Here is a 115,343-nt window from a genome sequence, read left to right as displayed (position 1 = left end):
AGATTTATTGGCTCTCCAATTTTAATTCTGGCGTGGCGATATCCTTTAGCTGGGGGTTTATCGATATCAAATACTTCTCGTTCTAGACGGGTGAGGGTATCTAAAAATCTTTCTGGTGTTGGGTTTTCAGCCACGTAACCATCGTAAATCGCATCAAAGTTTAGCAACCGCTTAATTGACTTTTCAATTAAGCTGTATTTATTAGCGCGATCGCCTGTTACAGTTTCGGTTTCTGCTGTTGTTTCTGACTCTAGTGTATCTACTTGAGTTTTGAGTACATATTCAACTCTATAGGTTCGTTCTCGCACTGGTTCTTTAGGATTAGAAGAAATTCCTAGCTGTTGTTCGCAGGATTCTAAAATATGCATCCGTAGCAGAGAAATACGATCGTTCCAGGTTAGTTCGTCTTTAGTAGGTGAATAAGTATCATATTCTCGTTCCATGCGGACTAAGACATGTTGTGCGATCGCTTGCAGGCGATCGTAATCTTTTAGACACGATTTTATATTTAATGCTTGTTCTAAACGGTTGAGAGTTTGATGAATAACTCTCTGCATATCTTGTGTATAGCGGTATTTAATACTAACTGGCAAAGCATATAGATCGGGTATTTCTCCTTGCTTAGCTAGCTTACTCATAGCCTGAAAAGCAATTTGAACAGCGCCAGCGCGGAAAGGCATGACCGTATCGTTTTGAAAAGAGCATCCTCCTTCTGGAAATATGACTAAACGGCAACTCGGTTGAGTTAATATTTCTATTGTTTGGGCAATACTGGGTCGATCGACTAAACCACGTCGAATAGAATAGACTCCTAATTGTTGAAAAATTCCAGTCATAAATCCTTGAAATAATTCATATGCTGACAAGTAGTAAAACTTTTGGTTTAACTGACCAGAAAGGGCAAAGATGGCAATTGGATCTTGAAATGTGGGATGATTTGGTAATAAAAGTATTCTGCGCTCGTTTAAAGCCTGAATTGTTTCGATGGATTCGCGATCGATACGTAGTTCAAATTTAAAAAAATAGGGGATAACAACTGGAGCAATAACTTGAGCAAAGTTAATCAAACAAGTATTAGGTAAAGGAGGATAAAAGTAATTTTTCATTTTTTACTGCAATGAATTTAGCGATTCATTTCCGCCATATATTTACTTGTACATATATTTAAAATCAAAAAGGTGGGCATTGCCCACCCTACAAAAGCTCGATTATCGGTTATCAATTACCCGAGCGCGAAGTTAACTAATTTTCCAGGTACGACGATGACCTTTTTAATTTCCTTGCCTTCGATATATCGCTGCGCGGGTTCCGATTCTCTTGCTAGCTTTTCTTGCATTTGCCGATCGGCTTGAGCGGGAACTTGAATCGTACCTCTAGTTTTACCATTAATCTGAATTACTAATGTCATTTCATCTGCCACCAAAGCATCTGGATCGGCTTTCAACCACGACTGTTTGTGAACCGATTCCTGGCGTGCGATCGCGTGCCATAATTCATCAGCAATGTGAGGCGCAAATGGAGCCAATAACAGAATTAATGTCTTAATTCCTTCTGCATACACTGGAGAATCTTTGCACGTTGCATCAGCTAGGGCATTGCTGAGTTTCATTAATTCAGAGACGGCTGTATTAAATTGATATTCGCCTTCTAAATCTTCGGTAACTGCTTGAATTGCCGTATGAATCGCCCGTCGCAAATCCTTTTCAATTTTGGATTTCGGATTTTTGACTTTAGATGGTTCTTTTGCATTTGGTTGCTGCGCAAATTCGGTGACTAATTGCCATACCCGATTCAAGAAGCGAAATTGTCCTTGAACATCTGCTTCATCCCACTCCAAATCTTTTTCTGGGGGTGCTTTGAACAGAATAAACATTCTGGCGGTGTCTACTCCATATTTAGCGATTACATCTTCTGGAGCAACACCATTACCCTTAGATTTAGACATAGTAGCGTAGACGAGTTTTAGCGGTTCACCTGTTTGGGGATCGCGAGGATCGTCTGCATTGACAATTGAGGTGGGAACCCATTTATCTTTGTCTGCCTTGTTGGGATTCATGTAAGTTAATCCCTGTACCATGCCTTGAGTTAACAGGCGTTGGAAAGGTTCGTCAAAGTTGAGCAAATTGCTATCCCGTAAGACTTTGGTAAAGAACCGCGAGTACAATAAGTGTAAAATTGCGTGTTCTATCCCACCGACATACTGATCCACGGGCATCCAGTCGTTGACTCGTGCTGAATCAAATACCTGCTTGTCATTCGTGGCATCGGGATAGCGCAAGAAATACCACGACGAATCAATAAACGTATCCATCGTGTCTGTCTCTCGCTTCGCAGGCGTGCCACAGGTAGGACAAGGTACGTTAACCCAGCTTTCCAACTGTGCTAGAGGCGAACCACCGCGACCCGTAAATTCTATATCTTCTGGTAGCCTTACGGGTAAGTCTGCCTCTGGTACGGGTACGATACCGCAGTTAGGACAATGAACGACAGGAATGGGTGCGCCCCAATATCTCTGACGAGAAATCAGCCAATCTCTGAGGCGATATTGAATTCTGGCTTTACCCCAGCCTTGTTTCTCGGCATATTCTACTACCGCTTGTTTGCCTTGTACCGAATCCATACCATTGAAAGAACCAGAGTTAATCATAATTCCTGGTTCCGTGTATGTCTCTTGTAGAGACGTTACATGTAACGCCTCTGCGTCGGTGTTTGGTGGCACAATGACCACTTGAATCGGAAGATTATTGCCTTGAGCAAATTGAAAATCTCTGGTATCGTGGGCGGGAACTCCCATGACTGCCCCAGTACCGTATTCATACAACACGTAGTCAGCAATCCAAATCGGAATTTCTACACCTGTAAACGGGTTAATCGCCATTCCGCCTGTAGGAATCCCGCGTTTGGGTTTATCCTCAGCCGTGCGTTCTAATTCGCTTTCGGCTGCAACTTCTTGAATAAATGCTTCTACTGCGGCTTTTCTGTCTGGCGTTGTCACCTGACGAGTCAAAGGGTGTTCCGGCGCTAGAACAACGTAAGTGACACCGTAAACCGTGTCGGGACGAGTGGTAAAAACACCGATTTTTTCCGAACTATCAACAATGGGAAATTCTAAATATGCCCCTGTAGATTTCCCAATCCAGTTAGCCTGCATTAGCTTGACTCGTTCGGGCCAGCCTGTCAACTGGTCGAGGTCTTGCAGCAATTCTTCGGCGTAGTCGGTAATCTTTAAAAACCACTGTTTGAGTAATTTTTTCTCAACTTTTGCCCCGCTGCGCCAAGAACGCCCTTCACTATCAACTTGTTCGTTTGCCAATACGGTTTGGTCAACGGGGTCCCAGTTGACAGCTGCTTCTTTTTGGTAAGCAAGTCCGGCTTGCAAGAATTGTAAGAAAATCCATTGCGTCCACTTATAATAATCTGGCGAACAAGTGGCAAGTTCTTTATCCCAATCAATTGACAAACCCAGCCGCTTTAATTGGTCGCACATTTGGGCGATATTGCGTTGGGTCCATTTAGCAGGCGGAATATTATTTTTAATGGCAGCATTTTCTGCGGGTAAACCAAAAGCATCCCAACCCATAGGGTGTAGCACCCGATACCCTTGCATTCGTTTGAGGCGAGCAATCACATCCGTAATCACATAATTGCGGACGTGACCCATGTGCAGGCTACCCGATGGATAGGGAAACATGGATAGGGCGTAGAATTTCGGCTTATCTTTGTTTTCTTCAGTTTTGTCTATACCTTGTTCTATCCAGGTTTTTTGCCACTTTTCCTCGATCGCTGCGGGATTATAACGGGACTCCACGAATGAGACTCCTAATGATGCGTTCGTGTCTGTCTCAATATTTTAAATTACTGTTAATGAGTAATTGGCGATCGAGAAGTCAAAAGTTAAAAGTTAAAAGTCAAAAACGATCGCTCACTATAAATAATGAATGGCAAATGACAAATGACGAGATCGTAAAAGTCTTCGTATATGGCACGCTTAAGCCGGGAGAGGCGAATTATCAGCGTTATTGTGCGGATTATGTGGTGGCAGCACGAGAAGCGAGCGCTTTGGGTCAATTATTTGACTTACCTTTCGGATATCCAGCCATGACTCCTGGTAGTTTCAAAGTCTATGGAGTTCTGTTTTCTTTTACCAATCCAGATATTTTACAGCAGCTTGACTGGCTAGAGGATTACGACCCGCAAAGGGCGATCGCTGAAAATGAGTATTATCGGCAGCAAATAGAAGTCTACGACACCTCTCTAGCGCCTATAGATCGAGCTTGGACGTACTTGATGACCCCAGAACAAGTACGCGCTTTTGGTGGCGTTTTTCTGCCTAATGGCTGGTGGAGCAGTCAGAAATCAGCGACCAGTGACCAGTGACCAGTTATCAGTCGGTAGTGGAACCAGTGGCTAGATTCCTTTCCGAGCGCTAGCCGCCAGTCAGTAGCCACTCACAACTCACTTCAATTAAAATTCTTATTTTGTGGATGTTGTTGTGGCTCTATTGGTCGATTATTTTGATTTTGTCTTTCACCATTTGGTGAAGGAATCACGATCTTGGGGATTTCTACCACTGGGTCGTTGATAGCGACCATAAGTGGCTCAATTTTGGAGAGTCGGGCAAGTTGTGCGATTGGTGAGTTTGGTAGGGTAGCGATCGCGCCTACAAACACAGCTGCAATGGCAGTACCACCCCATACGATTGCCCGCCGTTGCGATCGACGGTGTATCCTTTGATAGACCTGTTGAATAGTTTGTTCTACAGGTTCTTGTGTCGGTACTGGCAGCGTTCCAATTCCTTGACGGAGGTTGAGCAAGCGCTCGTACAGCCGTTTGGTTTCTGGGTCATGTTCTAGCCATGTTTCTACCTCTCGCCTTTCGGCGGCGGTAACTTCCCCGTCCAGATATGCGCTCAGTAACTCGAAGCGATCGCGCTTCAACATATCCATAGCACCGATTAATTGATTTGCCTCAATAGTATGGTGTTTATCTGTTTCCCCTGGTTCGGGGCGATTGTCGATCCAACGTTTTTCATCAGAGGTCATTTTAACATCATCACCCACTTATTCATAGATATGTCTAGATAAGTCTCTCTACTACGCTACTGAGTTTGCCCATATGCCTGAAGATCTTAAAGGCTGGAATTAGAGTTTCGATCTACTTGCAAACGTATATTCTTGTGTCATTGCTTTCTATCTTCAGACTGATTGATTATTGACCGTTAAGATAATTTTGCAGTTGCGATTGGAGTCTAGCTCTAGCTCTAGCAATTCTTGATTTGACAGTTCCTAGAGAAACGTTGGTAATTTCCGCAATTTCCTCGTAGGGCATTCCTTCAATTTCTCGCAGTACGATAGTTGTGCGAAAGACTTCGGGTAAATCTGCGATCGCCTCTTGCAACTGCTCGTAAAACTCTCGCGTTGTCAACTCTTCTTCAGGGCTGGGATTATCTCCGGCGATTTCCCAGTCCATTTCTCCATCTTCGGCAATGCGGGGAGTATCTAGAGATAAGGGACTTTTAACTCGCTTGCGTTTGCGTAATTCGTCGTAGAAGATATTGGTGGCAATACGACTCAACCAGCCTCGGAATTTAGCTGGCTCGTTTAGCCGCTTGATGTTGCGGTAAACGCGAATCCAAACTTCTTGAGCTAAATCTGCTCTATCTTGCCAATCAGGTGCTAAATGATACAAAATACGCTCTACATGCGGCTGATAGCGGCGTAACAGCTCGGCAAATGCAGCCTTGTCTGGACGCAGCCCAGCCTGACAGCGCAAAATGAGATCGCGATCGGATAGCTTTTCTACTGTCACTGGCGCTGGAGTAACCGTTGCGTGAACTGTTGACCAGCATACAGGAATTGATTGACTCATAAATGCCAATGGCTCGAAAACATTCCCGATTCATAGACTGCCCCACCTTACAGAAGTTCCCTACAGCAAGGCGGAATCTTTCTCAAGTTAGAGACGTGAATCTGATACCAGTATGTTCCCGAATAGGGAGCAGGGGGGAGAGAGCTGAGGGAGCTGAGGGAGAAAAAACAACACTCAACCATCAACCATCAACTGTCAACCATCAACTGTCAACCGTCAACCGTCAACTGTCAACCACTCACCACTCTTGAAAAGCTAGTTGCTGTCGGAGATCGCGGGGAAATATGACTTTCATTAAGGAGGATTTGGGGTTTTCTACGACCCGATAGCTGGGCTTCGCAGGTTCGTGGCTGATTGGTACGCCGACTCCAAGCAACAACTTGATGCACATGGTAATTGCGATCGCTAACATCAGCTTTTCTAACATCGCTTTTGTCCCCCACAACCACTAGCTGTACTTCACTTACAGTCACAAAACCGAGCGCCGACTTGAAACAACTGAAATCTAATTGCCAGAATTCTTTAGATATTTCTAGTTTGCCTATTTCTATCCTAAGATAGAAGCAAATCATAATACTATCTTAATATTTTCTTGCCTTTAGATGAAGATAGATTAAACTTAGTTTCAGCAAGTAATTGACAAAACTAATTTGTCTCCCACGCTCATGGTGGAAGACAATCTACAATCTGTCATTGGCAGTCTGTGTATTTGTTTTTGGCAATCGGCAATTAGCTATTAGCGATTAGCTAAGAAATCTGTTGCTCGAAGTTGGGTGCGTAGGCTTGGAGGAGCATACTGACTTGTTTCACCACCTCTTGACCACCGCTACTCTTACCGAGGGCTTGGCGTTCTGGGAAGAATTCGGGTCGGTCTAAACTACGGGCGATCGCTTCATCGATTTGTTGTACAATCAGCGCTGCCAGTTCTTCTTTTGCCCGCTGGCGTTGGTAATTAGCACCTTCTTCAGTCGTAGCATATAGGGGAGGAAGACGATTGAGTGCATAGGCAGCGATATCACCTACGTCTAGACTGTGACCGCTGGTAACTTTAATTTCTGCTACCCGTGCGATCACTTCAGTCAGCACTAACTCTTCCATTACGTTGATAAATTGTTTGCGCTGCACCGCTACAACTTCGCCAGTCAAGAGCGAACCCATCAACTTATCTAACGCCATATACTCTTCTATGGAAAGCTCGGAAGCAGTGTCACAGATTCTACCCACCTCTGCTTCCATGGCTGGTGTTAAATAGCCATCTTGAAGGGCTTGCTCGACAATTTGTTGAATGCTCATAACGCTGCTTTACCTATTTTGCTTTCCTATAGTTAAACTAATCCTGGATTGATTTTGCCCTGCTACAGCACAAAAATTAGCACCCTAAGTCTAATTCATTCCTTGTTCCCGCCAAGTTGTCGGATCGACTGCTTCCCCTTGAACGTAAAATCCCCAATGCAAATGGGGTCCAGTTGAAGCCCCCGTCGAACCCACCGCGCCAATCGGTTGTCCGGCTCTCACAATATCCCCTTCTCTAACGTAGATCCGACTTAAGTGGAGGAAAACACTCGTTACTCCTTGACCGTGATCGAGTCCAATTATATTACCGTGAACTCGAAACCCTTGAGATTCTAAACCGATTAACGAAACTCGCCCTGCGGCAGGAGCAACTACGGGAGAACCTACTGGACCTGCATAGTCAACGCCACGGTGGTAGTAATTTTTAGCAAATTTACCATTGTAATAGCGACGCACTCCGTAAATCGTGCTAACTCTGCCGCGATTGGGCTTAAGAAAAGGACCATTCCAAAATTTTTGCGGAGTAACGAGCGATTTAAAAGCTGCTACCCGACTCAGTTCGAGTTCGGTTGCTTCTAGCCCAGCCTTCCCTGGTCGAAAGTTAATTCTCTGCACGGGAAATTTACGATTTGCAACCCATACGGCTATATTTCTCACTTTGCCTTCACTGCTAATGTGAATTTCTCTTTTTCCTACTTTTTGTAAAGGTGTGGTAGGAATAAAAGCGCGAAATACACCAGGAGCAATAGCAAAAGCTGGATAAGTTTTGCGATTGACGGTCACGGTGGGGCTATCGCTGACATCGGGGTTGTTTGGTCTGACAACTACCGACAGCGTATCGCCTAAATGAGGCTTTGTAGGAATGACCCGCACCTGTAAAGCTTGGGCTGGTAAGGCTGAGACTAAGGTAATACCCAGTGAGAGTAGGAGAGCGTAGAAAGAATTCGGCATTCGGCATTCGGCATTCGGAATAGTTGGTTGTTGGTGGTTAGTTGACAGTTGTTGCTCCTCTGCTTTCTTCCCCGACTTGGGTAAGGGCGGGTTTAATCGCAGAACTTGTTGTTGTTGGCAGGGAGCTTCAAAAAAACCCACCCCTACAACTTCCGACCCCCGACTCCCGACTCCCGTTAATTGATTCATATACTCGCAAAAGTCCAGACTGATTGACCAACTAGATTAGCTTTATGGTCTCGATCCCCTATGAAAGCTATATCGAGTTTTTACAAAAGTAGATATGTTGTAATTGCTCCCAAATAAACTTAAAACTTCTGTATGCTGAAGTTTATATACCTTAATACTTCTTTTATAAATTTGTGCAAGAAGATTTTAGATTAATAGTTGACTTGGTTTTGGTTTTGGCAGTTGCGGCAGGTGGCGGCTTACTGGCGGCGTTATGCCGTCAACCAGTACTGCTTGGCTACTTGCTGGGTGGCATGGTTGTAGGACCAGCTGGACTAGGGCTGATTAAGGAGTTAGTCCAAGTTGAAACTCTCGCTCAATTTGGCGTTGCCTTTCTGCTGTTTGCCTTGGGTGTAGAGTTTTCATTTGCTGAATTAAAAAAAGTGCAGGCGATCGCCCTCGGAGGCGGCGGATTGCAGATTGCCCTGACAATTCTGGTCACGGTGTTGGTCTGTGGAGTTGCGGGAGCTTGGGAAATCTTACCTGCTAAAGGCGTATTCCTGGGGTCAATTTTATCTTTATCTTCTACCGCTGTCGTCCTCAAGTGCTTGATGGAACGAAACGAAACGGCGAGTTCTCACGGACAGGTGATGTTGGGAATTCTGGTCGTCCAAGATTTAGCACTGGGATTGATGCTGGCAGTTTTACCCGCACTAGACCAACCGCCGCAGTTAATTGGTATAGCGGTAGTAACGGCACTGCTGCGAATTGGTTTATTTGCTGCCGGAGCTGTTGCCGCAGGAATTTGGCTGATTCCTCCTCTATTACGCTTGTTGGCACGAACTGAAAGCAAAGAATTATTTTTACTAGGAGTCGTAGCGCTGTGTCTGGGAATTGCTCTATTAACAGAGCATTTGGGGCTATCGATTGAAATGGGGGCGTTTGTCGCCGGATTAATGATTTCTGAAGTGGAGTATGCCGACCAGACTCTAACTTATGTTGAGCCACTGCGAGATATATTCGCGACGCTGTTTTTTGCCGCGATTGGAATGCTAATCGATCCCGTGTTTTTGTGGCAAAACTTGGAGTTAATCTTAGGGCTGGTAGCTTTGGTTTTTGTGGGCAAGTTCGCGATCGTCATGCCCTTAGTGATGCTTTTCCGTTACCCGTTGAAAACAGCTTTGATTGCGGGATTGGGATTAGCCCAGATCGGAGAATTCTCGTTTGTGTTGGCAAGTGAAGGGCGATCGCTCGGTTTGGTGTCCCGTCCCGTCTACCTGCTGATTTTGGGTACGACTGCCGTTACGCTCGTTCTTACGCCTTTCGTATTACGACTCGTGCCAAAGTTATTGGAGTTACCTTGGTTGAGAAAATTCATTGAGGGGCAAGATTTACCGCTCGAAATTTCAGCCAACACGCCTCAACAAAACCATGTTGTCGTCTGCGGTTACGGGCAGGTTGGGAAAAACTTAGTGCGCTTGTTACAAGAACGCGATCGCCCCGTAGTCGTAATCGACCAATCAGAAAGCCGAATTCAGCAAGTCCGCGAGGCGGGCGTACCCTATGTATATGGCAATGCAGCTAGTTTACACGTATTAGAAAAGGCAGGGGTCGAACGAGCTAAGTCGCTGGCGATCGCCTTACCCGATCCGATGAGCAGCCGCCTGTGTCTGAAGCGAGCGTTAGAATTGTCGCCCGATCTCGATGTGGTAGTACGAGCAACTAAAGATAAAGATATTGAATTACTCTATCAGTTAGGGGCGAGAGAGGTCGTACAGCCGGAGTTTGAAGCGAGTTTGGAACTAGCCAGTCATTTGCTAGCACAGATTGGTTTAGCACCGATTTCGATTCAGCAAGAAATGCAGCAAATCCGCAATCACCATTATCTAGAGTTACGTCCAGAACGGACGGCGGCTCAAGTTTCGCGCGAATTGCAGCAGGCTACTCAAGATTTAAATAGCCGTTGGTACGCCTTACCAGCGGGTTCGCCACTCACGGGGATGACGCTAGAAGAAGCCGACTTGCGCTACTTGACGGGGGTGAGTTTGATGGCAATTAAACGGGCAAACGGGCAAGAGGTAGATTATCCCAATGCTAAGACGATGTTGGAAAAGGGCGATCGCCTATTGTTAGTGGGAGAAGCAGAAGAATTAGCCGCTTTAGAGGAATTGGCTCAAAGCGAGGCAACTGTACCAGAAGCCAATGCTGCTTGTCATTGGTTGATGGTAGCTGCTGATAGCCCCGCGATCGGTCAAACTCTAGGAGATCTCGACATTCGCCGTCGTTTTGGCATACAAGTCCAAGCGATTCGCCGCGACGGTAAATTTCTGCGGTTTCCCGATGGCAATATGGCTTTACGGGCAGGCGATCGCTTACTATTGTGCGGCGGGTACTTAGCAATGACGCAGTTGCAAAAGTTGCTAGCCGTCACTTCAAGTCCGCTCTCCAGTGTACCAGTGGTGAAAGCTATAGAAGCGGAAGCTTTGCGGGAGTATTTGCCGTTGGATAGTTGGAGAGAATAATAATGTAGGGCAAAGCCCTACATTATTATTCTTCTTCTCTCACTTCCCTAACTCTCGGTCTGAGGTAGGCGATCGCTTGTCGCCAAATTGTAGTGGAGCGATCGCTGTCATCAATTAGGCAAACGCAATTAGAATCTTGCCAGCCTAATCTACCCGTCAGCGAGTCGCCTGTCATGAGTTTCATTTCTACGACAATCTGACTTTTAATCAGAGATTGTACCTGCCGAATACTAGGTAATGCTGTATCGTAGTCGCTAGCCATGTTTATACTGAACTTTAATTCCTATATATTGATAGTTCCCTCGATTAGGCTTCCAGCTGTCATTGGAGAAGTCAAAAGTTAAAAGTCAAAAGTCAAAAGTTAAAAGTCAAAAAAGAGGAGTCGGAAGTCAGGAGTTGTTAAACCACTCCCTACTCCCTACTCCCTACTCCCTACTCACCGTTCTAAACATGACTATCGAATTTGTTAAATATCACGGGTTAGGTAACGATTTTATTTTGATTGACAATCGCGCCTCTAGCGAACCAATCGTTACGCCAGAGCAGGCTGTCAAACTATGCGATCGCCATTTTGGGATTGGTGCTGATGGTGTCATCTTTGCTCTACCTGGAACCAACGGCGCTGATTACACCATGCGAATTTTCAACTCCGATGGTTCGGAACCGGAAATGTGCGGTAACGGAATTCGCTGTTTTGCCAAATTTCTAGGAGATTTAGAGGCAAACACGAATCTTACCTCTTGCCTTCGCATTCATACTTTAGCTGGTATCATCGTCCCTCAACTCACTGCTGACGGTCAGGTGAAGGTAGACATGGGAGAACCAAGATTGTTAGCGGCGGAAATTCCAACTACCCTCACTGCTGCTGGAGAGAAAGTTATTAACCAATCTCTAGACGTTGCAGATCGAACTTGGTCAGTTACCTGTGTCAGTATGGGTAATCCTCACTGTATTACCTTTGTCGATGATGTGGCTGCTATTCCCCTAGAGGAGATCGGACCCCAGTTTGAACATCATCCAGTTTTTCCCCAGCGCACGAATACGGAATTTATTCAAGTCACAAGCAGAGATTACTTGAAAATGCGGGTTTGGGAACGCGGTGCTGGGGCAACTTTAGCCTGCGGTACGGGTGCTTGTGCTTCCTTAGTGGCTGGAGTACTAGTAGGAAAATGCGATCGCGTTGCTACTGTAGAGCTTCCTGGTGGCTGTCTGCAAATTGAATGGTCGCAAGACCAAAAACTTTACATGACGGGTCCGGCAGAGCGCGTGTTTGCGGGGAAGATCGAGTAATCCAACCGCAAACATCTAATGACATATCTTTAAAGCTTGACAAGTCAAATAAGTGTATATACACTTAATATATGTCAGAGCAAAAGACCCAATTTAATTTAGTTCAGCTAGGCAACGTTGCTAATACTTGTACCTGCTTTAATCTCCGCAAAGCCACTCGCGTTGTAACGCAAATTTTTGACGAGCAACTCAAGCCAAGTGGATTATTAATTACCCAGTTCACGATATTAGTAGCGATCGCTCAAACAGGTTCGGGAACGATCAACGATCTAGCCGCTCGCTTAGTTATGGATAGAACGACACTGACGCGCAATCTAAAACCATTGGAAAGAGAAGGTTTAGTTATCATTCAGCCAGGTGAGGATCGACGGATACGGGTTGTTTCCCTAACAGCAAAAGGTCGCGATGCATTGGCTACAGCATTACCTTTATGGGAACAGGCGCAAGCTTCAGTAATAAATAGATTGGGTAAACAACAATGGAGTTCGCTGCTAATGGCTTTGTCTAACACCGTATCCTTAGCGCAAGAGATCTAATGATTTCAAAGAGTCTATGCGCTCATTCCCGTCAAATAAGTGTATATACACTATTTTGATAAAAACTGCTCAAATTTAGAATTTTATTCAACGCAAGGAGTCTATATGAGTACAAACGGTCACGCTAAAAACGTAACTACAGAACGCTGTTTTGTCTTAATATTAACGATTTGGGGTACTGCCGTATTTGCTACGGGGTATTTCGGAATTCTCTCCAACATTAATACAAACTGGGTTCCACTGTTAGTTATGGCAGGTATTACCATTCCAGTTTTGGTGTACTATTTCAATGAAGATTTTAGGTCGTATATTTGGTCTATTGACCTCAAGCACCTCACTATTTATCATGTATGGCGAATTGTCGCAGCACTGATATTTTTCCATTATGGTAGCCAAAATCTGCTACCGATACAGTTTACGATTGACGCTGGTATTGGAGATTTAGCAGTGGGTCTATTAGTACCGATTGTTTTATTATTAAGAGAAAGCCGCAGTAAGTATCTTGTATTTCACACTTTTGGAATGTTAGATTTTGCGATCGCAGTTGGTACGGGTTTCACATTTAATGTTCTGCTGAACGATCCTTTAATGAGAAATATCATTACTTATCCAATCGTGCTTATTCCTCTTTACGGTGTTTGTATCACGGGAGCGCTGAGCATTATGACTTTGGATAGGCTTTTGAAAAACAAACACCATTCTGAAAAATTGAGAGATGAATCCTAGATATAAGTGTATAAACACTTAAATTTATTTAGTGAAAGCTTAAGCGTAAGGTTGGCATTGCCCACCTTACAATCAAAATATTAATTCAAGTAGATAACAGACATTACTTACCTTACAATTCAGCGATAGTTAATCAGCAAAACATGATATTATAAAGTTATATATAAAAGTTCAAAGCTACGTTTTTTGAGAACTATGCAAGTAACTTATTGTTGAAATCTATAGTCGCTCCAATAGTATCTTAAGTATTGATTTTTTAAAGATGGGCGATCGCCAAAAACCTCGCCATCTTCTCAACTTATTTCTTGATAGATTTGTTGAGTAAACTTTTCAGTCATATAATCTATAATTAACGAGCTTTGAATAAATTTTCCGTCATTTTTATCAATTAAACAACGACGGCAAAGAGAATTTAAAGTATTAACGAGCTGTTGTTTAGAGAGAATAGAAAGTAAATCGTCTTGCAATTCGATTACCGTAACTGGTTCTCGCTCGATCGCCAACCAATACATCACTTCTGTTTCTAAATCGGATAAGCGATTAAACTGAGAGTCTAGTAAATCTCGAATTCCGTCAAGAATAAAAACTTCCGATCGCCAACATTGTAAAAATTGAGAAATATTACCGTCAAACAAATCTTGAATGACAGCCGCAACTATTTTGAGACTAAGCGGATTACCACTGTAATAATCAACTAACTGTTGCCATTCTTCAGGACTTCCCCAAAAAGTATTAATCGTCTGATAAATAGTATTAATTTCAGTGACTTTTAGTCCAGTAAGTTGTAGCGATCGCACTGCAAGTTTTTCTCCTGAATAAGCGATAACTTCTTTAGGTTTTTCTCGGCTAGTGAGAATTAAGCAACTTTGATGAATTTCTGTACCCAAACGCTCGATCATCTCCCCATAACCTTCAAAACCTTCTCGATAACAGCCCAAGCGATCGTTGCTAGCCAGAATTGTTTCCCAACTATCTAAGATTAAAAGACAGCGCTGCTGACGTAAATAAGAGAGTAAAAGTGAAATGCGATCGCCCAATTTTTCTGGAAGATAAGGATCGAGTCGTTGAGTCAGGATGGGAATTATGTCTGACAATAATTCAGATAGAGAAGGTGCAGATTTTAGCGATCGCCAAATCGTACAGTCAAATTTATCCTGAATCTGAATTACTAACTTAGCAGATAAAGCAGTTTTACCAATCCCACCCATTCCTACAATTGCTACCACACGACAGCGTGAAATAGAGTTATTGTCACCTAAAATCCATTTTTCTAATAAAGCTAATTCAGTACTACGTCCGCAAAAAAGAGAAATATCAATTTCTGGTTCCAAGTTTTGGAAGTCGGGAGTCATCGGGGCGGGTTTATCAAAAGATTCACGGCTTACGTCAATAGATCTTTGCTCAAAACCCGTCCGTACAGGGGGGTTGGGAGTCGAATAGGAAGTAGGATTTAATTGTGAATTGTATTTGGGTGGTGTAGCATTAGTATCACTTGTAAATTGTGAATTGAATTGTCTGTCTGGTTCTGTACGCGCAAAGCGGAATGAATTACGTTTTAGTACGGCAACCAAATTATTTTTACTTACCTTTTCTCCCAAAACATGACTGAGACTTTGCCACAGTTGGGAGCCTGCATCTTTGAGATAACCAGCATCATAGCCGGAAGCTTTAGCAATTTCTGTGTAAGAATGTCCTGCCAAAGACTGTTGCAGCAAGATTTCCTGCACTTTGGATAAGTGTTTTTTTTCCAGAATTTGCTCGACAATCTTTAAGCCTAGTTCGACATCCATTATCAATTATCAGTTATCAGTTATCAGTTATCAGTTATCAATGACTAGTAACTAGTAGCTAGCGGCTCAATGCTTTTATCTAGTCACTACTCGCTTCCTAATGACTAATCAGAATAACTACTAATATTTCTTTCAGCAATAATTTTAATATTTTGTTAATTGACAAATAGTCAGCACAAATCCATTGTTGTACCCAATCATAAAACGCTTGTGCCATTCCGACTTCTGTGCGGACGGGTTTGAGGGCAGAATTATCTACTTTAGTAGAGATATTTTCAAAAAACCCGCCCCTACGACTTCTGACTTCGATATGACTTTTTCTGACTGACACACTTGATGACTTTTACCGACTGTCAAAGCCAGAGCTGAAAGTTTAAGGTTTATTTCATCGGTGCATAAAGGTTGCTGCTGCGAATTAAGCCAGTCGCAAGTTTAGGCGCTGGGTACTCCTTAACTGCCTAGTTAATTCTGGTGTGTGGACGAGCTTTCAATTGTGGTGTGTGAAAGCGTTTCTGAGTGAGCAAACGGTAGCAGGAGAACCTCACAAGAAATATCAAATAACACAGCTAATTACTTTTTTAGTAGCAAGAGGACGATCGCAGTTTGTCGCGATCGCAATTTGTAGGCGAACACCTACTGAAGACGTGCATCTTCTCCTCCAACTGCTGTAAGTCAGGCTGGCACGCAAACAATCAGGAAGTATAAGTCTAGGATAGGTATGAACTTTCCCACAATCATCAGGTTTTGTCAAGCTGGCGCGATCGCTGGATCTTTGTGTATTGGCATGGCGAATTTTCCCACCCAAGCACAACCAAATCCCGTACAGCACCAAGCTTCTATTTCTAGAGTCAAAGCCCTACCAAGTCAGCAGATAATTTACGTTAATTCTGCAACAGGTATAGATGCTGCCACAGCGGGTAAAGACCCCTCAATTCCGTTGCGTACTATTACTTTTGCTTTACGACAAGCACCATCGGGAACCCTAATTCAGTTAGCTGCTGGTACGTACTCGGCTCACAGTGGTGAAGTATTTCCCCTAAAACTCAAATCAGGTGTAACGCTCAAAGGTGATGTTGCTACTAACGGTCAGAACGTTGTGATTAATGGTGGTGGACGCTATCTCAGCCGCACGTTTGCGCGTCAGAATGTTGCTGTTGTTGCTGAAAAAGATAGCACAATTATTGGTGTGACAATTGGTAACTCCAACTTACGGGGGACGGGATTGTGGATTGAATCAACTAATCCCACCGTAAAGTACAGCACCTTCACCAACAACCATCGAGAAGGAATTTTTGTCACTGGGACTGCTACACCTAAAATTGCCGCAAATGTCTTTGTGAAAAATGGTGGTAACGGCATGTCTTTAGCTAACGAAGCTCAAGGAGAGATTCGCAACAACCTGTTTCAAGACACTGGTTTCGGACTAGCGATTGGTGGTACGGCTGCACCTATAGTCGTGGAAAACAAAATTATTCACAACAGGGATGGGATTTTTGTTTCTCAAGAAGCGCGTCCGGTACTACGCAACAACGCGATCGAAAATAATCAAAGGGATGGAATTGCGATCGCGGCTTGTTCTCTAGCACAGATCGATTTAGCTAGCAGCAACACCTTTAATAATAACGGTCAATACGACATTCACAACGGTGGTGCTAATCCAATAGTGTTGGTTGGTGGTACGGCAAAAACTGCTCAGGAAACGCAGAAAAATCAATGCTATTAGGTCATTGGTTGACGGTTGACGGTTGACGGTTGACGGTTGACGGTTGATGGTTGATGGTTGATGGTTGATGGTAAACGCTGCGCTACACTACCCCTTCGGGGAAGCAAGCTACGTGAAGACGGTTGATGGTTGACGATTAACTGATAACTGATAACTGATAACTGATAACTGGTCACTAGCTTAAATACTGCATCAAGATTTTTTCAATTTGAGCAATGCCTATGGGTTTGCTGAAGTAGTCGTCGGCTCCAGCTGCTAAAAAGCGATCGCGTTCTCCCGCCTTTACCGAAGCGGTAAGAATAATCGCAGGTAATTTTTGCCACTCTGATTGCTGGCGCAAACTGCAAAGCAAATCCATTCCTGACACACCACCTGGTAGCTGTACGTCTAATAGCAGTAAATCTGGCTGGTAGAGATATAATATCCCCTGAAAGTTCTGAGGATGTTTGAGATGCTTGACTTGGTAGCCGACGATCTCAAAGTAGTCTTGCAATAGTAGGGCGCTGCGATCGTCGTCTTCTACAATCAGAATCCGTTTAGCGATTGGCGATCGACAGCCATTAGCAGGACGTTTACAGGATAGCTTTGGCTCGGTTGGCGATAGGAGCGATCGCTCCTTAGCTGGCTCTTGACATAGATCGTTTGGGTAAGCGTTTGGCAACCATAAGGTAAATTCACTGCCTTTACCTACAGTCGAGCGGACAGTGACATCGCCGCCGTGCAACCGCGCTAACTTACGGGTTAACGATAAACCCAACCCCGTGCCTTCATACTGTCGGTTTAATCGACTATCCAGCTGTTTGAACGGCTGAAATAATAGGTTTAGCTGCGATCGCTCAATGCCTATTCCCGTGTCTGCAACCTTAAAAGCAATTCCTTTGTTGACTCGTTCTACCCGTAGCGATACTTGCCCCTTGGGAGTAAATTTAATCGCATTCGCAAGTAAATTTAATAGCATTTGCCTGACACGGCGCTCGTCAGCAATACAGGTGTCAATTTGCGGATCGATTTCACTGACTAATTGCAACTGCTTGGCAACAGCGCGATCGCGTACGACACTCAAACAGTAAGTGCATAAATCCCGAACATTTAGCCGCACCAGCGTCAGTTCTTCCCTACCTGCTTCGACTTTGCAGAGGTCGAGGACATCGTTAATGAGAGCTAGTAAGTGTTCGCCACTGCTGTGAATGCAGCTTACGTATTCTTTTTGCTTAGCATTGAGACTGCCAAATAACTCTTGTCCTAGCAGCTGCGATAGCCCTAAGACTCCATTCAAAGGCGTGCGTAGTTCGTGGCTCATAATCGCCAAAAATTCGCTTTTCGCCCGACTACCTGCTTCTGCTGCTTCCTTACTGTCGCGGAGATGATTTTCTATCTGTTTGTGAATGGTAATATCTTCTACTAAAGCAATGACAAACTGAGGGCGATTCGCGCTATCTCGCACGAGTGAATGATTCAGGCGACACCAGACTTGACAACCATCTTTACGAATGTATCGTTTCTCGATCTCGTAGCGATCGCGTTGACCCATCACTAGTTCGTAAAAAAGTTTGACATCTGCGGCAATGTCATTTGGATGAGTGTAGTCAGTAAAACTCATTTTTAACAGTTCTTCCCGACTGTAACCCAGAATGTGACATAGGGCTGGATTGCTATCAATCTGCCCTCCTTCCAAGTCTGAAAGACCGATCCCGATACTGGAATGTTCAAAAATGGCACGAAATTGTAATTCGCTTTCTTGAAGCGCCACTTTTGTTTGCTGGCGCGCGATCGCACCACCAATGCTACCCGCTGCGGCGCTGAGGATCGCTCGTTCGGTTTCCGTCCACTGACGTTCTCGATGGCAGTCGTCAAAGCCGACGAAGCCCCAAAATTGACCTTCGAGAAAGATCGGTACGACTAAAATGGAGATAATCTGTTGCCGATCTAAAACTTCGCGTTCGTGCGCCGGTAAATTTTGGACTAGTCCACCAATTGATTTACCTGCAACTAAGTTGTCATACCATGAAGGAGAGCAGGTCTGATATGACAGGCTTTGCAATTCTGGATTATCGATTTGAGCGATGACGGTAGAACTAGTCCACTCAAATCGCTGACTCATTAAGAGTTCACCCGTGCTTGGATGAAGATGATTTTCAAATACGTAAACTCGATCGACATTACAGGCTTGACCCAAAGTTTCTAGGGCTAGGGTGATGGCAGCAGAGAAATCTGTGGTGGTGAGCAGGTGATTGTTAGCAGTGGCGACAGCCGCCAGCAGGCGATCGCGTTCTTTGAGGGTAGATTCTGCCTGCAACCTTTCCGTGACATCTCGTCCAATTCCTACGTAGTAAACTAGTTCTCCCGAGCGATCGCGCAGGGGAAAAGCAAATAACTCTACTGTCACCAACCATCCTTGCCGACGGTGCAGAGTCACTTCTCCTCGATAATTATCACCATTTTGCAATTGAGTGGAAATCTCCGCCACCTGTGCTTTCGACGAGAAAATTGCGTCTCTTTTCTGTTTGCACAGTTCCTCATCTTCGTACCCTAATAGAGCGCGGTGAGCGGCGTTTTGTTCGACAAAATTGCCTTGAGAGTCATAAATTGCGATCGCGTTATTAGAATTAGCAATAATTTCTTGGTAAAGGCTTAACTTTTCCTCGGCTTGCTTGAGCTGGGATTGAGTGTGTTGCCACTGCTGGCGCTCGATTGCATAGCGCAATGCCCTCAGTAATCCCTGCGCCTCTACTTCTGCCTTGACTAAATATTCCTGCGCTCCTTGGGCTAATGCTTTTTGGACATTTTCTGCTTCGTCTTCTCCTAAAACAACAATTGGCATGTGCGGGTAAGCTAACCGCAATTGTTTGAGTTTTTGCCCAGCTCGATCGAGTTCGAGTAGGACAACACTAGCTGATTCTATTTTGAGATCCGCTAAAGCTGCCTGCACCCGCTCTTGCCAAACGAGTTGTAACGGGGTGGAGACTGCCCGTAACATTTCCCGAATCCTTAGCTCCAAACTAGGTTGCCCCACTAATAATATTTTCAGTGGGGCTGGGTTTACGTGCGTCACAGATTGTCGTTCAGGATTGCTCATTCAGCATAAGAGTTCTAGTAGTTTTGCAGCTTGGCAATCTTAGCTGCGATCGCCAACTCTACTTTTTATCGTGACTCCGATCTAAATTTTTCTCAATCGTGAAATTCTTAGTTATTTCTTAAGTTAGGTTTTTTAGTATCATTTCTTTGTATATTTTCTTTGATTCTTTCATTAGAAAGCAAGTAGCTTTTTAGCGTCAAGAGGCGATATATAAGAGTTTTCCATTAAAAATTCGGATGTAATACTAGAGATTGATTGATAGCAGTGCAATCTCAAGTAGAATTTGATTATACTTAACAAGTATTTGTGCTAATTGTATAATTTTTTGCTAAAAAACTAGTTTAACGCTGAAGTGACAGGATTCAAGTTGAGATGTAGGAGCGACTGATGAAAGAGCAAGATCTCAGAATAGTCTCGCTGATTCCTAGTGCCACCGAGATTTTAGCAGCATTGGGTCTAACAGACGCGGTGGTCGGGCGATCGCACGAATGCGATTTTCCTCCAGAAATACTCGATCGTCCGGCTTGTACGCGGGCGCGAATTAACTCTAATGGTAGTAGCGCTGAGATTCATCAGGATGTCGATCGATTAATCCAATCAGCACTTAGCATCTACCAAATTGAAACTGACCTCTTAGAACAGTTACAGCCAACCCACATAGTCACTCAAGACCAGTGCGATGTTTGTGCCGTAAGTCTGGGTGAAGTAGAAAAAGCAGTTGCTAACCTAACGCATTCTCAACCTCACGTCATCTCTCTTCAACCCAACGTTTTAGCAGACGTGTGGGCGGATATAGAGCGTGTAGCTCAGACGCTCGGAGTCGATGCAAATAGATTAATTGAAAATATTCAGTCGCGGATTGAAATTTGTCGGCAAAAGGTTCGCGGGCTATCGGTGTCAGAATTACCAACAGTCGTATGCATTGAGTGGATCGATCCTCTCATGGTAGCAAGTAACTGGATTCCCGAACTAGTGGCGATCGCCGGGGGACAATCCTTATTCAGTGTTTCCGGTCAGGCTTCCGCTCAAGTAAGGTGGGAAAACCTGATAGCTGCCGATCCAAGTATTATTGTTGTCATGCCTTGCGGTCTTGACCTCAACCGCACCCAGGCTGAAATTTTGCCTCTAACGCAGCGCCCAGAATGGCAGCATCTACGAGCAGTTAAAAGTGGTAGAGTCTATGCTACTGACGGTAACGCTTATTTCAACCGTCCGGGTCCACGCTTAGTCGATTCCCTAGAAATTCTCGCCGAGATTCTCCATCCAGAAATATTTTCTTACGGCTACAAAGGGACTGCTTGGGAGCAAATTCAGTTACCAGTGACTAGTGACCAGTGACCAGTTATCAGTTATCAGTTATCAGTTATCAGCAAGCCAGAAGTCGTAGGGGCGGGTTTTGCACGTAAATCTCGCCTTGGTAGTCCTGAATCTTGTGCTAAACCCGCCCGTACAGGAGTTTCAGAATTTTGAATTCTAATCCTTCTCATCCCTAGTTACAGACGCTGGAGAATGCTACGACCGTGGGTGTCCGTACCGCAGGTATTTAACAAGTGGTACTGTTGAGCCAGAGCGTATACTTGTTGAGTTTCTTTCGGGCTAGGTTGCCAGGGATGGGGATTGTTGTAGGCATAATATGTTTCCACCCCATCAACTCCCAGTTGGTTAGCAGCAGCAATTAGATCGAAAGGCGATCGCTTGTAGCGAGCTGGGTGAGCTAACACTGCTAATCCCCCTGCTTCATGGATTGCACTAATAATGCTAGCAGCACAATATGCTTCTTCGGTTGCAGTACGTCTTTGGAGATAGGGCTGCATACGTGCGTGTTGGGGATCGAATGCATATGCCAGAATATGCACTTCTGTGTCTAACAATCCGGCATTAATCTCAACTCCACTCCATAATTGAGGCACGCAGTCTTCTAAATCTGGATGATGCAGTTGCCATTGGGCTAAATAACGCTGAGCAGCTCGATACCCACCTATAGTATGGTGGTCGGTAATTGCCAATCCTCGCAGCCCGAGTGAAATTGCTTGCTCGATCGCTTCTTCCGGTTCTAACCTACCGTCAGAATATACCGTGTGCATGTGAAAGTTGAAAGTTAGCGGGCAACTTTCAGCATCAATTGTCTGAAAAACTCTCTGCAACTGCTGGCTCAATGAATTAGAAGTCTGGGCACAATAGACAGCCATAACCGCCTCAGAACGAATAGACGTTCGCTTAATTTCTCTAACATACTGCCCACTTACGTCTGTGTATCGCTCGTTACCTATTCCACAATTGAAACTTAATTTGGAGCGATCGCAGCGATCTGGGGAAGACTTTCTTTTCAATATGTTAAGACTAACTTAGCAAAACAATACACTTAATGGCACGATTCGGCTGATGAGAATTTTCGATGAGTCAATTCAGTAATCAGTGACCAGTTATCAGTTATCAGTGAAGAAAGGGTGTGGGGGAGCCAGTGCGGTCTTGGGGGTTCCCCCCATGAGCAACTGGCGTTGTAGGGTGTAGGGTGTGGGGTACGAACTAATGCGTGAATTCGGAATTCCGAATTCCGAATTCCGAATTCCGAATTCCGAATTCTGAATTTATTACACCCATGCTACGGCTGCTTCCCAGCCCTTACCTTGACGGATAATTTCTGGTTCGTCTGTCGTCAGGTCAATAATTGTCGAGACTTCATCTTCGGGCTCCGAGCCATCATCGACGATCGCGTCTACTATTTTGTCTAGACGATCGAATAACTCGACTCGCGATAAGTTAGCTTCAGCCGGAGCAGAGCGCCCATTGCCATTTTGTGGTAAGTGAGCTGAGGTAGAAATAATCGGATTACCCAAAGCATTTAATAAAGCAGCACAAATTTTATGGTTTGGGACTCGAATTCCCGTTGTTTTGCGCTTGGGATTTTGGACTAATTTCGGTACAAGCTTGGTGGCAGGGAGCAGAAAAGTATACGATCCCGGGATTAAATGCCTCATAATCCGGTAAGCAGGATCGCTGACGATCGCATAAGTTGCCACATTGGAAAGCGAAGGACACAAAAAAGTTAGCGGCTTATCATTTGATAGCTGTTTGATCTGGCGTACTCGCTCCACTGCCGATTTAGAATTAAGGTCGCAGCCGATCGCGTAGACGGTATCAGTGGGATACAGCATGACTGCACCATCGCGCAGCGCTGCGATAATCTCTTCCACAGTGCGAGTCTGAGGATTATCTGGATGAACAGTGTAAACTGTAGCCATAATGAGGGAGTCGGGAACGGGAGTCGGGGAGCAGAGGAGCAGAGGGGTACGGAAGCAACTACCAACTACCAACTACCAACTACCAACTACCACTCACCACTAACTTATGACAAAACTAGCTTACCTCGAATGTCCTACTGGCATTGCTGGTGATATGTGTCTGGGAGCGCTGGTAGATGCTGGCGTGCCGCTAGAATACTTACAGGAACAGCTTCAGGGCTTAGGAATTGAACGGGAATATCAATTAAGGGTTGAATCCGTTCACCGTAACGGGCAGTTGGCAACAAAATTTCATGTCGATTTGTTAGGCGACGAGCATCACCACCACGACCATCATACCCATCATCACGGTCGTCATTTGCCCGAGATTGAAGATTTAATCCTCAAAGCTAATTTACCGACTCGTGCTGAAGCTTGGAGTTTAGCTGTTTTTCGTCAGCTAGCTGTTGCTGAGGGAGCAGTGCATGGTATTGCGCCAGAGAAAGTCCACTTTCACGAAGTTGGTGCGGTGGATGCAATTGTAGATATTGTCGGTACTTGCTTGGGTTTAGATTGGTTGGGAATAGATAAAATTTACTGTTCTGCCTTACCCACGGGAGGCGGGACAGTAAAAGCCGCCCACGGACTGATGGCGGTTCCCGTACCAGCGGTATTGAAGTTGTGGGAAATGCGCGCTTGTCCGGTTTACAGCAACGGTATCCAAAAGGAATTAGTTACGCCTACGGGAGCCGCGATCGCCACCACTTTAGCTACAGATTTTGGCTCTCCACCTGCTATGACGATACAGCGGATCGGACAGGGCGCGGGTTCCATTAATCTACCGCTCCCTAATATTCTGCGCTTGTGGCTGGGTGTGGAGGCGTTGCATGATGCACCCCTACAAGAATCAAATACTAGCCCATTTTTAGAGGCGATCGCAGTATTGGAAACCCAGATCGACGATCTTAACCCCCAGGCGATCGGCTACGTCTTGGAAGCGCTGCTAGCAGCTGGAGCGTTGGATGTTTTTACGCAGTCGATTGGAATGAAAAAATCTCGCCCTGGCATTTTGCTCACTGTAATTTGCCACCCTGACAAGGTGACCGATCTTGAGGCGATCGCCTTTCGAGAAACTACAACTTTAGGTATTCGCCGCTATACTCAACAACGGCTGGCTTTACAGCGCGAAATCCAAGCTGTAACAATCAAATACGGTACGGTGCGAGTTAAAATTGCTTGGACTGGTACAGCCACAGAGCGTCAAATTACTAACGTCCAGCCAGAATACGAAGATTGTTTGCAAATTGCTCGACAGCACGATCTTGCTTGGCGAGAAGTTCATCGATTAGCGCTGCAAGCTTGGCACGAACAGAATTTGCAATAGTGAGATGGGACAAATTGACGAAAAAATTGCGCTTGAACTTGCGATCGTGGAATCTTCTACTTTTGTGGGACTTCGTTTGTTTCTAGCAAAAAATTAGGGCGAGCATAGGCTCACCCTTGGCAACAGAAATTACGTGAGACAATTAGTCAATTGCATTTCTGGCAGCTTGTCCAGCTTCGTCAGCTTTGCGTTGAGCGCTCTTGCCTAAATCTCTAGCTGTATCTTTGGCATCTTCCGCAGCACGGCTGACATTTCTGTCTGCTCCTCGGAGAGCATCAGAGGTGTTGTCTTTAATATTCTCCGTACCGCGCTTCGCACCTTTGGCTAAGTCTTCGGCAGTACCTTTAATCTTGTCTTGGAGACTCTCAGTATTTCGGTTAACATTCTTGCCGAAATCTTCAGCGTTCTCTCCTTTTTTACCTAGAATTCGCTTGGTGTTTTCGCCAACATCACTTGTTTGGTCGATGACGTTGCGCTCGGCATTTTCGATTAAGGCATTAGCCTTTTTGTTAGCTGCCTTCTCTAAATCTCTGGCTCTGGGATCGACATCGCTAAATTCATTCATTGTCGGTCCTCCCTCGAACTTGTTCACCACGCCGCGATCGGGAGAAGTTGCCGTACCACCTGGAACTTCTGGTCTAGGATTCTTCTGTCCTGGGACAGCTAATTTCCCAGCCGGAACATTCTGTCTTCTTCCAGTCACAACTCCTGCATCAGGACTCTTTGCTTGTACAGCACCAGAGCAAGCGGTGCTGACGAAGAGTAAAACTCCTGCTATACAGGTGACTAAAATTCGTCCTAGATGGACTTTTTTCACAGCAGTTACGATCCTGTTCATTTTAATACTCCCTTTAATTGGATAGAGTGATTTGTGAGAGCAAGATGTTTTTTGTTCTTGTTTCACCACAAAATTTTGCTACTCGATTAGAACCTATTGACCTAAAGCAGGATTGCTTTGAGCTTCTGGTCTTCTGCTACCTTCTGCTGCTTTTTCTTGAGCAAATTCCGATGCCTCTTTAAAAGCTTCTTGCACCTTTTCTAAACGGTTACCGATCCGCTCTCCTAAATCTTCATTTCTTTGGTTCAAACCACCTGGTTCGGGTTGCTTGAAGTCTTTGGCGGTTTTAATTGGCAATTCTGTTTCGATTCTTGCTCTACCCTCTGGTGTTTCCGCGCCAGGGTAAAGAATTCCTTCACTATTCGCTGCTACTAACAGAGAATATCCATCTAAACTAGCGCGATTAGTTGGCGATTTATCAGGTGTTTCTTTAACTGTGGGATCGGTAGTGTATTTATCTACGTTATTGGAGTTGACCCCAGGATTTTTGTGAGGATTGTTATTTCCACCCGCTTGTACAGCAGGGTTGTTAGGGTTTGTACCTTGGGCTGTCGTTGCATTGCTACAAGCTGTGCTGAAGATCAGTAATACGCTAACTAGGCATACTGTCAGCACTTGGCGCAATCTTAGTTTTTTGAACGAAGTAGTTAACTTTTGCATAAAACCCTCCTATTTACTGAACCAGTCCGCCAAATGCCCTTGGTCTAAGTGCTGCAACAAACACTAGTACTGTTAATCTCAGCCGCGTGCTAAATTTCATGCTTTCAATTAGACTTACTTATATGTGTGTCAAGAGCATTTTGGCGTTATTGTATAAAGTGGCTCGAATTTGACCAACGATTGCTAATCTTAGGCATTTACGAACGATCGCTACCTCTAGCAAAGGGTGCATTTTGCAATCGCTATAGTTCAATTTGTTTCTAACTCAAGAGAGATTCACATTGGAAACTGAATGCAGCACATTTTGTCACGCCTGAAACCTTACTTGCGCTGGATAATACTAGGCGGGACTTTGTTTTTCTTAATAACAGCTTTCAAAAACAATTGGCAAGAAGTAGCAGCAATTCGGATTGCTACTTTAGGATGGCTAACTTTAGCGATCGCTTTAGGTGTGACTCTAATTGCTCATATTTGGTCTGGATGGGTCTGGACTTGGATATTAGAGGAATTCAACCAGACCGTCAATATTCCTCAATTCGTGCGAGTTTATTTGCAAACAAATATTGCTAAATATTTACCAGGGAATGTCTGGCATTACTACGGTCGAATTTCTGCGGCAAAAACTGCTGGTATTCCTACCAGCATAGCAGCTTTAAGCGTATTGTTAGAACCTCTATTAATGGCGGCTGCCGCAATCGTGTTGGCTTTGCTAGGAATCCAATCGGCGATCGCTCTAACTCAAAGTTACATCCAATTGTTACTATTTTTTGTCTTGGCTGGGGTATTGTTAGCAATTCACCCTCATTTGCTAAACTTGGCGATGCGGTTGCTCAGTCGAATGAAATTTAAATCGACTGTAAATACAAGCGATCGCGTTCTCTGCCAAATTAAACGCTATCCTTGGCGACCGTTATTAGGCGAATTGGGTTTCGTGGGATTGAGAGGAACGGGTTTTTTACTAACTTTACTAGCTATAATTCCGCTATCAATAGAGCGTATTCCTTTATTATTTGCTGCTTTTAGTTTAGCTTGGGTATTGGGATTAGTAATTCCTGGTGCGCCTGGAGGTTTAGGAGTCTTTGAAGTCACGGCGATCGCTTTATTGCAACACAGCTTTTCTACTGGTGCAGTCATTAGCGCGATCGCTTTATATCGCTTTATTAGTATTACTGCTGAAGCTGCTGGAGCGGGATTAGCGTTAATCAGTTGGAAGTTGGAAGTCGGAAGTCAGAAATAAGAAGTTGCTCCTTGGCTATCTGACATAAAATTATTTGACCGAAATCGTCATATTATCTGCGTAAATTGCAAAGATAATCGTGAAAATTTCAATAAAATTAGTCATCCAACCGCAACTTTCTGGAGACTTTTCATAGTACATAATTAGGTCGGCAACACAGGCTTCTAAACGTATTCTTGCGGGTTGACAAATTAAAACAATCTTTAATAACAGGATGACAACCGTAAGCGGATTACCTTGTGATATTAATGATTCTAGTAGCGGTGAAGGCTGTTTTCGCTTATCTGTTGTTAAATAGTCGATCAACTTGTTACATGTTTTTAGCAACATTGTATCGGTTAGTGTTTGATCGTGCCAGGTTTCATATAACGAATCTAATTTATGCCATAAGTTGAGTTTTAATGTATCAGAAAACTCTTGACTTTCTCCATAGCAAAGTAGATAGTCTTTTAAGCTTTGCTTGAACTTTTTGTAGTTCTGCGCTTGAGTTGTTTTGCTAAATACGTTAGCCATGTTTGTATAGCTATAAGTATCGCGTTTAGCTACGATAAGCTTGATGATTCGGAGAATATCATCCTCCACATCTGTCGGATTTTGAATTTGGCTGTCGATTCCAGCAGATTCAAACCGTGCCATATACATCGCCAAGTCAAACTTGAATCTACACCGCAGTTGTAACGCTCTATTTCTAGCTGCTTCTCGCTGTTCGATTGGGTTTCTTAGGTCGTTGTATTGAGTTGAGAGTAAGATTGGCGCGTAGCGAGAATTCCAACGAGCGTGTTCTTGAAATTTAGCCTGAGCATACAATTCTAATTTTTGATAATCGTCGCTTTTAGCAAAAGCTTGTATCCAACCTCTTAAGCGGTCGACCATTGGTGAAAGAGACTTTCGCTTAGTAATCGGATCGTTTAAAATTTCCAGTAGCTGTTGGATGTATTTAAATTTTCTTTTAGAAACCCAGTTATTGACGAGAATATAACACGAGCGTTTGAGCGTATAATGAAATTCTTGGCGATCGTTGGCAAACACAATCTCGTAGATACAGCGGATGACATTGGAGTCGAGCGGATCGTCATCTTGAATAAATAAATGCCGAAATTCTTTCAAAACATTTTCAGGCGACCACTGCTTAATAATATCTAACAAGTAAGCATATATAGTTTCCTGTGCTTCTTCAAAGTTGCTTGTTTGCCGCGAGGTAAGATTGCTTGCAGTTTGTGCTTCGCTGGACGAACCAGCAGCACCGAAGATAGTAGGCTTAACCATACAATGCCTTTCCATGTATAAAGCGATTTTGGTCGCCCTTAAATCAAGTTTTATCTACTATGAACTATAGTTTAAAAAGTTTTAGCACAGTAGAGTATTTTTGTGTAATTTTATCGTAAATATGTGGTAAACCAGCATCCGTAAAATCACAGATGGATTTATTCGAGAAAGGAAGATTTCTGAGTAATATCCCGCGATAGCGATGGATATTCCAATGGAAAAATTTGCAGGCAATTGCGATCGGAGAAAATACGTAATTACAGCACAAAACCTACGCTACTAGCATAGGTTTTTGAGAGTGCCTTATGGGGGCGGAGGGACTTGAACCCTCACGACCGTTTAAGGTCAACGGATTTTAAGTCCGTAGCGTCTGCCATTCCGCCACGCCCCCTTGGCTATTAGTGTGAGTTGTGACAGGGTTGTCTACCCCGCTTTACTATTCCAGCACTAAAGGGAAATTTATGCAACTAAAAAAAGAAAGTAGGTGTGGAGAGGGGGAGACAAGGGAGAGGGGGGAGACAAGGGAAAATTCGTCAGTCGGAATAACTTATCACTCGCCACTCGCCACTCGCCACTCACCTCACCAATCGCTGATAATAGCGGTTTTCAATTGGATAAAACACACGACCGTAGGGGCGCACGGCTGTGCGCCCCTACAGATGTCATGCACGCAATCGAGAATTGCTATAACTGATAACTGAAGAGCGGTACAATATCTAAAAACAGGGAATACACCTTAGTTAACAAAGAACTCGCCTCAGGCGATCGCTCGTTCATTTATACCTAGTTGGGAAAAAATTTATGATGGTAGCCCTACTGTATTTAGCTTTGGCAGGAGCATACTTGCTTGTCGTCCCGATCGCATTATTGCTCTACTTAAATCTCAGGTGGTATACGGCTACTTCATTCGAGCGCGGTTTTATGTACTTTATGGTATTCTTCTTCTTCCCAGGTTTATTGGTTTTATCGCCCTTCCTCAACTTTCGACCCAAGCGCCGCCAAATTCAGACGTAGGTAAAGAATGACATAGGAGTGATTGACACAGTTGCAATGCGACGAATTGACGCGATCGGAGTGACTCTAGGAGTTTTTGCTGCTGGAGGCTTGGCATACATTGCCTTAAAAGTTGCTGGCTTAGATAATCTAGAAGCTGGTGTCTGGAGCCAGCTATTATTAGTAGGTGGTTTGATTGGATGGCTGCTAAGTTATGTCTTTCGCGTGATGGGGAAGAAGATGACCTATCACCAGCAGCGAAGCGCCTATGAAGAAGCTTTCTGGCAAAAAAAGTTAGACGAACTCTCACCAGAAGAACTGGAAAAGCTGCAAGCTGAATTGGAAAAAGAAGAAAAGATTAATTCGTAACCCCTAATTTATGACTGCTATTTCCGAGTGTTTTAAGTCTTTGCGCGATCGCCAAGAGTGTGCCTTGATCCCATTTATTACAGCTGGCGATCCTGACTTAGCAACGACCGCTGAGGCACTACGGGTTTTGGATGCGGCAGGTGCAGATCTCATAGAGTTGGGCGTTCCCTACTCCGATCCACTGGCTGATGGACCTACGATTCAAGCAGCAGCTACCCGCGCTTTGCAACGGGGAACAAAGTTAGAGCAAGTATTGGAGATAGTCGCGGCTGTCAAGTCAGATTTGCGATCGCCAATTATTTTATTTACTTACTACAACCCGATTTTATACCGAGGAATCGAGTCGTTTTTTCAACAGATCTCTCAAGCAGGTGTAGCAGGATTAGTCATACCAGATTTGCCTCTAGAAGAGGCGGAATACGTGTTGCAGGTGGCTACTCAATACGGTGTAGAAGTCATACTATTAGTAGCTCCTACCAGCTCGGCAGAACGAATTGAGGCGATCGCACAGCATTCCCAAGGATTTATTTATTTGGTGAGCGTGACTGGCGTTACTGGGATCAGAACTGGATTAGAAGCACGAGTGCAGGACTTATTACACCAAATTCGGCAGATGAGCAATAAGCCAATAGGAATTGGCTTCGGCATTTCTCAGCCAGAACACGCAGCACAAGTAAAACAGTGGGGTGCAGATGCAGTCATTGTGGGTAGTGCCATAGTGAAGCGTCTAGCTGAAGGGACACCAGAGCAAGGACTCGCCGCGATCGCCGAATTCTGCCGCAGTCTCAAAGCTGTTATTGCTAACAAATAATTTTGCCACCTGCTCCCTACTCCCTGCTCCCTTACCCCTGATAAAGAACGAATTTGAACTTACCAGGCAAACTGATTGTATTTGAAGGTGTTGAAGGTAGTGGCAAGACAACACAAATTCAAGCCACACAATCCTGGCTGCGGGAAATTTTAAGCTCTACGACTCCTAAGCGAGATGTCATCGTAACGAGGGAACCAGGGGGGACTCAATTAGGGGCAAAACTGCGCTCTTTGCTGCTGGAATCTAGAGATGAAGCACCCATATTCAGCACGACTGAATTGTTATTGTACGCCGCCGATCGCGCCCAGCATGTAGAAGAAACGCTCAAGGTCGCGATCGCCTCTGGCACGATTATCCTGTGCGATCGCTACACTGATTCCACAATTGCTTATCAAGGTTACGGTCGCGGTTTAGATTTAAATTTAATCCATCAACTCAATGCGATCGCCACTGCGGGACTGGAAAGCGACTTAACAATTTGGTTAGATCTCGATGTAAAAGTCGGTTTAGCGAGAACTAAAGGACGGGGAAGCAACGACCGCATCGAACAAGAGGCGATCGCTTTTCATCGTCGCGTTCAACAGGGATATTCAGAATTAGCTCGACAAGATCCACACCGCATTGTACGAGTTGATGCTAGCTTGAGTGAAAGCGAAGTTCGTCAACAGATTCAGACGATTTTGCGCCAACACTTAGCCGAAATACTGCGATGATGAACTCAAAACGGAGACACGGGCAAGATCGTGCTGTTGTCATAGGAGGGAGCATTGCTGGTATGCTGGCTGCACGGGTACTAGCAGATGATTTCGCGACTGTCGCGATCGTCGATACAGATATGCTACCCAGCCAGCCTCAACCTAGAAAAGGCGTACCCCAATCAGTACAACCTCACGTTTTGTTTGCCAAAGGGTACAGAATATTAGAAGAACTTTTTCCGGGAATCGGTGCTGAACTCTCTACTGCTGATGCACTATCAATTGATTGGTTGCGGGAGTTTCATCACTTTACCTACGGTGACTGGAGTGCCAACACGACATCTGCCTCAGAAATTATTTCCTGCACTTGCAGCCGTCCCCTGCTAGAGTGGGCAATTAGACGGCGAATTTTAGAAATACCCAATATTGAAATTATTGCCAAACATCGCGCAACGGGTTTGGTGCTTGATTCTCATGGCGATCGCGTTACAGGTATTCGCTTACGTCCGGTCGGTGAAGGCACGGAAAGCGAACTAGTCGCCACATTAATTGTCGATGCTAGCGGTCGTCGTTCCCAAGCACCACAGTGGCTAGAAAGCGCGGGATTTACCCCACCACCTGAAACCGTTGTCAATCCGTTTCTCGGTTATGCAACGCGCCGCTACCGCGCTCCCGCAGGATTTGATGCAGATTGGAAGATAATGTTAATTTCTCAATCGCCACCGGATAATACAAGGCTGGGATATTTAGCCAGAATTGAGGGAGGAGAATGGATTGCTACACTAGGCGGCTACAACAAAGATTTTCCACCATTAGACGATGAAGGCTTTTTAGCATTTGCCCGCAGTCTACCCAGTCAGAGATTTTACGAGGCGATCGCATCTGCCGAGCCTGTATCGCCTACCTACGCTCATCGTGCGACTGCTAACAGATTGTATCACTACGAAAAAATCAAGCTACCGCAAGGTTTTATTGCTTTAGGCGATGCAGTCTGCGCCCTGTGTCCGATTTATGGGCAGGGGATGACAATTAGCGCTATGGGAGCGATCGCATTACGCGACTGGTTAAAGCAAGGATATGGCTCTCGTGTAAGTGTTTTAGATTTAGACGCTTCAGATTTTCAAAAACGTCTAGCTAAAACGACTGCTTTAGCTTGGACTATAGCAACGACTCAAGATTTAGGCTTTCCCAAAACAGAGCAACACCCAACTAACAATTCAAATAAATCGTCGTCAGGCAAGTTAGGCAAGTTCATGCGTTGGTATAATCGGCAGTTGATGAAAGGTACGAGTTCTAGACCAGAACTACATGCTTTAGTGTTGGAGGTAGGGCAAATGCTCAAATCGCCTCTTGCCTTCTACCATCCCAAGATCGTCTGGCAGGTGTTGACAGTTGACAGTTGACAGTTGACAGTTATCAGTTATCAGCCGACAACGATCCCGGCAGCCAACCAGCCATACAAAGTTGACAGTTGACAGTTGACAGTTATCAGTTATCAGGGAGCAGTTACTTACGACTTACGATACGACTTTTCCATGACCGCTTTTGCCCAACTTATCGGACAGCATCAAGCAGTAGAATTATTGACTCAAGCGATCGCGCAAAATCGCGTTGCTCCAGCATACCTGTTTGCGGGACCGGAGGGTGTGGGAAGGTGCATGGCAGCTAAATACTTCGTAGAACAATTATTCTGCTCTCAAATTCCAGATTCCAAGCAGCAACAAGTTCGCCAGCGCTTGCAGTTGGGCAATCACCCCGATGTTTTGTGGATCGAACCGCCGCAACCTGAAGAAAAACGCAAAGCAGCACCAGTTATCCGCATCGAACAAATTCGCCACATCGAGCAATTTCTCAGTCGTCCACCTCTGGAAGCACCTCGTGCTGTAGTCGCGCTCGAATCAGCCGAATCTATGACAGAGGCAGCGGCAAATGCGCTGTTAAAAACCCTGGAAGAGCCAGGACAGGCGACAATTGTGTTGATCGCTCCCTCTACTGCATCGTTATTACCAACGCTGGTATCGAGATGTCAGCGCATTCCTTTTTATCGTTTGGACTCTCAATCTTTAGCTCAAGTACTCCAACAAGTCGGCTACGCGCATATTTTGAGCCAACCAGCTATTTTGGCACTAGCACAGGGCAGTCCAGGGGCAGCGATCGCGGCTTGGCAAAAGCTAGAGGTAATTCCGGCTGAATTACTGGCAAAACTTCAGCAGATTCCTCCATCTTGCCATGAAGCCTTAGATCTTGCGCGTCAAATCGATCGCACTCTGGATTTAGAAACTCAGATTTGGTTGGTAGACTATCTTCAGTATTGCTATTGGCAAAAGTTTTTGGCTAGCGAGATGCAGCACTTTCCCTTGGAAAAACTGGAGACAACTAGGCGTTACTTACTCTGTTATGCCCAGCCTCGACTTGTTTGGGAAGTCACGTTACTAGGTTTGACAGATGTAGAAATGCCGCATGAAACACCTTTGTATTTATAAAATCACCCTGTAGATAGTTGCTAATTTTGCCATTGGCAAAAAAGCCCAAGGCGATCGCAATTGTTAAGAGTTACAAAAATTGCGCTCTACTTTTGCCAAGTTTATGATTAATTTGCCAACAAGTGGATCTTTTTGCCAAATTGCAATGAAAGAAAAATCTTTAGAAAGAGGTGTCGATGGTTTTCTGATTTTGCTGTTGCCGATAGCATTTGCGATCGTCATCTTCTTTACAACTTGGCCTTTACTGCTAGGGCTAGCAATCTTTAGTATTGGTTATAAAGTATGGCAGTACTATCAGTGGCAACAATGGAGTCGGCAAGTTAATCCCATTTTTTTGCAAGTCATTCAAGCTAATCAAGGTCGGATCGCACCATTAGATTTAGCAATCAAGGCAAATTTGTCTGCTGCTACAGCTAAATACTATTTAGATAGTAAAGCAGCCGAATTTGGCGCTCAGCGACAAGAATACAAAGACTTAGGGACAGTCTATTACTTTATCACCTCCAGCACTTTAGGCAGTATGCTGGACAAGAGCGAACCGCTTAAGGAGCTAGAGCCAGCAAAAGAAAAAGCTCAGAATGTTCAGCAAATTGCCTCGCAGTCAGTTAAGCAAGCCGAATCGCTTCCGTTAGAAACTGTCTCAGCTTTTTCTCCTACTCCTAATGCTCCAGAAAGCGCGACCTCCATACAATTGCCACAACCGGACGACACCGCAGCAGCTACAGAACAATCAATATCCCACAACCAAAATCAACCTTTACCCCAAACCCTGATCCAGTCAGAACTGGCTAAGCGACTGAATGTTTATTCCAGCACTGTATATAAGCGGCGAGACGATCCAGATTTCCCTGAGTGGACTCGCAGTCGCGATCCTGATGGCATTTCCTGGGGATTTTCGGCTGAAACTAAGGAGTTTTATCGAATTTAGTCATTCGTTATTGGTTATTGGTCATTTGTGCGCGCTTCGGAAGTAATTTCTTGCCTACTTCCTACTCCCTGCTCTCTTTCGTCACTGATAACTGGTCACTGATAACTGATAACTGACTTCCTCTAGCTTCGGAAATACAGTTTAAATCGTGTTTTGCCATTTTTTGCAGCAATCCCGCGAGGATGCAGTTGACTATACCGATTCCTTCGTAAATCCAGCTGGTGTAAACCTGGATCAGGCTAGCACCAGCGATAATTTTTTCCCAAGCATCTTCAGCCGTAAAAATTCCGCCGACACCAACAATTGGTAACTGTCCTTGAGTTTGTTGGTAGATAAACCGAATAATTTCTGTAGAGCGATCGCGTACGGGTAAACCGCTGATTCCTCCAGGTTCTTCGACAATCGATTTGCCAGTTTTGGCAATTATCTGCGTTTTCAATCCATCCCGGCGGATCGTGGTGTTAGTAGCAATAATTCCAGCCAATTGATAAGTTTGGGCAATTTCAAGGATATCGGCGATCGCTTCCCACTCTAAATCGGGAGCAATTTTCACTAAAATCGGTTTTTTTCCCTGATTTTCCTGTTGTAAGGCATCTAAAATTAAGCCTAACTGAGCCGCATCTTGGAGCGATCGCAACCCTGGAGTATTTGGAGATGAGACGTTTACCACGAAATAGTCACCCCAGGCTTTCAACAACCGAAAACTGTCGAGATAGTCGGCTGCGGCTGCTTCTAAGGGAGTAATTTTCGATTTTCCTAAATTAATGCCTAGTGGTATTGGTCTGAGAGTAGGAGAATTGTTATTCTCAGCTAATCGTTGCGCCATCACTGCTGCGCCATGATTATTAAAACCCATGCGATTGAGAACGGCAAAGTCTTGGGGCAATCGAAATAGGCGCGGACGAGGATTTCCTGGTTGAGGATGAAATGTCACCGTCCCCATTTCGGCAAAGCCAAAACCAAAATTCGACCAAATATGAGCCGCTACCCCATCCTTATCAAACCCAGCAGCTAATCCCAAAGGATTAGGAAAATCGATTCCCCAAAGTTGCTGTTGCAATCGCTTGTCTTGCAAACCTGTAGATTTTTGCAGTTGTGCTAAAGTCTGTTTCACGCCGGGACGAGCGCGATTTCGATCTAGCCAATCTAAAGAACGAATGACGCGATCGTGCATCCACTCAGGATCGGCTTTAATTCCATCAAATAGAAACGGTCTAATTGCAGATTTGTAAATATCCACTTTTTCAGTTATCAGTTGTCAGTTATCAGTTATCAGTTGTCAGTGGTAATGGGTAATAGGTAACGGGTAGTTGCTGGTTGACGGTTGACAGTTGACAGTGAACTGGTTACTGGTCACTGGTTACTGTCTCCAACTCCTCTCTACAGTCCAATGGCGATCGCTCGATTGATAAATCCTCACACCTGGAATTTTGGCTTGAGTGACGAGTTGTTCGACCTCATCAATTGTAAAAGCTGCGTGCAGAGAATCGCGAAATAAATCTTTCTGGCGATCGCTGTATTCCATACCAATTCCTTCAACTAACCGATCTATAGTCGCTGCATCACTTGGACGAATTAAATCTCTAATACAAATGGCTCCTTTGGGTTGCAATACTCTTTTGAGTTCTTGCAAAAAGGGCAAGGGGTTCGGTAAGTGGTGAACGAGGCTGTTAGAAATAACCAGCTCAAAATAATCGTCAGGATAAGGTAGGCGCTTAGCATCTACTATTTCCAAACTAATTCGATCTTGCAAGCCTGCGTCTTTAACGTTCTGAAAACCTAATTTCAACATATTTTCTGCCAAGTCAATCCCCCATATTTGCCAATGAGGATGCATTTGACTGAGAATAATTGGAATTCGAGCTGTACCAGTCCCCGCATCGAGAACTTTAGCTGTGTCCAACCGACATAACTCACTTGCGGTTTGAGCAAAAGCAGTGTTGACTTCTACAAAATCCATTGCATCGTATTCAACTGTTTCCTCCCAAGAGTCCATCACTTCCGGTTCTAGAATTCTTAGTAATTTGTTATTGGTCATTGGTCATTAGTCATTTGTGAAACACAATATCGAAGCACTTTTGTTAGTGCTTTCTCTAGTTTAATTTTTCTATTTTTTATCAAAAATAAAGACGCAATAAATCGCGCCTTCACTGATAACTGATAACTGACAGCTGATAACTATCAACTGTACTGCGAATACTGGTCTTGAGGATCTGATTTGAGCATTCCAAACAAGAAACCGAGAACAGCACCAAACAGAAAACCGCCTGCGTGCGCCCAATACGCAATACCGCCGCTTTCCATGCCAATATTAGTTCGAGCTTCTAAACTCGCCACACCGTAAGCAGCTTGTTGCAAAAACCAGAATCCGAGAAAATAAAAAGCAGGGATGCGGACGGCGGGAAAGAAAAATCCTAGTGGAATCAAAGTCAGAACTTCAGCCGTGGGGTAGCGGAGAATATACGCACCCATCACTCCAGCGATCGCCCCACTTGCACCCAAGGAAGGAATACCGGAAGATTGAGAAAAGAACCATTGTGCCAGCGCTGCCAATACGCCGCAGGCAAGATAAAAAATTAGATATTTGACGTGTCCTAAACGATCCTCAACGTTGTTGCCAAAAATCCAGAGAAACAACATATTGCCTCCCAAATGCAGCAATCCTCCGTGGAGGAATTGGGAGGTGACGAGGGTAATCCACTCTGGTACGGGTTGATTTACAGTAATTCCTGCAAAACTAGCTGTTAACTCTCTAGGAACGACAGCAAATAGATGAAAAAAACCATCTAATTGTTGCGGTGGCAAATCTGCCTCGTAAATAAAGGCGAGAATATTAGCTGCAACCAGTCCATAAGTGACGTAGGGAACGATCTTCGTCGGGACGTTATCGCGGATGGGAACCATGACGCTTTTTAGCCAAAATTGATGAAACTAGCCACACAGTAGCGGATTTCACCAAAAATTGCTTCTAGCCTACAGGTAGATTGTCAGTTATCAGTGGCTAGTGGCTAGTGGCTAGATAATTCCGAACTCCGAATTCCGAATTCCGAATTCTCTACGCTGCTTTTTGGGGTTGCATGTTAGCTTCTACGGCTGCGAGTTCTGCTAGTTGTGACTCAATTTGATCGCGGACGATTTGGCGATAATCGACGAAGTGTTCTAAGTGGGCGCAGTTAATGATATATGACTCAAACACGCTAGGATTATGCCGCAACATTGAAAATAATTGCTGCCAAAATTGCCAGCGCGTATTTCGCTTAATTCCCTGTCGCCAGCAGATAGTTAATATGGCGCGAATTTCAATCAATCCTGGCATCCGCAGCTTTTTCTTCAGAGGTTTCGGGTTCATGAAACGGAAGTGGCGGTAAACTCTGGCTAGGTAGCGACTGGGTTCATACAGTTCCCAAAAGCATCTGACATATTCGTGGGCAATATCTTCTACGGGACGGGTAGGAATAAAGTTGATCAGGGTTGTTTGGTGAATATTTGCTACTCCCCTGCCTTCGAGTAAACGCCCTTCTTTTTGGAGACGATGCCATAAAGCAGTATTTGGCAAGGCTTGCAGCATACTAAATAAAGCTTGAGGAATTGCAGTTGCTTCCACAAAATCGATAATGCGATCGCCTGCTCCAGGTTTTTCGCCATCAAAGCCCATAATAAAACCAGCCATCACTCTCAATCCCACTCGATTGATTTTTTGCACTGATTCAATCAGGGAATTGCGAGTATTTTGGAATTTCTGTGTTAGTTCTAAGCTATCGGTGTCTGGCGTTTCAATTCCTAGAAATACCGCGTTAAAGTTAGCCGCAATCATCAAATCTAAAAGTTCTTCATCTTGGGCTAAATCTACCGATGCTTCGGTGGAAAAGCTAAAAGGATATCCTTTTTCTGCCATCCAAGGACCAAGTTCTTTTAATAACAGCTTGACATTGCGTTTATTGCCGATGAAATTGTCATCCACCATAAATATCGATCGCCGCCAGCCCAGATCGTACAGAGTTTGCAACTCTGCTAATAGCTGCTGTGGTGTTTTGGTACGGGGTTTGCGTCCGTACAACACGATAATGTCGCAGAATTCGCACTGGAAGGGGCAACCTCGCGAAAATTGTACGGACATATCAGCGTAGGCACTTAAATCTAGCAGATCGTACCTGGGAACTGGTGTGGTCGTGACATCGGGCTTTTCACCGTTAGAGCGGATAGTACCAGAAGTCTCGCCTCTTGCTAATGCCTCTACTAGCAAGGGTAGAGTAATTTCGCCCTCATCTAATACTAAAAAGTCTGCCCCAGCTGCCTTGGCTGCTTCCGGTACGGAGGTGACGTAGGGACCACCAACGGCGACTAATTTTCCATGTCGCTTTGCTTCTCTAATGAGATGCAGCATATCTGGTTTCTGGACGATCATGCCGGAGATGATGACCAAATCTGCCCATTCCCAGTCTGCTTTTGTTTCAGATCTCACGCTACGGTCTACTAGACGAAATTCCCACTCTTGAGGCAGGATTGCGGCAACTGTAATTAGTCCTAGTGGGGGCATTGCCACTTTACGACCAATGAGTTCGATCGCTTTGTCAAAAGACCAAAATGATTTGGGAAAAAGAGGATATAGGAGTAAAACTCGCATTTAACGCCACCCCTTGCACCATAAAATGGTTGCACGATTGTTCTTATTGTCTTTAAGTTGTTCTGTTGTAAAACTGCAAATAATTAGTTTTATTTTATTTACAAGCAGGTTCTAGTTGAAATTACTTTAGCAGCCTGTGTTACTTTGTTGAACCCAGTAATACTAAAAATTACGCAAATGCAAGGTAGGGTAGTCTCCACACTGATATGAGATCCCCCTCAATCCCCCTTAGCCAGGGGGACTGAGATTTAGATCCCCCTACATCCCCCTTAGCAAGGGGGACTAAGAATTAATTCCCCCCTTTTTAAGGGGGGTAGGGGGGATCGGTTAGCTGACGCTAGCAGCAGTTTGTTCTATCAGATAGCTAGGGAGAGAACGACGCAGCCGATCGCCATATAAGTCTAGGGCATTACCTCCTAGCAATAGCCCTAAGTGTTCGCGATCGTATTCAGCGACTTCCGCCGCATCTTTAACGCAGTTTTCCAATACACCATCCCAGTGTCCGTAGTCTCCAGAGAAGCAAGTTAGGCGCTTGCCAATCTCTCCCATCGCTACGGGTAAGTAGGCGGGTGCGGGGTCGTCGGATTCAAAGGAAGTAAAGATTTGTCCCCGTTCAAAATATTCCATCGGGTCGCGATGGCGCAGGTCATAATGCTCGTAAAGACTCGCATCATCGATCTTGGTAGGATCGTGTTCGGCATTCCACAACAGATCGAAAAGATTCTTGGTCATGTTGATGATGTTAGCGCGATCGCGTCCTTTGCGCTCTTGCAGCATCAATTTTGTGACATCCATCATCGAAGGACGATAAGGATTTTTGGGATCGAAATCGCGGATGCGTTTTTCCCAATGTTCGTGGAAAGAATGGGCGAGATCGGGCAACCAGCCACAACCACCTTCTAAAAAGCCAACCCGCAAGGTGGGAAACTGTTCAAATGCCCCATCAAATACCATCCGCGCCAAAGCGTGCTGCTGTTGGTTGCGTTGGACGAAGATGTGAGTCAGGACAAAAGTTTCCATGTAGTCAGAAATTCCGCCCATCATGTAAGAACCTGGACCACCGTGAATTCCCAGTGCAATATCTAAATCTACTGCTGCTTGTAGAATTGGTCTGAAGTCAGGATGGCTGATTGGCTTACAACTGCGGATATCGGGGAAAGCTTGGGGAGCTTTCGGGTGAGGAATGGGCATATTTGGGGCGACACCAACGCCAATCATCCCTAGTTCGTTGACGCAGCGACGCATTTCGGCGACAGCCGCATCGACATCTTGTAGAGGTATGACACCAATTGGTTTGAGGCGATCGCCATAAGGACGACAATCTTCGGCAATATAGTCGTTATAAGCACGACACAGGGCGATCGCTAAGTCTTTATCTAAAATGCTAGAAAATGTCAGGTTGAACGTACCGAAAATTACGTGTACGTCTACCCCTTCCCGATCCATATCTTCGATCCGCAGGCGGTTGAATGTTGCGCCCAAAGTTGTTGTCGGGTGTAAGTTGCGAAATCCACCTTTCCCCATGCCTTGAGGCTGGGGAAACATCCGCGTTAGATCGTTTTTGCCCGTAGCGGGGTTAAAATCTACTACCCGCGCCCGCTGATCGCCCAGACTATCGATTACCATCCCCACGCGATCGCGATACTTTGGCTCTAGATAATCCCGCATGACTAAGGGATTTTCAAGCTTGTGGGCATCTGCATCAATAACTGGTAAACCTTGATACATGTTTTTTCCTCGAAATGGTTGTGAGTGAAGCAAGAAGTTGTAGGGGCGGGTTTAGCGAAAGGCTGACAGACAAAGCAATAAATCCTCAATCGAAACCCGCCCGTACAGGGGCAATGGATTTGTAGGGGCGGGTTTAGCAAAAGGTTGACAAACAGAGCAATAAGTTTTCATACAAAACCCGCCCGTACGGGAATAGTGTAGATTTAAGCGTTTTTTTCGAGATTCTTGCGATTTTTGCTTTGAAAGTAGCTCCAAAGTTGACGCAAGCCAAATAAATTCTCGAACGACCAAGAAATTGAAACGGGAATCATAATTCCGCTGCGGTACTTGACAAAAGCTGGTTTGTTCTTCTCGAATAATGCGTGTCCGCCGATCGCGAATACTTGTGTCAGTAGCAGACAAACTAGCGTCCAACGCCAATCGTAGAACAGTAATACAACCGCCGATATCGCTAGTAAGACTGTTAAATGATGTAAAAATATGTTGATCGGATTCTGATGACTTGCTATGAAATATGCTTTAGCTTCTTGGAAGTAACTCAACTTAACATTCCTCCAGGTACGCCGCACGCCAGGTTTAAAGCTGTATTGTAAAGATATTAACTATTCCTTTGCCGAGAATTTCTACTACTGTAATATTCTTCTAAGATTTCGCGGCTGGTTTAGCCAATTGCATAGGTTTTTATACTTCTACACGTCTCGTCCTTCAATGCGTTCGGGTTCTTATTTCATAATTTTGCAATTTAAAATTATGATGCATATAAGAGTTTTGCATCGCGCCTGTTTTGCCCCGTTAAGTATGACACAGAAGCAATAATTTAGCAGCGGCTACTAAAGACAAAGACTAGCAGGCGCAAACTAATCCCTTGTATTAAACCTAATTTACCTACCTTTACCAAAGCGGTATTATGACACTTCAGATATTGTCATTGGTCATTCGTCATTGGTCATTGGTTTTGACTTAAGACTTACGACTTACTAAGGTCATTGGTAGTTGGTGAGTTAGGCAAGAGTGAGAGATAAATTTTGACTTCTAACTTTTGACTTCTAACTTTTGACTTTTGACTTTTTCAAAGCTTGTATCCAATTTGGCGTAAAAACTTTTGTCGTGCTTGTACGTCCTCAGCATTTTCTACACCTTTGGGGGAAAATCCGTCTACAACACCCAAGATTCCCCGTCCTTGTTGAGTTTCTGCTAGGATGACTTCTACTGGATTTGCTGTCGCGCAGTGAATGTTACAGACTTCCTGGCATTGTTTGATTGCATTGAGGAAGTTAATCGGGTAGGCTTGTTTCATCAGAATCACGAAACTGTGTCCTGCCGCGATCGCCTGAGCGTTTTTAGTAGCTATATCTTGTAGTTCTTTGTCGTTTCCGGCAGTGCGGATTAAACAGGAACCAGAAGCCTCACAGAAAGCGATGCCAAATTTTGCTTGGGCAGAGATCCCGACGATTATCTCGTATAAGTCTTCCACAGTTTTAATGAAGTGACTGTGACCGATGATAATATTGCTACCTTCAGGAATTTCCATTGCCACAGATTTGAGTTCCATTTTTCCCTCCTCAAGATTACCCAATTGCAACCAGCTCTAAATACTTTATAATTCCAAATGGAGTGATAAATATAAGCTATCAGTTGGGAGAAATTTCATCTTGATGCAGAGTTTGAGTTTCTTGACGTGTCTCCCAAATTAAGCGATCGCCCGCTGGTAATTCTGGCATATTTTGCTGGCGTTCTATTCTGTATGTTCGAGAAATTTTACATATTTTATTAGCTCCAAATACGTTAGATGTATAAGCTACTTTGAGACGAATGTAATAGGAATCTGAATTAGAAATTTGTCGAACGATATCTTGCAGTTGTGCGGATTCGGATGGAATAAACAACCTTTGTTTGTAACCTCTGGTTTGACACCATTGAATCAAATCATCTTCTTGAGGAGGGGGAAAACCTTCTAATGGTTTGAGTCTAGCTAATTCTGCGTATTCGTAAGTAAACCATCTTTCACTATCGAAATACCAGCGATCGCTTTGAGCAACACTCACGGTAATATGAACATCGTTAGCAGAAATTTTGTCACTTTCGTTGAACAAACTACAGCTAGGAAAGATTTGATTCGACAGCCAGTTGAGTTCTGCTCTTAATTTAGGATAATTTGCCGCCGCAAACGTTCTTCTTGAGTTCCAGAAATTTCCCCAAGTAGCAACCACTGCCAAAATAGAGATACATAGAGCAATATATTCAGTAGGAAATGTTTTCGTACCCCACTTGATGGCAAACTCAATCATGGAAAAGCCAAAAGTTAAAAGTTAAAATTCAAAACGATTGAACCTATAGTTGGGCAGCTTAAATGAACAAAAGTTTGCCGAGCGATCTATCGTAAAGTAATTAACCGATCGTCTTTACTCAGATCTTCGCTAGCTGTTAATACTTCTTGTCTCGCCCAACGATCTGCTGCTACAATGTCATCTAAAGATGGGGTAGAACAGTTATCGGAAGAGTGGCGATCGCAAACGAGTTCGATACAGCGAGGAATATCTAAAAAGCGAATTTTTTCTTCTAAAAATAAGGCTACAGCTTGTTCGTTAGCGGCATTTAAAACTGCTGGCATCGAGCCACCTGCACGACCCGCGCTATATGCTAATTGCATACAAGGATATTTATCGTGGTCTGGGGCTTTAAAAGTTAAACTGCCAATTTCTACGAGATCTAATTGCTTCCAATCAGTATAAATCCTGTCTGGATATGACATGGCATATAGCAACGGTAAGCGCATATCTGCCCAGCCTAGTTGTGCTAATACCGAAGTATCTTGTAATTCAATTAAAGAATGGATAATACTTTGGGGATGGATGACAATATCGATGCGATCGTAATCTAATCCAAATAAGTAATGAGCTTCAATGACTTCCAATCCCTTATTCATCAACGTCGCTGAATCGATTGTAATTTTCCGTCCCATCGTCCAGTTAGGATGTTTTAAAGCATCGGCAACGGTGACATTTGCTAACTTTTCTACAGGTAAATCGCGGAAAGAACCCCCAGAAGCCGTAAGTAAAATTCGCCGCAAACCGCGTTCTGGTACGCCTTGAAGACACTGAAAAATAGCCGAGTGTTCCGAATCTGCGGGTAAAAGTTTAATTCCGTGTTTTTCTACTAATGGTAAGACAACGGGACCACCCGCAATCAAAGTTTCTTTATTTGCCAATGCAATATCTTTACCCGCCTCAATCGCCGCAATTGTGGGTAGCAACCCCGCACAGCCGACAATTCCCGTCACCACGCTTTCGGCATCGCCATAACGGGCAACTTCTACAATACCCTCTTCTCCTGCCAATATAATCGGCTGTGGGTCGAGATCTGCGATCGCCTCCTTCAACTCTGATAACTTATCCATATCGCAGATAGCCGCAATACTCGGTTTAAACTGCCGAATTTGCGCCGCCAGCATTTCCACGTTGCGTCCAGCCGCCAACCCGACAATCCGAAATTGGTCGGGGTGCTGTGCCACAATATCCAGAGTTTGAGTACCAATAGAACCAGTCGATCCCAGGAGAGTAATTGCTTTCACGATTGTTTCAGAATTAGCAGCAATACCACTTTATCAGTGACCAGCGACCAGTTATCAGTTGTCAGTTGTCAGTTGTCAGTTAACCGTCAACCGTCAACCGTTAACCAATTTTTGTTTACATTGTTACCAACAACTTTAATTTATATCAAGATTTGATGAATTTTTTTCAGAAAAGGGTCTATGCTCACAGATACAGGAGCAGCTAGATAAAATCTTTGCGAATTTAGGTGCGATCGCAGTTTGGGTGGGGAGTGGAGTTAACTTTGTCAAACTTCGCTCATGAGTCACTAGATTTAATTGCTCTTTAACAGCAGGAGATTTATATGACCCAAGAACATGCTGCCCGCTTTTTTAAAGCCATACATCAAGATGAGGCATTGAAGGCTAAACTCAAGGCTACAACTGAACCAGAAGCTTTCATTCAAATTGCAGCTGAGCGAGGATACAAATTCACAGTTGCCGAATTGGATGCTCAGATTGGTAAACTAACCCCTGAAGAGTTTGCTGCGGTAATCAACCCAGGAATTTCTCCCAGACGGCGCTTAATGCCTAGATAATGTCCACTTTGAGAGACGTTACACGTAACGTCTCTACTAACCGCTCTATGATACTTCTACTGGAGTTGGCGCGATCGCCTCTGGTTGCGATCGCCGAGAAATCGCCTCAATAAACCCTTTAAATAAAGGATGGGGTGTACTAGGGCGAGATTGAAACTCTGGATGAAATTGGCAGGCAATGAAAAATGGATGGCTGGGCAGTTCGATAATTTCTACCAAGCGTCCATCGGGGGAAGTGCCACTAATGACGTATCCCGACTCCAAAAATAGATTGCGGTAGGCGTTGTTGAATTCGTAGCGATGGCGATGGCGTTCGTAAATTAGGGGTTTTTGATACAGTCTGTGCGCTAGGGTATTGGGTGTGAGACTGCAAGGATATAACCCTAGCCGCATGGTTCCACCCAAATCGACGACATCTTGTTGTTCTGGCAAAAGATTTATTACGGGATATTGACAATTAGGGGCAAACTCTGCACTGTGGGCATCTTCCAAACGTGCAACATGACGCGCCCATTCAATCACAGAACATTGCATTCCCAAACACAAACCGAGGAACGGAATTTGATGTTCGCGGGCGTATTCTACAGCGGCAATTTTGCCATCTACACCGCGCACGCCGAAGCCTCCAGGGACGACGATACCATGAACGCCCTGTAGTAAAGCGTCTGCCCCTTCTATTTCTAAATCTTCCGAGTTGATCCACCGCAGGTGTAATTCGCCATTCGTGGCGATCGCTGCATGGCGCAAAGCTTCTACTACCGATAGATAAGCATCGTTTAAACGCACGTACTTACCAACAATTGCAACTTCAACTTGGTGAGTGGGGTTGGCTTGACGTTGGACTATAGTTTGCCATTGTGAGAGATCGGGTTGGCGTTGTCCGAGTTGCAGTAATTCTATGGTTTGCTGTGCCAGTCCTTCTGTTTCTAAAGTTAAAGGAACTTCGTAGATACTGCTAGCATCTTGACAGCTAATGACGCATTCAACAGATACGTCACAAAATTCAGCCATTTTTGCTTTGAGACCGTCGGGTAGGGGGCGATCGCTCCGACAGACTAAAATATCTGGTTGAATCCCGATCGATCGCAACTCCTTAACAGAATGTTGTGTCGGTTTGGTTTTCATTTCCCCCGCTGAAGGAATCCAGGGAACGAGGGTAACGTGCATGTACAATACATTTTGTCGCCCTACATCTTTGCGAAACTGGCGAATTGCTTCGAGAAATGGTAGCGATTCGATGTCTCCCACCGTACCGCCAATTTCGGTAATGACAACATCGGGATTCGTATTTTTAGCAACGCGCTGAATTCTTTCTTTAATTTCATTCGTAATATGGGGAATAACTTGTACCGTTCCCCCCATGTAATCGCCCCGCCTTTCTTTGTTAATTACCGCTTGATAAATCGAACCAGTCGTAACGCTATTGAGGCGCGACATGGAAGTATCGGTAAAGCGTTCGTAGTGTCCTAAGTCTAAATCTGTTTCCGCGCCATCTTCGGTGACAAAAACTTCCCCATGTTGAAAGGGACTCATCGTACCTGGATCGACGTTAATATAAGGGTCGAGTTTGAGAATAGAAACTGAATAATCTCGCGATTTGAGCAGCCGTCCCAAGCTTGCCGCTACAATACCCTTACCAATGCTGGAGACTACGCCACCAGTCACAAACACAAATTTAGTCATAGTAGTTTTTCTTAATCTTGGGCAACTTTCAGCCATTCACCCCGATAATTGTGACATATTATCGAGGGGCTGGGGATTAAGTCAAAAGTCAAAAGTCAAAAGTCAAAATCCCCGACTCCCGACTCCCGACTCCCTAATTCCCCTATTTTGGCGTGAAAAAACTTTTCGGATTATTCTTTCTCGGAACTATCTTTATTCTGCTGATGGTGCGTCCGGTTGGAGCAAAACAGCCACTAGCGGTAGTTTATCCCCCTGCGAACCATCAAACAGTAGCAGATCGCATCTTTTTAGTAGGAACAGCACCACCTTCGGGTAAAGTTTTGGTTAACGGTAAGCCGATAGAACGCAGTCGCGCCGGACATTTTGCCCCTAGTTTTCCCTTGCAGGTAGGAGATAATACATTTACGTTGCAATATCAAAACCAACAGGTGCAATTAAAGGTACAGCGACAGGATACAACCCCCGTACCACCTGTAGGATTGGCATTTGGTAAAGATTCCTTGACTCCTAATGTCGATATAGCCAGAATGCCAGGAGAATTAGTTTGTTTTAGCGCGATCGCTCCTCCTCAATCTGTAGTTTCCGTTCAATTGGGCAAAGATAACATTCGCCTTTTTCCCCAAATACAACAAGTACAACTGCCAGCTAACTCTGCACTTTTAACCGGACGAAATCAGCCAACTCGCCAATTAACATCTGGGCAATATCAAGGGTGTACCACTCTACCAGAATTAGGTAATTTCGTAGATGGCAATAATGCTATTTCTGGCGGTTTCACTCCTGGTTCTGGAATTCAACCACAGTTTCAACTAACATTAAACGGTCAAACTGTGACTCAACCAAGTCCAGGGAAAGTTACAATCCTCTCACCCGCGAATTTAGCAGTCGTCGAAGTCACGGCAAATGAAGGAGTAGCGCGAACTGGTGCAAGTACCGATTACTCTCGCCTCACACCTTTACCCAAGGGTACGCGGGCAGCAGTTACAGGCAAAGAAGGGGAATGGTTGCGCTTAGACTATGGCGGTTGGATTAATAGTAAGGAAACTAGAATCATACCAGGAGCGATCCCACCGCGATCGCTAATTCGGAGTGTCAGCGCCCGTCGCGTACCTGGGGCAACAGAAATCGTGTTTCCGCTACAAGTCCCCGTACCCGTGAGTATCAAGCAAGGCGATCGCAGTTTAACTTTGACTCTACATAATACTACTGCTCAAACCGACACAATCCGCTTCGACGACGACCCAATTATTTCTCGCCTCGATTGGCAGCAAGTCACACCCGATCGCTTGGAATATATTTTTAACCTCAAATCTCAACAGCAATGGGGCTATAAGTTGAGGTATGACGGTACGAGTTTGATATTGACACTGCGACATCAACCAAGGACGGGGAGACAAGTCAAAATTCAAAATTCAAAATTACAAGCTTCTGACTCCCAACTCCCGACTCCTGTACGGGCGGGTTTGGAAACCCGCCCCTACCGACTCCCGACTCCCAACTCCCCTCTTGCTGGAATCAAAATACTACTCGATCCTGGACATGGAGGGAAGGAAACTGGGGCTTTGGGACCAACGGGTTATCCTGAAAAAGATATCAATTTACTAATGTCTAAATTAGTTCGAGAACAACTAGAAAAACGCGGCGCTACGGTTTACATGACGCGGGAAAGTGATATAGATTTATCGTTACCAGATCGAGTAACCATAATCGATAAAATTGACCCTGCGATCGCAATTTCCCTACATTACAATGCTCTGCCAGATGCAGGCGATGCTATGAAAACTCAAGGATTAGCCGCCTTTTGGTATCATCCCCAAGCACACGATCTCGCCAGATTTTTACATGGTTATTTAGTTCAAAAACTGAACCGCCCTGACTACGGACTGTACTGGAACAACCTCGCTTTAACTCGTCCCGCTTCAGCCCCGACAATATTATTAGAACTAGGATTTATGATTAACCCCTACGAATTTGAATGGATTGTCAACCTGCAAGCACAACAACAACTAGCCAGCGCGATCGCCCAAGGAATCACCCACTGGTTTAGCAATATTTAGCTATATCTTTAGCATCCTTCTTTGCGCCTACTCTACGAGAACGCTCCACGTATGCGCCTTTGCGTGACAATATCTTAAATGCAATTACTAAGACTGTAACCGCGCCGAACGTGCAGCAATCCGATCTACCAACCCAGGTGCGACTAATCTTGCCCAAGGTAACACTCGTCCTTTCAGCGTCAAAATTGTTTCTCGCCGTCGTCGTTCCATACCTACCAAGATCTGACGCACGCATTCTTCTACAGACATAGTATCTTGCGTTTCGTCCCGCAGATTTTTCCCCAACGGCTTACCATCACCACCAAATGCGCGTTGACGGATATCAGTGGCGACAAATCCAGGTGAGATAACTAGAACGTCAACTCCCGTTCCCCGTAATTCAATCCTCAGCGTGTCGAAAAAGCCTTGCATGGCGTGCTTGCTGGCGACATATGCCGAGCGCGTGGGGATTCCTGTTTTACCCGAAAGCGAAGAAACCGCCACCAACAGCCCCTGACTAGCTTTCAGGTAAGGTAAGGCGTAATGGGTGCAATATACCGCACCGAGATAATTCACCCGCATAATTTGCTCGAAAATCGACAAGTCTGTAATTTCTTCAAACCGAGCGATCGCGGAAATACCAGCATTATTTACCAAAATATCAATTTGACCGAAATTTTTGACTGCCATCTCAACTAAGTGCTGACAAGCTTGCGGCTGTGTCACGTCAGTAGGGACAGCGATCGCATTTCCTCCCTTTTCTAGACAAATTTTAGCTGTTGCTGCTAAATCGGTTTGACTTCTTGCAGCCAATACTAATTTTGCCCCACGTTCGGCTAGGGCGATCGCCAGTGCTTGCCCGATGCCAGCAGAAGCACCTGTAATCAAAATCGTTTTATGAGTAAAATTCATTGCGTAGTTGATAGGGAGCAGGGAGCGCACGAGCAGTTATTAGTTTCATGTTTATGTAGGTTTCAGTCCAAGAATCCGAACGTACAAAAACTTAAATTTAAGTTTTTGACTTTTAACTTTTAACTTTTGACTGACTTAAAAGGTTAGCTGAATCTGCATCTAAAAACAATGCCGTTTCCCTTTGATCGCGCAGTACAGAAGCAGGAATTGCTGGAGAAACTACTTTTTCTAACATCTGCTGCACTGCTTTAGCTTTATGCTTTCCCGGTGCAAAACAAAATATTTTTTGTGCTAAACAAATTGCTGGAATTGTCAGCGTAAAAGCATATTGTGGTACGACTTCAATATTGGTAAAATAGCCTTGGTTAACTTGTTGCTGACGGGTAGACAATTCTAATTTTACGAGTTTTATGTAGTGAGGATCTTGAAAATCTGCTACTGATGGTTCGTTAAATGCTAAGTGTCCGTTGCCTCCTAATCCCAAACAACATAGGTCGATAGGCTGTGACAATAATAACTTAGTGTAGCGATCGCATTCTGCTAGCGGTTGTACGGTATCGCCTTCAATATAGTGAAATGCTGCTGGATTGACTTTCTGTTCGACTCGTTCGCGTAAGTAACGTCGAAAACTTGCCGGATGGTTAGCATTAATTCCTAAGTATTCATCGAGATGGAAAAAGACAATTCGCGACCAGTCTATCTCACCTAAATTTACCAATTTTGAGAGAAAATCAATTTGAGAATTGCCAGTTGCTAATATTACCGTAGCAGTATCTTGCTGCGTCAGTAAGTTTTGTAAATAGCGTTGCGCGATCTTAGCTGCGTCTGTGGTAAGTTCATCAGTGCGATCGTACAAACGTACTGTCAGCGCATCTACTGGAAAAATTTTAGCGAGTGTGTCGGTTTGGAAGTTGTGAGGAAGAGAAGACATTTAAACAGCCTTACAAGCGTACCGCCACTCTATATATAGCAGGGAGCAGGGAGCAAGGAGTAGGAAGCAGACGATTTTTCAAGTTCGTTCGCTACTATACGAATTGACTGATAGCTCAAACTTAATTTGTTTGTGTCGAAATAGTGCTGCTTGACAAATTGCTAGAGGCGCAGTTTCACCATAACCCCAAACGCCATTTGGGATAAAGCTAGCCACAAAAGGTAATCCTGGTAAAGAATGTTCCTCAACTCGAAATAACTCAAAGTGAGGTGCATCTGAATTTTCTAAATCCCAAGCCACTAATTCTAATGCAGCTCTGATGTCTGTAGAATAGGGACGTACGAATAGATTGAATTTTTCTGCTATTAAACTGTCTAGCTCTGCTAAAGAGTCAACTTTAATTGTTTCCAAATCTTCAGGTTGTAATTCTGTTAGTTCAAATGTTTCTTCCATATTATTTACTACTAGCTTTAGTTTGGTATAATTTGATATAGCGAATACGAGCAAGACTTATTGATAGGAGAATGTAGAGGATCGATTGCTAAAAATCAATCCCCCTACAGAGAGACTTTGCTGTAGAGATTTTGTGAAAAAAGCTTGGAATGTAGAGACGCTATGCGTACGCCTCTACAAATGTCTACATCAAACTTATATTTCTGCTACTGCTCTTTCAATTAACCGTCGCGCTAAGGTTTGGGTTCCTGTATGTTCGTAATAATTAGTTGAAACATCCAGAAAAGCAGCAAGATAGTCTAACTTATCGTCAGCAACTTCGATAAAACCTTGTAGGTTGCTGACAACTTTTTGCGGCGTTAATCCACGAGAAACGACTAAATCGTTCATCCACCCCGTGACAGAGTTAAAACTTTCGCCGATAAAGTTCAACTTACTGGCGGAGTTACTCCCTGGAATATCGCTATTGATATTTTGGAAGGTAGAGTTTTTCTCTAATTCCTGGGGACTCGTTTTATCTAAAGTTGCTAAAGCCTTTTGAATAAAATCAGGACCAAAAGGAATCAAGCCATCGACGCAAACTAAAGCCACCATGCGCATCAAAGATTCGCCGCTGTAATCAGCCAGGGAATTGACGAAATCACCAATACTATCGCCAGGGATACCGTTAATTTGACAAAAAGCGAGCAACTCGACGACTAATTTTAAAGTTAAGTCGATAGTTTGGGCTTTATCAGCTTTAGGAGTGACTTTATTTAAGAAACCTAAAAGCGGAATTTTTTCCCCAACTTTATTTGCTAAAGCTGCTGCACCTAGAGCTTTATCAGTACTATCTACAGTTTGATATAACCACATCGCTCTTTGATATCCTTGAGAGCGATCGTTGTAAAGATAGATTGCCCGTTCGCCAACTTGTTGAATAATACTTTCGTCAATCTCGCCTGTAACGGTACGAATTGTATTTTCAAAGCCAACTAAATTATTCCACTGCCCCGGAATCACAAAATCAAGCGATCGCAGCATGGAAACAGTCATATTGTTAGTAGATAGTCCGTCTACCAACTCAATAATTGATTTGCTCATATTAAACTCCTTGATTAGTCATTTGTCATTTGTCATTTGTCATTGGCGATCGCTGAATGACTAATTTATTGCAATTTTGAGAGTCCATTGAGGTTGAATTTTTTTAACCAAGCTTCGCGATCGCTAGCTGTAAAAGATGGATCGCGAGATAATACTTTAACTTGATAGCGATCGCCCACTAATACTGCTGTTTGTGTCGTGCCAACTTCTACAGCAGGATAACCGTTAATTTGTTTTGTACTTGTCTTAAATTTTGCTGCGGCAGTGGGCAAGCTCTTGGTATCGGAAATAGACAGCATTGCCAGATCTTTACCATCTTTCTTCAATTTTGCCTCAGCAAAACCTTTTTTCTCTTGAGTATAAACCCGTTGAAATTCACCGCTAGCGGCTGGGAAAAATCGATTGAACTCGCTGCCCTGAGTCGCCTCTTTTGCTACTGCTTGACCGCTTTTTTGCTGATTGCTGACCTGTTGTGCTTGGTCAAACCGCCCTGGAGTTTTTGTAGCCGTACATGCCGTAGTAAATAGTAACAATGACAGCATTAACGCCACTAAAATTTTACGCCCTTGACGAAAAAACATAACGCCTCCTGCTCGATTCCTTACACTTATCATTTATTCTGGCGATCGCTTGGTTTAGTTTCGGAAGATTTTAGATGCGCTGAGCAATGACAGCATAAAACGGATCTTTCGCACCGACACCTAGCCACTGGATGAAATTATTAGTGCCGGACTGATGGGCAATAAGTTCGGGTTCGGAGAATCCTGGTACAGCTCGAAAATACTGTTTGACTAATTCTACCCGACTCGATTCCGTCCCATCGCGCCAAGCCTGAATTGCTTTTTGGTAAAACATGCGGTTGGAAAAGCTGATGATGACAATTCCGCTCGGTTTCAGAATCCGATGAATCTCGTTAAACACTGCTTCTGGATACTGCAAGTACTGGATTGAAACAGTATTCAAAACTGCGTCGAAATCTTGGTCTAGTAGCGGAAATTTAGGATTCTCATTCAGATTTTGCACGAAATAATGATGCAACCGAGGATTGCGGGCTAGTTCCTCCTCATTCATCCCGTGTCCCTCTACATGAGCAAATTCCATCTCCTCTGGGAGGTGAGATACCCAGCTACTCATCATGTCAAAAATCCGAGTCTGGGGTTTGAGGCGTTCCCTGTAGAGCTGAGTTAGCTGTTGAATGAAATTATCATCCACATGGGTGACAAATCGCGGAAAAGAATAGAACTGCTGGTCATTGGTATCGTCTAACTTGATCCGGTCGTGAGGGCGCAAAATCATAATTCGAGTGTTTCAATACCTCTACTCTTCTCAGTTTAGAAAAAATTACAAAGTGTAAAGTCATCCTCCCGCTCGAACAAGTCGTAGCTAGTAATATATTCACAATCGTTTTTTCTTCACTTACGACTTACGACTTACGACTTACGACTTAACGAATCGGGTTATGGACGGTAACTAGTTTTGTCCCATCAGGAAATGTTGCTTCTACCTGGACTTCATTTAACATCTCCGGTACTCCCTCCATGACTTCATCTCGCATCAGGAGAGTTGCGCCAAAACTCATCAATTCGGCGACAGTACGCCCTTCTCGCGCCCCTTCCAGAATAGCAGCAGAAATGTACGCCACTGCTTCTGGATAGTTGAGTTTTAGTCCTCTAGTTTTACGGCGTTCTGCTACCAAAGCAGCGGTAAAGATGAGTAGTTTATCCTTTTCCTGTGGCGTAAGTTGCATTGAGTGTCCTTTTTATTGTTGCCAAACTCTAGGTAAACAGCTAGACCTGTCTAATAATGATAAGCGCAGTAACTGCCACACAGATGTAAACCAGTGTCGTACTTCGATCGAACTAGAGCCACGGTAGCGACACAATAATCCCTGTGGGAGACGGGTGACTCCGTGGTTGGTAGTTGGTAGTTGGTAGTTGGTAGTTGGTAGTTGAGTGGCTAGTGACTGGTGGCTAGAAATGCTCCCTCTGCTCCCCTGCTTTCCTGCTCTCCTGCTCTCTTTTCCGACTCCCGATTCCCGACTCCCGACTCCCGAACCTTGTCCCCATAATTCTCTCGCTTGCACCACTAATTCTGGTGAGACTTCGCATCCGATCCAAGTGAGGCTGGCGACGATGGAATGTCTCGCTAAATCGTGGGGACTGTTGAGAACCGCCTCTTCTCCTGGCAACCATTGCCGATCGATCCACAAAGGTTGTCCTTGTTGCCAGACTTCGGTGTGCGATCGCCATTCTCCTTGTAAAAATCTTTCTCCTCTAGCACTGCGCCCAAATCTGGTAATTTCCCAGCCCAACCAGCTAGCACCTGGGGCTAATTCCACGCGCAAGTCTTGGCGATAATTTGCCTCGTTAAAGACGATTGTTTCTTGAGGCAACCACTCCAAACAAGCACCTGCATCGATCTGCATCTCGACTGTTTGTCTAGCTGGTAAACCGTTGCTGCGATAAATTTTAGTCGCGGCTGTTGTGGTGACTAAAGCTTGCGATCGCGGTTGGAGTTGCAGGTTAATTGAAAGGCGATCGCCCCCCACAATTCCCCCCGCTGTATGTAATATTGCTGTGTGACAAATTTCTCCTTCTGGGTAAAACGGACGCTGCACTTTTAACGGTGCTTGAACGCGATCGCGTATCGGTTGTGTCTTACCGTTGCGCAGAGCATACACGATATCTAAATTGCCATGCCAGCTAGAAGGAATATTTTTTTCTTGATGCACGGAATTTTGGTAGTTGGTAGTTGGTAGTTGGTAATTGGTAGTTGGTAGTTGGTAGTTGGTAGTGAACATCTAGCCACTAGCCACTAGCCACCAGCCACTGATTTAAAAGGCGTATACTTTCCTCCCAGTGCTTCTACAATCGTTTGCGTATTTGCTGCCATCATTTTGATATAAGAATCTCCATTACTACCAGCAGCGCCGATCGAGTCAGAGTAGAGTTGGCGCGGTGCTAATTTGACTCCTGCTTCCTGAGCAACAGTAGTAATTAAAGCAGGATTAATTGTGGTTTCGGCAAAAATCGCGGGAACTCCAGCTTTTTTCACGGCTTCGACTAATTTTTGGACAGTTTGGGCGCTGGGTTGTTCTTCCGTACTGATCCCAATTAAAGTCCCGGCGATCGCAATTCCGTAGGCGCGACCGAAATATTGAAATGCATCGTGAGTCGTAACTAATTTTCGTCGTTCTGCGGGAATGGTTTGAATTTGCTGAGTCATCCAAGTATCTAATTCCTGCAACTGGGCGATCAGTTTTGCGGCATTTTGAGTAAATTTCTCTTTATCTTCTGGTGACAATTCAATCAAAGCGTCGCGAATTCTGTTCACCATTTGAATTGAATTTTCCACATCGCCCCAAACATGAGGATCGGGGACGATTTCCCCTTTGCCTTTATCTAGCTGTAAAGGTTTCACAACTTCCCCCACAGCTAATTTACGCCCTTTCAACCCTGCCGCATTCATCAGCTTAATTAGTCCTGGCTCCAAATTGTAGCCGTTATACAAAATTAAGTCCGCATCTTCCAATGCCTGACTATCGGCTGGGACTGGTTCGTAAACGTGGGGATCGTCCCCTGGCTGCAAAATTCCCCGCAGTTGAATTTCTTCTCCTCCTACCCGTTCTGCCAAATCGTTAATGATGGTGCTAGTTGCTACCACTTGCGGCTTCTCCATCTCTGGAGAGGTGCGGCTTGCATCTGGTTGGCTACAACTAGATAGAAGGGCAAGAGGCAAAAGGAGAAGTCGTAAGTCGTAAGTCGTAAGTCGTAAGTCATTTTTCTCCCTCAGCTTTCTCAGCTCCCTCAGCTCTCTTACCTCCCTGCTCCCTGCTCCCTGCTCCCTGCTCTCTACTCTATTACGCCCGCTTATCTTCAACATTATTTCCTTTTATAGATGTTTTCATATTCTTTTCATTTTTACAGTATGCTCAAAGTAGACAAAAAAAGTTAGTGTTATGAAAACTTTTCATTTGAAACTCCAGCCCAGAATAAATACTCATGGGTTAGTACCAACTGCTGCGAACGTACAGAAAATGGATAGAAATATCGCCAGCGCCGCAAATATTAATATCAGCCATGTAGGGGTGCAGTACCGCACGCAGGAAGCACTACGCGATGTGAACTGTACGGTGCGTTCTGGAAGACTGACAGGAGTTTTTGGTCCTAATGGTGCGGGTAAAAGTACTTTAATCAAAGCAATGTTGGGGCTGGTTCCTTTGTCTACTGGTAACGTGCTATACCAGGGAAAGCCGTTGGTGCAGCAGTTGGAAAAAGTTGCATACGTTCCCCAGCGATCGCAGATTGACTGGACTTATCCTGCTACGGTGTGGGATGTGGTGATGATGGGTAGAGTCAAGAAAACGGGTTTATTCCAGCGTTTCTCTACTGTCAGTCGTAAAGTCGCCCAATCTGCATTAGAACGGGTGGGAATGGACGCATATAAAAATCGCCCCATCGGACAGCTATCGGGAGGACAGCAGCAACGAGTGTTTTTGGCACGGGCTTTGACTCAAGAAGCAGAAATATTTTGCTTTGACGAACCATTGGTGGGGATCGATCAAAAAACCCAAACTGTCATTTTCGATGTTTTCCACGAATTAGCCCAAGCTGGAAAAATCGTATTAGTTGTGAATCACGACTTGGGAGAATCGATTCGGCACTTTGACGATTTGATTTTGCTCAATCGCGAGATAATTGCTACAGGCGATCGCGTTTCAGTGTTAACTGAAGATAATCTTTATCGTGCCTACAGTGGTAAGGTAATGTATTTTAGTGGAGCTGCTGCTTGATGCTTGAGGCACTGATTGAGCCATTGCAGTATGGGTTCATGCAGCGATCGCTTGTCGTCGCGATTCTTGTTGGTTTGTTGTGTGCTGTCGTCGGCAGTTACTTGATGGTACAACGCTTAGCTTTGTTGGGCGATGCCATCAGTCATTCTGTTTTACCAGGATTGGCGATCGCCTTTTTAGTTGGAGCAAATATTTTTGTTGGTGCATTTATTGCTGGGGTAATTAGTACGCTGCTGATTGCTTGGATACGCACGCGATCCCCAATTAAAGAAGATGCAGCGATGGGTATCGTTTTTTCAGCTTTTTTTGCACTAGGAATTACCTTAATTACGACGATTCAGAAGCAGAATAAAATCGATCTCAACCACTTTTTATTTGGCAACATTCTCGGCGTAACTTTTGACGATGTTCGGGACACGGCGATTATTGCCACAATAGTATTAATTATTGTTTTCCTCTTATATAAGGAACTCCTATTTTATACCTTCGATCCGCTAGGCGCTCAAGCTGCTGGCTTACCAGTAAATCAGCTGAATTTTGGCTTAATGTTATTAATTGCTTTAACAATTGTTGCCAGCATGAAAGCAGTCGGCGTAATTTTAGTATTATCCCTCCTCATTACACCTGGGGCGACAGCTTATTTACTCGTAACTCGCTTGCACCAAGTCATGATTTTAGGTGCGGCGATTGGGATTGTTTCTAGTATTAGCGGCATGTATCTCAGTTACTTTTTTAACTTACCATCCGGTCCCGCGATCGTCTTAGTTGTTTCGGGATTATTTGCCTTAGCTTTTTTATTCAGTCCCAATTACGGCGTTTTCATGCGCTGGCGACAGGTGAAAACCAAGCAGTTGAGTAATGAATAATCGTAGAGTCAATTCTATCGTTTGAATAACATATAATTTATAGGAGCGTACAGCTATGTGTCCCTACCTATGATATGTTCGTAATTGGTAATTGCTATACGAGCATTTTTTTATACTCTAGGTAAGATACATGGCTGATATTGTCGATATTGCTGTTGGTGCGGGTTCTTTCAATACTTTAGTAGCGGCAGTACAGGCAGCAGGGTTAGTAGACACTCTCAAAAGTCCTGGTCCCTTCACGGTGTTTGCACCCAACGACGAAGCTTTTGCTCAACTCCCACCTGGAACCATCCAAACTTTACTGCAAAATATCCCTCAACTGGCAAGAATTTTAACCTTTCACGTTGTTTCTGGTAAGTTGATGCAAGCTGATTTAGCAAAAGTTGATTCTGTCATTTCGGTAGAAGGTTCTCCCATTCCGATTAATTGTACAGATGGCTTTGAAGTCAAAAATGCCACAGTATTAGCACCGGATATTGAAGCTGATAACGGCGTGATTCATGTAATTAATCGCGTGATTTTAATGGGGTAATTTGTCATTGGTCATTTGTAGGGGCGGGTTTTGACCAAAATTTTGTGCCAAAGCCATTAATCTCTTTGCTAAACCCGCCCGTACTAGTCAGTGGTCATGGGTCATTTGTAGTAATCGATAGTTAGCTGTGATTAGTTTTGACTTTTGACTTTTGACTTTTGACTAAAGCGAAGCTTTAATATCTGCAACCAACTCATCAATTCTTTCCTTAGTCGTTCCCCAAGAACACATAAATCTTACACCACCAGCACCGATAAAAGTATAGAACTGCCAATTCTTGGCACGTAATTGATTAATGGTATGTTCTGATAGCTGTACGAACACGCCATTGACTTGCCTGGGAAATAGAATTTCTACACCATCAATATTTAAAAGTTGATTTTCTAAATATGCCGCACACTCATTAGCATGACGTGCATTTTTTAACCAAGCACCCGTTTCTAACAAACCTAGCCAAGGCGCGGAAATAAATCGCATTTTTGATGCTAATTGTCCTGCTTGCTTGCAGCGATAGGCAAAATCTTCTGCTAAGTCTTTATTAAAGAAGATAATTGCCTCACCCATTGCCGTACCATTTTTTGTCCCGCAAAAACACAAGACATCAACGCCATTTTTCCAGGTAATTTCGGCTGGAGTTTTATTCATCGCCACGACAGCATTAGCAAAGCGTGCGCCATCCATATGAATTTTTAAGTTGTATTTTTGAGCAACTACTTTAATTGCTAAAAGTTCGTCAATAGAGTATAAAGTTCCTAGTTCTGTGGCTTGCGTTAAGCTGATAACTTTAGGTTTGGGAAAGTGAATATCCGCACGTTTGCTGACAATCGCCTCTACTGACGCTGGGTTTAACTTACCCATTTCGCCTCTGGCTAGTAATAACTTAGAACCGTTAGAAGCAAATTCTGGCGCACCGCATTCATCAGTTTCAATATGTGCAACTTCGTGACAAATGACACTATGGTAAGACTGACAAAGTGCAGCTAAAGATAGAGAGTTGGCAGCTGTACCGTTAAACACAAAAAAGACTTCGCAGTCAGTTTCAAAGATTTGCCGAAAATAATCTGAGGCTTTTTGCGTCCATTCATCATTACCGTATGCAGGCGAACTTCCTGAATTAGCTTTGAGCATATATTCTAAAGCTTCTGGACAAATTCCAGAGTAGTTATCGCTGGCGAATTGTTCTGGATTGTTCATCATAGTTCCTATTGGAGAATTTATAAAATAAATTTACCTGCGATATTTCCATCAAAATTGGAAGGAGGTAAAACAAAGCAATCAAAGGACTTTTGAAAAAACTAGGAGTGAATTCAAATATATAATCTATGTAAGGATAACTTACGGGTAGGTGAAGAAATAACATCAATTGATGTATTACTACTAAACATAATATAAGTAGCAAACCAAGGTTAAGATCGCGACAAATAGACACAAGCATTTCTGAACTATTGTCGAAAGTGTGGTATAAGGTCAAATTCTAGCAATTCTGAATAAAACTTGCTATCGATCGCTACTGAGTCATTTGCTGTATGGCGAGAAATAGAGACGGGGGTAAATGAACGTATTTTCGTATCAAATTCAACAATTTAGTAGTACGAGCTTGAGCAGTTTGTTAGAATATTCAGCTGAAGCCAATGGAAGTAAATGTTCATCGCGATCGCATCAGAGTCTATCCTCCGAAGATAGTTATGTACCAAACACAGCTTTACCACTCACCTGAAGAATATCTGGCATTAGAAATAGATGCAGAGTATAAAAGTGAATATCATAATGGTCAAATAGTGCCGATGGCTGGTGGAACGCCAAATCACAATCAAATTGCAGGGAACTTGTATGCAGCACTTAATTTTGCCTTAAAAAGACAACCATATCGAGTATTTATAGGTGATATGCGCCTGTGGATACCTCAACAGCGATTCTACACTTATCCCGATGTTATGGTAGTCTCAGATCAGTTGCAGTTTGTCGAAGGTCGGAAAGATACAATTACTAATCCTTCACTCATTGTTGAGGTATTATCTGAATCGACCGAAAACTACGATCGCGGCGAGAAATTTAGACTTTATCGCACTATTCCCTCTTTTCAAGAGTATATATTAATTGAACAATCAGAAATGCACATTGAGCAGTATTCAAAAACCGCAAGCTCACAAACTGCAACAAGTCAATGGCTTTTTTCTGAGTATGATGGAGAAACAGCAACGTTAGCTTTAACTACGATTCAATTTCAAATTTCGCTATCAGATATTTATGATAAAGTTGAGTTCGATGTAGAAGAGTAAGTACATCGATCGCAATGTGCGCAACCTGAAGATGGTAATTCTTGACTGAAACCAAAACATTTTAACAAATATTGCCAGCGACACTGTTTCGTTGTGAGATACTGAGTCATCTGCTGTACTGCGAGAAATTGTTTAGGTGGTTGTAGTTTAATTGGTTGACGGATCGTGTAATAAAATGGATCTTGCCAGTCTAACAAATTGGCACTGTGGAGGAGAGATAACGCAATCGCACCATCAGAAAATTTGCGTGCTACAGCCTCTACTTCTCCTTTAACTGGAAGTTTTTTGGCTAATTGTTGTGCTGCTAAATATTGCGATCGCATTTTATTTTCAAAAAACTGCTGACGCTGTTTATCTTCTGAATCTAACCATCCTGTAGGTTCGCTAATTAACGTTAATGCGACACTTGGTTTCCCATCTCTACCAGCACGTCCAACTTCCTGCACGTATTCTGATAATAATAAGGGAGAGTGGAAATGTACTACCCATCTGACATTGGGTTTATTGATTCCCATGCCAAAAGCACTGGTACAGACAACAAATTGCATTTCTCCACTCAACCAACTAGCCTCAATTCTACGGCGTTCTTCTGGACTCAAACCTGCATGATAAGCCGCAGTCACATATCCTCGTTGTGTCATCCATTCTGCTAAACTTTCGCTATCGCGGCGGGTACGCACGTAAACTAACCCAGCTTCCCCCTGTTGTGACTGAATAAAATTCGCTAATTGTTGTTTTCGTCCTTTAGGTGTCCAAACTATTTTTACCTGAAGATGCAGATTAGAACGGTAGGGATTTTGACGAAAAATTGTTGGTTGTTGTAGTTGTAAGACTTGCTGAATTGTCTGCTGAGTTGTCGGATTGGCAGTTGCAGTAAAGGCAGCGATCGCGATTTTTGTTCCAACTGGTTTAGACTGAAGTAAAGCCGATCTCACTGTCCCCAAACGGCGATAAGCTGGACGAAATGTATCTCCCCATTGAGATAAGCAATGAGCTTCGTCTAAGATTAAAGTATTAATGTGTAATTGTGGTTGAGAAAGCCTTTCCCAGATCGGTTTACTAAGTAAAGTTTCTGGTGATAAATAAAGTAATTTTAACTGTTGCCGTTCTAATTGTTGTAGAGTTTTGAAACGGCTATCTTTTGGTAGTTCACTGTGTAATAAAGCAGCAGGAAGATGGCGATCGCATAATTCTTTGACTTGGTTTTCCATCAACGCTACTAGAGGAGAAACGACTATAGTTAAACCTGTTTGTAGTAGCGCTGGAAGTTGAAAACAAATTGACTTACCTCCACCCGTAGGCATAATTATCAAAGCATCTTGCCCTGATAATATACTACGAATAATTTCCCCTTGGGGTGGACGAAAATCTGAATATCCCCAGATTTGTTGTAACTTAGAGTGAATATGCTGTTCAGATTCAGAGTCATTCATTGGGAGTGAGCAATTTTTTGACTCTGAATATAACTGTTAATTAGTGAGGAAGCGATCGGTAATTTCACTGTAGAGACATTACATATAACGTCTCTACATTTCTAAGGAATATTGGAAATATCTTTAGCCCCCCTTAAAAAGGGGGGTTGGGGGGATCTCAACCACCTACTGCGATCGCCTCCTTACTCAATTTCTCATGAGCAGCCAAAATGACTTCCTCAGTTTCTTCCCAACCGATACATTGATCTGTCACCGAAATACCATATTTCAATTTTGACAAATCGCAAGGAATAGACTGATGACCTTCATATAAATGAGATTCTAACATCATCCCTAGAATTGATGTATTTCCCTCTACAACTTGCGCGATCGCATCGTTAAAAGCTACAGTTTGTAATTTGTAGTTTTTATTCGAGTTACCGTGGCTGCAATCGATAACAATTCGTGGAGGTAAACCTGCCTCTTTTAACTTTTCTTCTACTTTCTTAACGTGGGCAGTATCGTAATTAGGCTTGCCACCACCACCGCGTAAAATAATATGACCGTAAGCGTTTCCTTTAGTTTTAAAAACGCTCACTCTTCCTCTTTGATCGATACCTAGAAAATTATGAGGTGTACTTGCTGCATGGAGGGCATTGAGAGCAACTTGAATTCCACCATCAGTCCCATTCTTAAATCCTACTGGCATCGATAGCCCGCTAGCAATTTCTCGGTGAGTTTGCGATTCAGTTGTTCTCGCACCGATCGCCGCCCAGGACATGAGTTCGCTAATATACTGCGGTACGATTGGATCGAGTGCCTCTGTTGCCGCAGGAATGCCCATTTCTGCCAGCTTTAATGATAGACTACGTGCTAAATGCAGACCTTTTTCAATATGGAAAGAATCATCCATATCGGGGTCGTTAATCAATCCTTTCCATCCTACTGTCGTGCGGGGTTTCTCAAAATACACGCGCATAATCAGTAGTAATTTATCTTGAACTTTGTCTGCTAAATTCTTCAATCTCCTCGCATACTCTTCTGCTGCTGCGACATCATGAATAGAACAGGGACCAACTACAATAAACTTTCTATTATCTATACCATCTAATATATTTTCTAATTCTTTCCGAAAGCGGAGAACAGTTTTTTCTGCTTTTTCCGTTAAGGGTAACTTCGTTTTTAGTTCTTTCGGAGTTATTAAGATATGTGAATTATCAATACGGATATCGGCAATACGATCGTGCATAGTAAAGATTACCTATTTTGAAGAACGACTACAGATAAAACCAATATTCAGTATAGTATTTTCTAAATAGAGGCAGATGAAACAATTTGACAGAAAAATTCCCCTAAGCGTTCTAGATGGTCTAAAAAAGACTACACCAGGCGCGATCGCGATTTCCACATCGTTGTCATGACCTGTCATAAACCTAAACAGTAGCGCACGGCTGCCTCTACTTGTAGCATCTTTGCTTCTGAAAGCTGACCAGATGGTTCGCTAGAAAAACGCTTGGGATCTAAAGAACGGATTTGAAAACACAGAAACACTGTTTCCATCGGCAGTCCGCTCTCGTCAGGGGAAACGCGCACATTGGTCAAGTAGTCGCGGCGAATATTAGCTCCTTTTGTGCCAATAACCACAGTTATTACTAGAGGCAACCTGTTAATCTCATTAACAGATAGTACTAATATGGGTCTTTCTCCTGCCTTTTCTCTTCCCTGGACTGGGTTAAGGTTGACAAAGTAAATCTGTCCCCGCTCAATACTCACAAACTTGTCAATCCGTCCATTTCAGTCATAGCAAATTCCTTGTTAATGGCGACAAGTTCAGCTTCGATCTGTGGATCGCAAGCCATAGCAGACAATTCTTCTAGCCTGTTTTGATGATTTGAGGGTTGTGTAGTGGAATTTGTCTGTTCTCGTAAGTGACGGGCAATTCGCTCCAACAGCCACAACTGTTCTTCAGGTGGCAAAGCATAGATCGAGCGCTCAATTTCCAGCAAAGTGAGTGAAACCATTCCGTATCTGTTCGAGTGAGCGTACCTAGCAAAGCCATTATATCTATATGACGAGTGCATTAACTCAACGTCGGATCTCAAACTTGTGTAACCCTTCTGGTGTCTCGTACTCAACCGCCACGTCTTTAACAACAGCAGGCGGGTTTCCCTGACGACACCACGCGATCGCCTCTGCTACCAATTCTCTCGTTCCTTCAAATACGGCTTCTACTCTCCCATCAGGTAGATTGCGTACCCAGCCATGCAACCCCATCTCAACAGCCATCTGGGCAGTTGACATGCGGTAGCCCACTCCTTGGACTCTACCAGAAACGAATACATGGGCGCGAAGTCGATCTTGCATTAGAAAGTCAAAAGTGAAAAGTCAAAAGTCAAAAAGCTGAGACACAGTATATCTGATGCTGGTTAATTGCATGGTGCAAAATTAGATATGCAATAGTTTAGAGCGACAAAAATGGCGCTAACTGGGAAGCTAACGCCAAACGAAGCCTTACTTGGTTCATTCTAAGCAAAAATGGTGCTGCAATCTAGCTCAAGACGACGGTTTTAGTCATCATCGTCATCGTCGTCATCATCATCATCGTCATCGCGTTTACGGCTTCTATACCTGCGATCGTCATCGTCATCATCGTCGTCTCTATATCTGCGATCGTCATCGCCATCGCGGCTTCTATACCTGCGATCGTCATCATCACCGTCGTCTCTATATCTGCGATCGTCATCGCCATCGCGACGATCTTGCGGAAAACCAGGAATATTTTTGAGAAAATCGCCTATCTCCATAATAACTCCTTGGGAGATCGATTAAGAGTATTTTCTAACAACTTGTCTCGATCGAATCAAAAGAATTTTTAACGACAAAGCGACAGATTCATCGATTTGGACTTATAGAGATAAGACTTATAAATAGAGAGGATGTATTCGTATATCTTACTCATATTTAACTTATGAATCTCAAGCGTAGTGCAGAAATTATCCGCCCTCCTAAAAAACATCTATTGCTTGTGGTGAAAAGGCTTGTGGGTGTTGGAGTTGATTGGCAAATTTCCTTTTTTATATTTACAAATTGCGCAAAGTAACAACAAGCCTATATCTTAGAGTAGATTTTTGAATTCAACCGTTTGGCTTAATCTGTAATCTATCTTAATAAATAGATTAAATCCCTTTTTCTCCTGATAAAGGGCTGCAATCCTATGTCTAAAAACTATCTTGGTTCGTCGAAGAAAAGTTTGCGATCGCTCGACCGACTCAATTTTTTCCTTGCTGACGTGCGGGATGGAGTCGGTCCATACTTAGCCATCTACTTGCAAGCTTCCCATAAATGGAATCCAGCCAATATCGGCATTGCCATGTCTGCTATGGGAATTGCAACAGTTGTCGCCCAAACCCCAGCAGGTGCTGTGGTCGATCGCCTGCGACAAAAACGCTTGTTAGTTGTGGTGGCGGCTGGCTGTGCTAGTTGCGGTAGGTTGCATCGGCATGGTGCTGTCACCAACACTACCTACAGTCGTCTCGGCACAAGCTTTAATTGGTGTAGCAGCCGCCATTTTTCCCCCAGCTATAGCAGCAATTACGCTAGGAATCGTCGGATATAACAAACTAGACCATCGGATCGGTCGCAACGAGGCTTTCAATCATGCTGGAAATGTTGCTGCGGCAGCTTTGGCGGGTACTATTGGTCATTTCGTCGCCAGAGAAGGAATCTTTGTTCTCGTCGCAGTCATGGCGATCGCGAGTGCAATTTCCCTACTCCAAATTCGCAATCGAGACATCGATCCCGACTTGGCAAGGGCTGCAAAAGATAGGCAAGATGAAGAGGGACAGGAAAAGCGATCGCATATTTCTGGCATCGGTCAAATCTTAAGGGATCGTCGCATCCTAATCTTTGCCGTTTCTGCCGTGCTATTTCACTTTGCTAACGCAGCGATGTTACCCCTTGTCGGACAAAGACTTGCAGACGGTAAGGCTACAGGGGCTTCTTTATATATGTCTGCTTGCATCATTGTGGCGCAGTTGGTAATGATTCCCGTGTCGGCTTGGGCAGGAAGTTTAGCCCACGCAGGACGCAAACCAGTCTTCTTGTTAGGCTTTGCTATTTTGCCAATTCGGGGCGTACTCTACACCTTTAGCGATAATCCCTTTTTTCTCGTCTCCGTACAAATTTTAGATGGAATTGGCGCTGGTATCTTTGGAGTCCTATCTGTGTTGATAGTTGCAGATTTAACTAAAGGGACTGGTCGTTTTAACCTGACTCAAGGTGCAATTAGTACTGCTGTAGGAATTGGGGCTTCCCTGAGTAATTTACTTACGGGTTTTGTAGTGCAAGAGGCGGGGTACAATGCAGGTTTCCTCACCTTAGCAGCGATCGCCACTGTTGCCCTCGCCTGCTTTTGGTTACTAATGCCAGAGACAAATAGCCTTCAACAGGAAAGGATGGGGCGATCGCTAGTTGGTTGATAATTAATCATCATCGTCATCGTCATCGCGATCGCGGGATCGATATTCCCGATCCTCGTCATCGTCATCGCGACTGCGACTTCTATACTCTCGATCGTCATCGTCATCGCCGCGATCGCGCCTCCTGTATTTGCGATCGTTGTCGTCTTCATCCTCTTCGTCGTACCGATCTCTATATTCTCGTTCTTCTTCTACCCGCGAACGATATCTATACTCGCGATCGTCGTCCTCATCTTCGTCACGATGGCGATATCTGCGATCGTCGTCGTCATTGCGATCGCGATGATCTCGATCGTCATCTCGTCTGCGATCGCCTACACCAGGAATGTTTTTAAAAAAATCGCCTATACCCATAATCTGTCTCCTAACGGTCGGGCAAGATTTTTTTACTGAATTATTCCGTAGTCTGTCACAGAAGTTTTGATTGCCATCTCCTCCAACAGTTATAAATAGCGATCGGTAAATGGAATGAGATCGAACGGCGAGAAGAGTTAACTACCAACTACCAACTACCAACTACCAACTACCAACTACCCCAATACATCCTGTTTATCGGCAAAAGATTCTTGCTTGGCAGAAATACTAGGATCTTCGCTTAAATCTTGTCGATCGCTCAATTTTTCCCTAAACTCATTAATCGTACCTCCATGTAGAAGGATATTAATTTGACGCGGGCTAATGCTATGAGTCATTTCATAAACAAGGTTTTTTGTCTTGTTTTTCGCCACAATTGGTTGTCCAGCAGTTAAGGCATCGCGCATTCCTACAATTTCAATTTCATCATCGCGATCGATAGTATTGTAATCATCAGGATTGACAAATTCTAGCGGCATAATGCCGAAATTAACTAAATTTTGCCACCCAATTCGAGCGTAAGACTTAGCTAACACCGCTACTTGTCCTAAATATTTGGGTGCGATCGCGGCGTGTTCTCGACTCGAACCTTGGGCGTAGTTGTCGCCTGCAACAATGACATGACCGCTATATTCTTTCTGAGCAACTTTAGCTCGCTCCGCAAAAGTTTCATCTACCATATAGTAGACAAACTGACTAATTCCAGGAATATTACTACGAAATGGTAAAACTCGCGCCCCTGCTGGCATAATTTCATCTGTAGAAATATTGTTACCAACTTTAAGCAAAACGGGAGCAGTAACCCGATTGGGTAACTCTGGAAAATCTGGTAAAGATTTAATATTTGGTCCTTTTTCTAACTGAATTTGGCTTCCATCTGTAGGAGGTGGAACGAGCATTTCTGTATTAATCATCTCTTTTTCTGGGGCAACAAATTGGGGATAATTCATGCCGTAGATTTGTTCTAAATCTCGCGGATCTGTAATTACCCCCGTCAAAGCCGCTGCTGCTGCTGTTTCAGGGCTACACAAATATACTTTGTCGTCAGCAGTTCCAGATCGCCCAGGAAAATTGCGGGGAAACGTGCGTAAAGAAATTTGATTCGAGGCGGGGGCTTGTCCCATACCGATACAACCGAGACAACCCGCTTGATGAAACCGCGCCCCAGCGTGGATCAGATCTAAGAAAGCCGTTCCCATCGCAGCCAAATTCTCGATTCCCTGGCGCGAGGTAGGATTAACGTCAAAGGAAACGCGATCGCTTGCTGCTTTACCTTTGACAATTTGACTCACAATCCAAAAATCTCGTATGCCTGGATTTGCGGAAGAACCAATTACCACTTGCTGTACCGATCTGCCTTGCACGTCTCGCACGGGGACAACATTCCCAGGACTGCTGGGACAAGCAATTAAAGGGACTAATTCAGATAAATTAATTTCGTCATGAAGGTCGTATTCTGCGGCAGCATCGGCGATTAGTTCTACCCAATCTTCACCCCGTCCTTGGGAAGCTAAAAACCGTTTTACCTCGGCATCGGATGGAAATACCGTCGTTGTCGCCCCCATCTCCGTACCCATGTTGGCAATAACGTGCCGATCCATTGCACTCAAGTTTTCCAGCCCCGATCCGTAGTACTCGATAATTGTATTGCGACAGCCGTGGACATCGTAGCGCCGCAGCATCTCCAGCACGACATCTTTGGCGCTTACCCAGTCAGGCAACTGTCCAGTTAGTTTCACGCCCAAGACTTTCGGCATTTTGAGATACATCGGTTCCCCTGCCATCGCCATTGCTACATCAATTCCACCCGCGCCAAAAGCTAACATTCCCAAAGAACCAGCGGCGGGGGTGTGGCTGTCGGAACCGATCAGAGTTTTCCCAGGAATACCGAATCGTTCCATGTGGACGGGATGACTGACACCGTTTCCAGGGCGACTGTACCAAATACCAAATCGCTGACAGGCAGAACGCAGAAATAAATGATCGTCGGCGTTTTTATAATCTGTCTGTAATAAATTGTGATCTACATATTGGGCGGAAAGTTCGGTTTTAACGCGATCGATTCCCAAAGCTTCCAACTCCAACATTACCATCGTACCCGTAGCATCTTGGGTCAGAGACTGATCGATTTTGATTCCAATCTCCTGCCCTGGAATCATTTTTCCCGAGACTAAATGAGACTGGATCAGCTTTTGAGTGACGTTCATTGGCATCATGGTTCCTGTGAAAAAGTCAAAAGTTAAAAGCTAAAAGTCAAAAATAAGAATAAAGTCAAAAGTTAAAAGCTAAAAGTCAAAAATAAGAGTTTTGTATTTTATAATACTTTTGTTAGCTAGAAGGGCAAAATATAAAGATCGCTTTTCCTTTCTGCCTTCTACCATCTGCCTTATCACCTATCTCTTTTAGCAGCTACAACTATTAACCTATGCAAAGCTAGATTTAGGCGATCGCGCATCTTCTCAAGGTAAGATTTTCGGCAATTTCCGATCTTTTCGGTCGGCTATATGTTGTAGTTACGATATTAATTTATGCAGTCATATCGCTACAGTTCGATAGGCTAGTAACGCAAAATTCGGCGCAGATCGTGTTAACTATGATACATTTACTCGATCGCGATCGCCCTGAGAATAATTTCAACCTTTTATTAGCCTGAGTATGAGTAGCACGTCAGAAGAACAGCAAGTCGTAGCGCGATCGCCAGTGAGTGAAGATTATCCCCTGAGTGCTGTCCCTATATCAGCACGCAAATCAATTTGGTCTTTAGCTCCCTTGCTGATGGGTTTTACCTTATACTCAGGTACGCTATTTGCTGGGGGTAGGGTAGGTCCATCGTTTCGATTTTTCCCCGATCTCGTCTCGCTGATTGTTGTCGGTAATTTAATTTTAGGCATTTATGCGAGTCTACTGGCTTATATTTCAGCCAAGACGGGACTGAGTACGGTTTTGATGTCGCGCTTCAGCTTTGGCAATGTGGGTTCTCGTTGGGTCGATTTTCTGCTTGGTTTTACCCAAATTGGCTGGTATGCTTGGGGATCGGCACTAATGGCAGAGTTAGCAAATAAGCTTTTAGGCGTTCCGGCTGGCTGGAATTGGCTGATTATTCTATTTTTTACTTATTTCTTCTGTTCTACAGCGTATATTGGCTATCGAGCAATGGACTGGCTGAGTCGAATTGCCGTCCCAGCAATGTTAATTTTAATGGTTTGGAGTTTGGCGATCGCCGCGACAAAGGTAGGAGGGTTTGCAGGGTTGCAGGCGATCGTCCCTAAAGAACCAATGCCAATTGGTGAAGCCATTACTATTATTGTCGGGACGTTTATTTCAGGCGGAACTCAAGCTACTAACTGGAGTCGATTTGCCAATTCAGGACGTACTGCATGGGTCAGCACCCTCACTGCCTTTTTCTTTGCCAACGGCTTACTCATATTTAGCGGTGCATTCTGCGCTCTGGTTTACGGTAATGAAGACATCGTACAAGTCATGGCGCAGCAAGGATTGCTATTTTGGGGTTTGGTGCTGTTGTTCTTGAATATGTGGACGACTCAAGACAACACCATCTATGCATTCTCCGTTGCAGGCGCGCATATGTTCCGTACTAACAAACGGACGGCTTTCGTTTTGGGTGGGGCGACTGTTGCTTTAGTATTAGCCTGGGGCGGAATTTACAATTTACTCGTACCCTACCTGATCTTACTAGGAACGTTTATTCCTCCCATTGGTGGGGTGATAATGGCAGATTACTGGCTGCATCACAAAGGACAGTTCCCTGCACTCGCCGAAAAACAACCTGCATTCAATTGGGCGGGAATTATTGCTTACGTGTTAGCAAGTGCAGTCGCCTACTTCTCTCCCGGTATCAAGCCCATTAATGGCATTATTGCAGCTGCGATCGCCTATTTTATTTTGAGTAAATTTCTGATTCCTAAAAATAACAGAGTGAATCAATGACTCTGATTAATTCCCCCTTTTTAAGGGGGGTTAGGGGGGATCTCAAGCTTCAAGTGCATAATTCTGATTAAATTTAAAATCTCTAATTGTCCTATGTCAAAAGAGTTGTTTACAAGATAAAATATTTGATTTTTTATATCCATAGTTATTCTCAGTTGAATGAGGTACATAGATCTGTAGGGGCGCACAGCCGTGCGTCCCTACGCATGTATTACACCTGCATGGAAAACGCTATATACGTAAATCTACGGAAAAATCTTAATAGCAAATTAACTTTAAATAAAGTTATCGGTAAAAACTCGCTTGGATATCTTGTATTACTCAAGTTAGCTTTTATTTGAATTTTAGTTTACTGAACCGTAGTATCTCAAAATCCTTAATAACTTTGTAAAGATTCGCGTTGTACTGAGAACTTATAACTTGGTATTTCAGGAATCTTTGCCCGAACTATTCTCTCTATTATTTTTGAGTTATGCAAGAGCGACTTATTGAAACCTCGGAAAATCTAGATTTAGATTTTTCAAAATTATGGTTAATTCTTAAACGCCGTTGGTTGCCTGGTACAGGCGTTTTCAGTATCATTCTAGGTTTGACAATTATAGCTGTATGCTTGCAGAAACCTGTTTATGAAGCAACTGGGAAACTGCTGATTAAGAAAAACGATCAAACGGCTGCTCTCACAGGTTTGGGGCAGGGAATTGGAGACTTGGAAGGCTTAAATCTTCAAAGTAATCCTGTCAATACAGAAATTGAAGTAGTACGTTCCATTCCTTTATTACAAAAAACTATAGCGGCGCTAAATCTCAAAGACGATCGCACAAATGAACCACTTAAGCCTGAAGATTTTATCGACAAGCTAAAGTTGAAAAATATTGGTGGCACTGACGTAATGCAGGTGACGTACAAGAGCATCAGTCCTGATGAAGCTGCTGCTGTCGTCAATAAATTGATGAACGTTTATTTAGAAAATAATATTCAAACTAATCGAGTAACGGCAACAGCAGCCGGAGATTTTATTGCTAAGCAAATTCCTGATGTTGAAGCTCGCGTGCGTCGTGCTGAAAGCGCTCTGCGCCGTTTTAAAGAAAAGAATCACCTAATTGCTTTAGAAGTAGAAGCACAAGGCGCAGTCACAGTTATCCAAACTTTAGAAGGACAAATCGCTCAGGTTCGAGCAGAATTGGCAGATGCTAATACTAAACTGGCAAAACTGCGGCAACAAGTCGGTATGGATGCAGATAATAGCTTAAACCTCAACGCGCTCAATCAGTCTCGTGGCGTGCAAAGAGTTTTAACAGAATATCAAAAAACGGAAGCCGAACTAGCACAACTGCGGACGCGCTATGCCGAAACCTATCCGGGGATCTCTAATCTCCAGCAAAAGAGAACAGCTCTCCAAGCCTTACTAAGCCAACGGATCGCCCAGGCTGTAGGAAAGGCGCGAGCCGTAGCTGATGGTAAATTACAAATCGGTGAAAGCAAACAGAAACTGACTGAAGCGTATATTCAATTAGAAGTAGAGCGTCTGGGTTTAGCGAGTCGTTTAGCGTCTATATCTGGTGAATATAAGCTTTACAAACAAAGAGCGAATATTCTGCCCAAATTAGAACAGCAACAACGGGAACTCGAAAGACAACTCAAAGCGGCTCAATCGACATATGAAATTCTGCTGCAAAAGCTGCAAGAGGTGAAGGTAGCAGAGAATCAAAATATGGGTAACGCTCGGATTATTGAATCTGCGTTAGCTCCCGAAAAAGCTTTGTTGCTTAAACCAGTGATGATTTTGGCAGCAGGGATATTGTTGAGCGTAATGTTATCAAGTGGCACAGTTGCAGTCTTAGAAGTTAAGGATATATCGGTTAAAACTCTGAAGGAAGCAAGAGAGTTATTTGGCTATACCTTTTTAGGAGCTATTCCTTCTCTGACCAAAAAAGCTGCTGTCGATGGAAAAAATGGGGAAACAGCTGCGATCGCCCTTCCAGTCAGAGATACTCCGCGTGCGCCGATCGCCGAAGCTTTTCGGATGCTTCAGGCTAATTTAAAATTTTCCAGTTCGGACAAATTGAAAGTAATTTTAGTCACGAGTTCTGTCCCTGGCGAAGGTAAATCTACGGTTTCTGCGAATTTAGGAGCGGCGATCGCTCAGTTAGGAAACAGAGTCTTAATTGTTGATGCAGACATGCGCCGTCCCAGACAACATCATATTTGGGAAAAGGCTAATACTGAGGGTTTGAGCGATGCGATCGTCGGTCAGGTAGATTACCAATTTGCAATCAAAGAAGTTCTACCTAAGTTACATATTCTCACCGCTGGCGCGACTCCTCCAAACCCCGTAGCACTACTCGATTCCGTGCAAATGACATCATTAATCGATAATTTTGCGAAATCGTTTGATTTTGTAATTATTGATGCTCCGCCTGTCTTAGTAGCTGCTGATGCTCTCATGTTGGGTAAGATGACAGATGGTTTATTGATGGTAGCAAGACCCGGTGTTGTGAGTTCTAATACTGCTGCTACTGCTAGAGATCTGTTGCAATCTTCCAGTCAGAAAGTTTTAGGTTTGGTTGTCAATGGCGTGATTTTGGAGAACGAATCTGATAGTTACTATTACTACGTCAAAGACTACTACATGGAAGAAGATTCTACTAGTCATCAGCGTTCTACAGCTAAGCGCAAGACATAACAGGAGCAATGTTCAAACCAATTGAAACTATTAGCCAGAGATTAAATCCTCAGTTACGCAAAGTTGCGGTAAATACTAGTTGGCTATTTGCTGACCGCATTCTCCGTATGGGTGTAGGGCTTATTGTGGGTGTATGGGTAGCTCGTTATTTAGGAACACAGCAATTTGGTTTGTTAAACTATGCCACTGCGTTTGTAGCTTTGCTAACACCATTTGCAACTTTAGGTTTGGATAACATCGTAGTTCGTGAAATTGTACGGAACTCTTCACATAAGAATGAAATTCTTGGTACTACTTTCTTTCTCAAATTTCTTGGCGGATTTGTATTAGTTGGATTAGCACTTATTAGCATCTCCCTGCTGCGTTCAGGAGAGCAGCTAACTTACTGGGTAGTCAGTGTTTTGTCAGCTGGAGTAATTTTTCAAGCTTTTGACACAATTGATTTGCAGTTTCAGGCGCAGGTTCAATCAAAATATACGGTTATTGCTAAGAATCTAGCGTTTATTACGATCGCCTTTGTCAAAATAATTTTGATTCAAATTAATGCATCTCTAATAGCTTTTGCTTGGGTAGTTTTGGCAGAAAGCGTGTTAGGTGCAATTGGATTAGCGATCAACTACCGAGTGCAAGGATATAGCCTTTTAGCTTGGCGTTGGAGCCTTACCCGTGCGATCGCCTTACTAAAAGAAAGTTGGGCGCTGATGCTTTCGGGGCTGACAATTATGATTTATATGCGGATCGATCAGCTGATGCTAGGAGAGATGATTGACGATCGCGCCGTTGGGCTTTACTCAGCAGCGACTCGGATCTCTGAAGTCTGGTACTTTATACCGATGGCGATTTCCACTTCTGTTTTTCCAACAATCATCGAGGCGAAGGCGATAAGTGAGAGTCTTTACTATCAGCGCATAAAACAGCTATTGCGGCTGATGGTATTCTTATCCACCGCGATCGCAATACCTATGACTTTTCTATCAAAAACCTTAGTTGTAGGGTTGTTCGGTCAAGAATATATTGCAGCCAGTTCCATTCTTGCCATCCATATTTGGGCATCTCTATTCGTCTTTATGGGTGTTGCTACTTCTCCTTGGTTTATCACTGAAGGTTTGACAAAGCTTTCTTTACAAAGAACGTTGATTGGTGCGATCGCTAATGTGTTACTAAATTTTCTCTTAATTCCTACTTGCTCTGGGAATGGTGCGGCTATTGCCACAGTAATTTCTTATGCGATCGCTGCTTTTGTAGCTAACTATTTTAACAAAAACACAAAGAAAATATTTTTCATTCAAATAGACTCATTACTGATTAAATATTGGAGTAAGACAAAATGATATCACGACAATTTAAAACACTCGTACCCAGTTTTATGTATTCGGCATTTCAGGAATATAAATTGTTTATACCTAAGAGTTATTCAAATCGATCTTATTCACAAGATGGAGAAGACATGATATTAAACTCAATATTTGATTTCAAGAAAAAAGGCTTTTATGTTGATATCGGTGCTCATCATCCAAAACGTTTCTCTAATACATATTTTTTCTACAAAAAAGGCTGGTCAGGCATAAACGTTGATGCAATGCCTGGCAGTATGAAGTTTTTCAAGAAAATTAGATCAAGGGATATTAATATAGAAGCAGCAATCGCTAAAGCATCTACAGAGATGACATTTTTTATTTTTGATGATGCAGCTCTTAATACTTTTGAGCGAGATTTAGCTCAACAGAGAATTTCTCAAGGTTATAAAATTGTTAAAGAGAAAAAAATTTTTACTACGACTTTACAAGAATTGTTATCTCAAAACCTTGTAGCTACATCTCAAATAGATTTTATGTCTATTGATGTAGAAGGATTAGATTTAGAAGTTATTCAATCAAATAACTGGCAAGTTTTCAGACCTAACTATCTTTTAATTGAATGTTTGAATTTTCACATCAACAACATTCAAAGCAATGAAACGTATAAGTTCTTACGCGAACAAGGATACGATTTTTTTGCAAAAACTTGTAGAACCTTGATTTTTCAAAACTCAAAGCTTTAATTATGTCTCACTGGCAGTTACAAACTCCTATTACATTTATCATTTTCAATCGTCCTGACACTACTGCGAAAGTTTTTGAAGCGATCCGTGAAATTAAGCCTCCTAAACTGTTTGTTATTGCTGATGGACCTCGGAATAATAAATTGCATGATGTCGAAAAATGCCACAATACTCGTTTAATTATTGAACAAGTTGACTGGGATTGTGAAGTTGTCAAGAACTATTCAGATATTAACCTCGGCTGCCAGATGCGCGTTTCTAGCGGATTGAAATGGGTTTTCAGCCATGTAGAAGAGACTATAATTCTTGAAGATGATTGCCTTCCCCATCCTTCTTTTTTTCGCTATTGCGAAGAACTTCTTACTAAATACAAATGCGATTACCGAATTATGTCTATTGCTGGAGTTAACTTTCAGCAAGATCAGCAAGAAACTGAGTATAGTTATTACTTTTCTCAATTTCATGATTGCTGGGGCTGGGCAACTTGGAAACGAGCGTGGCAACACTTTGACTTCGAGATGAAGCTTTGGTCTAAAATTAAAAATAGTGGCTTGTTGAAAGACAAGTTATTTGACCGGAGAATGTTTAAACATTGGGATTATGAGTTTAGTTCCACATATAACGGACGTATCAACAGTTGGTACTACAGATGGCTATTTTCTTGCTGGATGCAAAGTGGACTTGGAATTTTTCCTAGTGTAAATTTAGTATCGAATATTGGTTTTAGTAAAGATGCAACACATACAATAATTAAAAGATCTTACTCTGACTTACCAACAGAAGCTATTGATTTTCCTATTAAACACCCTCCGTTTATTTTACGGGACATAGAAGCAGATAAACTAACTCAGAGGACGAGGTTTAACACGCCTATATCTATTCGATTACAAGCCAAGCTACAAAAAATAATTAATGATTGTATTCTGAAATAGTATTGAATCAATGATTTAATTTCGCTATTGAATTAAACTCTTGTGCCGAACATAAACAATTTTTAAATAAGTGCATGAAGAAACAAAAATCATCTTCTTTTGTAGAATTAGTTTTTTCCATTGCAGAAACTGTTTTAGTAATCTTAGCTCTATGTATTTTAATGGGAGTCGTTTTAGATAGAAGCAGAGTGGGTGTCGTTGCAGAAGATTTTGGTTCTGTGAGTCCCTTAGCACAATTAATGAATTACAGTGCTTATATCTTGGGTATTTTTCTAGGATTATCGCAATATAAGCGGATTCTAAAATTTGCTTTCAAAGATATTTTTCTATGGGTATTTATCGCTACAACTGTTCTCTCCTCAATCTGGTCAGAGAATCCTATTCTTACTATAGGACGCAGCACTGCACTTTTTGGAGTAACAATACTTGGTACTTATCTAGCCTCTCGTTATAGCTTAACTAGATTATTTCAAATACTGTGTTTATCACTAGGCATAGTAGCTATATCTAGCTTATTTTTTACATGGTTTAGCCCATCTGAAGCAATAGTAAATGATTTCGGACGTAGTTCTTGGCGCTGGCAAGGAGTACTCGCACACCCCACACACTTTGGACGTATCATGGCGCTGAGTACGGTAAGTTGGCTGCTTTGCTTGCTGAGCGTGCAGCAATATCGCATATTTAGCTGTGGCATGATCTTACTGTCGGTTATCCTTACTTTTTTATCTCATGCTGTTAGTGGATATATATCAATACTTTTTGTTGTTGCTTTAATGACAGTACTGTTGACGAGTCGCGGTCGATATCGCAATCTAGTTCTCATTACTTGGGCAGTCATAATTCCTAGTATTGTTCTAGGCTTGCTAATCAACCATAATCTGGTACTTACTTCTTTTAATCGTGACATCACCTTGACTGGACGCATACCACTCTGGATTGGTGTTTTTGAAATGATTTTTCAACAACCCTGGTTTGGATATGGATACGGTGCTTTTTGGACAGGAAATGGACCTTCTACAATTGTTTGGTTAATTGCTGGTTGGAAAGCAGCTCATGCTCATAATGCAATATTAGATATTTGGTTACAAGTAGGTTTAATAGGTTTAGTTTCTTTTTTGCTTTCATTGTTTAGGAATATTTTTAAAGCAATTGTAGAATTGAACCGATCTAATAAACTTGAATCACTACTACCTATTACTTTTTTAGTTTGCTTAATTACAATCAACTTGGTAGACTCAGGGCTTACAGCAGGCAATATTCTGTGGGCTTTATACGTATTTCTATCAACTTATTTGAGCAAACAGACTATTACAACTGTGACGGCAAGGCAAATGCAGATAAAAAAAGTATAGATCTTCTTGCTTATAAAACTGAAACTAACAATTAATTGACTAACGATTGATAATATGTATCAAACTTCAACTTTAGATCGCTACTATCACCAATCTCCACATTTAAATCGAATAGAAGGAGGTAAAAGAACTCATGTGTTTCTTGATAAAAAAAGAGCGTGTAATCTCCCATTAATTAGTATTGTTACTATAGTTAGAAATTCTGAGGAATATATAGAAAGAACTATAAAAAGCGTAATTGAACAAACTTATCAAAATCTTGAATATATTATTATTGATGGTGATTCTACTGACCAAACTTTAAATATAATCAAGAAATACAGTAATAAAATAGACTACTGGTTGAGCGAACCTGATCGAGGTATATATGATGCAATGAATAAAGGAATTGCTTTAGCATCTGGTGAAATTATCGCTGTTTTGAATGCTGGAGATTATTACCTTCCTAATACTGTAGAGTTAGTCATTGCTTTGTACCAGGCGAGTGACAAGAAACATACTCTAATAGCTGGTACTACACAAGTTACCACTAGGCATGGTGTTACGTATAATTATGTACCCATTCTAGAAAATATTGATAAACGAATGTCTGTACCACAACCATCTTTATTCATTCCAATCGAGACATATAAATGCTTTGGTTTATATTCCCTAAACTATCGGATTATAAGTGATTATGATTTTCTCCTCCGCATACATAAAAATATAAGGTTGCTTTGCATTCCACGAGTTATAACTCATATGGCACCGATGGGAGCTTCTGGTAATTATTTTGTGAAAAATATAGAATTACATCGATTGCGAGTCTCACATGGTGCTCATTATCTTTACTCTATAATGATAATGCTAATATTCTTTCTATTAAACTGCTTGCGTTTTATGCTTGAAAAAATGGGAATTTGGTGGATGGCTGAGAAAATAATTTATAAAAAGTATGATTCATAGAAATTTAAATTATATTTTATTGATATAAAAATACAGTCAGAAACTATGAAAGTTGATTTTTCAGAAATTTGTGTAGCGATCGCACATGACCAATTGTCGTTAATGGGAGGAATAGCTGGTTCAGAAAAAGTATTATTAGCACTCAGAAAATTATTTTCAGATGCACCTGTTTACACTACTCTTTATAACTCTGAAAAAATACCTGACTTTTTTAGTCAATGGGATATTCGACCTTCATTCATTCAAAAACTACCAGGTGCAAAAACTCATTATCAAATGTATTTACCGCTGATGCCAACAGCAGTGGAGCAATTAAACTTTGACGGTTATGACTTAGTTATATCAAGTCATCATTCTGTTATTAAAGGTATTATTACGCCACCAGAAACCCTACATATCTGTTACTGCCATAGCCCCATGAGGTATGCATGGGATCTATATCACCTCTATCTGAAAAATGACGTTAAGCAATGGCAAAAACCTCTAGTTCCTTGGTTAATGAATTATTTGAGAACATGGGATCGGGTGAGTGCAGATAGAGTAGACGAGTTTATTGCTAACTCACACCATGTTGCTCGACGAATTAAAAAATACTATCGTCGGGAAGCAAAAGTGATTTATCCTCCTGTCGACATTCGACGCTTTATTTCTACTAATACTAGTGAAGATTTTTACTTGATGGTCGGACGTATAGTAGCTTATAAGCGCCATGATTTAGCAATAGAAGCATTTAATAAAAATGGACGGAATTTAATTATTATTGGCGATGGACCAGAACGATCTCGCCTTGAATCTCCAGCTAAGAAAAATATTAAATTTTTAGGTCGTCAGTCTGATGATATGATTGTTGATTATATGCAACGCTGCCGAGGATTTATTTTTCCTGGGGAAGAAGATTTTGGTATAGCTCCTGTTGAGGCGATGGCTTGTGGTAAGCCCGTAATCGCTTATAAAAAAGGTGGAGCGATCGAAACAGTTGTAGAAGGAGTAACAGGAATTTTCTTTGTAGAAGCAACTGCTGATTCTCTAAATGAAGCAATTTTGGCCTTGGAAAGAGTTACTTGGTCAAGCGAACAGATTGCTACACATACTACACTCTTTTCTCAAGAGAGATTTAGTAGAGAAATCATAGATTTTCTTGAAATACAGCTAAATAGGCATCAAAAGCGTATTACAGAGTATTTTTAGTTTAAATAGATTTAGCCTCGTACTAGCGGTGGTTTAATAGAGTTGATCTATCAAGATGTTTCTAACTACAAAATCTCTTTAGATATTAATTTTAATATCAAAACTATATATAAAACATTGTTAAATCATACGGAATATAAACAAAAAATTGAGTATTTAATATTTTTTTGAGCGTATTTTGAATTTGTTAAGTGTTTCGTAGTTTAGTAGTTCTACCGAGATAAAAACTGAAATTGATTGTTTGTAAGCGTGTTTTTACAGATGTTTTTCTCATGGTCGATTGTCACTAATTGACTGAGATCGAGTTAGAGGATGATTTTACCTTAAAACTCTTTTTTCATGTTTGTGTTTTACCTTAAATTGGAATTTTTCAGTAATTTTTCTCGATTTAAAAAAAACTAAAGTTTTATAAATCAGTAATTTCTCTATTATCTTATTGCTGATACCTGCTGCTACAACAGTGAAGATTGAAAGTTTGTGTCATGGTTTTTTCAAATTTGTAACGGAGGACAAATGGCTCCTACATTCAATATCAGTGGTGCTACAATTGTCGAGGGTGAAACTACTAGCCTAGTTTTCACAATTAGCCTTTCAGAACCTCTTGCCTTTAGTCAAATCTTAAAATACAGTACAGTTAATGCTACAGCTACGAGCGGACAGGACTATACGGCTGCTAGTAATTTAACTGTCACTTTTAATCCAGGTGAAACTGTTAAGACTATTAGCATTCCCATTCTCAATGACAACATTAACGAAACAGATGAAACATTCTTAGTTAATGTTTTCATTCCTAAAGGCACTCCCCTTAATAGCGGTACTACAGACATTCTGACAGTTACTGGAGTTGGTAAACTTACTGACACTAAAGTTGCAGATATCACCACAACTTTACCTACCAACGTTGAAAATCTGGCTCTTACTAGTACTGCTAATATTAATGGCATGGGTAATGGTGGTAACAACGTTCTGACGGGTAATAGTGGCTCTAATACCCTAGAGGGACTGGCAGGTAACGATAACCTAGATGGTAAAGCAGGTACTGATACCTTAAAGGGTGGAATTGGTGACGACACTTACACCATTGATAGTACAGACACAGTTGTCGAAGATTTAAATGCAGGCATTGATACTGTTCGAGCTAACTTTAACTATTCTTTATCAACCTCAACCCCTAACGTCGAAAATCTTACCTTACTGGGAACTGAAGATCTGACTGGAACTGGTAACAGCAGCAATAATAACCTAATTGGTAACAGTGGTAACAATACCCTTGATGGTCAGGCTGGCAACGACATCCTTGATGGCAAAGCTGGCGCTGATATTTTAACAGGTGGAATTGGTGACGATACTTACGTTCTAGATAACGTAGGAGACACGGTTATTGAAGATGCCGATCCAAGTAGCGATACCATTCAAGCTAATTTCACTTACTCCTTAGCTAATCTTGCCAACGTAGAGAACTTAACTCTTTTGGGAACTAGCCAAATCGATGGCACGGGCAACAGTAGCGATAATACACTCATTGGTAATAGTAATAGCAATACTCTGACAGGTGGTGCGGGCAACGATGTTCTTAATGGTGGTGCTGGTATTGACACGCTTATAGGTGGTGTTGGAGATGATAGATACGTTCTCGATAACCCAAGCGATAATCCGATTGAATCTGACAGTAGTGGTAATGACACCGGCGGCAGAGACACCATTGAAACTGATTTCAGCTATACCCTGAAAGACAGATTTGAGACATTAGTCTTGACGGGAACTGGCAAGATTGAAGGGATAGGTAACAGCGTTGCTAATACTATAACTGGCAATAGTAGTGACAACCTCCTTGATGGTGGACTTGGTAATGATACGCTAGCTGGAGGAACTGGCAACGACATTTATATTGTTGACAACGTTGCTGATAGAGTGACTGAATACGGCGGTCAAGGCGTTGACACGATTCTGTCATCAATAAATTATGAGCGATCGCTAGATAGCAACGTTGAAAATTTAACTCTGACTGGAAGTGCTACCACTGGGGTTGGTAATACCATCAATAACATCCTTATCGGCAATAATCTCAATAACACTCTCAGTGGTGATAGCGGTAACGATACTCTTGATGGTGGAGTTGGAGCTGATAACCTCTCTGGTGGAACAAACAACGATACATATATTGTGGACAACACTGGAGATGTCGTTACGGAAAGCTCCACGTTGGCGAATGAGATTGACCTCGTACAAGCGTCAGTTTCTTATACTTTGACGAACAACGTTGAAGATTTGACTTTGACCGGAATTCATGGTGCTGGCACTGGTAATAATCTCAATAACAAGATAACTGGCAATATTGGCATCAACACTCTTAGAGGAAACGGTGGTGATGATTCTCTTTATGGAGGAGATGGAGATGACTGGCTTCTCGATGATTCTGGAAATGGAAATGATTTGCTAGATGGTGGTGCTGGCAAAGATTATCTCAAAGGCGGAGTTGGCAACGATACATATATTGTTGATAATTTCAGAGATCAAGTTGTAGAAACCTGGAGTTCTGGAGGCGATACTGGTGGCAATGACACCGTTAAGTCTTCCATCACTTATTCTCTGGGAACTAATGTTGAGAATCTCACCTTAACCGATTTAGCTAGCAACGGTACCGGCAATAGCTTGAATAACTCAGTTGTTGGTAACAACATAGCCAATACCCTTGACGGTAAAGAAGGCAACGACTACCTCGATGGTGGTGGTGGCAAAGACCTGATTATTGGTGGGCTTGGTAACGATACTCTTGATGGCAGTACGGGTGATATCGACACCTTGTATGGAGGACTGGGAGACGATACTTATTTAGTTGGTCTACCGGAAGACATAATTGTAGAAGCTGCTAATGAGGGGTTTGATACTGTCAACTCCGCAGCAACTTCCTATACTATCAGCGATAACGTTGAAAACTTAGTGCTATACCAAGGCAACATTAGTGGTACTGGTAATGATTTAGATAACAACATTTCAGTTGATAGTAGTCAGACTACTCAATATGCCAACATCATTAATGGTGGTGCAGGCAACGACACCATGTCTGGTAGGCTAGGTAATGATGTGTACTACGTTGACAGTACTGGCGATATCGTTGTTGAGTCAGCAGGAACTGATACAGGTTTTGATACTGTTCATACCTCAGTCAGTTACACGTTAACAGATAACGTAGAGAAACTTGTTCTCACTGGCTTTGATGCTCTCAATGGTATTGGTAATACTGGTAATAACGTTTTAATTGGTAATACTAGCAATAACACCCTTGAAGGTCTGGCAGGCAACGATTACCTAGATGGTGGGCTAGGCAGCGACATCATGAAAGGAGGCGACGGTGACGAATCTTATGTAGTTGATAATGCTGGAGATGTAGTAGAAGAAAATTCCAATGCGGGTGTCGATCTCGTATTTTCTTCCATCAACTACACTCTCACGACTAATGTAGAAAACTTGACTTTAACTGGAAGTGCAGACACTAACGGTACTGGAAACGATATTGATAACCTCATTTCTGGTAATAGTGGTGCTAATAGGCTTGCAGGTGATACGGGAAATGACACGCTGCTTGGCGGTGCAGGCAATGACACCCTCGTAGGTCAAGGAGCCAACGATACTTTGGTGGGTGGACTTGGAGCCGATCGCTTCGATTACAATACTGGTGCTGCCTTCTCTACATTTGATATCGGTGTCGATATTATTAGCGATTTCAAGACCAGCGAATTAGACAAAATTGTCCTCGGCAAAATAACCTTCGGACTTACCAGCAATGTTGGTAATGGATTCAGTTCTGCTGGAGAGTTTGCATCAGTTAGTACGGATGCTGCTGCTAAAAGTAGTACTTCAAAAATCGTATACAGCTTAGAAACTGGAAATTTGTTCTACAACCCAGATCTAGGCGTATTAGGAGGAGAGTCAGCCGTCGCTCAGCTCTCTGGTAAACCTACTCTCAGTGCCAACGATTTTATCATTGCCTAAGTGAGTTCTGGCTAGCCTAACGTTAAGCTTGACTGCAAAATAGGGGTGCGTGAATTGCTGCGCACCTCTAATGCATATCTTCTCATTCTACATACTTGAATTCACCGAATTTATTGATAAATCGTTTATCTAAAAGTAAAAATTTTCCGTATATTTGCTGCACTAAAAAATAACTAAGTAGCTCTACTATTATTTTATAGTTCATGTATATATTAAAGATAATCGATTTCGATTGAGATGAAAGCTTAAATTCAATGCCAATCAAGTGATTTGATTTAATTAATAGTTATACAAATTTTCTTTCATCATTTGAACTAATCAGAGTATCTGATATTGAACACAGCAATTTTTATTCTTAGATCGAATTCACCAATTTTAGCTCAGTATTTATAGATTATGACATCTACTACTGTTTTACACAATCAGTACGACCGGGATTTACGCGCTCCACTATTTAGCCAACTCGGAAAGAGAATAGGTCAACGCTGGAGAAGACTGATTACATTATTGCTGTTCGATATTGGTGCTTTAATGATATCCTGGCAAGTGACAGCGAGTTTTGACAATCCTTTTTATTTACTTAATGGCAATCAAAATGGGTTACTCGCGATCGCCACAATTATTGCATTTCAAATTAGTTTATTAGCTTCAAAAGAGCTATATCAAGCAGGGGACAAGCGCCGAGATTATATTAATATTGCTAAAACTCTGACACTTGCCCATTTACTACTATTATTTACCATCTTCTTTTTTCAAAGCTCAACTCCTATTTCCCGCCAATCTTTTATCCTTTCTGGAGTTTTAAGTGTTGCTTTGGTCTGTAGCTTCAGATATAGTATAGATATCACCATTGAAAACTTACGTCAACAAGGTTTTCTTCGTTACCCTATATATTTAATCTCTAAGCTCGAAGATAAAACTTCAGCTATCAAGTTATTAGAAAGCGAACGAAGATATTATTTTGCCGGCTGGGCAGATATTAATAATATAAATGAACAAGAGATAGTACTAAAAGATCTTTACAGGTTAAAAGTATCTGACGTTTTTATCTACTCTTGGAAATCTATAAATTCTCAACCTCTTTTCTATCTTAAACTGAAAAATGCAGGAATTAATGTATATATTCTGCCTACAAGATTACAAGTTGTCGAGCAAAACATTAAGTTGAGATTTTTGGGTAAAATCCCTACTTTTGAACTCAGTTCTTACTTAACGACGGGTAGCGATTTTTTAATTAAAAGATGCTTTGACTTTATTTTCGCTACCGCACTTATTTTAATCTTAATCCCAGTTTATTTATTGATATCGTTGCTAATTGCCATAGATTCATCTGGCTCTATTTTTTATAAACAGAATCGTATGGGATTGCATGGCAAAACTTTCCAAATTTGGAAATTCAGAACAATGAAAACTGATGCCGAGCGATCGCAAAAGAGTATAGAGTTCAGTCATCAGTGGAAAGATGGTGCTTTGTTTCAAATAGAAAACGATCCGCGGATTACTCGTATAGGCAAATTTTTGAGGCGCTACAGCTTAGACGAGCTACCACAACTATTCAATGTCGTGCGCGGTGAGATGAGCCTAGTTGGACCGCGACCAGTCCCAAATTCAGATGTAGAGAAATTTGCCGATCGCCATTTTATCCGCTACCAAGTTTTACCTGGTATGACTGGTTTATGGCAAGTTAGTCGGTCTAATAGTGATGATTATGAAATCGATAAGGTCGTCAGTCTAGATATCAAGTATATGGAAAACTGGTCGCTGTGGTTAGATATCCAAATCCTACTCAAAACGATCGCGGTAGTGCTAAGTCACAAAGGTGCGTACTAACGTAAGTCAAAAGTTAAAAGGCAAAAGTCAAAATTTCTGGAACCGATCGTGGAAAGTGGTGCGATCGCGCCGATCGTGTAAGTTCAATGCGTGGCGACTGAGGATTGCGATCGAGGCGTTAAGCATGATGTTTCTAGTTTACCAATCCTAAAACATCGTCTCAAACTGCTCAGACAAAGGTAATTGTGCGATACCATCCAAAAAGTAGTCGGCATTACACCTGAATGTGAGTTATGGAACCAGATTTACTAACCGAGGTTATTCTGACGCATCCGCGTCAGTCCCTCGGCAAAGTTATGCTTGATTGGACTCCCCAACCAGGGAACTATTTAGATTTAGAAGGAAAAACCTACGCTGTTTTAGAACGCCGCCACCGCTATCAATTGAAAGCGGGGCGTTATCGTTTAAATAAGATTGCGCTTTACGTACAGTCAGCGGCGCGACCAGCAGAGAAAAGTTTTGTAGAGGGACGCTGGGTGATTGGCGATGCTAGCTGTCGCTTCAACGCCCATTCCGAGTTAATCCGTTGTGCGGTAAATCCAGAGGGACCTTGCGATCGCTGTCGCTATTATGAAACCCATATGTAGAAAAGCAAAATCTTGCACCTCTACAAGAATACCTCACCCACAGTTAAGCGATTGCCGTTGACAAAATCCCAGCCTGACTGAGGGCGTTTTCCGGCTGGCTGGACTTCTCGTAACAATAATAAACCCGCACCAGTTTGAATGATAGCTCCTATGCCCTTAACAATCTGGACGATTTCCCCAGGACTGCGATCGCTTGACAAATTAGAAAATTTATGTGTTAACTGCTGCAAGTCTGGTGAGAGCTGCGACGTATAGGCAGCATCGAGAGGTACAGTAGCAAGTATTTTGAGAGCGCGATCGCGAAAGGTAGCCGTGCAATTGGGATAGAAGCCCCTAATTTGATTGTGTAAGGCGATCGCAGTTTTTGACCAATCGAGGGCATAGTTCTCTTTCTTAATCAAAGGTGCGTAGGTTGCTTCGTCATTATCTTGAGGAATGGGTTCAATTTCCTGACTTGCTAATTGCAACAGCGTTTCTATCAATAAATCTGCCCCCAACGTTGATAGTCTGACTGCTAACTCGTAGGCATTATCTAGGATATGAATCGGCGTATATGCTTTCAGTAGCATTGCCCCCGTATCCATCCCCGCATCCATTAACATTGTCGTAATTCCGGTTTCCGTCTCGCCGTTATACAAACACCACTGTATGGGTGCAGCACCGCGATATTTGGGTAAAATCGAGCCATGCACGTTAATACAACCCAAGCGTGGCAGATCGAGAATCTGCTGCGAAAGAATTTGTCCGTAGGCAGCAACCACAAAAAAATCTGCCCCAGACTGTTCTAGTAAATTCAGAGTTTCAGCATCCTTTTTCACCCTTGAAGGTTGCCACACCGGTATTTGTCGTGCTGTCGCCACACTTTTTACTGGTGAGGGTGTTAATTCATTGCCTCGCCCTCTACGTTTATCTGGTTGAGTGACAACCGCCACCACGTCAAATTCTGGATGATTGAGTAGCTTTTCTAGAGTTGGAACGGCAAATTCGGGAGTACCGAAGAAGATGATTTTCATTCGGAAGTCAAGGGTAAAAGTAAATTATGTCGTGGTTTGCACGACATAATTTACAATTTATTTCATCGGCTTAAATAGCGGCTTGCCATTTGCATTGCATCGGCTATATCCACATCCCCATCGCGATCGGCATCTAGAAAAGCGTTGAGGACGGGATTAGCGCCGCCTTGGGGGTTTTGAGTCTGATTCCCAGATTGCAGCAAATTTAATACTATTGGCACGAGTACGGGTAGCATCTGCTGGATCGAACCCAAATTCATTCCTGTCATCTGGGCAATTTGTTGGATCAGTTGTTGCTGTTGGTTAGAAGAAAACAGAGTATTAACAGCTTGAGGGCTGGGTTCCGTACCGCTATATTGGTTGACGATCGCCCGTGCTTGTGCTTCGCCATTAACAGCACGTTGTTGTTGTAAAGACGAGCGCACCTGACCGCCCACTAATGACAATACTGATTGTAGGGTAGAAGGGTCTGCACCAGTATTGTTGCTGAGCTGTTGGATCGTGTTGACAATGGCACCAATTTGACCTGCGCTACCAGCTTGGTTAGAGTTACCGACTGCACTGACGATTTGATCGAAGAGTCCCATTTACTCTAATCCTCCATTTAACATCTCCATAATGTCTAATACCATGAATTGGGAAGTCGTAAGTCGTAAGTCGTAAGTCGGAATTAACTGATAACTGATAACTGACAACTGATAACTGATAACTGAATAACTAACAACGTACAATAGTTCTTTGTCTGATTTGAATTGCAGGGGACTGGGAACTATGGCACGTTTGGCGCTGCTGAGTGTATCTGATAAAACAGGGCTGATCGATTTTGCCCGTAGTTTGGTAGAAGAATTTGGTTTTGAAATTGTGAGCAGCGGCGGAACGGCTCAAGCCATTAAAGCAGCAGGAGTACCAGTGACTAAAGTTGCAGATTACACTGGTTCGCCGGAAATTCTCGGTGGGCGCGTCAAAACTCTTCACCCTCGGATTCATGGTGGCATTTTAGCACGGCGGGATGTCCCGCAGGACGTGACAGATCTAGAGGCTAACAATATCCGCCCTTTCGATCTGGTGGCAGTCAATCTCTATCCCTTCGAGCAAACGATCGCCAAGCCTGACGTGAGTTTAGCAGAAGCAGTAGAACAAATCGATATTGGTGGTCCCGCGATGATTCGGGCAGCGGCTAAGAATTTTGCTCATTTAACCGTATTGTGCGAGCCAGCAATGTATGCAACATATTTGCAGGAATTACGCCAACAGGGGGAAATCTCATTTGAATTCCGCGCCGCCTGCGCCCAAAAAGCTTTTTGGCATACATCGAATTACGATCGCGCGATCGCTTCTTTTTTAGGGAGTCAGGAGTCGGTAGGGGCGGGTTTAGAAACCCGCCCGTACGGGAGTCAGGAAGAACTACCTAAAAGATTTACACTGATAGGAGAACAAGTTCAAGCTTTGCGCTATGGGGAGAATCCGCATCAGCCTGCGGCTTGGTATCAGACGGGAACGACAGCAACGGGTTGGGCGGCAGCGACTAAACTTCAAGGTAAGGAATTAAGTTATAACAATTTAGTCGATCTTGAAGCTGCAAGGCGAATCATTGCGGAATTTACCGATATCCCCGCAGCGACAATTATTAAACATACAAATCCTTGCGGTACGGCATTGGGAAATACAATTTCCGAAGCTTATGAAAAGGCTTTTAATGCTGATTCAGTTTCAGCTTTTGGGGGAATTGTTGCTTTAAATCGGGCGATTGATGCAGCTACGGCTACAGCTTTAACAAAAACATTTTTAGAATGCGTTGTTGCTCCAGAATGCGAACCAGAAGCACGGGAAATTCTGGCGAGTAAATCTAAAGTTAGGGTTTTGCTGTTACCAGAATTAGGCACGGGTGCAAAGGAAACAGTAAAAGTTATTGCTGGTGGTTTCTTAGTACAAGCATCTGACGATATGGTTGCCGATCCTAAGCAGTGGCAAATGGTGACAGAAAAACAACCAACTCCAGCCCAGTTAGAAGAATTACTATTTGCTTGGAAGGTGTGCAAGCACGTCAAATCAAATGCCATTGTCGTGACCCGCGATCGCGCTACCATTGGTGTAGGTGCGGGACAGATGAATCGTGTCGGTTCGGTACAAATTGCCTTAGAACAAGCTGGAGAAAAAGCTCAAGGTGCAGTACTGGCTAGCGATGGGTTTTTTCCTTTTGATGATTCAGTCAAGACAGCCGCCGCTGCTGGCATAACTGCGATCGTTCAACCAGGTGGAAGTCTTAGGGACGCAGATTCAGTTAAGGCAGCAAATGAATTGGGAATTGTGATGGTGTTGACAGGTGTAAGGTATTTTTTGCATTAAGTCACTAACCATTCGGAAATACCCCGTATGGATTGCGTAAACACCGATCTTGCATCCCATGTCAGTATTTCTACAATGACCGTATAGGGAGGCAGGAGCTAGGAATAGCTCTGATGGTTAGTAGATTTCAAGAGGAGGGGAGAGTAACGGATGCAACCCACTAATCCCAATCAATTTACCGAAAAAGCCTGGGAAGCGATCGCCCATACCCCAGATATTGCTAAAGCCGTTCCCCAGCAGCAAATTGAAAGCGAACACTTAATGAAGGCGCTGCTGGAACAAGAAGGGCTGGCAACTAGTATTTTCAATAAAGTTGGCGTTAATGTCACGAAGTTACGCGAGTCTCTTTCAGAGAGGCTGCGCCAACGCACCGAGCAATTTATTCAACGTCAGCCTAAACTTTCTGGTAGCGTTAGCTCTGTCTATCTGGGACGCAGCCTCGATACCCTATTAGATAGAGCCGATGCTTACCGTCAGGAATTTGCTGACGAATACATTTCGATCGAGCATTTGTTGTTAGCCTACGCTAAGGACGATCGCTTCGGTAGGAGTTTATTTCAAGAGTTTGGGTTAGACGAAAACAAACTAAAAAATACGATAAAACAAGTGCGTGGAAATCAGAAAGTGACCGACCAAAACCCAGAAGGCAAATACGAAGCACTCGAAAAGTACGGACGCGACTTAACGGAAGCGGCTCGTCAAGGTAAGCTCGATCCCGTCATCGGACGAGATGATGAAATTCGCCGCACGATTCAGATTTTGTCTCGCCGTACCAAAAACAACCCCGTACTGATTGGCGAACCTGGTGTGGGTAAAACTGCGATCGCCGAAGGACTAGCGCAGCGGATTGTCGCTGGTGACGTACCCCAGTCGCTCAAAGACCGCAAGTTAATCGCCTTAGATATGGGAGCATTAATTGCCGGGGCAAAGTTTCGGGGTGAATTTGAAGAACGCTTGAAAGCGGTATTGAAAGAAGTTACCGAGTCTAGAGGTAATATCGTCCTATTTATCGACGAAATCCATACTGTTGTCGGTGCGGGTGCTACCCAAGGGGCGATGGATGCGGGAAACTTGCTCAAACCAATGCTAGCGCGGGGCGAACTGCGTTGTATTGGGGCGACGACTTTGGATGAATACCGCAAATATATTGAGAAAGATGCGGCGTTGGAACGGCGATTCCAACAAGTTTATGTCGATCAACCCAGCGTAGAAGATACAATTTCAATTCTGCGCGGTTTGAAAGAACGGTATGAAGTCCACCACGGGGTGAGAATTTCCGATTCTGCTGTGGTTGCAGCGGCTACTTTGTCAAATCGGTATATTAGCGATCGCTTTTTACCCGATAAAGCGATCGACTTGGTAGACGAGGCGGCGGCGCGGTTGAAGATGGAAATTACCTCGAAGCCGGAAGAATTAGACGAGATCGATCGCAAGATTTTGCAATTAGAAATGGAACGCTTATCTTTAGAAAAAGAAAGCGATCCGGCTTCGCGAGAAAGATTGGGACGGCTAGAAAAAGAAGTTGCCGATCTCAAGGAAGAACAAGCGGCGCTTAACGCTCAATGGCAGTCTGAAAAGGATGTGATCGATAAAATCCAGTCTGTCAAAGAAGAGATCGATCGCGTCAACGTCGAAATTCAGCAAGCAGAAAGAGATTACGATCTCAATAAAGCGGCAGAATTAAAATACGGCAAATTGACCGATTTGCATCGACAATTGCAAGCCGCTGAAAGTCAGTTAACCCAAACGCAAACAACAGGTAAATCGCTGCTACGGGAGGAAGTTACCGAAGCCGATATTGCCGAAGTTATTTCTAAGTGGACGGGTATTCCGATCAGTAAGTTAGTTGAAACTGAGAAAGAGAAACTACTCAACTTAGAAGACGAATTGCACGATCGCGTCATCGGGCAAAATGAAGCAGTGACAGCTGTAGCTGATGCGATTCAGCGATCGCGTGCTGGTTTAGCCGATCCGAATCGTCCGATTGCTAGTTTTATTTTCCTCGGTCCCACGGGCGTAGGCAAGACTGAACTCGCCAAGGCTTTAGCCGCATACCTATTCGACACCGAAGAGGCGTTGGTACGGATCGATATGTCGGAGTACATGGAGAAACACGCCGTATCACGTTTGATTGGTGCGCCTCCTGGTTACGTAGGTTATGACGAAGGGGGACAACTGACTGAAGCGATTCGCCGTCGTCCGTATTCTGTAGTGCTATTTGACGAAATCGAAAAAGCACACCCAGATGTCTTCAACGTCATGCTGCAAATTTTAGATGACGGTAGGGTGACAGATGCTCAAGGTCATACGGTGGATTTCAAGAATACCATTGTGATTATGACCAGCAACATCGGTTCGCAATACATTTTAGATATTGCCGGAGATGACTCGCGCTATGAAGAAATGCGCAGTCGAGTGATGGAAGCGATGCGCAATAGTTTCCGTCCAGAATTCCTCAACCGAATTGACGAGATTATTATTTTCCACGCCCTACAGCTACAGGAATTGCGGCAGATTGTCAAGTTACAAATTCAGCGATTGGAGCAAAGACTGGGCGATCGCAAGATGTCGTTGCGGCTTTCCGATGCTGCTTTAGATTTCTTGGCAGAGGTAGGTTACGATCCCGTGTTTGGTGCGCGTCCGTTAAAACGAGCAATTCAGCGCGAATTGGAAACGCAAATTGCTAAGTCAATTCTGCGGAATGAATTCAACGACGGCGACACGATCTTTGTCGATGTGGAAAACGAACGCCTTGCTTTTAAGCGTTTGCCCGTGGAGATCTTAACGACACAATCTAATTAGTTTTTAGGTGGGTAAATGCCCACCTATTTTTTTACACTCGTTGTATGAGGTCGAGTTTTTGTCTGTAAATTACTGCTCCCTGCTCCCTACTCCCTACTCCCTGTTTGGCGATCGCCATTAGCTTTCAGGCGTGGCATAGTGAATGATGGCAAGAAAGCGAATCGGTAGCTCGATCAGTTTTTCAGGACCGTGAGGAATATCACCGCGAAAAGTTAATGCGTCACCAGGTTCTAACAAATAAGTTGATTGTCCGTGACGGTATTCCAGCTTGCCTTCTAGCATATAAATGAATTCAACCCCAGGATGCTCAAAGGTGGGAAACACTTCCGAAGCGTCATCCATAGCGATCAGAAAAGGCTCGAATAGTTTTGTCGAACCGCGATCGTATGCCAGCAATTGATAGGTATGTCCTCGCTTCGTGCCGCGACGCACGACTTCCATCCCTTCACCGTTTTTCACCAGCTGGGCGCTGCCCGTGGGTACGTCGTAATTGCGAAAGAAGGCTGACAGGGAAATACCTAAAGCACGAGCAATTTTCGTCAATGTTTCCAAACTCGTAGCAGTTTGAGCGTTTTCAATCTTGGACAACATCCCCCGCGAAATTCCTGTCTGTTCCGAAATTTCGGCAATAGTGAGTCCGAGTTTTTGGCGCATTTCGCGAATCGTACTGCCAATGTAGCGTTCGAGCGGATCGACGGCTGGGACTTCGGAACGCTCCAGCCCGTTTGCTGTGGCATCTGTCATGCGCTTACCTCACAGTATGGGAGCAGTATGGAGAAACAGCGCTGGCTACCATTTCACCCTGCATCGTCTTGAATCATAGCAGGAAACTTTGTTGACACCCAGAAATCTTTGATGCATGATATTCAGCAAAGGTTCCTGACAGGAAACTTACGATGCCTTTAAATCTGCTGAAATTTGCGTTGGCGAAGCAGCATCCAGAACCGGCGATGTTCCGCCATCGCGATCGCCTCAAATCAAATTACGATGCTGTCATCATTGGTGCAGGCGGACACGGGCTGGCAGCTGCTTATTATCTGGCGCGAGATTACGGCATGACCGATATAGCCGTTCTTGAAAAAGGTTATCTTGGCGGCGGGAATACGGGACGCAACACGACGATTATTCGCTCCAACTATCTCACCCCAGAGGGCGTAAAGTTTTACGATGAATCGGTGCGACTCTGGCAAGATTTAGCGCAGGATTTCGATTTAAATTTGTTTTATTCCACGCGGGGACATTTCACGCTAGCTCATACTGACTCTGCAATCCGAACGATGCGCTGGCGGGCTGAGGTGAATAAGCATTTCGGCATTGAGAGCGAATTAGTCGAGCCGAATCAAATTAAAAAAGCTTGCCCACACATGGATTTGACGTGTGGTGGTAAGGCTCCTGTAATGGGCGCACTATATCACGCACCTGGGAGTATTGCCCGTCACGATGCTGTGGCGTGGGGTTACGGTCGCGGCGCAGATCGGCGGGGGGTCGAGATCCACCAGCAAACCGAAGTCTTGGGAATAAGTGTTGAATCGGGCAAAGTGACGGGAGTACAGACCACCAAAGGGACGATTTCTACACCACGGGTACTGTGTGCGGTTGCTGGATTTACACCGCGCCTGTTGCAAATGGTAGGACTGCGATCGCCCTTGTACGTGCATCCACTCCAAGCAATGGTCAGCGAACCAATGAAACCCTGGCTCGACCCAATAATTGTTTCGGGTAGCCTGCATGTCTATGTCAGTCAAACCGCACGCGGTGAGTTAGTCATGGGAGCCTCTCTCGATCCGTATGAATTACATTCCACGCGATCGACCCTAGATTTTGCGGAAGGGCTAGCAGCGCATATGCTCGAACTGTTTCCGTTCCTCTCTCACGTTAAGATCGTGCGGCAATGGGCAGGTATGGCAGATATGACTCCTGATTTTGCACCAATTATGGGGAAAACTGCGATCGCGGGGTTTTATCTCGATGCTGGGTGGGGGACTTGGGGCTTTAAGGCAACTCCGGTGTGTGGCAAAACGATGGCGTACACCGTGGCAAGCGATCGCAGTCACGAATTAATTGCCAAATTCTCGCTCGATCGATTCAAAAATTATGCGTTGGTGGGTGAAAAGGGTGCAGCATCAGTGGGGCATTAACGATGAAAATGATGACCTGTCCGATTAACGGAGCAAGACCTATTTCTGAGTTTATCTGTGGCGGGGAAGTCCGCTCTATGCCCGATCCGCGAACAGTTGATGACCAAACTTGGGCAGAGTACGTATTTAATCGCACTAGCGTACCGGGAATTCAACAGGAGTGGTGGTGTCATACGCCAAGTCATACCTGGTTTATTGCAGAACGCAATACGCTGACCGATGAGGTCTTGCGGACTTATTTGTACGACAAGGAGGGAGTTGGATGAGCCAATCTAGTTTAGATAAGACTCGATCCCCCCAACCCCCCTTGAAAAGGGGGGCATTGTTCCCCTCTTTTCAATGTTGGTGGAGCGTTTGGCTCAGTCTTTTAAAGGAACTTTTAAAAATGAAAGCATTGTTCCCCCCTTTTGAAGGGGGGCTAGGGGGGATCTTCGAGGATCGATCGCTTTTAACCCAACCTATTGCCCTATGAGCAATCGCCTACCACCCATCTCCGGTGAATGGATCGATCGCAGTCAGCGAATTGACTTTACCTTTGAAGGAAATCGCTTTTGGGGTTATGCCGGAGACACGATCGCGAGTGCGTTATGGGCTGCCGGACAACGAGTGTTGGGACGCAGTTTCAAATACCATCGTCCGCGCGGAATTTTGAGTCTGGCAAGTCACGATATTAATGCTCTGATGCAAAATGGTCAGCAGCTCAACGTGAGAGCCGATATTACGCCATTAGAAGCGGGAATGTCGCTCTATGCGGTGAATACAAATGGTGGGGTGATGGGCGATTGCCACAGCATTTTAGATTTTTTCTCCCCTCTGCTCCCAGTCGGGTTTTATTACAAAGCCTTTCATCACAAACGGCTGTTCCCCTTCTGGGAACGCACGATCCGCAATTTGAGCGGATTAGGCAAAGTCGATGTTGCCACACCCCACATTCGCACGGCAAAGCAGTATGACTTCTGCGACGTGCTAGTCATTGGCGCAGGCGTGGCGGGATTGTCAGCAGCGTTAGCCGCAGCCGATGCGGGGGCAAATGTGGCGATCGTAGATGAAAATGCACGGGCAGGCGGTTCTGGTGCATGGATGATGCAGACGAACGAACTCGTAGAAGCAGTTAAAAACTGCGATCGCATCCGTCTCTACACCGAAACGGTAGCCGCTGCCTATTATGCCGATAACTGGATTCCACTGGTCGATCGAGAACGTCTGACTAAAATGCGAGCAAAGACGGTCATTATGGCAAATGGGGCATACGAACAGCCTGCCGTGTTTCGCAATAACGATTCACCAGGAGTGATGTTAGCTTCTGCCGCACAACGATTAATTTATCGCTATGCCGTCAAACCGATGCAACGAGCGGTGGTATTGACGGCAAATAGTGATGGTTATCAGGCTGCTTTAGATTTAGCCAAGCATGGCATTGAGGTGAAGGCGATCGCGGATTTACGTCCGACTTACACGACTAACCCAACAACTCAAGCTTTACAAGCGCTCGGTATTCCCATTTTTACCAGTCATTGCATTTATGCAGCTAAAACGAATCCAGCCAGCGATGGCGTTTCGGGTGCAGTCATTTGTCCGCTTGATGCCAACGGCAAACCGCAGACAGAATTCAAACAAGCGATCGCCTGCGATGGGATTATGATGAGTGTCGGCTGGGCAGGTGCAGCAAATTTACTCTACCAAGCTGGAACGAAAATGCGCTTCGATGACAGCTTGCAGCAGTTCGTTCCCGATCGCTTACCTGCGGGTGTGTTTGCCTGCGGACGGGTGAATGGCGTGTACGAGTTCGATCGTAAGTTACTCGATGGTCGTCGGGCTGGATTAGAGGCGGCTGCTTTTCTAGGATTGACAAAACCCGTCGATTGTGCTGTTACACCCAGCTCAGAATCCCCCTCGCATCCGTGGGCGATCGTGGAACATCCAGCAGGTAAGAACTTTGTCGATTTTGATGAAGATCTTCAATTCAAGGATTTTCCCAACGCCATTCAGGAAGGATTTGACAATATTGAATTGCTCAAAAGATTTACCACTGTAGGCATGGGACCGAGTCAGGGTAAGCATTCCAATATGAATGCATTGCGCATTTTGGCACGCATTACAGGTAAATCTCCTGCTGAAGTCGGTACGACCACGGCTCGACCGTTCTTTCATCCGGTTCCCTTATCGCACTTAGCCGGACGGGGCTTTACTCCAGAGCGTTACACTCCTTTACACAGTCGTCATGCTGCCTTGGGCGCTGAGTTCATGCTGGCAGGAGCTTGGCGACGACCCGAATATTACACCCGACCTGGAAAGAGCCGCGAAGATTGCATTCGGGCTGAAGTCATAGCCGTGCGGACTCGCGTAGGGGCGATCGATGTTGGGACGTTAGGAAAATTAGAATTGCGCGGGGCGGATGCTGCCGAGTTTTTAGAGCGAGTTTACACCGGACGCTACGGCAAATTGAAACTGGGGATGTCGCGCTATGCACTGATGCTAGACGAGACAGGCGTAATTATTGACGATGGTGTCATGGCGCGACTGGGAACCGAGCATTTTTATTTCACGACGACGACTTCCGGTGCAGCGACGATTTACCGAGAACTATCGCGGCTGAATACAATGTGGGGCTTAGATTGCGGCTTGGTCAATTTAACTGGGGCGCGATCGGCAATTAATCTTGCTGGAATTTATGCCCGCGATGTCTTGGCGCAGCTAACGGATTGCGATCTTTCCAGTGCTGCTTTTCCCTATCTAGCAGTACGAGAAGCATTGGTGGCTGGAATTGAAGCAATTTTAATCCGAGTTGGTTTTGTGGGCGAGTGGGGTTACGAAATTCACGTTGCGGCTGAGTCGGCTGCGGCTATTTGGGATGCTCTGTTCGCCGCAGGTAAGACTTACGGTATTGCACCCTTTGGCGTGGAAGCACAGCGGCTTTTGCGGTTGGAAAAAGGACATTTGATTGTCGGTCAAGATACCGATGCTTTGACAACTCCGAGGGAGGCTAATCTAGGGTGGGCGGTTAAATTGGATAAGCCGTTTTTTATCGGTCAGCGCAGCCTGCAAGCCATTGCCAAGCAAGCGATCGCCCAAAAGTTAGTTGGTTTTACGCTCGACCCCAACTTTCAGGGTACAGCACCGCAAGAGTGTCATTTGATTATCGATCGCGGTGAAATTGCAGGTCGCGTTACGAGTATTGCTTTTAGTCCCGTTTTAAAGCGGTATATTGGACTCGCCTACGTTAAACCAGAACTAGCAGCGATCGGCGATCGCATTTCAATTCGTCTATCCGATGGTGCGATCGTCACGGCAACAGTCAGTCCGACACCATTCTACGACCCTGAAAACCAACGCCAGCAAGAAACAGCACAACCCCAGGAGGCGATCGTATGAAGACTCCTTTACGTCTGAGTCCAATTCACGATTCACTCCAGTCGCTTAACGGTGCGTGGCGCGACATCAACGGTATGCCCTCCTTAGTCACGCTACCAGGCGATCGCCAGTCTGCCTCTGTGTTGGGAATTGCCGATTTGTCTTTTCTGACCCGCTTTGGCGTGAAAGGAGCAAATGCAGCCGAGTGGTTAGCCGATCGCGGACTGCCAATTCCCGATCGCCCGAATACTTGGCATTCCTTACCCGCAGGAGGGATCGTTGCTCGGTTGGGACTGACAGAATTTCTGATCGAAGATAGCCTCAACAGCGCGATCTCTCCCCAGTTAGCAACTACCTGTAAGTCTCCTCCTGCAAAAGTTTACCCAGTTTTACGGCAAGATCTGGCACTGGGGTTAGTAGGCGATCGCGTCAACGATCTTTTACGCCAAACCTGTAGTTTTAATTTTCAGGCATTATCGCTTAGCGATCGTCCAGTCGTTTTGACAAATGCGATTGGGGTAGCAGTGACAGTGATTCCAAGTGACGGCGATTACTATCGGATTTGGTGCGATCGCACGTTTGGCACGTATTTCTGGCAAACCCTGATTCAGATTGCTACAGAGTTGGGAGGTGGCGCGATCGGCACAGAATCATTTTTATGACAAAGCTACTGTATTCGTGGAATTTGAACAGATTGAGTCAACCTGGAGCCAAGCGGATGAATCTAGCAGAAGCCAAAACATTTCTCGAATCGCATCAAGTCAAGTTCGTTCTGGCGCAATTTGTCGATATTCACGGGGTTGCCAAAACGAAAGCCGTACCCGTGACTCATTTTGAAGATATTTTGCATCCAGGAGCCGGATTCGCTGGATTTGCAGTGTGGGGATTGGGTATGGAGCCGCACAGTCCAGATTACATGGCAGTTGGAGATCTCTCAACCCTATCGCTCGTCCCCTGGATGCCAGGATTTGCCCGAATTGCCTGTGTCGGTCATGTTAAAGGTGAACCTTACCCCTACGACGCTCGTTATATCTTGATGCAGCAGTTCGAGCGGTTGCAGCAGCGAGGCTGGACGCTCAATACCGGAGTTGAGCCAGAATTTGCTTTACTCCGTAAAGACGAACGAGGACAGATTCACCCGTTTGATGCTACCGATACCTTAGAGAAACCCTGCTATGACTTTCGCGGCTTGTCGCGCAGTGCGGTTTTTCTGGAAAAACTCGTCACCCACCTGCAAGCGGCTGGCTTTGACATCTATCAAATTGACCACGAAGATGCTAACGGGCAGTTTGAGATCAACTACACTTACACCGACTGCCTTACGACCGCCGATCGCTACATCTTTTTCAAAATGGCAGCGTCAGAAATTGCTAAAGAACTGGGACTAATTTGCTCGTTCATGCCGAAACCGTTTGCCAACCGCACGGGGACGGGAATGCACATTCATATGTCCTTAAGCGATGGCAGCGCGAATCTGTTTGCTGACGAGGGCGACTCGCGCCATTTAGGACTCTCGAAACTGGCGTATCATTTTCTAGGTGGCTTACTCGCCCATGCAGGCGCACTCACTGCCATCTGCGCCCCAACAATCAATTCCTATAAGCGGCTCGTTGTGGGGCGATCGCTCAGCGGTGCAACTTGGGCACCAGCTTACATCACCTACGGCGACAACAATCGTTCTAGCATGGTACGGATTCCCAGCGGACGTTTAGAACTGCGCCTTGCCGATGGCTCCTGCAATCCTTATCTCGCTACTGCTGCCGCGATCGCTGCTGGATTAGATGGTATTGACAAAGAAATCGATCCTGGCGAACCCTATAACTTGAATTTGTACGAGCTATCTGAGGCAGACCTGAAAGACAAGGGTATCCGCACTTTACCCCAGAGTTTACACGAAGCGATCGCCGCATTGGAAGCGGATGAGGTCATCAAAGGTGCGTTGGGGGTGCTAGCAGACGAATTTATTAACTTGAAACGAATGGAATGGGTGGAATATATGCGTCATGTTTCGGAGTGGGAAGTGGAACGGTATTTGGAGTTTTTCTAAAAAAGTTTTTTTACAGGAGGCAATTGAGATCCCCCAACCCCCTTAAAAAGGGGGCATTTATTCCCCCCTTTTTAAGGGGGGTTAGGGGGGATCGAGATTCTGAATCTTCAAGTGCGTAACTCTCAAGTTCTTCCAATAATACAGATGTAGGTGCGATCGTGTGTGGAATTGTCGGACTACTGATTAAAAAACCAGAATGGCGAGAATCGCTCGGCGAACTCATGGTTCCCATGCTGATTGGCATGAGCGATCGCGGACCTGACTCTGCCGGACTGGCTGTATTTACTGCTACCCTGCCAGAGCCGCAGCGCAAATACAGCCTCTATTCAAAAGACAAATTCGATTGGGAAAGTTTGAGGCGATCGTTTCCAGCAGCTTTCGCGACTGTGCCTGAGATTCAAAGCAATGGCAATCGGGCAGTGCTAATTTCGGATCGAGAACCGGATCTTGTCAAGCAATGGCTCAAAGCTAAATATCCACAACTACACCTGCTGTCAACAGGTCGGACGATCGATCTCTACAAAGACACGGGAAAACCAGCGATGGTAGCCGATCGCTATAATTTCTCGGCGCTGAAAGGTTCCCACGCGATCGCCCATACGCGCATGGCAACAGAATCGGCAGTAACTCCCGATCGCGCGCACCCATTTACGGCGGGAGAAGATTTTTGCTTGGTACATAACGGTTCTCTTTCCAATCCCTATTCGATTCGTCGTCGTCTAGAACCGCTTGGGATTCATTTTGAAACTGACAACGACACGGAAGCAGCTTGTCGGTTTCTCGAATGGCGGATGCGGGAAGGGGACGATTTGGAAACTGCCATCAAACAAGGCTTTGTCGAGTTAGACGGCTTTTACACGTTTCTGATGGGAACAGCAGATAAACTCGCGCTCGTACGAGATGCCTTTGCTTGTAAACCTGCGGTGGTTGCTGAAACTGACGAGTATGTGGCGATAGCCTCTGAATTTCGCTCTCTAGCTCACCTACCAGATGTGAAAAACGCCCATCTCTACGAACCCGCACCAGAGGAGTTATACGTATGGACAGTTTGACGGCAAGCAGTACGACAACAGATAGTATAACCTTCGATCTCGCCCAAACCTCCTTACGCGAAATTAATCATTACCTGCATCACAACCTAGCTCGTGGCGAGAAAAAAATTCATATTCTCAACCCCGATGGGGCGCATAATATAGCTGTTGGACTGAATGCTCCAGTTGATGTCGAGATTCTCGGTCATGCAGGCTACTACGCGGCAAGCATGAACCAGCTAGCAAACGTGGCGATCGCCGGGAATGTGGGAACGGGTGTTGCAGAAAATATGATGTCCGGTCGAGTCCATGTCAAAGGCTTTGCCTCAGTTTCTGCTGGAGCCTCTGCCCACGGAGGGTTATTAATTATTGATGGTGATGCCAGTTTACGCTGCGGCATTTCGCTCAAAGGAGCAGATATTGTTGTCGGTGGTAGCGTCGGCAGCTTTGCCGCATTCATGGCACAGGCTGGACGAATTGTGGTCTGTGGGAATGCAGGGGAAGCATTGGGAGATTCACTTTACGAAGCTGTAATTTACGTGCGAGGCGAGATTAAATCGCTCGGTGCTGATGCTCAAATAGAATCCATGTCTGAAGCCGATTATGCAACGGTAGCCGAGCTATTGGCAAAAGCGGGTTTTTCATACAATCCCCAAGATTTCAAACGGGTTGCTTCCGCCAAGCAACTCTATCACTGGAATGCGGATGCAGTGGCTGGTGGCTAGTGGCTGGTGGAACCAGAATTGCTCCCTCTGCACCTAAAGCACCTGAAGTTTCCTTGTCCGCCTTGTTTTCCTTGTCTCCCTTGTCTTCCGACTTCTTCTTTTACCACTACTGTACGGGCGCACAGCTGTGCGCCCCTCCCCTACTCACTCCTCACTGTTATATGACTCAATCAATCTCGCGCGAAGAATCTTGGGGTTACGATCGCCGTATCCTCAATTACATTCAACACGCAGCGGCACACGGTCTTTACGAAATTCGCGGTTTGGGCGCAAAACGTCGGTTGCCACATTTTGACGATTTGGTGTTTCTGGGCGCGTCCATGTCCCGTTATCCTTTGGAAGGCTATCGGGAAAAATGCACTACCAAGACGATTCTCGGCACTCGCTACGCCACAAAACCGATTCAACTGGAGATTCCCATCACGATCGCGGGGATGAGTTTTGGTTCGCTGTCGGCTAACGTGAAGGAAGCCCTGGGACGTGCGGCAACCGCAGTCGGGACTTCTACCACAACTGGGGATGGTGGCATGACACCGGAGGAGCGGCTGTCTTCAAAAACCTTAATTTACCAATGCTTGCCTTCTCGCTACGGCTTCAACCCGGACGACGTGCGTAAAGCCGATGCGATCGAAATTGTTGTGGGTCAAGGGGCAAAACCAGGTGGTGGCGGGATGTTACTCGGACAGAAGATTAATCCTAGAGTTGCCCAAATGCGGACGCTGCCAGAAGGAGTCGATCAACGCTCTGCCTGTCGTCACCCCGATTGGACGGGTCCCGACGATTTAACGATCAAAATTCAGCAACTCCGCGAATTGACCGATTGGGAAAAACCGATTTTTGTCAAAGTGGGTGCAGCACGAACTTTCAACGATGTCAAGCTGGCGGTTCATGCTGGAGCGGATGTTGTAGTTGTTGATGGGATGCAAGGGGGGACTGCGGCGACACAGACAGTATTTATCGAACACGTCGGCATTCCTACGCTGGCAGCAGTGCGGCAGGCGGTGGATGCCCTAGAAGACATGAATATGAAAGGTGAGGTACAACTGATTGTTTCAGGTGGCATTCGCACGGGAGCCGATGTTGCCAAAGCGATCGCGATGGGTGCAGATGCTGTTTCCATCGGTCAAGCAATTTTGATGGCTTTGGGCTGCAATAGCGAAACTTACGTGCAAAATGGGACGCATTATTCGGCAATCGAAGACTACGCGGCGATCGGCACAGCACCAGGTTATTGCCACCACTGCCACACCGGAAAGTGTCCCGTAGGAGTGACAACCCAAGACGAAATTCTGGAAAAACGCTTAGAACCGGAAGTCGGCGCTCGGCGAGTCAAAAACTATCTGCAAACCCTGAATATGGAATTAACTACGATCGCCCGTGCTTGCGGTAAGCAAAACGTGCATCACTTAGAACGGGAAGATCTAGTCGCGCTAACGATCGAAGCTGCTGCTATGGCACGTCTTCCCCTGGCAGGGACTGACTGGATTCCTGGCGTTCAACCAATGTAATCTTTGGCTAAAAGCCCTCATTGTCCAGCCACAATTGCAGGCATCAACACTGTATCAATCGCGTGAATCGTGCCGTTATCAGTCACGATATCAGTTTTGAGGATGCTGGCATCATTGACTTTGACTGTACCGTTAGCTGACTCAATTGCTAAGACTGACCCTTCAACTGTCTCTACTTCGTCAATTTGTGCCAAATCATCAGATCTCACGTCGCCAAAAGCAACATGATAAGTCACAATTTTTTTCAGTTTAGGCAGATCTTGCAGCAGCGAATCTAAAGTTCCCTCTGGCAGTTTGGCGAAGGCTTCGTCAGTTGGGGCAAAAATTGTAAAAATGCCAGGACTCGCAAGAGTTTCTTTTAGTTCAAGCGCATCAACAGCCTTTACCAAAGTTGTGAAGTTTCCCGCGTTGGCAGCAGTTTCTAAAAGGTCAGCCATGAGGTAATGCAACTTTATTTATGTAGTGTTACAAGATACTTATAAATGGGCTGGGCAGCGTGTAGCTTCTATCAAGAGAGAGGTTGCTAGAAACTAGTTAAGATGTTTTGAACGGTAATTGACGAACTCCACGCTATGCGATCGCTCTTTTGTGGCACGGGGACGAAGTAATGTTGCACGGCTTCTGCAAGCTAGAAGGCTATGCTACTGTGAGTTCTGTAGAGTGTCGAAACACGCTCTTCGTTGCTAAAATTTAGATAATTTATTGAAATTAGAGCATCACTTCAGTTTGCCATACTGTGTTTAGAAAAGTCTGGTTATTTTTGCTTCTATTCGTAGTTGGAGCGATCGCTTTTACTGGTTGCATGACGGCTAGACAGCTAGAACCTGGAGTTGTCACCATCACTCTTAGCGGTTGGAGTAATCTCAATGAAAAACAACTGCTGCAAAAGGTTTTGAGAGATTTTGAAGCCAAACATCCACGCATCAAAGTGAAATATGATGCGATCGCTGATGAATATATGGATGTGATGAAGACTAGATTGATTGGCGAAACAGCCGCAGATGTATTTTATTTAGAAGCTTTTGCTGCTCCCGAAATTATGCTGCCTGGGGTATTAGAGCCGCTAAATAGTTATATTTCTGAAAAGTTCGATTTAGCAGATTTTTATCCTCAATTTCTTCAGGTATTTCAAAAAGAACAAATAATCTACGGTTTACCTAAAGATTATTCTACTCTTACCCTATTTTATAATAAAAAAGCTTTTGAGTCTGTAGGTCTATCTCAACCACCTCAAACTTGGGAGCAATTGCGAGAATATGCTGAAAAATTAACAGTCGATCGCGATCGGAATGGCAGAATCGATCGATATGGTTTTGCTTTAGTTCCAGAACTTGCCCGTCAAGTTTTTATTATCGAAGCCTTTGGAGGAAAGTTAATCGACGCGAATGGAAATGTTACATTTGCCGAGCCAGAGAGTTTAAAAGGGCTACAATTACTAGTAGATTTATATCGTTTAGATAAATCGGCAGCTCAACCTTCTGATGTTGGTACAAATTCAGCAGGTGAAATGTTTGGTCAAGAAAAGGTCGCAATGGCGATCGATGGTCCTTGGTTAATTCCTTATTTGAAAGAGACCTTTCCTCAGCTTGAATATGCCACTGCTGAAGTCCCAACTATTAACCAGAAAAAAGGCACGATGGCTTATACAGTTGCTTATGTAATGAATCAAAAATCGAAATATAAAACAGCAGCATGGGAATTAATCTCTTACTTAACTGGACAAGAGGGAATGCAAGCCTGGACGAGACAAGGTTCTGTATTTCCTACCCGTAAATCTGTAACCGATGCCCTACAATACGATCGCCATTCTCTTTATTCACCTTTTATTGCCGGAGCTGAATATGCTACTATTTGGCAGTTGAATGAAGATTTACCGATTATTCTCAATAATTTTAACAATCAATTTGTTAGTGCCATAATCGGTCAGCAAAGTTTAGCATCAGCAATGAAAAGAGCGCAGCAAACCGCTAATCAAGAAATAGCTTTATCAAAGTAAAGTAGAAATTACAGTGAGAGAGCATCGTGTTTTAAAAAATCAACCTCAGTCAAAAGCTGCCTTGGCTGGATATATTTTCATGGTTCCTACAATTATCATTTTAGGATTATTTGTACTTTTGCCTATTCTGATTGCTTTAGTTCTGGCTTTTTATAAAATTCAGATTTTAGGAGAATTTACCTACAGATTCAACGGCTTCAAAAACTTTACTCGTCTTCTCAATGACGATCGCGTGTGGATTGCTCTAAGAAATACGGTTGAATACGTGGCGATCGTCGTACCAATTCAAACTATAATTGCTCTCGGCTTGGCTTTAATTCTCAATGCTAACCTCAAAGGTAAAAATTGGTTTAGAATTATTTTTTTTATGCCGACAGTGACTTCCTCGGCAGTATTAACGATAATATTTTTGTGGATGTATAATTCAAATGGTTTAATAAACAGCGTTCTGGCTTTTTTAGGTTTGCCAACTTATAACTGGATTGGCGATCCAAATGTTGCCTTAAAAGCAATTACAATCATGAATATTTGGTCAACAGCACCTTTATTTATGGTGATTTATCTAGCTGCTTTACAAGATATTCCTGAAAGCCTTTACGAAGCAGCGGCAATTGATGGAGCAAGTTGGTGGGATAAATTATTTTATATTACTCTACCAAGCTTAAAATCAGTCACATTTTTTGTGGTTGTGATGGGCATTGTTGGTACGTTTCAATCTCATCAAGGGTAGATTCCCCGTGGCTTGTCACGTTCATGAACACAGCGGGAGTGCGTCCCGAAGGGCAAATTCCGTAATGCCCCGTCCGCTTGCGGCGGGGATAGGAATTTGAGCGCCCCGCAACTTTTTACTTATTCGATCAATCTTATATTTTCTCTCGCGGTACGGGTGGACCAGATAACTCGACTTTGACAGTTGTGCTACTTATCTATCAATATGCTTTTAAAAGCTTGGATCTAGGTTATGCGGCAGCAATTGCTTTGATTCTGGCTTTGGCGATCGCCATTACTACGCTAATTCAACGTTATTTTTTCTCCGAAAAGGCGAATTAATCTCAACGTTATAATACAGATATTCGCTCGATCGCACCAGACAGCCAAACGCTACATCGCTGTAAGGAGGAAAAGCTATGAGGTTAGCAGGATTACTGACAGCAGTGCTGGCGATCGCATCACTGGCGATCGTCCAACCCGCACGTTCGGAGGAAGAACCGATTTTCGATCTTTCCGAAACTCAGTTGCGGTTACAAGGAGAATCAGGAGCTGAGTTAGAAGCAAGGAACGAGCGGCAAAGAGCAGAATTTAATACAGATATTACCAGATCGCTATACGAAATCGAACAAACTAGAACTTTTTCCCAACCCATTCAAGCAGAATTTCAAAGGAGAGTTTTCGATCTCGAACATCGTCCTTTTACCCCAGATCCAGCTAGAGATCTACCGAGTAATTTCAGGCTATAGCGCGTCTATTTCAATCGCAACTATACAATTGTTTTTAATGCTTCTTTGACGCTGGCATATTGATAATTGAAGCCCGATGCTTGAGTGCGTTTGGGTAAAACTTGCTGCCCTTCTAAAACCACGATCGCACCTTCTCCTAATAATGCCTCGATCGCAAAGTTGGGGACGGGCAACCAGGAGGGACGCTGCATCACTTCTCCCATTGCTTGGGCTAACTCTGACATCCGCACCGGATTAGGAGCAGTGGCATTGAAGACTCCTTCCATTTCCGGTTTTGTCAATGCTTCGATAATTAAGTTTACCAAGTCATCGCGATGAATCCATGAAAACCACTGGCGACCGCTCCCGATGGGACCACCAGCAAAAAGTTTGAAGGGAGTAATCATTTTGGCGATCGCACCTCCCATTCCCAAGACAATTCCAAAGCGCAAAATGACTAACCGCGTCCCCGATTCCTTGACTTTCTGCGCCTCTGCTTCCCACTCTTGGCAGACTTGGGCAAGGAAATCGTTACCAGCAGGACTGGATTCATCAAATGTCGTAGTTTCACTCGTACCGTAATAACCAATCGCAGAAGTATTGACTAACACGCTGGGTTTGGGATTTGCTTTGGCGATCGCCTCGACAACTTTTTGCGTCCCCAATTTGCGACTATTGAGAATTTCTTGTTTGCGTTGGGGTGTCCAACGTCCTTCGCCAATTGGTTCTCCGGTTAAGTTGACTACACCATCACAACTGGCGATCGCATCTTGCCACGCACCCGATTCTGTTGGTGTATAGGCAATAATTTCTACATTTGGAAAAGTAGACTTAGGAAATACGTTTTCTGCCTTATTGACGTTGCGACTAAAAACGACAACTTGATGACCGTCCGATTTGAGTCGTTCGACTAAACGACTACCAACAAATCCAGTGGCTCCAGTAATTGCTACTTTCATAAATTTGGGGAGTGTGATTACGTTCTTAGTAAGGACGCATAACTATGCGCCCTTATTCTATTTATTTGATTCGCTGAAAGCCATACCATTAGCCTCAGCATAGCGATTCATAAACCGCATAAATCTCTCCCAGTGGTCTTCTTGCTCGATCGCAAACGTACAATCTAGGCGTTGAAATTCATCTCCATCCATGCCACCAAAAATGAATTTTGTCGAGTCAGGCGTGACTTGAATTTCACCTTCTTCATCGACCAAACGCACGAAGTTATTGAATTTTTTGGTAAAACTATTGAATCTTTCCAAAGATTTGAGTTGCTCAAAACGCAGTAAAACCGAACGAACTCCCGAACGGCGATCGCGGCGCAAGCTGACGTTACTCAGTTCTTCGGGAATTCCTTCAAAAAAATAAATTGCAGCTACAGAAGTCATTAGACAGTGACCAGTGACCAGTGACCAGTGACCAGAACAATTTGCATTTGGTCAACATATATTAATTATCTCTCTAAAGTGAATGCTTGAAACAGTCATTGACTCAAATCTATAATCTTTCAATGGTATTGATGTACTACGATGGTAGGCGATCGCACTTATTCATAATGCGACCACATCCTCAAGATCTTGACTGTTTTCGCTTCTTTGATGACTTCGTACACTAATCGGTGTTTGATGTTGATACGACGAGAATAAGCTCCTTCCAGATCGCCGCTCAACTTCTCATATGGGGGAGGGTTGGTAAAAGGATTGTCAGCTAAAATATCTAAGAGTTGCTCCATTTTATCAAAAAGCCCAGCAGAGCGTAATTTGACTGCATCCTTAGCTGCTTGCTTCGTCAATCGAATCTGCCAGCTCACGCCTGAGATCCTCCCAAGATATACATTCCTCGACTGGAGTTGCCATCCCGTCTTTAATTGACTCCTTCATTCCAGGTATTGACAGCAAGTACATAGTTTCTTGGATAGAGTTCCAGTCTTCCTGAGAGATGAGAACGGCGTTGTTACGCTTGCCTGTAATCAAAATTGGTTTGTGAGTTTCCGATACTCGATCTACGAGACTAAACAAGTTGGTGCGAGCCTCAGATGTAGAAACAGCATCCATTGCTTCTTCCATATTTGCAATTCATTTGGTTTTGCTTTATCGTACAACATAGCGTACAAGTAGTTGTGATTCCTCTCACCTCTGATGGGTGTGGAGATGGCTATTTTCTGGATTTGAGTGCTGTACTGCTAGGTGGGAATGTCGGTCAAATTATTGAAAATCGTAAATGTAATGGACTTTATCCAGTCGCTTCTAGTTTTCGAGTTTGGTTAGAGATGTTTGTAGCAGATTTAGAAGCCGGACGCTATTGGTATGATGGCGAAATAATGGTCGTAGCTCGATACCCAGATTATCGAGCTACGACAAGTAACTGAAATCAGTACAGAGCGATCGCCTGTTTGCGAACTAATTTGCCAACTAAGTGCTTGGTATGTGTCCTTTTCTGAAAGCCTTTTGGATCAGAATTAGGAGCATTCCAATTCCTGCAAATATCAACGCCAAAATGTGACTGGAGGGAGAAGCAAAGGCAACCAAAACGAGATCGAACAGTAATGCGATCGCCGGAATTATATAGGGAACCCGAAACCCGCTAGTTTCAGGTTCTCGACGTTTGATCGATAGCAGCGAGAGGTTGACAAGACAAAACATTGCCAGAATCAAGGTGGCAGTGGTTCCTGCTAAAAATTGCAGTGTCCCGGAGAGCGCCAGAAAAATGGCAATGGGTAAAATGACCAACAGCGTTCGATAAGGCGTGGCTCTGCGTCGATGTAATTTTCCTAACCAAGCTGGTAGCAATCCTTCACGCGACATCCCAAACAACAGCCGCGATGCCGTGACAAAATTGAGCAGCGCCGTATTGAGTACGGCAAATAGAGCAATGATGGTAAAAATCACTTGGGGAAAATTGGGCTGCGCTCGACGCACCACATCCAATAGCGGAGCGCTGGAAGCAGCAAGTTCTGAGGGATTGAGTACCTGAATCGCCAGCCAGGAGACGAGTATATAGACGACACCTGCGATCGCCAAAGCAAGTAAGATTGCTCTTGGCACGTTGCGTTCGGGATTTTTGACTTCCTCTGCCACATTGACAATATCCTCAAATCCAATGAAGGCATAGAAAGCCAGTGCTGCTCCCTGAATCACTGCCGTCCAACCGATTGCTGGCTCGTTGGGAACAGCAGCAGGATTAACCGTGCCACCACCGCTCAAAAACAAGGTTGAAACCAAAATTACAATTAATAGACCCGAAACCTCGACAGACGTACAAAAGATATTCAGCGCCGAGGATTCCTTCATGCCTCTGAAATTGACATATGCCAGCACGGAAAAAAGCGCTAGGATAATCAGCCAATCTGGAATAGCTGGTGCAAAAGCATTGAGATAGCCAGCAAACGCTTTCGAGAGCGTTGCCATCGAGACTAAGCAGGTACAAAACATTAACCAGCCAACTAAGATTGAGAGCCAGTCAATGCGAAATGCCCTGTGGACAAAACAGGCGACTCCACCACTTTGGGGAAATCGACTGCCCAGTTCGGCGTAACTTAAAGCCGTGAATGCCGCGACAACCATAGCCGTCAAGAACGAAGCCCAAACCAAAGTACCGGAAAGTCCGGCAATTTTTCCGACTACCGCGTAAATTCCCGCACCCAGAATGTCACCTACTCCATAGACAACTAGAGTTGGCAATCCAAACACTCGCTTGAGCGAATCTGTTTCTACTACATCATTTACTTTCATGTAACTTTTTTATTTCACAATAATTTTCAATTCTGTAGCTTTTGTTATCGCTCGCATATAGAGTTGTCATAATGCTTTACGGTACAACTGAGTGACTGCTCCATCTGTATCGAGATCTACCACCTGAGCATAAGTCGTAAGTCGTAAGTCGTAAGTCGTAATTTAAGCTTTATCTGTAGGAGATCTACCACTGATTGAGTAGAATTGCTGTAGCAGCACGATCGCGAAGGCTAGCCGATCGCTCGTATAGATTTCCAGTTTTGCGATCGCTGTCAGATTTTTTACCCGCTCGTATTTAATACAATAGATTTATAAACTGAAGTATGCCTCCAATATCCTTCCTAGTATTTGTTTTCCATAATCATTTAAGTGGTAATTATCGCGCATCCAAATGCTATATGGATTACCGTTAGCGTCTGGTGAACCGAGACCAGCAGTGGTAGCCGGTCCATAGATAAACTCACTTTGAATTCCTGTCATGTCCAAGTATTCTAGATTATTTGCATAAGCAAACCACAATAAGTTACCACGATAATTGTTAGGAATTGTCGTATTATTTGTCGGATTTTGATCGAGTTCCTTAATAGTTGGATGCAGTTGATAGTCAATTGGGTTAGGATAGTTGTTAGGACTCCATTCCTTCGTCAATAACAAGATCTCGGTTTTGTGGTTAGTGACGCGATCGCTAGCTCTCACTTGATTAACCACGCTTTGGAAATCACTCATGTTATTGCCATTGCTGATTCCTCCAATTATCAGCAGATCTGGCTTATATTTCAGTATGCAATCCTGCACGCAAGTTTTATAGTACTGAACCCCCGTACCACCTATTACAGAGGGGATAATTTCAACTTTACTACCAGGATACTCGCGTTCTAAAAAGACATCGATAGGTGCTGTTGCTGTATCATTCTGAATGCTGTCTCCGAGCATAACGATGCGGAGATTTTGCCCATTCCGTAACTTTTGCATCGTGAGCGGAATACGTTGCCATCGGCTGGCTTTGGGAACATAATTCAGTTTGGCAGGAAAGCTATTATACATTCCGTCAGCCCATTGTGCTACTTCTTGAGAAGTTGTTGACTGCACGGTAATATCATCAATAAAAAGAGGCTGCGAACCGAGCGAGTGAAAATTAATTCTCATTTGAACTGGTAGTAGCTTCCCGTTCGCTCCAACAGTAGCTTTGGTACGGAAACGAAATTCATTATGCACCCAATTATTCGACTGAAAAACACTAGAGAATGTAGCATCTGGTAATTGGTTGCCAGTTTGCTTGTCATAGAATGTCGCCGACCAATATCCATAACCGACACTTCCGGGGTTATTAGTCGTTCCAGGAGCTTTACTGTTGAACGAGAGCCGATACCATTGCAGGGGATTAGTATTTAGTAAAGGACTCGACCATGCATCATCAAATGTATAGTTTGTAGGACCAGGATGCTGAACTCGAATGGAGCGAGTACCAGATGTACCCCCAATCACCCAATTAGCACCAGAACCACGAGTTATCCAGCCTTCAGAAGTCGGACTTTGTTCAAAAGTAGAATAGAGAATTATTGCTCCTACTAATACTTCAATCATTGTTAGCAACCTTGTTTTAGAAGATATTTAGTGCTTGAGATGAGGTTGACTTATTAAAAATAGCTGTCTGTTGTATAGAACTGGAAAATAAAGGTGATACAGAAGATATTGCTAGTTATCGATATACATAAGCAATTCCTTATTTGAAATCACAACTTCAAAATCAGTCATTTTCAGATGACTAAGTAACGTTTCTGCTTTGACGAGCAAGCTACTAATGTCTTTAGTTAAAAACACCAGTTAATTATTTTGTAGATGGCAAAAACTACTCAAGCCGTTCTATACATCTACAATTCTATAGTTTTTTATAATTACTGGTTCGTATAGATTTAACACCTACACTTAGTTAGTAAGGACACTAATAGATATTATTTTTTAAAGTTTTGAAGCAATTGAGAACTTTATCAAAAGCACACTTTGCAAATATTTATCTCGTACTTCAAAATAACTTTCTATACAACTGAATTACGCTCGATAATATCTAAAGCTAAGACAGAAACTTGGATTTACTGTTTACTATAGATTAGTTTAATTCTAGTCTATGGATCTTGTCAAGACGATAAATCCAATAAGCATCAGAAGTTAAAAGTATTAATTTTGAATAATGATGGCGATCGCCAATAGGAGTTACATAAAAATATGACTGTTATTACCATACTCTTACCTTGGTAACGAGATTGCCAGGGCAAAAGCGAGCTATTGAGTAAATTCGCGCTTTACTAAAAAAACTACGTACTAGATCGAAGCTTTTTTTCAAAAACTTAATCTTCTTTTGTATATCTGTATAAACGTAGATCGAGGATATCATCAAGATCTTTACTTTTCAAATCTTTACCATTGGGAAATAACTCTCTTACTGTACTTACTAGTTGGTAGTCTTGAATGAATTCTTTTATGAATCCATGTAATTCCTTTGGAGCTGCTTGGTTAAATACGCCATAGAAATCTGGCGAGCCGTCAAAAGTATCATCAATTGGACGAGCGCCAACTGTGCTAATAATCCATTTTGGAGGATTTTCTCCAAGTGAAGCAATGGCTTTTTTAATATCGTTTAAAGTATAAAAATCACTATACGTAGTATCGACCAATGTTGGATTTTTACATTGCAATAGGGTATAAAGAACAGGTGCAGAACCATAGATAAAACAAGATTCATCTGGCTTAATATTTTGACGTAGCATTGAGAAAGCAACAGCTTTATCTTCTGGAACTTTAATAAATTTTGTCATCGGTGAATCTAGAGAGTAGCGAACATTCTCATATAAACCCTTGTTACTAAATCCTCCTATTTGAGACACGGTAAACATAATGACTGTAATTACAAGAAATAGCAAAGAAAAGCTTTTTTTCCAGTGAGTAGGAACCTTAGATGACATTAATGTAGTTATAATAATTAGTGGCATCAACATTACAGAGTCTAAATATGCTCTGCCAGGCCACGACATCTGCATAGCCCAAGTCGAGCCGAGGGTGAGAGCTATTAGTAAGGGAAAAACTGGCTCTGGTACTCCTAAAAGCTTCTGACTGGATTTAGGAAAAATACAACTTCCTAAAAGAGCAAAGCTAAAGAATGTACTTGGTACATCGTAGGTGAATAAAAGGGCTGTACTAGCAATTATAGTTGGTAGATTATGGGTATTTATTAAATGCCCCATCAGTGAAATACTAAGTCCAATCAGTAATAGTGAAGGAAGTAACAATATTCCAATTAAGTTTACATTGTATTTAGATTTTGCTTCGATCGGATACTGAATTAATCTAAAGATTATTGCAGATAATAATATAGGAATAACAACAACTTTGACAACTTCTTTAATAGAAGAATCAAATTTAATCCCCCCTAAGAGAACATCTATTAATGCAGCAAAACCACCAACTCTCTTTTTCTCAGATGCATCTAAAAAAAGTTGTTGAAAGGCTGGGAGAAGTGCTTGATTCAGAGCTAAGAATAAAACTAATGCTCCTAAACCTAAAAGAAAACCTGTAATAAAAGGAGTAGTTAGAGTACGTAAATATTTTTTTGGATTCCGTAAGGAATAAATTAAGATAACTCCTAATGTAACTAATATGCAAAGGGTTCCATTGCTCTGACGCGCTGCTATAACGAGAGCAAGAGAGAATCCAGAAATAGCAATATATAGAAATGATAAAGTAGAAATACCTTTTTCTAGCTTGTTTAACCCAAGAATAATAAAAAGAGCGGAAATCGACAGAAATAAGTATACATAAGAAGTACTCCAATGAACTAGTGAAGAGTTCATCAAAGCAAATGCACTACAAAGAGCTACTGATATAACCTGAGATGAGAATTGACGGAATATGAAATAATAAACTAGCAAATTAGTCGCCTTAACTACAAAAGCAGCGAACAAGCTAGCATAGTAACTTTGACCTAAAATACTTTGGAAGAAAGCGTCAAAAATAATGGGTATAAAACCTACTTGAAATACATAGTCTTTGTAGGGAAAGTCATTATGAAGTAATCTATTGCCAAGATGAAAGTATAAAGCTGAATCTCTCCAATTCATGCCATAGAGCGACCAAGGAAAAGAAGATAAAAAGGCAATAACTAATAAAATGATGAGAGCAAAACTCTCTTTATGGCGCTTAAAATTAAGTGAAATATTCATTTCATCCTTTGATATTGAATTGGGAATTATTTTTTTATTAGAAAGTTCTAGTTTAAACTAACTCGATCTTGAATTAGTTTTAAGAAATTTGCAACACAGCATCTGCATTGAGTGCTACTTTTATACTATTATTCACGCTCCTTTCATCTGGATATACGTGTGCCATGCTAGCTATATAAAGATTGGAAATAGGACTTTTGTAAGCTGGAATCTTGTCAGAAAAATTTTTATCGCAAACCGTAGCAGCTGTTTTTGTGCGAAAAACTTGGATATCTTTAATTCCTTTAGCTTCTAGATCGGGATAAATTGACTGTAGCTGTTTTTTAAAAAGGCTAATAATTTCTGGATCGGTTTTAGATAATATTGGTTCCCTCCAAGTAGCATATC

Annotated in this window: 110 protein-coding genes, 1 tRNA gene and 2 pseudogenes (2 of these 113 cut by a window edge); 53 read left to right on the top strand and 60 right to left on the bottom strand. The window is 43.7% G+C overall.

All coding sequences use genetic code 11. The features are described 5' to 3' along the window. Positions 1-1,106: the 5' portion of a 1-acyl-sn-glycerol-3-phosphate acyltransferase gene (locus tag QH73_RS26670; RefSeq protein WP_039713710.1), read on the bottom strand. 115 nt of this gene lie to the left of the window's left edge; the window shows 1,106 of its 1,221 coding nt (coding positions 1-1,106); its start codon is at positions 1,104-1,106; its stop codon lies beyond the left edge, outside the window. 116 nt (positions 1,107-1,222) lie between these two features. Further along, complete coding sequence (gene leuS / locus QH73_RS26665; RefSeq protein WP_039713711.1) at positions 1,223-3,808, bottom strand: leucine--tRNA ligase; 2,586 nt, start codon at positions 3,806-3,808, stop codon at positions 1,223-1,225. Between the two features lie 14 nt (positions 3,809-3,822). Between leuS and QH73_RS26660 the strand changes: the two genes are divergently transcribed. Then, complete coding sequence (locus tag QH73_RS26660) at positions 3,823-4,377, top strand: gamma-glutamylcyclotransferase family protein (RefSeq protein ID WP_309476537.1); 555 nt, start codon at positions 3,823-3,825, stop codon at positions 4,375-4,377. A gap of 83 nt (positions 4,378-4,460) precedes the next feature. On the opposite strand, the gene QH73_RS26655 is transcribed toward QH73_RS26660, so the two are convergent. After that, positions 4,461-5,042, bottom strand: a complete 582-nt coding sequence (locus QH73_RS26655; RefSeq protein WP_039713713.1) for an anti-sigma factor family protein — start codon at positions 5,040-5,042, stop codon at positions 4,461-4,463. A gap of 166 nt (positions 5,043-5,208) precedes the next feature. Continuing rightward, positions 5,209-5,868 (bottom strand): RNA polymerase sigma factor SigG, encoded by a 660-nt coding sequence (sigG, locus tag QH73_RS26650; RefSeq protein WP_039713714.1) that lies wholly within the window; start codon positions 5,866-5,868, stop codon positions 5,209-5,211. A gap of 8 nt (positions 5,869-5,876) precedes the next feature. On the opposite strand from sigG, the gene QH73_RS26645 reads away from it, so the two are divergent. Next, positions 5,877-6,119 (top strand): hypothetical protein, encoded by a 243-nt coding sequence (locus tag QH73_RS26645; RefSeq protein WP_132867270.1) that lies wholly within the window; start codon positions 5,877-5,879, stop codon positions 6,117-6,119. On the opposite strand, the gene QH73_RS26640 is transcribed toward QH73_RS26645, so the two are convergent. The 3 genes from QH73_RS26640 to QH73_RS26630 all read right to left on the bottom strand — a co-directional run bounded on the left by QH73_RS26640 (position 6,107) and on the right by QH73_RS26630 (position 8,112). Beyond that, entirely contained in the window at positions 6,107-6,295 is a 189-nt protein-coding gene (locus QH73_RS26640) for a QAALIT motif small membrane protein (RefSeq protein WP_039713715.1), read from the bottom strand. The two genes, QH73_RS26645 and QH73_RS26640, sit on opposite strands and share 13 nt — an antisense overlap. A 320-nt stretch (positions 6,296-6,615) precedes the next feature. Beyond that, positions 6,616-7,161, bottom strand: a complete 546-nt coding sequence (locus QH73_RS26635; protein ID WP_039713716.1) for a late competence development ComFB family protein — start codon at positions 7,159-7,161, stop codon at positions 6,616-6,618. Positions 7,162-7,251: 90 nt separating this feature from the next. Then, positions 7,252-8,112, bottom strand: a complete 861-nt coding sequence (locus QH73_RS26630; protein WP_039714551.1) for a M23 family metallopeptidase — start codon at positions 8,110-8,112, stop codon at positions 7,252-7,254. A gap of 362 nt (positions 8,113-8,474) precedes the next feature. Between QH73_RS26630 and QH73_RS26625 the strand changes: the two genes are divergently transcribed. After that, positions 8,475-10,802: a monovalent cation:proton antiporter family protein gene (locus tag QH73_RS26625; protein WP_039713717.1), complete on the top strand. Its 2,328-nt coding sequence runs from the start codon at positions 8,475-8,477 to the stop codon at positions 10,800-10,802. Between the two features lie 25 nt (positions 10,803-10,827). Here QH73_RS26625 and QH73_RS26620 read toward each other — a convergent pair whose 3' ends face one another. Next, the gene (locus QH73_RS26620; RefSeq protein ID WP_039713718.1) at positions 10,828-11,064 is read right to left on the bottom strand and encodes an Hfq-related RNA-binding protein; all 237 of its coding nucleotides are present in this window, start codon (positions 11,062-11,064) and stop codon (positions 10,828-10,830) included. Positions 11,065-11,252: 188 nt separating this feature from the next. On the opposite strand from QH73_RS26620, the gene dapF reads away from it, so the two are divergent. From dapF to QH73_RS26605, 3 genes are all read left to right on the top strand, one after another. Then, complete coding sequence (gene dapF / locus QH73_RS26615; RefSeq protein ID WP_039713719.1) at positions 11,253-12,092, top strand: diaminopimelate epimerase; 840 nt, start codon at positions 11,253-11,255, stop codon at positions 12,090-12,092. A gap of 71 nt (positions 12,093-12,163) precedes the next feature. Next, complete coding sequence (locus QH73_RS26610) at positions 12,164-12,628, top strand: MarR family winged helix-turn-helix transcriptional regulator (RefSeq protein ID WP_039713720.1); 465 nt, start codon at positions 12,164-12,166, stop codon at positions 12,626-12,628. A gap of 105 nt (positions 12,629-12,733) precedes the next feature. Continuing rightward, the gene (locus tag QH73_RS26605) at positions 12,734-13,354 is read left to right on the top strand and encodes a DUF8737 domain-containing protein (RefSeq protein WP_039713721.1); all 621 of its coding nucleotides are present in this window, start codon (positions 12,734-12,736) and stop codon (positions 13,352-13,354) included. 293 nt (positions 13,355-13,647) lie between these two features. On the opposite strand, the gene QH73_RS26600 is transcribed toward QH73_RS26605, so the two are convergent. Both QH73_RS26600 and QH73_RS26595 read right to left on the bottom strand, forming a co-directional pair. Further along, positions 13,648-15,144: a helix-turn-helix domain-containing protein gene (locus QH73_RS26600; protein ID WP_052289782.1), complete on the bottom strand. Its 1,497-nt coding sequence runs from the start codon at positions 15,142-15,144 to the stop codon at positions 13,648-13,650. Between the two features lie 97 nt (positions 15,145-15,241). Beyond that, positions 15,242-15,475, bottom strand: coding sequence for a hypothetical protein (locus QH73_RS26595; protein ID WP_132867268.1), 234 nt, complete (start codon positions 15,473-15,475; stop codon positions 15,242-15,244). 169 nt (positions 15,476-15,644) lie between these two features. Here QH73_RS26595 and QH73_RS26590 point away from each other — a divergent pair, with 169 nt between their 5' ends. Both QH73_RS26590 and QH73_RS26585 read left to right on the top strand, forming a co-directional pair. Further along, complete coding sequence (locus tag QH73_RS26590) at positions 15,645-15,815, top strand: hypothetical protein (protein WP_165587791.1); 171 nt, start codon at positions 15,645-15,647, stop codon at positions 15,813-15,815. 47 nt (positions 15,816-15,862) lie between these two features. Next, positions 15,863-16,867, top strand: a complete 1,005-nt coding sequence (locus tag QH73_RS26585) for a DUF1565 domain-containing protein (protein WP_039713722.1) — start codon at positions 15,863-15,865, stop codon at positions 16,865-16,867. On the opposite strand, the gene QH73_RS27930 is transcribed toward QH73_RS26585, so the two are convergent. Continuing rightward, entirely contained in the window at positions 16,864-17,043 is a 180-nt protein-coding gene (locus tag QH73_RS27930; protein WP_201278359.1) for a hypothetical protein, read from the bottom strand. The genes QH73_RS26585 and QH73_RS27930 overlap by 4 nt on opposite strands. Next, positions 17,043-19,943 carry a PAS domain S-box protein gene (locus QH73_RS26575; protein WP_132867266.1) on the bottom strand — a complete coding sequence of 967 codons (2,901 nt, stop codon included), beginning with the start codon at positions 19,941-19,943 and terminating at the stop codon, positions 17,043-17,045. The genes QH73_RS27930 and QH73_RS26575 overlap by 1 nt, the downstream gene beginning before the upstream one ends. Before the next feature lie 387 nt (positions 19,944-20,330). Between QH73_RS26575 and QH73_RS26570 the strand changes: the two genes are divergently transcribed. Continuing rightward, complete coding sequence (locus tag QH73_RS26570; RefSeq protein WP_039713723.1) at positions 20,331-21,281, top strand: cobalamin-binding protein; 951 nt, start codon at positions 20,331-20,333, stop codon at positions 21,279-21,281. 14 nt (positions 21,282-21,295) lie between these two features. Here QH73_RS26570 and QH73_RS29055 read toward each other — a convergent pair whose 3' ends face one another. The 3 genes from QH73_RS29055 to QH73_RS26560 form a co-directional block, all read right to left on the bottom strand. Then, the gene (locus tag QH73_RS29055; RefSeq protein ID WP_286194202.1) at positions 21,296-21,430 is read right to left on the bottom strand and encodes a hypothetical protein; all 135 of its coding nucleotides are present in this window, start codon (positions 21,428-21,430) and stop codon (positions 21,296-21,298) included. Between the two features lie 6 nt (positions 21,431-21,436). Continuing rightward, positions 21,437-22,132: a PHP domain-containing protein gene (locus tag QH73_RS26565; protein WP_039713724.1), complete on the bottom strand. Its 696-nt coding sequence runs from the start codon at positions 22,130-22,132 to the stop codon at positions 21,437-21,439. Between the two features lie 402 nt (positions 22,133-22,534). Continuing rightward, positions 22,535-23,185 carry an L-threonylcarbamoyladenylate synthase gene (locus QH73_RS26560; protein ID WP_039713725.1) on the bottom strand — a complete coding sequence of 217 codons (651 nt, stop codon included), beginning with the start codon at positions 23,183-23,185 and terminating at the stop codon, positions 22,535-22,537. Between the two features lie 106 nt (positions 23,186-23,291). Here QH73_RS26560 and larC point away from each other — a divergent pair, with 106 nt between their 5' ends. Next, positions 23,292-24,548, top strand: coding sequence for a nickel pincer cofactor biosynthesis protein LarC (larC, locus tag QH73_RS26555; protein ID WP_039713726.1), 1,257 nt, complete (start codon positions 23,292-23,294; stop codon positions 24,546-24,548). A 142-nt stretch (positions 24,549-24,690) separates the two neighbouring features. Here larC and QH73_RS26550 read toward each other — a convergent pair whose 3' ends face one another. Together QH73_RS26550 and QH73_RS26545 are read right to left on the bottom strand one after the other, a co-directional pair. Next, positions 24,691-25,386, bottom strand: coding sequence for a hypothetical protein (locus QH73_RS26550; RefSeq protein ID WP_052289784.1), 696 nt, complete (start codon positions 25,384-25,386; stop codon positions 24,691-24,693). A gap of 93 nt (positions 25,387-25,479) precedes the next feature. Next, positions 25,480-26,046 (bottom strand): DUF6658 family protein, encoded by a 567-nt coding sequence (locus QH73_RS26545; RefSeq protein WP_039713727.1) that lies wholly within the window; start codon positions 26,044-26,046, stop codon positions 25,480-25,482. A gap of 292 nt (positions 26,047-26,338) precedes the next feature. On the opposite strand from QH73_RS26545, the gene QH73_RS26540 reads away from it, so the two are divergent. Next, entirely contained in the window at positions 26,339-27,283 is a 945-nt protein-coding gene (locus QH73_RS26540) for a lysylphosphatidylglycerol synthase domain-containing protein (protein ID WP_039713728.1), read from the top strand. Between the two features lie 30 nt (positions 27,284-27,313). Here the strand turns inward: QH73_RS26540 and QH73_RS26535 are convergent, their stop codons facing one another. Both QH73_RS26535 and QH73_RS26530 read right to left on the bottom strand, forming a co-directional pair. Then, positions 27,314-28,549: a Sll1247 family protein gene (locus QH73_RS26535; protein WP_052289785.1), complete on the bottom strand. Its 1,236-nt coding sequence runs from the start codon at positions 28,547-28,549 to the stop codon at positions 27,314-27,316. 306 nt (positions 28,550-28,855) lie between these two features. Then, positions 28,856-28,940 (bottom strand) — tRNA-Leu (locus QH73_RS26530). Between the two features lie 93 nt (positions 28,941-29,033). Here QH73_RS26530 and QH73_RS26525 point away from each other — a divergent pair. The 8 genes from QH73_RS26525 to QH73_RS26490 all read left to right on the top strand — a co-directional run bounded on the left by QH73_RS26525 (position 29,034) and on the right by QH73_RS26490 (position 34,828). After that, a complete protein-coding gene (locus QH73_RS26525) occupies positions 29,034-29,243 on the top strand; it encodes a hypothetical protein (protein WP_132867264.1) in 210 nt (69 codons plus the stop codon). A 107-nt stretch (positions 29,244-29,350) separates the two neighbouring features. Then, a complete protein-coding gene (gene ndhL / locus QH73_RS26520) occupies positions 29,351-29,563 on the top strand; it encodes an NAD(P)H-quinone oxidoreductase subunit L (protein ID WP_015156778.1) in 213 nt (70 codons plus the stop codon). Positions 29,564-29,599: 36 nt separating this feature from the next. Next, positions 29,600-29,911: a DUF3007 family protein gene (locus tag QH73_RS26515; RefSeq protein WP_039714556.1), complete on the top strand. Its 312-nt coding sequence runs from the start codon at positions 29,600-29,602 to the stop codon at positions 29,909-29,911. Between the two features lie 10 nt (positions 29,912-29,921). Continuing rightward, a complete protein-coding gene (gene trpA / locus QH73_RS26510; protein WP_039713729.1) occupies positions 29,922-30,722 on the top strand; it encodes a tryptophan synthase subunit alpha in 801 nt (266 codons plus the stop codon). A 53-nt stretch (positions 30,723-30,775) separates the two neighbouring features. After that, entirely contained in the window at positions 30,776-31,435 is a 660-nt protein-coding gene (gene tmk, locus QH73_RS26505) for a dTMP kinase (protein ID WP_039713730.1), read from the top strand. Further along, positions 31,432-32,820: an FAD-dependent oxidoreductase gene (locus tag QH73_RS26500; protein ID WP_236147187.1), complete on the top strand. Its 1,389-nt coding sequence runs from the start codon at positions 31,432-31,434 to the stop codon at positions 32,818-32,820. The genes tmk and QH73_RS26500 overlap by 4 nt, the downstream gene beginning before the upstream one ends. A gap of 132 nt (positions 32,821-32,952) precedes the next feature. Then, positions 32,953-33,900 (top strand): DNA polymerase III subunit delta', encoded by a 948-nt coding sequence (gene holB / locus QH73_RS26495; protein ID WP_039713731.1) that lies wholly within the window; start codon positions 32,953-32,955, stop codon positions 33,898-33,900. 145 nt (positions 33,901-34,045) lie between these two features. Continuing rightward, positions 34,046-34,828, top strand: a complete 783-nt coding sequence (locus tag QH73_RS26490; protein ID WP_039714558.1) for a hypothetical protein — start codon at positions 34,046-34,048, stop codon at positions 34,826-34,828. A gap of 61 nt (positions 34,829-34,889) precedes the next feature. Here the strand turns inward: QH73_RS26490 and QH73_RS26485 are convergent, their stop codons facing one another. From QH73_RS26485 to dxr, 9 genes are all read right to left on the bottom strand, one after another. Beyond that, positions 34,890-36,068, bottom strand: a complete 1,179-nt coding sequence (locus QH73_RS26485; protein WP_052289786.1) for a quinone-dependent dihydroorotate dehydrogenase — start codon at positions 36,066-36,068, stop codon at positions 34,890-34,892. Positions 36,069-36,188: 120 nt separating this feature from the next. Next, the gene (locus QH73_RS26480) at positions 36,189-36,866 is read right to left on the bottom strand and encodes a class I SAM-dependent methyltransferase (protein ID WP_039713732.1); all 678 of its coding nucleotides are present in this window, start codon (positions 36,864-36,866) and stop codon (positions 36,189-36,191) included. Positions 36,867-37,009: 143 nt separating this feature from the next. Further along, positions 37,010-37,732 (bottom strand): rhomboid family intramembrane serine protease, encoded by a 723-nt coding sequence (locus tag QH73_RS26475; RefSeq protein WP_039713733.1) that lies wholly within the window; start codon positions 37,730-37,732, stop codon positions 37,010-37,012. A gap of 151 nt (positions 37,733-37,883) precedes the next feature. Further along, complete coding sequence (locus tag QH73_RS26470; RefSeq protein ID WP_039713734.1) at positions 37,884-39,452, bottom strand: B12-binding domain-containing radical SAM protein; 1,569 nt, start codon at positions 39,450-39,452, stop codon at positions 37,884-37,886. 327 nt (positions 39,453-39,779) lie between these two features. After that, positions 39,780-41,180, bottom strand: a complete 1,401-nt coding sequence (locus QH73_RS26465) for an amidohydrolase family protein (protein WP_039713735.1) — start codon at positions 41,178-41,180, stop codon at positions 39,780-39,782. A 203-nt stretch (positions 41,181-41,383) separates the two neighbouring features. Next, entirely contained in the window at positions 41,384-41,722 is a 339-nt protein-coding gene (locus QH73_RS26460) for a DUF962 domain-containing protein (RefSeq protein ID WP_039713736.1), read from the bottom strand. Between the two features lie 527 nt (positions 41,723-42,249). Next, the gene (locus QH73_RS26455; RefSeq protein ID WP_039713737.1) at positions 42,250-42,732 is read right to left on the bottom strand and encodes an adenosine-specific kinase; all 483 of its coding nucleotides are present in this window, start codon (positions 42,730-42,732) and stop codon (positions 42,250-42,252) included. 79 nt (positions 42,733-42,811) lie between these two features. Further along, positions 42,812-43,468, bottom strand: coding sequence for a hypothetical protein (locus QH73_RS26450; RefSeq protein ID WP_039713738.1), 657 nt, complete (start codon positions 43,466-43,468; stop codon positions 42,812-42,814). An 86-nt stretch (positions 43,469-43,554) separates the two neighbouring features. Continuing rightward, entirely contained in the window at positions 43,555-44,751 is a 1,197-nt protein-coding gene (dxr, locus tag QH73_RS26445) for a 1-deoxy-D-xylulose-5-phosphate reductoisomerase (RefSeq protein WP_039713739.1), read from the bottom strand. Between the two features lie 323 nt (positions 44,752-45,074). On the opposite strand from dxr, the gene QH73_RS26440 reads away from it, so the two are divergent. Then, positions 45,075-45,308 (top strand): Nif11-like leader peptide family natural product precursor, encoded by a 234-nt coding sequence (locus QH73_RS26440; RefSeq protein WP_039713740.1) that lies wholly within the window; start codon positions 45,075-45,077, stop codon positions 45,306-45,308. A 45-nt stretch (positions 45,309-45,353) separates the two neighbouring features. Here QH73_RS26440 and pyrG read toward each other — a convergent pair whose 3' ends face one another. Next, positions 45,354-46,991, bottom strand: coding sequence for a CTP synthase (gene pyrG / locus QH73_RS26435; RefSeq protein ID WP_039713741.1), 1,638 nt, complete (start codon positions 46,989-46,991; stop codon positions 45,354-45,356). A 203-nt stretch (positions 46,992-47,194) separates the two neighbouring features. On the opposite strand from pyrG, the gene QH73_RS26430 reads away from it, so the two are divergent. Continuing rightward, a complete protein-coding gene (locus QH73_RS26430; RefSeq protein ID WP_132867324.1) occupies positions 47,195-49,048 on the top strand; it encodes an N-acetylmuramoyl-L-alanine amidase in 1,854 nt (617 codons plus the stop codon). Positions 49,049-49,135: 87 nt separating this feature from the next. Here QH73_RS26430 and QH73_RS26425 read toward each other — a convergent pair whose 3' ends face one another. From QH73_RS26425 to QH73_RS26385, 9 genes are all read right to left on the bottom strand, one after another. Continuing rightward, entirely contained in the window at positions 49,136-49,939 is an 804-nt protein-coding gene (locus QH73_RS26425) for an SDR family oxidoreductase (RefSeq protein WP_039713743.1), read from the bottom strand. Between the two features lie 112 nt (positions 49,940-50,051). After that, a complete protein-coding gene (locus QH73_RS26420) occupies positions 50,052-50,870 on the bottom strand; it encodes a glucosamine-6-phosphate deaminase (RefSeq protein ID WP_052289787.1) in 819 nt (272 codons plus the stop codon). 78 nt (positions 50,871-50,948) lie between these two features. Continuing rightward, a complete protein-coding gene (locus QH73_RS26415; protein ID WP_052289788.1) occupies positions 50,949-51,323 on the bottom strand; it encodes a hypothetical protein in 375 nt (124 codons plus the stop codon). A 195-nt stretch (positions 51,324-51,518) separates the two neighbouring features. Beyond that, positions 51,519-52,406 (bottom strand): hypothetical protein, encoded by an 888-nt coding sequence (locus QH73_RS26410; RefSeq protein WP_039713744.1) that lies wholly within the window; start codon positions 52,404-52,406, stop codon positions 51,519-51,521. Between the two features lie 65 nt (positions 52,407-52,471). Next, positions 52,472-52,987 carry a hypothetical protein gene (locus tag QH73_RS26405; RefSeq protein WP_039713745.1) on the bottom strand — a complete coding sequence of 172 codons (516 nt, stop codon included), beginning with the start codon at positions 52,985-52,987 and terminating at the stop codon, positions 52,472-52,474. 70 nt (positions 52,988-53,057) lie between these two features. Further along, a complete protein-coding gene (locus QH73_RS26400) occupies positions 53,058-53,702 on the bottom strand; it encodes a methyltransferase domain-containing protein (protein ID WP_039713746.1) in 645 nt (214 codons plus the stop codon). 148 nt (positions 53,703-53,850) lie between these two features. Then, the gene (ureA, locus tag QH73_RS26395) at positions 53,851-54,153 is read right to left on the bottom strand and encodes an urease subunit gamma (protein WP_039713747.1); all 303 of its coding nucleotides are present in this window, start codon (positions 54,151-54,153) and stop codon (positions 53,851-53,853) included. A 12-nt stretch (positions 54,154-54,165) separates the two neighbouring features. Then, entirely contained in the window at positions 54,166-55,206 is a 1,041-nt protein-coding gene (locus tag QH73_RS26390) for an urease accessory protein UreD (RefSeq protein ID WP_201278358.1), read from the bottom strand. Positions 55,207-55,220: 14 nt separating this feature from the next. Next, positions 55,221-56,288 (bottom strand): metal ABC transporter substrate-binding protein, encoded by a 1,068-nt coding sequence (locus QH73_RS26385; protein ID WP_132867262.1) that lies wholly within the window; start codon positions 56,286-56,288, stop codon positions 55,221-55,223. Between the two features lie 154 nt (positions 56,289-56,442). On the opposite strand from QH73_RS26385, the gene QH73_RS26380 reads away from it, so the two are divergent. The 3 genes from QH73_RS26380 to QH73_RS26370 all read left to right on the top strand — a co-directional run bounded on the left by QH73_RS26380 (position 56,443) and on the right by QH73_RS26370 (position 58,596). Then, on the top strand, positions 56,443-57,198 hold the full coding sequence (locus QH73_RS26380; RefSeq protein ID WP_132867322.1) for a metal ABC transporter ATP-binding protein: 756 nt from the start codon (positions 56,443-56,445) through the stop codon (positions 57,196-57,198). Next, positions 57,198-58,064, top strand: coding sequence for a metal ABC transporter permease (locus QH73_RS26375; protein ID WP_039713748.1), 867 nt, complete (start codon positions 57,198-57,200; stop codon positions 58,062-58,064). Before QH73_RS26380 ends, QH73_RS26375 begins: the two co-directional genes overlap by 1 nt. Before the next feature lie 130 nt (positions 58,065-58,194). After that, positions 58,195-58,596, top strand: a complete 402-nt coding sequence (locus QH73_RS26370; protein WP_015156623.1) for a fasciclin domain-containing protein — start codon at positions 58,195-58,197, stop codon at positions 58,594-58,596. 162 nt (positions 58,597-58,758) lie between these two features. Here the strand turns inward: QH73_RS26370 and QH73_RS26365 are convergent, their stop codons facing one another. Beyond that, on the bottom strand, positions 58,759-59,793 hold the full coding sequence (locus QH73_RS26365) for a threonine aldolase family protein (RefSeq protein WP_039713749.1): 1,035 nt from the start codon (positions 59,791-59,793) through the stop codon (positions 58,759-58,761). A 434-nt stretch (positions 59,794-60,227) separates the two neighbouring features. Between QH73_RS26365 and QH73_RS26360 the strand changes: the two genes are divergently transcribed. Beyond that, the gene (locus QH73_RS26360) at positions 60,228-60,875 is read left to right on the top strand and encodes a Uma2 family endonuclease (RefSeq protein WP_201278357.1); all 648 of its coding nucleotides are present in this window, start codon (positions 60,228-60,230) and stop codon (positions 60,873-60,875) included. On the opposite strand, the gene QH73_RS26355 is transcribed toward QH73_RS26360, so the two are convergent. The 6 genes from QH73_RS26355 to QH73_RS26330 form a co-directional block, all read right to left on the bottom strand. Then, a complete protein-coding gene (locus QH73_RS26355) occupies positions 60,842-62,308 on the bottom strand; it encodes a RecQ family ATP-dependent DNA helicase (RefSeq protein WP_039713750.1) in 1,467 nt (488 codons plus the stop codon). The two genes, QH73_RS26360 and QH73_RS26355, sit on opposite strands and share 34 nt — an antisense overlap. A gap of 157 nt (positions 62,309-62,465) precedes the next feature. Continuing rightward, the gene (locus QH73_RS26350) at positions 62,466-63,536 is read right to left on the bottom strand and encodes a 3-deoxy-7-phosphoheptulonate synthase (RefSeq protein WP_039713751.1); all 1,071 of its coding nucleotides are present in this window, start codon (positions 63,534-63,536) and stop codon (positions 62,466-62,468) included. A gap of 176 nt (positions 63,537-63,712) precedes the next feature. Further along, entirely contained in the window at positions 63,713-64,060 is a 348-nt protein-coding gene (locus QH73_RS26345; protein WP_039713752.1) for a type II toxin-antitoxin system PemK/MazF family toxin, read from the bottom strand. Continuing rightward, complete coding sequence (locus tag QH73_RS26340) at positions 64,057-64,308, bottom strand: hypothetical protein (RefSeq protein WP_039713753.1); 252 nt, start codon at positions 64,306-64,308, stop codon at positions 64,057-64,059. Before QH73_RS26340 ends, QH73_RS26345 begins: the two co-directional genes overlap by 4 nt. 64 nt (positions 64,309-64,372) lie before the next feature. Beyond that, a complete protein-coding gene (locus QH73_RS26335; RefSeq protein ID WP_039713754.1) occupies positions 64,373-64,651 on the bottom strand; it encodes an acylphosphatase in 279 nt (92 codons plus the stop codon). Between the two features lie 203 nt (positions 64,652-64,854). After that, positions 64,855-65,091, bottom strand: a complete 237-nt coding sequence (locus tag QH73_RS26330; protein WP_132867260.1) for a hypothetical protein — start codon at positions 65,089-65,091, stop codon at positions 64,855-64,857. A gap of 410 nt (positions 65,092-65,501) precedes the next feature. On the opposite strand from QH73_RS26330, the gene QH73_RS28510 reads away from it, so the two are divergent. Continuing rightward, positions 65,502-65,903, top strand: a complete 402-nt coding sequence (locus QH73_RS28510) for an MFS transporter (protein ID WP_236147186.1) — start codon at positions 65,502-65,504, stop codon at positions 65,901-65,903. Continuing rightward, positions 65,788-66,765: an MFS transporter gene (locus QH73_RS26325; protein ID WP_236147185.1), complete on the top strand. Its 978-nt coding sequence runs from the start codon at positions 65,788-65,790 to the stop codon at positions 66,763-66,765. The genes QH73_RS28510 and QH73_RS26325 overlap by 116 nt, the downstream gene beginning before the upstream one ends. A 3-nt stretch (positions 66,766-66,768) precedes the next feature. On the opposite strand, the gene QH73_RS26320 is transcribed toward QH73_RS26325, so the two are convergent. Continuing rightward, positions 66,769-67,119 carry a hypothetical protein gene (locus QH73_RS26320; protein ID WP_039713756.1) on the bottom strand — a complete coding sequence of 117 codons (351 nt, stop codon included), beginning with the start codon at positions 67,117-67,119 and terminating at the stop codon, positions 66,769-66,771. Between the two features lie 176 nt (positions 67,120-67,295). Then, entirely contained in the window at positions 67,296-69,335 is a 2,040-nt protein-coding gene (locus QH73_RS26315; RefSeq protein WP_201278356.1) for an aconitate hydratase, read from the bottom strand. Between the two features lie 439 nt (positions 69,336-69,774). Between QH73_RS26315 and codB the strand changes: the two genes are divergently transcribed. The 11 genes from codB (at position 69,775) to QH73_RS26255 (ending at position 86,618) form a co-directional block, all read left to right on the top strand. Continuing rightward, the gene (codB, locus tag QH73_RS26310; RefSeq protein ID WP_039713757.1) at positions 69,775-71,067 is read left to right on the top strand and encodes a cytosine permease; all 1,293 of its coding nucleotides are present in this window, start codon (positions 69,775-69,777) and stop codon (positions 71,065-71,067) included. Between the two features lie 472 nt (positions 71,068-71,539). Beyond that, positions 71,540-73,750, top strand: a complete 2,211-nt coding sequence (locus tag QH73_RS26305) for a GumC family protein (RefSeq protein WP_052289790.1) — start codon at positions 71,540-71,542, stop codon at positions 73,748-73,750. Positions 73,751-73,758: 8 nt separating this feature from the next. Beyond that, positions 73,759-75,081, top strand: a complete 1,323-nt coding sequence (locus QH73_RS26300; RefSeq protein WP_039713758.1) for a flippase — start codon at positions 73,759-73,761, stop codon at positions 75,079-75,081. Between the two features lie 35 nt (positions 75,082-75,116). Beyond that, positions 75,117-75,791, top strand: coding sequence for an FkbM family methyltransferase (locus tag QH73_RS26295; RefSeq protein ID WP_236147184.1), 675 nt, complete (start codon positions 75,117-75,119; stop codon positions 75,789-75,791). A 2-nt stretch (positions 75,792-75,793) separates the two neighbouring features. Next, positions 75,794-76,723 (top strand): hemolytic protein HlpA, encoded by a 930-nt coding sequence (locus tag QH73_RS26290; protein ID WP_039713760.1) that lies wholly within the window; start codon positions 75,794-75,796, stop codon positions 76,721-76,723. 74 nt (positions 76,724-76,797) lie between these two features. Further along, a complete protein-coding gene (locus tag QH73_RS26285; protein ID WP_039713761.1) occupies positions 76,798-78,075 on the top strand; it encodes an O-antigen ligase family protein in 1,278 nt (425 codons plus the stop codon). 54 nt (positions 78,076-78,129) lie between these two features. Further along, positions 78,130-79,020: a glycosyltransferase family 2 protein gene (locus tag QH73_RS26280; protein ID WP_132867258.1), complete on the top strand. Its 891-nt coding sequence runs from the start codon at positions 78,130-78,132 to the stop codon at positions 79,018-79,020. 45 nt (positions 79,021-79,065) lie between these two features. Then, a complete protein-coding gene (locus QH73_RS26275) occupies positions 79,066-80,208 on the top strand; it encodes a glycosyltransferase (protein ID WP_201278355.1) in 1,143 nt (380 codons plus the stop codon). Between the two features lie 513 nt (positions 80,209-80,721). Then, positions 80,722-84,201 (top strand): beta strand repeat-containing protein, encoded by a 3,480-nt coding sequence (locus QH73_RS26270; RefSeq protein WP_052289792.1) that lies wholly within the window; start codon positions 80,722-80,724, stop codon positions 84,199-84,201. Between the two features lie 396 nt (positions 84,202-84,597). After that, positions 84,598-86,031 carry a sugar transferase gene (locus QH73_RS26265; protein ID WP_039713763.1) on the top strand — a complete coding sequence of 478 codons (1,434 nt, stop codon included), beginning with the start codon at positions 84,598-84,600 and terminating at the stop codon, positions 86,029-86,031. 233 nt (positions 86,032-86,264) lie between these two features. Then, positions 86,265-86,618 (top strand): DUF6464 family protein, encoded by a 354-nt coding sequence (locus QH73_RS26255; protein WP_015156599.1) that lies wholly within the window; start codon positions 86,265-86,267, stop codon positions 86,616-86,618. A 20-nt stretch (positions 86,619-86,638) separates the two neighbouring features. On the opposite strand, the gene fmt is transcribed toward QH73_RS26255, so the two are convergent. From fmt to QH73_RS26240, 3 genes are all read right to left on the bottom strand, one after another. Then, positions 86,639-87,631: a methionyl-tRNA formyltransferase gene (fmt, locus tag QH73_RS26250; protein WP_039713764.1), complete on the bottom strand. Its 993-nt coding sequence runs from the start codon at positions 87,629-87,631 to the stop codon at positions 86,639-86,641. Positions 87,632-87,693: 62 nt separating this feature from the next. Next, positions 87,694-88,218, bottom strand: coding sequence for a DUF937 domain-containing protein (locus tag QH73_RS26245; RefSeq protein WP_039713765.1), 525 nt, complete (start codon positions 88,216-88,218; stop codon positions 87,694-87,696). Beyond that, positions 88,219-88,362, bottom strand: a complete 144-nt coding sequence (locus QH73_RS26240) for a hypothetical protein (protein ID WP_165587789.1) — start codon at positions 88,360-88,362, stop codon at positions 88,219-88,221. 40 nt (positions 88,363-88,402) lie between these two features. Here QH73_RS26240 and purH point away from each other — a divergent pair, with 40 nt between their 5' ends. Then, positions 88,403-89,977, top strand: coding sequence for a bifunctional phosphoribosylaminoimidazolecarboxamide formyltransferase/IMP cyclohydrolase (gene purH, locus QH73_RS26235; protein ID WP_039713766.1), 1,575 nt, complete (start codon positions 88,403-88,405; stop codon positions 89,975-89,977). Positions 89,978-90,127: 150 nt separating this feature from the next. Further along, positions 90,128-92,779, top strand: a complete 2,652-nt coding sequence (gene clpB, locus QH73_RS26230; protein ID WP_039713767.1) for an ATP-dependent chaperone ClpB — start codon at positions 90,128-90,130, stop codon at positions 92,777-92,779. A gap of 117 nt (positions 92,780-92,896) precedes the next feature. Here clpB and QH73_RS26225 read toward each other — a convergent pair whose 3' ends face one another. Beyond that, a complete protein-coding gene (locus tag QH73_RS26225) occupies positions 92,897-93,523 on the bottom strand; it encodes a helix-turn-helix domain-containing protein (protein ID WP_052289793.1) in 627 nt (208 codons plus the stop codon). 152 nt (positions 93,524-93,675) lie between these two features. Between QH73_RS26225 and QH73_RS26220 the strand changes: the two genes are divergently transcribed. From QH73_RS26220 to QH73_RS26185, 8 genes are all read left to right on the top strand, one after another. Further along, positions 93,676-94,917, top strand: coding sequence for an FAD-dependent oxidoreductase (locus tag QH73_RS26220; RefSeq protein ID WP_039713768.1), 1,242 nt, complete (start codon positions 93,676-93,678; stop codon positions 94,915-94,917). Positions 94,918-94,919: 2 nt separating this feature from the next. Beyond that, positions 94,920-95,183: a sarcosine oxidase subunit delta gene (locus QH73_RS26215; RefSeq protein ID WP_039713769.1), complete on the top strand. Its 264-nt coding sequence runs from the start codon at positions 94,920-94,922 to the stop codon at positions 95,181-95,183. A gap of 202 nt (positions 95,184-95,385) precedes the next feature. Continuing rightward, positions 95,386-98,289 (top strand): 2Fe-2S iron-sulfur cluster-binding protein, encoded by a 2,904-nt coding sequence (locus QH73_RS26210; protein WP_039713770.1) that lies wholly within the window; start codon positions 95,386-95,388, stop codon positions 98,287-98,289. Further along, entirely contained in the window at positions 98,286-98,930 is a 645-nt protein-coding gene (locus tag QH73_RS26205; RefSeq protein ID WP_039713771.1) for a methylglutamate dehydrogenase, read from the top strand. Before QH73_RS26210 ends, QH73_RS26205 begins: the two co-directional genes overlap by 4 nt. Beyond that, complete coding sequence (gene glnT / locus QH73_RS26200) at positions 98,927-100,315, top strand: type III glutamate--ammonia ligase (RefSeq protein ID WP_236147183.1); 1,389 nt, start codon at positions 98,927-98,929, stop codon at positions 100,313-100,315. The genes QH73_RS26205 and glnT overlap by 4 nt, the downstream gene beginning before the upstream one ends. 158 nt (positions 100,316-100,473) lie before the next feature. After that, complete coding sequence (locus QH73_RS29265; protein ID WP_039713772.1) at positions 100,474-101,367, top strand: class II glutamine amidotransferase; 894 nt, start codon at positions 100,474-100,476, stop codon at positions 101,365-101,367. Beyond that, entirely contained in the window at positions 101,355-102,071 is a 717-nt protein-coding gene (locus tag QH73_RS26190) for a GltB/FmdC/FwdC-like GXGXG domain-containing protein (protein ID WP_039713773.1), read from the top strand. The genes QH73_RS29265 and QH73_RS26190 overlap by 13 nt, the downstream gene beginning before the upstream one ends. Next, positions 102,071-103,579 carry an FMN-binding glutamate synthase family protein gene (locus tag QH73_RS26185; protein WP_309476536.1) on the top strand — a complete coding sequence of 503 codons (1,509 nt, stop codon included), beginning with the start codon at positions 102,071-102,073 and terminating at the stop codon, positions 103,577-103,579. The genes QH73_RS26190 and QH73_RS26185 overlap by 1 nt, the downstream gene beginning before the upstream one ends. A gap of 17 nt (positions 103,580-103,596) precedes the next feature. Here the strand turns inward: QH73_RS26185 and QH73_RS26180 are convergent, their stop codons facing one another. Continuing rightward, the gene (locus QH73_RS26180) at positions 103,597-104,016 is read right to left on the bottom strand and encodes a fasciclin domain-containing protein (protein WP_039713775.1); all 420 of its coding nucleotides are present in this window, start codon (positions 104,014-104,016) and stop codon (positions 103,597-103,599) included. Between the two features lie 299 nt (positions 104,017-104,315). On the opposite strand from QH73_RS26180, the gene QH73_RS26175 reads away from it, so the two are divergent. The 4 genes and pseudogenes from QH73_RS26175 to QH73_RS26160 all read left to right on the top strand — a co-directional run bounded on the left by QH73_RS26175 (position 104,316) and on the right by QH73_RS26160 (position 107,032). Further along, complete coding sequence (locus QH73_RS26175; protein ID WP_039713776.1) at positions 104,316-105,575, top strand: ABC transporter substrate-binding protein; 1,260 nt, start codon at positions 104,316-104,318, stop codon at positions 105,573-105,575. A gap of 79 nt (positions 105,576-105,654) precedes the next feature. After that, positions 105,655-106,290: pseudogene (locus tag QH73_RS26170) on the top strand (carbohydrate ABC transporter permease); the annotation flags it as partial. Positions 106,291-106,415: 125 nt separating this feature from the next. Next, positions 106,416-106,625 (top strand): annotated as a pseudogene (locus tag QH73_RS26165) (sugar ABC transporter permease); the annotation flags it as partial. 77 nt (positions 106,626-106,702) lie between these two features. Beyond that, a complete protein-coding gene (locus QH73_RS26160) occupies positions 106,703-107,032 on the top strand; it encodes a hypothetical protein (protein WP_039713777.1) in 330 nt (109 codons plus the stop codon). Between the two features lie 20 nt (positions 107,033-107,052). Here the strand turns inward: QH73_RS26160 and thyD are convergent, their stop codons facing one another. From thyD to QH73_RS26140, 4 genes are all read right to left on the bottom strand, one after another. Next, the gene (gene thyD / locus QH73_RS26155) at positions 107,053-107,970 is read right to left on the bottom strand and encodes a thylakoid membrane protein ThyD (RefSeq protein ID WP_039713778.1); all 918 of its coding nucleotides are present in this window, start codon (positions 107,968-107,970) and stop codon (positions 107,053-107,055) included. Positions 107,971-108,027: 57 nt separating this feature from the next. Continuing rightward, positions 108,028-108,399 carry a photosystem II reaction center protein Psb28 gene (psb28, locus tag QH73_RS26150; RefSeq protein WP_015156580.1) on the bottom strand — a complete coding sequence of 124 codons (372 nt, stop codon included), beginning with the start codon at positions 108,397-108,399 and terminating at the stop codon, positions 108,028-108,030. 158 nt (positions 108,400-108,557) lie between these two features. Next, complete coding sequence (locus QH73_RS26145; RefSeq protein WP_039713779.1) at positions 108,558-108,821, bottom strand: Txe/YoeB family addiction module toxin; 264 nt, start codon at positions 108,819-108,821, stop codon at positions 108,558-108,560. After that, on the bottom strand, positions 108,784-109,077 hold the full coding sequence (locus tag QH73_RS26140; RefSeq protein ID WP_236147182.1) for a type II toxin-antitoxin system Phd/YefM family antitoxin: 294 nt from the start codon (positions 109,075-109,077) through the stop codon (positions 108,784-108,786). Before QH73_RS26140 ends, QH73_RS26145 begins: the two co-directional genes overlap by 38 nt. A gap of 2 nt (positions 109,078-109,079) precedes the next feature. On the opposite strand from QH73_RS26140, the gene QH73_RS26135 reads away from it, so the two are divergent. Further along, a complete protein-coding gene (locus QH73_RS26135; protein ID WP_039713780.1) occupies positions 109,080-109,379 on the top strand; it encodes an SMI1/KNR4 family protein in 300 nt (99 codons plus the stop codon). A 43-nt stretch (positions 109,380-109,422) separates the two neighbouring features. Here QH73_RS26135 and QH73_RS26130 read toward each other — a convergent pair whose 3' ends face one another. From QH73_RS26130 to QH73_RS26115, 4 genes are all read right to left on the bottom strand, one after another. Further along, positions 109,423-110,742 carry an APC family permease gene (locus tag QH73_RS26130; RefSeq protein WP_039713781.1) on the bottom strand — a complete coding sequence of 440 codons (1,320 nt, stop codon included), beginning with the start codon at positions 110,740-110,742 and terminating at the stop codon, positions 109,423-109,425. Between the two features lie 309 nt (positions 110,743-111,051). Continuing rightward, entirely contained in the window at positions 111,052-112,326 is a 1,275-nt protein-coding gene (locus QH73_RS26125) for an SGNH/GDSL hydrolase family protein (protein ID WP_039713782.1), read from the bottom strand. Positions 112,327-113,087: 761 nt separating this feature from the next. Continuing rightward, positions 113,088-114,956, bottom strand: a complete 1,869-nt coding sequence (locus tag QH73_RS26120; RefSeq protein ID WP_039713783.1) for a hypothetical protein — start codon at positions 114,954-114,956, stop codon at positions 113,088-113,090. A gap of 79 nt (positions 114,957-115,035) precedes the next feature. After that, positions 115,036-115,343 carry the 3' end of an NAD(P)/FAD-dependent oxidoreductase gene (locus QH73_RS26115; RefSeq protein ID WP_201278354.1) on the bottom strand. 997 nt of this gene lie beyond the right edge of the window, so 308 of the gene's 1,305 nt are visible here — the last part of the coding sequence; the start codon falls outside the window, past its right edge — the gene reads right to left on this strand; its stop codon occupies positions 115,036-115,038.

The sequence above is a fragment of the Scytonema millei VB511283 genome (assembly GCF_000817735.3).
Taxonomy (GTDB): Bacteria; Cyanobacteriota; Cyanobacteriia; order Cyanobacteriales; family Chroococcidiopsidaceae; genus Chroococcidiopsis; species Chroococcidiopsis millei_B.
The sequence above is the reverse complement of the archived record's forward strand: the minus strand, read 5'-3'. Positions and strand labels throughout refer to the sequence as shown.

Bases quoted from the DNA above. Each gene is read 5' to 3' on its own strand.
- QH73_RS26660 (WP_309476537.1), top strand. From the start codon at position 3,823: ATGATGCGTTCGTGTCTGTCTCAATATTTTAAATTACTGTTAATGAGT.
- QH73_RS26655 (WP_039713713.1), bottom strand. From the start codon at position 5,042: ATGACCTCTGATGAAAAACGTTGGATCGACAATCGCCCCGAACCAGGG.
- sigG (WP_039713714.1), bottom strand. From the start codon at position 5,868: ATGAGTCAATCAATTCCTGTATGCTGGTCAACAGTTCACGCAACGGTT.
- QH73_RS26645 (WP_132867270.1), top strand. From the start codon at position 5,877: ATGGCTCGAAAACATTCCCGATTCATAGACTGCCCCACCTTACAGAAG.
- QH73_RS26640 (WP_039713715.1), bottom strand. From the start codon at position 6,295: ATGTTAGAAAAGCTGATGTTAGCGATCGCAATTACCATGTGCATCAAG.
- QH73_RS26635 (WP_039713716.1), bottom strand. From the start codon at position 7,161: ATGAGCATTCAACAAATTGTCGAGCAAGCCCTTCAAGATGGCTATTTA.
- QH73_RS26630 (WP_039714551.1), bottom strand. From the start codon at position 8,112: ATGCCGAATTCTTTCTACGCTCTCCTACTCTCACTGGGTATTACCTTA.
- QH73_RS26620 (WP_039713718.1), bottom strand. From the start codon at position 11,064: ATGGCTAGCGACTACGATACAGCATTACCTAGTATTCGGCAGGTACAA.
- dapF (WP_039713719.1), top strand. From the start codon at position 11,253: ATGACTATCGAATTTGTTAAATATCACGGGTTAGGTAACGATTTTATT.
- QH73_RS26610 (WP_039713720.1), top strand. From the start codon at position 12,164: ATGTCAGAGCAAAAGACCCAATTTAATTTAGTTCAGCTAGGCAACGTT.
- QH73_RS26605 (WP_039713721.1), top strand. From the start codon at position 12,734: ATGAGTACAAACGGTCACGCTAAAAACGTAACTACAGAACGCTGTTTT.
- QH73_RS26600 (WP_052289782.1), bottom strand. From the start codon at position 15,144: ATGGATGTCGAACTAGGCTTAAAGATTGTCGAGCAAATTCTGGAAAAA.
- QH73_RS26585 (WP_039713722.1), top strand. From the start codon at position 15,863: ATGAACTTTCCCACAATCATCAGGTTTTGTCAAGCTGGCGCGATCGCT.
- QH73_RS26575 (WP_132867266.1), bottom strand. From the start codon at position 19,943: ATGAGCAATCCTGAACGACAATCTGTGACGCACGTAAACCCAGCCCCA.
- QH73_RS26570 (WP_039713723.1), top strand. From the start codon at position 20,331: ATGAAAGAGCAAGATCTCAGAATAGTCTCGCTGATTCCTAGTGCCACC.
- QH73_RS29055 (WP_286194202.1), bottom strand. From the start codon at position 21,430: ATGAGAAGGATTAGAATTCAAAATTCTGAAACTCCTGTACGGGCGGGT.
- QH73_RS26565 (WP_039713724.1), bottom strand. From the start codon at position 22,132: ATGGCTGTCTATTGTGCCCAGACTTCTAATTCATTGAGCCAGCAGTTG.
- QH73_RS26560 (WP_039713725.1), bottom strand. From the start codon at position 23,185: ATGGCTACAGTTTACACTGTTCATCCAGATAATCCTCAGACTCGCACT.
- larC (WP_039713726.1), top strand. From the start codon at position 23,292: ATGACAAAACTAGCTTACCTCGAATGTCCTACTGGCATTGCTGGTGAT.
- QH73_RS26550 (WP_052289784.1), bottom strand. From the start codon at position 25,386: ATGAACAGGATCGTAACTGCTGTGAAAAAAGTCCATCTAGGACGAATT.
- QH73_RS26545 (WP_039713727.1), bottom strand. From the start codon at position 26,046: ATGCAAAAGTTAACTACTTCGTTCAAAAAACTAAGATTGCGCCAAGTG.
- QH73_RS26540 (WP_039713728.1), top strand. From the start codon at position 26,339: ATGCAGCACATTTTGTCACGCCTGAAACCTTACTTGCGCTGGATAATA.
- QH73_RS26535 (WP_052289785.1), bottom strand. From the start codon at position 28,549: ATGGTTAAGCCTACTATCTTCGGTGCTGCTGGTTCGTCCAGCGAAGCA.
- ndhL (WP_015156778.1), top strand. From the start codon at position 29,351: ATGATGGTAGCCCTACTGTATTTAGCTTTGGCAGGAGCATACTTGCTT.
- QH73_RS26515 (WP_039714556.1), top strand. From the start codon at position 29,600: ATGCGACGAATTGACGCGATCGGAGTGACTCTAGGAGTTTTTGCTGCT.
- trpA (WP_039713729.1), top strand. From the start codon at position 29,922: ATGACTGCTATTTCCGAGTGTTTTAAGTCTTTGCGCGATCGCCAAGAG.
- QH73_RS26500 (WP_236147187.1), top strand. From the start codon at position 31,432: ATGATGAACTCAAAACGGAGACACGGGCAAGATCGTGCTGTTGTCATA.
- holB (WP_039713731.1), top strand. From the start codon at position 32,953: ATGACCGCTTTTGCCCAACTTATCGGACAGCATCAAGCAGTAGAATTA.
- QH73_RS26490 (WP_039714558.1), top strand. From the start codon at position 34,046: ATGAAAGAAAAATCTTTAGAAAGAGGTGTCGATGGTTTTCTGATTTTG.
- QH73_RS26480 (WP_039713732.1), bottom strand. From the start codon at position 36,866: ATGACCAATAACAAATTACTAAGAATTCTAGAACCGGAAGTGATGGAC.
- QH73_RS26475 (WP_039713733.1), bottom strand. From the start codon at position 37,732: ATGGTTCCCATCCGCGATAACGTCCCGACGAAGATCGTTCCCTACGTC.
- QH73_RS26470 (WP_039713734.1), bottom strand. From the start codon at position 39,452: ATGCGAGTTTTACTCCTATATCCTCTTTTTCCCAAATCATTTTGGTCT.
- QH73_RS26465 (WP_039713735.1), bottom strand. From the start codon at position 41,180: ATGTATCAAGGTTTACCAGTTATTGATGCAGATGCCCACAAGCTTGAA.
- QH73_RS26455 (WP_039713737.1), bottom strand. From the start codon at position 42,732: ATGGAACTCAAATCTGTGGCAATGGAAATTCCTGAAGGTAGCAATATT.
- QH73_RS26450 (WP_039713738.1), bottom strand. From the start codon at position 43,468: ATGATTGAGTTTGCCATCAAGTGGGGTACGAAAACATTTCCTACTGAA.
- QH73_RS26440 (WP_039713740.1), top strand. From the start codon at position 45,075: ATGACCCAAGAACATGCTGCCCGCTTTTTTAAAGCCATACATCAAGAT.
- pyrG (WP_039713741.1), bottom strand. From the start codon at position 46,991: ATGACTAAATTTGTGTTTGTGACTGGTGGCGTAGTCTCCAGCATTGGT.
- QH73_RS26430 (WP_132867324.1), top strand. From the start codon at position 47,195: ATGGTGCGTCCGGTTGGAGCAAAACAGCCACTAGCGGTAGTTTATCCC.
- QH73_RS26425 (WP_039713743.1), bottom strand. From the start codon at position 49,939: ATGAATTTTACTCATAAAACGATTTTGATTACAGGTGCTTCTGCTGGC.
- QH73_RS26420 (WP_052289787.1), bottom strand. From the start codon at position 50,870: ATGTCTTCTCTTCCTCACAACTTCCAAACCGACACACTCGCTAAAATT.
- QH73_RS26415 (WP_052289788.1), bottom strand. From the start codon at position 51,323: ATGGAAGAAACATTTGAACTAACAGAATTACAACCTGAAGATTTGGAA.
- QH73_RS26410 (WP_039713744.1), bottom strand. From the start codon at position 52,406: ATGAGCAAATCAATTATTGAGTTGGTAGACGGACTATCTACTAACAAT.
- QH73_RS26405 (WP_039713745.1), bottom strand. From the start codon at position 52,987: ATGTTTTTTCGTCAAGGGCGTAAAATTTTAGTGGCGTTAATGCTGTCA.
- QH73_RS26400 (WP_039713746.1), bottom strand. From the start codon at position 53,702: ATGATTTTGCGCCCTCACGACCGGATCAAGTTAGACGATACCAATGAC.
- ureA (WP_039713747.1), bottom strand. From the start codon at position 54,153: ATGCAACTTACGCCACAGGAAAAGGATAAACTACTCATCTTTACCGCT.
- QH73_RS26390 (WP_201278358.1), bottom strand. From the start codon at position 55,206: ATGTTCACTACCAACTACCAACTACCAACTACCAATTACCAACTACCA.
- QH73_RS26385 (WP_132867262.1), bottom strand. From the start codon at position 56,288: ATGTTGAAGATAAGCGGGCGTAATAGAGTAGAGAGCAGGGAGCAGGGA.
- QH73_RS26380 (WP_132867322.1), top strand. From the start codon at position 56,443: ATGGATAGAAATATCGCCAGCGCCGCAAATATTAATATCAGCCATGTA.
- QH73_RS26375 (WP_039713748.1), top strand. From the start codon at position 57,198: ATGCTTGAGGCACTGATTGAGCCATTGCAGTATGGGTTCATGCAGCGA.
- QH73_RS26370 (WP_015156623.1), top strand. From the start codon at position 58,195: ATGGCTGATATTGTCGATATTGCTGTTGGTGCGGGTTCTTTCAATACT.
- QH73_RS26365 (WP_039713749.1), bottom strand. From the start codon at position 59,793: ATGATGAACAATCCAGAACAATTCGCCAGCGATAACTACTCTGGAATT.
- QH73_RS26360 (WP_201278357.1), top strand. From the start codon at position 60,228: ATGGAAGTAAATGTTCATCGCGATCGCATCAGAGTCTATCCTCCGAAG.
- QH73_RS26355 (WP_039713750.1), bottom strand. From the start codon at position 62,308: ATGAATGACTCTGAATCTGAACAGCATATTCACTCTAAGTTACAACAA.
- QH73_RS26350 (WP_039713751.1), bottom strand. From the start codon at position 63,536: ATGCACGATCGTATTGCCGATATCCGTATTGATAATTCACATATCTTA.
- QH73_RS26340 (WP_039713753.1), bottom strand. From the start codon at position 64,308: ATGGTTTCACTCACTTTGCTGGAAATTGAGCGCTCGATCTATGCTTTG.
- QH73_RS26335 (WP_039713754.1), bottom strand. From the start codon at position 64,651: ATGCAAGATCGACTTCGCGCCCATGTATTCGTTTCTGGTAGAGTCCAA.
- QH73_RS26330 (WP_132867260.1), bottom strand. From the start codon at position 65,091: ATGGAGATAGGCGATTTTCTCAAAAATATTCCTGGTTTTCCGCAAGAT.
- QH73_RS28510 (WP_236147186.1), top strand. From the start codon at position 65,502: ATGTCTAAAAACTATCTTGGTTCGTCGAAGAAAAGTTTGCGATCGCTC.
- QH73_RS26325 (WP_236147185.1), top strand. From the start codon at position 65,788: ATGGTGCTGTCACCAACACTACCTACAGTCGTCTCGGCACAAGCTTTA.
- QH73_RS26320 (WP_039713756.1), bottom strand. From the start codon at position 67,119: ATGGGTATAGGCGATTTTTTTAAAAACATTCCTGGTGTAGGCGATCGC.
- QH73_RS26315 (WP_201278356.1), bottom strand. From the start codon at position 69,335: ATGATGCCAATGAACGTCACTCAAAAGCTGATCCAGTCTCATTTAGTC.
- codB (WP_039713757.1), top strand. From the start codon at position 69,775: ATGAGTAGCACGTCAGAAGAACAGCAAGTCGTAGCGCGATCGCCAGTG.
- QH73_RS26305 (WP_052289790.1), top strand. From the start codon at position 71,540: ATGCAAGAGCGACTTATTGAAACCTCGGAAAATCTAGATTTAGATTTT.
- QH73_RS26300 (WP_039713758.1), top strand. From the start codon at position 73,759: ATGTTCAAACCAATTGAAACTATTAGCCAGAGATTAAATCCTCAGTTA.
- QH73_RS26295 (WP_236147184.1), top strand. From the start codon at position 75,117: ATGTATTCGGCATTTCAGGAATATAAATTGTTTATACCTAAGAGTTAT.
- QH73_RS26290 (WP_039713760.1), top strand. From the start codon at position 75,794: ATGTCTCACTGGCAGTTACAAACTCCTATTACATTTATCATTTTCAAT.
- QH73_RS26285 (WP_039713761.1), top strand. From the start codon at position 76,798: ATGAAGAAACAAAAATCATCTTCTTTTGTAGAATTAGTTTTTTCCATT.
- QH73_RS26280 (WP_132867258.1), top strand. From the start codon at position 78,130: ATGTATCAAACTTCAACTTTAGATCGCTACTATCACCAATCTCCACAT.
- QH73_RS26275 (WP_201278355.1), top strand. From the start codon at position 79,066: ATGAAAGTTGATTTTTCAGAAATTTGTGTAGCGATCGCACATGACCAA.
- QH73_RS26270 (WP_052289792.1), top strand. From the start codon at position 80,722: ATGGCTCCTACATTCAATATCAGTGGTGCTACAATTGTCGAGGGTGAA.
- QH73_RS26265 (WP_039713763.1), top strand. From the start codon at position 84,598: ATGACATCTACTACTGTTTTACACAATCAGTACGACCGGGATTTACGC.
- QH73_RS26255 (WP_015156599.1), top strand. From the start codon at position 86,265: ATGGAACCAGATTTACTAACCGAGGTTATTCTGACGCATCCGCGTCAG.
- fmt (WP_039713764.1), bottom strand. From the start codon at position 87,631: ATGAAAATCATCTTCTTCGGTACTCCCGAATTTGCCGTTCCAACTCTA.
- QH73_RS26245 (WP_039713765.1), bottom strand. From the start codon at position 88,218: ATGGGACTCTTCGATCAAATCGTCAGTGCAGTCGGTAACTCTAACCAA.
- purH (WP_039713766.1), top strand. From the start codon at position 88,403: ATGGCACGTTTGGCGCTGCTGAGTGTATCTGATAAAACAGGGCTGATC.
- clpB (WP_039713767.1), top strand. From the start codon at position 90,128: ATGCAACCCACTAATCCCAATCAATTTACCGAAAAAGCCTGGGAAGCG.
- QH73_RS26225 (WP_052289793.1), bottom strand. From the start codon at position 93,523: ATGACAGATGCCACAGCAAACGGGCTGGAGCGTTCCGAAGTCCCAGCC.
- QH73_RS26220 (WP_039713768.1), top strand. From the start codon at position 93,676: ATGCCTTTAAATCTGCTGAAATTTGCGTTGGCGAAGCAGCATCCAGAA.
- QH73_RS26215 (WP_039713769.1), top strand. From the start codon at position 94,920: ATGAAAATGATGACCTGTCCGATTAACGGAGCAAGACCTATTTCTGAG.
- QH73_RS26210 (WP_039713770.1), top strand. From the start codon at position 95,386: ATGAGCAATCGCCTACCACCCATCTCCGGTGAATGGATCGATCGCAGT.
- QH73_RS26205 (WP_039713771.1), top strand. From the start codon at position 98,286: ATGAAGACTCCTTTACGTCTGAGTCCAATTCACGATTCACTCCAGTCG.
- glnT (WP_236147183.1), top strand. From the start codon at position 98,927: ATGACAAAGCTACTGTATTCGTGGAATTTGAACAGATTGAGTCAACCT.
- QH73_RS26190 (WP_039713773.1), top strand. From the start codon at position 101,355: ATGGACAGTTTGACGGCAAGCAGTACGACAACAGATAGTATAACCTTC.
- QH73_RS26180 (WP_039713775.1), bottom strand. From the start codon at position 104,016: ATGGCTGACCTTTTAGAAACTGCTGCCAACGCGGGAAACTTCACAACT.
- QH73_RS26160 (WP_039713777.1), top strand. From the start codon at position 106,703: ATGAGGTTAGCAGGATTACTGACAGCAGTGCTGGCGATCGCATCACTG.
- thyD (WP_039713778.1), bottom strand. From the start codon at position 107,970: ATGAAAGTAGCAATTACTGGAGCCACTGGATTTGTTGGTAGTCGTTTA.
- psb28 (WP_015156580.1), bottom strand. From the start codon at position 108,399: ATGACTTCTGTAGCTGCAATTTATTTTTTTGAAGGAATTCCCGAAGAA.
- QH73_RS26140 (WP_236147182.1), bottom strand. From the start codon at position 109,077: ATGGAAGAAGCAATGGATGCTGTTTCTACATCTGAGGCTCGCACCAAC.
- QH73_RS26130 (WP_039713781.1), bottom strand. From the start codon at position 110,742: ATGAAAGTAAATGATGTAGTAGAAACAGATTCGCTCAAGCGAGTGTTT.
- QH73_RS26125 (WP_039713782.1), bottom strand. From the start codon at position 112,326: ATGATTGAAGTATTAGTAGGAGCAATAATTCTCTATTCTACTTTTGAA.
- QH73_RS26120 (WP_039713783.1), bottom strand. From the start codon at position 114,956: ATGAATATTTCACTTAATTTTAAGCGCCATAAAGAGAGTTTTGCTCTC.